Annotated in this window: 103 protein-coding genes, 4 tRNA genes and 1 pseudogene (2 of these 108 only partly in view); 79 read left to right on the top strand and 29 right to left on the bottom strand. The window is 71.1% G+C overall.

The window, feature by feature from the left end; translation table 11 throughout:
* The 6 genes from ACIQCJ_RS11605 to ACIQCJ_RS11580 form a co-directional block, all read left to right on the top strand.
* Positions 1-471, top strand: partial view of a hypothetical protein gene (locus tag ACIQCJ_RS11605; protein WP_391050442.1) — the 3' portion only. The gene continues 183 nt to the left of window position 1, outside the view; only the last 471 of its 654 coding nucleotides appear in the window; the start codon falls outside the window, past its left edge; the stop codon is at positions 469-471.
* Positions 472-555: 84 nt separating this feature from the next.
* On the top strand, positions 556-852 hold the full coding sequence (locus tag ACIQCJ_RS11600; protein WP_188281644.1) for a WXG100 family type VII secretion target: 297 nt from the start codon (positions 556-558) through the stop codon (positions 850-852).
* Positions 853-1176: 324 nt separating this feature from the next.
* Positions 1177-2370, top strand: a complete 1194-nt coding sequence (gene mqnC / locus ACIQCJ_RS11595; protein ID WP_391123794.1) for a cyclic dehypoxanthinyl futalosine synthase — start codon at positions 1177-1179, stop codon at positions 2368-2370.
* Between the two features lie 53 nt (positions 2371-2423).
* Complete coding sequence (locus ACIQCJ_RS11590; protein ID WP_355340474.1) at positions 2424-2924, top strand: imidazolonepropionase-like domain-containing protein; 501 nt, start codon at positions 2424-2426, stop codon at positions 2922-2924.
* A gap of 54 nt (positions 2925-2978) precedes the next feature.
* Complete coding sequence (locus ACIQCJ_RS11585) at positions 2979-3689, top strand: demethylmenaquinone methyltransferase (RefSeq protein WP_355340471.1); 711 nt, start codon at positions 2979-2981, stop codon at positions 3687-3689.
* Positions 3690-3868: 179 nt separating this feature from the next.
* A complete protein-coding gene (locus ACIQCJ_RS11580; RefSeq protein WP_355340468.1) occupies positions 3869-5155 on the top strand; it encodes a geranylgeranyl reductase family protein in 1287 nt (428 codons plus the stop codon).
* A 189-nt stretch (positions 5156-5344) separates the two neighbouring features.
* Here ACIQCJ_RS11580 and ACIQCJ_RS11575 read toward each other — a convergent pair whose 3' ends face one another.
* Positions 5345-6349: an NlpC/P60 family protein gene (locus ACIQCJ_RS11575; RefSeq protein WP_391163501.1), complete on the bottom strand. Its 1005-nt coding sequence runs from the start codon at positions 6347-6349 to the stop codon at positions 5345-5347.
* 607 nt (positions 6350-6956) lie between these two features.
* Here ACIQCJ_RS11575 and ACIQCJ_RS11570 point away from each other — a divergent pair.
* Genes ACIQCJ_RS11570 through nuoN form a run of 14 tightly spaced genes read left to right on the top strand, consistent with a single transcriptional unit; the run spans position 6957 to position 23264 of the window.
* Positions 6957-7316, top strand: a complete 360-nt coding sequence (locus tag ACIQCJ_RS11570) for an NADH-quinone oxidoreductase subunit A (protein WP_355340462.1) — start codon at positions 6957-6959, stop codon at positions 7314-7316.
* Positions 7317-7371: 55 nt separating this feature from the next.
* A complete protein-coding gene (locus ACIQCJ_RS11565; protein ID WP_355340459.1) occupies positions 7372-7926 on the top strand; it encodes an NADH-quinone oxidoreductase subunit B family protein in 555 nt (184 codons plus the stop codon).
* On the top strand, positions 7923-8648 hold the full coding sequence (locus tag ACIQCJ_RS11560; protein ID WP_401309063.1) for an NADH-quinone oxidoreductase subunit C: 726 nt from the start codon (positions 7923-7925) through the stop codon (positions 8646-8648). Before ACIQCJ_RS11565 ends, ACIQCJ_RS11560 begins: the two co-directional genes overlap by 4 nt.
* Entirely contained in the window at positions 8648-9982 is a 1335-nt protein-coding gene (locus tag ACIQCJ_RS11555; protein ID WP_355340453.1) for an NADH-quinone oxidoreductase subunit D, read from the top strand. The genes ACIQCJ_RS11560 and ACIQCJ_RS11555 overlap by 1 nt, the downstream gene beginning before the upstream one ends.
* Complete coding sequence (nuoE, locus tag ACIQCJ_RS11550) at positions 9979-10866, top strand: NADH-quinone oxidoreductase subunit NuoE (protein WP_355340450.1); 888 nt, start codon at positions 9979-9981, stop codon at positions 10864-10866. The genes ACIQCJ_RS11555 and nuoE overlap by 4 nt, the downstream gene beginning before the upstream one ends.
* Positions 10866-12200, top strand: coding sequence for an NADH-quinone oxidoreductase subunit NuoF (gene nuoF, locus ACIQCJ_RS11545; protein ID WP_355340447.1), 1335 nt, complete (start codon positions 10866-10868; stop codon positions 12198-12200). Before nuoE ends, nuoF begins: the two co-directional genes overlap by 1 nt.
* The gene (locus tag ACIQCJ_RS11540) at positions 12197-14695 is read left to right on the top strand and encodes an NADH-quinone oxidoreductase subunit G (RefSeq protein WP_355340444.1); all 2499 of its coding nucleotides are present in this window, start codon (positions 12197-12199) and stop codon (positions 14693-14695) included. Before nuoF ends, ACIQCJ_RS11540 begins: the two co-directional genes overlap by 4 nt.
* Complete coding sequence (nuoH, locus tag ACIQCJ_RS11535) at positions 14692-16116, top strand: NADH-quinone oxidoreductase subunit NuoH (RefSeq protein ID WP_355340441.1); 1425 nt, start codon at positions 14692-14694, stop codon at positions 16114-16116. The genes ACIQCJ_RS11540 and nuoH overlap by 4 nt, the downstream gene beginning before the upstream one ends.
* Positions 16109-16810, top strand: coding sequence for an NADH-quinone oxidoreductase subunit NuoI (gene nuoI / locus ACIQCJ_RS11530; RefSeq protein WP_355340438.1), 702 nt, complete (start codon positions 16109-16111; stop codon positions 16808-16810). The genes nuoH and nuoI overlap by 8 nt, the downstream gene beginning before the upstream one ends.
* Positions 16807-17757 (top strand): NADH-quinone oxidoreductase subunit J, encoded by a 951-nt coding sequence (locus tag ACIQCJ_RS11525; protein ID WP_391050388.1) that lies wholly within the window; start codon positions 16807-16809, stop codon positions 17755-17757. The genes nuoI and ACIQCJ_RS11525 overlap by 4 nt, the downstream gene beginning before the upstream one ends.
* Entirely contained in the window at positions 17754-18053 is a 300-nt protein-coding gene (nuoK, locus tag ACIQCJ_RS11520) for an NADH-quinone oxidoreductase subunit NuoK (protein WP_355340432.1), read from the top strand. Before ACIQCJ_RS11525 ends, nuoK (ACIQCJ_RS11520) begins: the two co-directional genes overlap by 4 nt.
* Positions 18054-18066: 13 nt before the next feature.
* Positions 18067-19971, top strand: a complete 1905-nt coding sequence (nuoL, locus tag ACIQCJ_RS11515; protein ID WP_355340429.1) for an NADH-quinone oxidoreductase subunit L — start codon at positions 18067-18069, stop codon at positions 19969-19971.
* A 6-nt stretch (positions 19972-19977) separates the two neighbouring features.
* Entirely contained in the window at positions 19978-21597 is a 1620-nt protein-coding gene (locus ACIQCJ_RS11510) for an NADH-quinone oxidoreductase subunit M (RefSeq protein WP_355340426.1), read from the top strand.
* A complete protein-coding gene (gene nuoN / locus ACIQCJ_RS11505; RefSeq protein WP_402711237.1) occupies positions 21594-23264 on the top strand; it encodes an NADH-quinone oxidoreductase subunit NuoN in 1671 nt (556 codons plus the stop codon). The genes ACIQCJ_RS11510 and nuoN overlap by 4 nt, the downstream gene beginning before the upstream one ends.
* A gap of 34 nt (positions 23265-23298) precedes the next feature.
* Here nuoN and ACIQCJ_RS11500 read toward each other — a convergent pair whose 3' ends face one another.
* Both ACIQCJ_RS11500 and ACIQCJ_RS11495 read right to left on the bottom strand, forming a co-directional pair.
* Positions 23299-24267, bottom strand: coding sequence for a class I SAM-dependent methyltransferase (locus ACIQCJ_RS11500; RefSeq protein WP_402711236.1), 969 nt, complete (start codon positions 24265-24267; stop codon positions 23299-23301).
* A complete protein-coding gene (locus ACIQCJ_RS11495) occupies positions 24264-24911 on the bottom strand; it encodes a TetR family transcriptional regulator (protein ID WP_391163496.1) in 648 nt (215 codons plus the stop codon). Before ACIQCJ_RS11495 ends, ACIQCJ_RS11500 begins: the two co-directional genes overlap by 4 nt.
* A 146-nt stretch (positions 24912-25057) precedes the next feature.
* Here ACIQCJ_RS11495 and ACIQCJ_RS11490 point away from each other — a divergent pair, with 146 nt between their 5' ends.
* Positions 25058-26035, top strand: coding sequence for a zinc-binding alcohol dehydrogenase family protein (locus ACIQCJ_RS11490; RefSeq protein WP_402711235.1), 978 nt, complete (start codon positions 25058-25060; stop codon positions 26033-26035).
* Between the two features lie 91 nt (positions 26036-26126).
* Here the strand turns inward: ACIQCJ_RS11490 and egtD are convergent, their stop codons facing one another.
* From egtD to egtA, 4 genes and pseudogenes are all read right to left on the bottom strand, one after another.
* On the bottom strand, positions 26127-27119 hold the full coding sequence (gene egtD, locus ACIQCJ_RS11485) for an L-histidine N(alpha)-methyltransferase (RefSeq protein ID WP_402711291.1): 993 nt from the start codon (positions 27117-27119) through the stop codon (positions 26127-26129).
* Positions 27120-27227: 108 nt separating this feature from the next.
* Positions 27228-28001: pseudogene (gene egtC, locus ACIQCJ_RS11480) on the bottom strand (ergothioneine biosynthesis protein EgtC); the annotation flags it as partial.
* A complete protein-coding gene (gene egtB, locus ACIQCJ_RS11475; RefSeq protein ID WP_402711234.1) occupies positions 28001-29383 on the bottom strand; it encodes an ergothioneine biosynthesis protein EgtB in 1383 nt (460 codons plus the stop codon). The pseudogene egtC and the gene egtB, both read right to left, overlap by 1 nt.
* Positions 29384-29662: 279 nt before the next feature.
* The gene (gene egtA, locus ACIQCJ_RS11470; protein ID WP_402711233.1) at positions 29663-30937 is read right to left on the bottom strand and encodes an ergothioneine biosynthesis glutamate--cysteine ligase EgtA; all 1275 of its coding nucleotides are present in this window, start codon (positions 30935-30937) and stop codon (positions 29663-29665) included.
* A gap of 570 nt (positions 30938-31507) precedes the next feature.
* Between egtA and ACIQCJ_RS11465 the strand changes: the two genes are divergently transcribed.
* From ACIQCJ_RS11465 to ACIQCJ_RS11435, 7 genes are all read left to right on the top strand, one after another.
* Positions 31508-32527, top strand: a complete 1020-nt coding sequence (locus tag ACIQCJ_RS11465; RefSeq protein WP_355340417.1) for a polyprenyl synthetase family protein — start codon at positions 31508-31510, stop codon at positions 32525-32527.
* A 309-nt stretch (positions 32528-32836) separates the two neighbouring features.
* Positions 32837-34138: an outer membrane lipoprotein carrier protein LolA gene (locus ACIQCJ_RS11460; protein ID WP_402711232.1), complete on the top strand. Its 1302-nt coding sequence runs from the start codon at positions 32837-32839 to the stop codon at positions 34136-34138.
* 159 nt (positions 34139-34297) lie between these two features.
* Positions 34298-35308 carry an ABC transporter ATP-binding protein gene (locus tag ACIQCJ_RS11455; RefSeq protein WP_401723276.1) on the top strand — a complete coding sequence of 337 codons (1011 nt, stop codon included), beginning with the start codon at positions 34298-34300 and terminating at the stop codon, positions 35306-35308.
* A 202-nt stretch (positions 35309-35510) separates the two neighbouring features.
* The gene (locus ACIQCJ_RS11450) at positions 35511-36401 is read left to right on the top strand and encodes an ABC transporter permease subunit (protein ID WP_355340408.1); all 891 of its coding nucleotides are present in this window, start codon (positions 35511-35513) and stop codon (positions 36399-36401) included.
* Positions 36402-36443: 42 nt separating this feature from the next.
* Positions 36444-37307: an NAD-dependent protein deacetylase gene (locus ACIQCJ_RS11445; RefSeq protein WP_402711231.1), complete on the top strand. Its 864-nt coding sequence runs from the start codon at positions 36444-36446 to the stop codon at positions 37305-37307.
* 16 nt (positions 37308-37323) lie between these two features.
* Entirely contained in the window at positions 37324-37731 is a 408-nt protein-coding gene (locus ACIQCJ_RS11440; RefSeq protein ID WP_402711230.1) for a DUF4259 domain-containing protein, read from the top strand.
* A 117-nt stretch (positions 37732-37848) separates the two neighbouring features.
* The gene (locus ACIQCJ_RS11435; RefSeq protein WP_402711229.1) at positions 37849-38088 is read left to right on the top strand and encodes a hypothetical protein; all 240 of its coding nucleotides are present in this window, start codon (positions 37849-37851) and stop codon (positions 38086-38088) included.
* Here ACIQCJ_RS11435 and ACIQCJ_RS11430 read toward each other — a convergent pair.
* Together ACIQCJ_RS11430 and ACIQCJ_RS11425 are read right to left on the bottom strand one after the other, a co-directional pair.
* Entirely contained in the window at positions 38085-38282 is a 198-nt protein-coding gene (locus ACIQCJ_RS11430) for a DUF397 domain-containing protein (protein WP_402711228.1), read from the bottom strand. The two genes, ACIQCJ_RS11435 and ACIQCJ_RS11430, sit on opposite strands and share 4 nt — an antisense overlap.
* Positions 38279-39148, bottom strand: coding sequence for a helix-turn-helix domain-containing protein (locus ACIQCJ_RS11425; RefSeq protein ID WP_402711227.1), 870 nt, complete (start codon positions 39146-39148; stop codon positions 38279-38281). The genes ACIQCJ_RS11430 and ACIQCJ_RS11425 overlap by 4 nt, the downstream gene beginning before the upstream one ends.
* Positions 39149-39504: 356 nt before the next feature.
* Here ACIQCJ_RS11425 and ACIQCJ_RS11420 point away from each other — a divergent pair, with 356 nt between their 5' ends.
* Positions 39505-39957: an ATP-binding protein gene (locus ACIQCJ_RS11420; protein WP_355340396.1), complete on the top strand. Its 453-nt coding sequence runs from the start codon at positions 39505-39507 to the stop codon at positions 39955-39957.
* Between the two features lie 72 nt (positions 39958-40029).
* Here ACIQCJ_RS11420 and ACIQCJ_RS11415 read toward each other — a convergent pair whose 3' ends face one another.
* From ACIQCJ_RS11415 to ACIQCJ_RS11400, 4 genes are all read right to left on the bottom strand, one after another.
* A complete protein-coding gene (locus tag ACIQCJ_RS11415) occupies positions 40030-41451 on the bottom strand; it encodes an Ig-like domain-containing protein (RefSeq protein ID WP_402711226.1) in 1422 nt (473 codons plus the stop codon).
* Positions 41452-41596: 145 nt separating this feature from the next.
* Positions 41597-42553: an EamA family transporter RarD gene (gene rarD / locus ACIQCJ_RS11410; protein ID WP_402711225.1), complete on the bottom strand. Its 957-nt coding sequence runs from the start codon at positions 42551-42553 to the stop codon at positions 41597-41599.
* Positions 42554-42698: 145 nt separating this feature from the next.
* The gene (locus ACIQCJ_RS11405) at positions 42699-44810 is read right to left on the bottom strand and encodes an acyltransferase family protein (RefSeq protein ID WP_402711224.1); all 2112 of its coding nucleotides are present in this window, start codon (positions 44808-44810) and stop codon (positions 42699-42701) included.
* Between the two features lie 210 nt (positions 44811-45020).
* Positions 45021-45890: an NmrA family NAD(P)-binding protein gene (locus tag ACIQCJ_RS11400; protein WP_402711223.1), complete on the bottom strand. Its 870-nt coding sequence runs from the start codon at positions 45888-45890 to the stop codon at positions 45021-45023.
* A 100-nt stretch (positions 45891-45990) separates the two neighbouring features.
* Here ACIQCJ_RS11400 and ACIQCJ_RS11395 point away from each other — a divergent pair, with 100 nt between their 5' ends.
* From ACIQCJ_RS11395 to ACIQCJ_RS11375, 5 genes are all read left to right on the top strand, one after another.
* Complete coding sequence (locus tag ACIQCJ_RS11395) at positions 45991-46359, top strand: winged helix-turn-helix transcriptional regulator (protein WP_402711222.1); 369 nt, start codon at positions 45991-45993, stop codon at positions 46357-46359.
* A 667-nt stretch (positions 46360-47026) separates the two neighbouring features.
* On the top strand, positions 47027-47545 hold the full coding sequence (locus tag ACIQCJ_RS11390; protein ID WP_402711221.1) for a toxin-antitoxin system HicB family antitoxin: 519 nt from the start codon (positions 47027-47029) through the stop codon (positions 47543-47545).
* A gap of 90 nt (positions 47546-47635) precedes the next feature.
* Entirely contained in the window at positions 47636-48490 is an 855-nt protein-coding gene (locus tag ACIQCJ_RS11385) for a DUF4097 family beta strand repeat-containing protein (RefSeq protein WP_402711220.1), read from the top strand.
* Positions 48491-48615: 125 nt separating this feature from the next.
* The gene (locus ACIQCJ_RS11380) at positions 48616-49602 is read left to right on the top strand and encodes an ATP-binding cassette domain-containing protein (RefSeq protein WP_401723491.1); all 987 of its coding nucleotides are present in this window, start codon (positions 48616-48618) and stop codon (positions 49600-49602) included.
* Positions 49599-50390 carry an ABC transporter permease gene (locus ACIQCJ_RS11375; RefSeq protein WP_355340372.1) on the top strand — a complete coding sequence of 264 codons (792 nt, stop codon included), beginning with the start codon at positions 49599-49601 and terminating at the stop codon, positions 50388-50390. The genes ACIQCJ_RS11380 and ACIQCJ_RS11375 overlap by 4 nt, the downstream gene beginning before the upstream one ends.
* A 74-nt stretch (positions 50391-50464) precedes the next feature.
* Here the strand turns inward: ACIQCJ_RS11375 and ACIQCJ_RS11370 are convergent, their stop codons facing one another.
* The 3 genes from ACIQCJ_RS11370 to ACIQCJ_RS11360 form a co-directional block, all read right to left on the bottom strand.
* Positions 50465-51529 (bottom strand): 2-oxoacid:ferredoxin oxidoreductase subunit beta, encoded by a 1065-nt coding sequence (locus ACIQCJ_RS11370; RefSeq protein ID WP_355340369.1) that lies wholly within the window; start codon positions 51527-51529, stop codon positions 50465-50467.
* The gene (locus ACIQCJ_RS11365; protein WP_402711219.1) at positions 51522-53477 is read right to left on the bottom strand and encodes a 2-oxoacid:acceptor oxidoreductase subunit alpha; all 1956 of its coding nucleotides are present in this window, start codon (positions 53475-53477) and stop codon (positions 51522-51524) included. Before ACIQCJ_RS11365 ends, ACIQCJ_RS11370 begins: the two co-directional genes overlap by 8 nt.
* A 206-nt stretch (positions 53478-53683) precedes the next feature.
* Positions 53684-54343 (bottom strand): response regulator transcription factor, encoded by a 660-nt coding sequence (locus ACIQCJ_RS11360; RefSeq protein WP_355340363.1) that lies wholly within the window; start codon positions 54341-54343, stop codon positions 53684-53686.
* A gap of 159 nt (positions 54344-54502) precedes the next feature.
* Between ACIQCJ_RS11360 and ACIQCJ_RS11355 the strand changes: the two genes are divergently transcribed.
* Positions 54503-55471: a zinc-binding dehydrogenase gene (locus ACIQCJ_RS11355; RefSeq protein ID WP_391050403.1), complete on the top strand. Its 969-nt coding sequence runs from the start codon at positions 54503-54505 to the stop codon at positions 55469-55471.
* A gap of 424 nt (positions 55472-55895) precedes the next feature.
* On the opposite strand, the gene ACIQCJ_RS11350 is transcribed toward ACIQCJ_RS11355, so the two are convergent.
* Together ACIQCJ_RS11350 and ACIQCJ_RS11345 are read right to left on the bottom strand one after the other, a co-directional pair.
* The gene (locus ACIQCJ_RS11350; RefSeq protein WP_391163473.1) at positions 55896-57227 is read right to left on the bottom strand and encodes a sensor domain-containing protein; all 1332 of its coding nucleotides are present in this window, start codon (positions 57225-57227) and stop codon (positions 55896-55898) included.
* Between the two features lie 213 nt (positions 57228-57440).
* Positions 57441-58637 carry a sensor histidine kinase gene (locus ACIQCJ_RS11345; protein ID WP_402711218.1) on the bottom strand — a complete coding sequence of 399 codons (1197 nt, stop codon included), beginning with the start codon at positions 58635-58637 and terminating at the stop codon, positions 57441-57443.
* A 227-nt stretch (positions 58638-58864) separates the two neighbouring features.
* On the opposite strand from ACIQCJ_RS11345, the gene ACIQCJ_RS11340 reads away from it, so the two are divergent.
* The 16 genes from ACIQCJ_RS11340 to ACIQCJ_RS11265 all read left to right on the top strand — a co-directional run bounded on the left by ACIQCJ_RS11340 (position 58865) and on the right by ACIQCJ_RS11265 (position 74672).
* Positions 58865-59254, top strand: coding sequence for an NADH-quinone oxidoreductase subunit A (locus tag ACIQCJ_RS11340; RefSeq protein ID WP_188283994.1), 390 nt, complete (start codon positions 58865-58867; stop codon positions 59252-59254).
* Positions 59245-59853, top strand: a complete 609-nt coding sequence (locus ACIQCJ_RS11335) for an NADH-quinone oxidoreductase subunit B family protein (RefSeq protein WP_355340351.1) — start codon at positions 59245-59247, stop codon at positions 59851-59853. The genes ACIQCJ_RS11340 and ACIQCJ_RS11335 overlap by 10 nt, the downstream gene beginning before the upstream one ends.
* Positions 59850-62030 (top strand): NADH-quinone oxidoreductase subunit C, encoded by a 2181-nt coding sequence (locus ACIQCJ_RS11330; protein WP_402711217.1) that lies wholly within the window; start codon positions 59850-59852, stop codon positions 62028-62030. The genes ACIQCJ_RS11335 and ACIQCJ_RS11330 overlap by 4 nt, the downstream gene beginning before the upstream one ends.
* Complete coding sequence (locus ACIQCJ_RS11325) at positions 62023-62985, top strand: NADH-quinone oxidoreductase subunit H (RefSeq protein ID WP_402711216.1); 963 nt, start codon at positions 62023-62025, stop codon at positions 62983-62985. Before ACIQCJ_RS11330 ends, ACIQCJ_RS11325 begins: the two co-directional genes overlap by 8 nt.
* A 1-nt stretch (position 62986) precedes the next feature.
* The gene (locus ACIQCJ_RS11320) at positions 62987-63643 is read left to right on the top strand and encodes a NuoI/complex I 23 kDa subunit family protein (protein ID WP_402711215.1); all 657 of its coding nucleotides are present in this window, start codon (positions 62987-62989) and stop codon (positions 63641-63643) included.
* The gene (locus ACIQCJ_RS11315) at positions 63643-64314 is read left to right on the top strand and encodes an NADH-quinone oxidoreductase subunit J (RefSeq protein WP_402711290.1); all 672 of its coding nucleotides are present in this window, start codon (positions 63643-63645) and stop codon (positions 64312-64314) included. The genes ACIQCJ_RS11320 and ACIQCJ_RS11315 overlap by 1 nt, the downstream gene beginning before the upstream one ends.
* Positions 64314-64730 carry an NADH-quinone oxidoreductase subunit NuoK gene (nuoK, locus tag ACIQCJ_RS11310; protein WP_391050406.1) on the top strand — a complete coding sequence of 139 codons (417 nt, stop codon included), beginning with the start codon at positions 64314-64316 and terminating at the stop codon, positions 64728-64730. The genes ACIQCJ_RS11315 and nuoK (ACIQCJ_RS11310) overlap by 1 nt, the downstream gene beginning before the upstream one ends.
* Entirely contained in the window at positions 64727-66721 is a 1995-nt protein-coding gene (locus tag ACIQCJ_RS11305) for an NADH-quinone oxidoreductase subunit L (RefSeq protein ID WP_401309127.1), read from the top strand. Before nuoK (ACIQCJ_RS11310) ends, ACIQCJ_RS11305 begins: the two co-directional genes overlap by 4 nt.
* Before the next feature lie 7 nt (positions 66722-66728).
* Positions 66729-68294, top strand: coding sequence for an NADH-quinone oxidoreductase subunit M (locus ACIQCJ_RS11300; protein ID WP_355340330.1), 1566 nt, complete (start codon positions 66729-66731; stop codon positions 68292-68294).
* A complete protein-coding gene (locus ACIQCJ_RS11295) occupies positions 68294-69898 on the top strand; it encodes an NADH-quinone oxidoreductase subunit N (RefSeq protein WP_402711213.1) in 1605 nt (534 codons plus the stop codon). Before ACIQCJ_RS11300 ends, ACIQCJ_RS11295 begins: the two co-directional genes overlap by 1 nt.
* A gap of 196 nt (positions 69899-70094) precedes the next feature.
* Positions 70095-70952 (top strand): zinc metalloprotease HtpX, encoded by an 858-nt coding sequence (gene htpX / locus ACIQCJ_RS11290; RefSeq protein ID WP_188284004.1) that lies wholly within the window; start codon positions 70095-70097, stop codon positions 70950-70952.
* Positions 70949-71341 carry a YccF domain-containing protein gene (locus ACIQCJ_RS11285; RefSeq protein WP_355340322.1) on the top strand — a complete coding sequence of 131 codons (393 nt, stop codon included), beginning with the start codon at positions 70949-70951 and terminating at the stop codon, positions 71339-71341. The genes htpX and ACIQCJ_RS11285 overlap by 4 nt, the downstream gene beginning before the upstream one ends.
* A gap of 134 nt (positions 71342-71475) precedes the next feature.
* A complete protein-coding gene (locus ACIQCJ_RS11280) occupies positions 71476-72381 on the top strand; it encodes a MarR family transcriptional regulator (RefSeq protein WP_355340319.1) in 906 nt (301 codons plus the stop codon).
* A gap of 133 nt (positions 72382-72514) precedes the next feature.
* A complete protein-coding gene (locus ACIQCJ_RS11275) occupies positions 72515-72970 on the top strand; it encodes a peroxiredoxin (RefSeq protein ID WP_355340316.1) in 456 nt (151 codons plus the stop codon).
* A gap of 134 nt (positions 72971-73104) precedes the next feature.
* Positions 73105-73770: a hemerythrin domain-containing protein gene (locus tag ACIQCJ_RS11270; RefSeq protein ID WP_402711212.1), complete on the top strand. Its 666-nt coding sequence runs from the start codon at positions 73105-73107 to the stop codon at positions 73768-73770.
* A gap of 182 nt (positions 73771-73952) precedes the next feature.
* Positions 73953-74672: a hypothetical protein gene (locus tag ACIQCJ_RS11265; RefSeq protein ID WP_402711211.1), complete on the top strand. Its 720-nt coding sequence runs from the start codon at positions 73953-73955 to the stop codon at positions 74670-74672.
* 103 nt (positions 74673-74775) lie between these two features.
* Here the strand turns inward: ACIQCJ_RS11265 and ACIQCJ_RS11260 are convergent, their stop codons facing one another.
* The 4 genes from ACIQCJ_RS11260 to ACIQCJ_RS11245 all read right to left on the bottom strand — a co-directional run bounded on the left by ACIQCJ_RS11260 (position 74776) and on the right by ACIQCJ_RS11245 (position 78003).
* Entirely contained in the window at positions 74776-76257 is a 1482-nt protein-coding gene (locus ACIQCJ_RS11260) for a putative T7SS-secreted protein (RefSeq protein WP_402711210.1), read from the bottom strand.
* 3 nt (positions 76258-76260) lie between these two features.
* Positions 76261-76995 (bottom strand): hypothetical protein, encoded by a 735-nt coding sequence (locus ACIQCJ_RS11255; protein WP_402711209.1) that lies wholly within the window; start codon positions 76993-76995, stop codon positions 76261-76263.
* Entirely contained in the window at positions 76992-77306 is a 315-nt protein-coding gene (locus ACIQCJ_RS11250; protein ID WP_355340301.1) for a hypothetical protein, read from the bottom strand. Before ACIQCJ_RS11250 ends, ACIQCJ_RS11255 begins: the two co-directional genes overlap by 4 nt.
* A 208-nt stretch (positions 77307-77514) precedes the next feature.
* Positions 77515-78003 (bottom strand): YajQ family cyclic di-GMP-binding protein, encoded by a 489-nt coding sequence (locus tag ACIQCJ_RS11245; RefSeq protein ID WP_188284013.1) that lies wholly within the window; start codon positions 78001-78003, stop codon positions 77515-77517.
* Positions 78004-78251: 248 nt separating this feature from the next.
* On the opposite strand from ACIQCJ_RS11245, the gene ACIQCJ_RS11240 reads away from it, so the two are divergent.
* Positions 78252-78333, top strand: a tRNA-Tyr gene (locus ACIQCJ_RS11240).
* 80 nt (positions 78334-78413) lie between these two features.
* Here ACIQCJ_RS11240 and ACIQCJ_RS11235 read toward each other — a convergent pair.
* Positions 78414-79073, bottom strand: a complete 660-nt coding sequence (locus ACIQCJ_RS11235) for an NAD(P)H-binding protein (protein WP_402711208.1) — start codon at positions 79071-79073, stop codon at positions 78414-78416.
* A gap of 10 nt (positions 79074-79083) precedes the next feature.
* Positions 79084-80361: an amidohydrolase family protein gene (locus ACIQCJ_RS11230; RefSeq protein WP_355340286.1), complete on the bottom strand. Its 1278-nt coding sequence runs from the start codon at positions 80359-80361 to the stop codon at positions 79084-79086.
* Between the two features lie 439 nt (positions 80362-80800).
* Here ACIQCJ_RS11230 and ACIQCJ_RS11225 point away from each other — a divergent pair.
* From ACIQCJ_RS11225 to ACIQCJ_RS11190, 8 genes are all read left to right on the top strand, one after another.
* Positions 80801-80873, top strand: a tRNA-Thr gene (locus ACIQCJ_RS11225).
* 45 nt (positions 80874-80918) lie between these two features.
* Positions 80919-80991 (top strand) — tRNA-Met (locus tag ACIQCJ_RS11220).
* A gap of 86 nt (positions 80992-81077) precedes the next feature.
* Entirely contained in the window at positions 81078-81242 is a 165-nt protein-coding gene (rpmG, locus tag ACIQCJ_RS11215) for a 50S ribosomal protein L33 (protein ID WP_004571794.1), read from the top strand.
* Positions 81243-81443: 201 nt separating this feature from the next.
* Entirely contained in the window at positions 81444-81956 is a 513-nt protein-coding gene (locus ACIQCJ_RS11210) for a MaoC family dehydratase N-terminal domain-containing protein (RefSeq protein WP_402711207.1), read from the top strand.
* The gene (locus ACIQCJ_RS11205; RefSeq protein WP_355340280.1) at positions 81953-82381 is read left to right on the top strand and encodes a MaoC family dehydratase; all 429 of its coding nucleotides are present in this window, start codon (positions 81953-81955) and stop codon (positions 82379-82381) included. The genes ACIQCJ_RS11210 and ACIQCJ_RS11205 overlap by 4 nt, the downstream gene beginning before the upstream one ends.
* Before the next feature lie 110 nt (positions 82382-82491).
* Complete coding sequence (locus ACIQCJ_RS11200; protein WP_355340277.1) at positions 82492-83049, top strand: helix-turn-helix domain-containing protein; 558 nt, start codon at positions 82492-82494, stop codon at positions 83047-83049.
* A 116-nt stretch (positions 83050-83165) separates the two neighbouring features.
* The gene (locus tag ACIQCJ_RS11195) at positions 83166-84611 is read left to right on the top strand and encodes an MFS transporter (RefSeq protein WP_355340274.1); all 1446 of its coding nucleotides are present in this window, start codon (positions 83166-83168) and stop codon (positions 84609-84611) included.
* 1069 nt (positions 84612-85680) lie between these two features.
* The gene (locus ACIQCJ_RS11190; protein WP_391050447.1) at positions 85681-86736 is read left to right on the top strand and encodes a UDP-N-acetylmuramate dehydrogenase; all 1056 of its coding nucleotides are present in this window, start codon (positions 85681-85683) and stop codon (positions 86734-86736) included.
* A gap of 30 nt (positions 86737-86766) precedes the next feature.
* Here the strand turns inward: ACIQCJ_RS11190 and ACIQCJ_RS11185 are convergent, their stop codons facing one another.
* Entirely contained in the window at positions 86767-87888 is a 1122-nt protein-coding gene (locus ACIQCJ_RS11185) for an adenosine deaminase (RefSeq protein ID WP_402711206.1), read from the bottom strand.
* Between the two features lie 100 nt (positions 87889-87988).
* A complete protein-coding gene (locus ACIQCJ_RS11180; protein WP_402711205.1) occupies positions 87989-89227 on the bottom strand; it encodes a pyridoxal phosphate-dependent aminotransferase in 1239 nt (412 codons plus the stop codon).
* A gap of 322 nt (positions 89228-89549) precedes the next feature.
* Between ACIQCJ_RS11180 and ACIQCJ_RS11175 the strand changes: the two genes are divergently transcribed.
* From ACIQCJ_RS11175 to tuf, 14 genes are all read left to right on the top strand, one after another.
* Positions 89550-89622 (top strand) — tRNA-Trp (locus ACIQCJ_RS11175).
* Between the two features lie 106 nt (positions 89623-89728).
* On the top strand, positions 89729-90007 hold the full coding sequence (gene secE / locus ACIQCJ_RS11170; protein WP_355340710.1) for a preprotein translocase subunit SecE: 279 nt from the start codon (positions 89729-89731) through the stop codon (positions 90005-90007).
* A gap of 74 nt (positions 90008-90081) precedes the next feature.
* On the top strand, positions 90082-91005 hold the full coding sequence (gene nusG, locus ACIQCJ_RS11165) for a transcription termination/antitermination protein NusG (RefSeq protein ID WP_391050418.1): 924 nt from the start codon (positions 90082-90084) through the stop codon (positions 91003-91005).
* A 160-nt stretch (positions 91006-91165) separates the two neighbouring features.
* Entirely contained in the window at positions 91166-91600 is a 435-nt protein-coding gene (gene rplK, locus ACIQCJ_RS11160) for a 50S ribosomal protein L11 (protein WP_355340262.1), read from the top strand.
* 101 nt (positions 91601-91701) lie between these two features.
* Positions 91702-92427, top strand: a complete 726-nt coding sequence (rplA, locus tag ACIQCJ_RS11155; protein ID WP_355340259.1) for a 50S ribosomal protein L1 — start codon at positions 91702-91704, stop codon at positions 92425-92427.
* 353 nt (positions 92428-92780) lie between these two features.
* Positions 92781-93347 (top strand): 50S ribosomal protein L10, encoded by a 567-nt coding sequence (gene rplJ / locus ACIQCJ_RS11150; protein ID WP_355340256.1) that lies wholly within the window; start codon positions 92781-92783, stop codon positions 93345-93347.
* An 84-nt stretch (positions 93348-93431) separates the two neighbouring features.
* Complete coding sequence (gene rplL / locus ACIQCJ_RS11145) at positions 93432-93815, top strand: 50S ribosomal protein L7/L12 (RefSeq protein ID WP_355340253.1); 384 nt, start codon at positions 93432-93434, stop codon at positions 93813-93815.
* 584 nt (positions 93816-94399) lie between these two features.
* A complete protein-coding gene (gene rpoB, locus ACIQCJ_RS11140) occupies positions 94400-97885 on the top strand; it encodes a DNA-directed RNA polymerase subunit beta (protein ID WP_355340250.1) in 3486 nt (1161 codons plus the stop codon).
* Between the two features lie 125 nt (positions 97886-98010).
* On the top strand, positions 98011-101910 hold the full coding sequence (locus tag ACIQCJ_RS11135) for a DNA-directed RNA polymerase subunit beta' (RefSeq protein WP_355340247.1): 3900 nt from the start codon (positions 98011-98013) through the stop codon (positions 101908-101910).
* A gap of 45 nt (positions 101911-101955) precedes the next feature.
* Positions 101956-102447: a DUF1707 and DUF4190 domain-containing protein gene (locus ACIQCJ_RS11130; protein WP_355340244.1), complete on the top strand. Its 492-nt coding sequence runs from the start codon at positions 101956-101958 to the stop codon at positions 102445-102447.
* A 250-nt stretch (positions 102448-102697) separates the two neighbouring features.
* Complete coding sequence (gene rpsL / locus ACIQCJ_RS11125; protein WP_014144289.1) at positions 102698-103069, top strand: 30S ribosomal protein S12; 372 nt, start codon at positions 102698-102700, stop codon at positions 103067-103069.
* A 2-nt stretch (positions 103070-103071) separates the two neighbouring features.
* Positions 103072-103542, top strand: coding sequence for a 30S ribosomal protein S7 (gene rpsG / locus ACIQCJ_RS11120; protein WP_093713199.1), 471 nt, complete (start codon positions 103072-103074; stop codon positions 103540-103542).
* A 38-nt stretch (positions 103543-103580) separates the two neighbouring features.
* The gene (fusA, locus tag ACIQCJ_RS11115; RefSeq protein ID WP_355340239.1) at positions 103581-105710 is read left to right on the top strand and encodes an elongation factor G; all 2130 of its coding nucleotides are present in this window, start codon (positions 103581-103583) and stop codon (positions 105708-105710) included.
* Positions 105711-105894: 184 nt separating this feature from the next.
* Complete coding sequence (tuf, locus tag ACIQCJ_RS11110) at positions 105895-107088, top strand: elongation factor Tu (protein ID WP_355340236.1); 1194 nt, start codon at positions 105895-105897, stop codon at positions 107086-107088.
* Between the two features lie 92 nt (positions 107089-107180).
* Here the strand turns inward: tuf and ACIQCJ_RS11105 are convergent, their stop codons facing one another.
* The 3 genes from ACIQCJ_RS11105 to ACIQCJ_RS11095 all read right to left on the bottom strand — a co-directional run bounded on the left by ACIQCJ_RS11105 (position 107181) and on the right by ACIQCJ_RS11095 (position 112226).
* Positions 107181-109043, bottom strand: coding sequence for a PIG-L family deacetylase (locus ACIQCJ_RS11105; RefSeq protein WP_402711204.1), 1863 nt, complete (start codon positions 109041-109043; stop codon positions 107181-107183).
* 715 nt (positions 109044-109758) lie between these two features.
* Positions 109759-111525: a hypothetical protein gene (locus ACIQCJ_RS11100; protein WP_402711203.1), complete on the bottom strand. Its 1767-nt coding sequence runs from the start codon at positions 111523-111525 to the stop codon at positions 109759-109761.
* On the bottom strand, positions 111522-112226 hold the full coding sequence (locus tag ACIQCJ_RS11095) for an ATP-binding cassette domain-containing protein (protein ID WP_391163439.1): 705 nt from the start codon (positions 112224-112226) through the stop codon (positions 111522-111524). Before ACIQCJ_RS11095 ends, ACIQCJ_RS11100 begins: the two co-directional genes overlap by 4 nt.
* 203 nt (positions 112227-112429) lie before the next feature.
* Here ACIQCJ_RS11095 and ACIQCJ_RS11090 point away from each other — a divergent pair, with 203 nt between their 5' ends.
* From ACIQCJ_RS11090 to rplD, 5 genes are all read left to right on the top strand, one after another.
* Entirely contained in the window at positions 112430-112648 is a 219-nt protein-coding gene (locus tag ACIQCJ_RS11090) for a hypothetical protein (RefSeq protein WP_355340225.1), read from the top strand.
* Positions 112649-112794: 146 nt separating this feature from the next.
* Positions 112795-113919, top strand: coding sequence for a hypothetical protein (locus ACIQCJ_RS11085; protein ID WP_402711202.1), 1125 nt, complete (start codon positions 112795-112797; stop codon positions 113917-113919).
* Positions 113920-114326: 407 nt separating this feature from the next.
* Complete coding sequence (gene rpsJ / locus ACIQCJ_RS11080) at positions 114327-114635, top strand: 30S ribosomal protein S10 (RefSeq protein ID WP_014144312.1); 309 nt, start codon at positions 114327-114329, stop codon at positions 114633-114635.
* A gap of 14 nt (positions 114636-114649) precedes the next feature.
* Positions 114650-115294 carry a 50S ribosomal protein L3 gene (gene rplC, locus ACIQCJ_RS11075; protein WP_188284641.1) on the top strand — a complete coding sequence of 215 codons (645 nt, stop codon included), beginning with the start codon at positions 114650-114652 and terminating at the stop codon, positions 115292-115294.
* Positions 115295-115299: 5 nt separating this feature from the next.
* A protein-coding gene (gene rplD, locus ACIQCJ_RS11070) for a 50S ribosomal protein L4 (protein ID WP_355340218.1) crosses the window boundary here: on the top strand, positions 115300-115343 show its 5' portion. It continues 643 nt past the right edge of the window; only the first 44 of its 687 coding nucleotides appear in the window; the start codon lies at positions 115300-115302; the stop codon falls past the right edge of the window.

The raw sequence follows: 115343 nt of genomic DNA, 5'->3' as shown, positions 1-115343 counted from the left end.
GCGTACGAGAGCGGCGCGGTGTACGTCGGCTGCATGGCGCAGAACTTCGGCGCGCTGCCGCTCACCGCGTCGGTGACGGTCTCGCTGATCGGCGCGCGGACGCCGGAGGGTGAACTGCTGGCGGCGGACCCGGCGTCGATCGTGGCCGGGCTGCGTGCGCGGGAGGCGGCCAAGGACGGCGACCCGTGGCGCAAGGTGACCACCGTCGACATCCCGGAGACGGGCCTGGCGGCGCGGACGTACGGCATCGAGGACGTCACCGTGCCGGGCGACTCGCGGACGGTGCGGACCGTGCTGATGCAGACGTTCATCCCGCTGCCGGGGCACTCCGACAAGGTCGCGCTCGTGGCGGGCAGCAGTGCCGTACTCGACCTGGCGGACTCGTTCTTCGACATCTTCGACGCCGTCACGTCGACGTTTCGGTACCGGGAACCAGGGGCTGCACCCCTCACGTCCTCCCCTGTAAGTTGAGGCATCAGCAGACCATCAGACAAATCTGCGATCAGGAGCCACGGGGGTCGGCCCTGCGGCACGTTCGACGAGAGGTAAGCCGCTATGGCTAATGTCAACGTTACGTACCAGGACATGCGGGATGCGGCCACCAAGCTGCGCACCGGTCAGCACGAGATCACCGAGAAGCTGAACACGCTGCACAAGTTCGTTCAGGATCTCGTCAACGGCGGCTACGTCACGGACCGTTCCTCGAAGCAGTTCGACCAGTCCTACAGCGAGTTCAACACCGGTGCCACCAAGACCATCGAGGGTCTGGACGGCATGGGCAAGTTCCTGGAGAGCGCGGCCGACGCGTTCCAGCAGGCGGACGAGCAGCTCGCCAAGGGTCTGAACGGCTGACGGTCCCCCCGACCGTCCGGCACGACCCGCGAGACCCGGCGTGTGCGCCGCGGCGACATGATCCGCCGCGGCGCACACGCGCGTCCGGCCCACACGCGCGTCCGGCCCACACGCGCGTCCGGCCCACCCGCGCGTTCGGCCCACACGCGCGTCCGGCACCCCCGTACGTTCGGCAGCCCCGCGCGTCCGGCAGCCCCGCGCGTCCGGCACCCCCGTACGTCCGGCACACCCGTCCGTGGGGGCCGTGGGTCGTCCGGGACGCTGGCGTACGCTGGGCTGGTCCGTCCGCACTCCACGTCCGCACTCCTCCGAAAGGACCTCCCGGTGAGCGATACCGCAGCCGTCCTCGACCGTGCCGCCGCCGGTGGCCGGATCACGCCGGAGGAGGCGCTGGACCTCTACCGCTCGGCGCCCCTGCACGCGCTGGGCTCGGCCGCCGACGCCGTACGCCGCCGCCGGTACGCGGGCACCGAGCACATCGCGACGTACATCATCGAGCGGAACATCAACTACACGAACGTCTGCGTGACGGCGTGCAAGTTCTGCGCCTTCTACGCGGCCCCCAAGGACACCGACAAGGGCTGGTCGCGCGGGCTCGACGACATCCTGCGGCGCTGCGCGGAGACCGTGGAGCTGGGCGGTACCCAGATCATGTTCCAGGGCGGCCACCACCCGGACTACGGGGTCGAGTACTACGAGGAGCACTTCTCCGCGATCAAGGCCGCGTACCCGCAGCTCGTCATCCACTCCCTCGGCGCGTCCGAGGTCGAGCACATGGCGAGGATCTCCGGGGTCAGCGCCGAGGAGGCGATCCGCCGGATCCACGCGGCGGGCCTGGACTCCTTCGCGGGCGCCGGGGCCGAGCTGCTGCCCGCCCGGCCGCGCAAGGCCATCGCGCCGCTGAAGGAGTCCGGCGAGCGCTGGCTGGAGATCATGGAGACCGCCCACAACCTGGGCGTCGAGTCCACCTCCACCATGCTGATGGGCACCGGTGAGACCAACGCCGAGCGGATCGAGCACCTGCGGATGATCCGCGACGTGCAGGACCGTACCGGCGGCTTCCGGGCCTTCATCCCGTACACCTACCAGCCGGAGAACAACCACCTGAAGGGGCAGACGCAGGCGACCCTCTTCGAGTACCTGCGGATGATCGCCATCGCGCGGCTCTTCCTCGACAACGTGGCGCACATCCAGGGTTCCTGGCTCACCACCGGCAAGGAGGTCGGCCAGCTCTCGCTGCACTACGGGGCCGACGACCTCGGCTCGGTGATGCTGGAGGAGAACGTGGTGTCGTCGGCCGGCGCCAAGCACCGCTCCAACCGGATGGAGCTGATCCACCTCATCCGGTCCGCGGGCCGCGTCCCGGCGCAGCGCGCCACCACGTACGAGCACCTGGTCATCCACGACGACCCGGCGAACGACCCGGTCAACGACCACGTCGTCTCGCACCTGTCGTCCACGGCGATCGAGGGCGGTACGGCGCACCCGGAGCTGAAGCTGCTGGACGTCTCGCGCTGAGGCGACCGGGGGCGGACTGCCCCCGGAGGCCCGGCGTGCTGGATCATGGACCCATGCTGACCCTTCACGTCGCCCCGCTGCTCCGGCTCACCGCGGGCGGCGAGGCCGTCCCGGACGGCGCCGTCCTCGTCGACGGCGGCCGGGTCGTCGCCGTCGGGCCGATGGACGAGGTCGCCGCCGCGCACCCGGACGCCCGGGTACGGCGCTGGCGCGGCACCATCGGCCCCGGACTCGTCGCCGACGGCGTGCGCGTCTTCCTCGAAGAGACCTACCACGAGGACCCGCAGGACCCCGACCGGCCGCACGACCGTGCCGAGTCGGTGCGGCGCGGCATCCACGAGCTCCTCTCCCGGGGGGTGACCGGGGTGGTGGACGACCTCACCGACGCCGCCGTCCGCTCCGCCGTCGACCGCACCGGCCTGCTCCGGCTCTGGCCCGGCACCACCTCGCCCGGCCTCGCCCCCGGCGGCCGGGCCGACCTCGCCGTCCTCGCCACCGACGGCTCCTGCGTCGCCACCGTCCTGGCCGGCCGCCTCGTCCACCGCCGCGCGTAGGTCCCCCGACGGGGCAGCGGCCTTGGCGGCGCGCGATGCGAATAGGGTGGGGGCGTGACGCGAGCATCGCTGGACAAGCAACCGCACGAAGTCGCCGCCATGTTCGATGACGTGGCGGCCAAGTACGACGTGACGAACGACGTGCTGTCGCTCGGCCAGACGCGGCTGTGGCGGAAGGCCGTCGCGCAGGCCCTGGAGGTGGGGCCGGGCGAGCGGGTGCTGGACCTGGGGGCGGGGACGGGCACGTCCTCGCTGCGCTTCGCCGCCGCGGGAGCCGACGTCGTGCCGTGCGACTTCTCGATCGGGATGCTGCGCGAGGGCAAGAAGCGGCACCCGGAGCTGGCGCTGACGGCGGGGGACGCGACCCGGCTGCCGTTCGCGGACGGCGTCTTCGACGCGGTCACCATCTCCTTCGCGCTGCGCAACGTCCACGACACCGCCGCCGCGCTGCGCGAGATGCGGCGGGTGGCCAAGCCCGGGGGACGGCTGGTCATCTGTGAGTTCAGCCACCCCACGTACCGGCCGTTCAGGACCGTCTACACCGAGTACCTGATGCGGGCGCTGCCGCCGGTCGCGACGGCCGTCAGCAGCAATCCCGACGCGTACGTCTACCTCGCCGAGTCCATCCGCGCCTGGCCCGACCAGAAGGGGCTCGCCACCCGGCTCCAGGAGGCCGGTTGGAACGCGGTGGCCTGGCGCAATCTCACCGGGGGCATCGTCGCCCTGCACCGCGCGACGGCTCCGTCGACGGCTCCCTCCGCGTAGGACCGCGCGCTCGCGTCAACGCGCCGCGCTGCCGCGAACCGCGGTTCAGGCGGGCCCCGCTGTGTCCCGTCGCCGGGCCTCATAGACTCGGTACCGGCCGGGCAGCTCTCGGCCGAGCAGCGCCCGGCCGATAACGACCGTCGCCGACACCGACACTCGCCGAAACGGGAGAGCCCACCGTGACCGACACCGCCCTGTCCGAGCGCAGCGCCGATGTGATCGTCGTCGGCGCCGGGCCCGCCGGTTCGACGACCGCGTACTACCTGGCCAAGTCGGGACTGAACGTCCTGCTGCTGGAGAAGACCGCGTTCCCGCGCGAGAAGGTGTGCGGCGACGGCCTGACCCCGCGCGCCACCAAGCAGCTCGTGTCGATGGGAATCGACATCTCGCAGGAGGCGGGCTGGCTGCGCAACAAGGGCCTGCGCATCATCAGCGGCGGCGTGCGCCTCCAGATGGACTGGCCCGAGCTGGCCGCGTACCCGAACTACGGACTGGTCCGCAAGCGCGACGACTTCGACGACATCCTCGCCCAGCAGGCGGTGAAGGCGGGCGCGACGCTGTACGAGCGGTGCAACGTCGGCGCTCCGATCACCGACGCGCGCACCGGGCGGATCACCGGCGTCGAGGCCAAACTCGGCGAGGAGAAGCGGCCGGTGACCTTCCACGCGCCGCTGGTGGTCGCCGCGGACGGCAACTCCACCCGGCTGTCCCTGGCGATGGGCCTGCACCGCCGCGAGGACCGGCCGATGGGCGTCGCGGTCCGCACGTACTTCACCTCGCCGCGGCACGAGGACGACTACCTGGAGTCGTGGCTCGAACTGTGGGACCGGCGCGGGCCGCAGGACCGGCAACTGCCCGGTTACGGCTGGGTGTTCGGCCTCGGTGACGGCACGTCGAACGTCGGTCTCGGCATCCTCAACTCCTCCTCCGCGTACCGCGAGCTGGACTGGCGCGAGGTGCTCAAGGCGTGGTGCGCCTCGATGCCGGAGGAGTGGGGCTACACCCCGGACAACATGACGCAGCCGATCCGCGGCGCCGCGCTCCCGATGGCCTTCAACCGCAAGCCGCACTACACCAAGGGCCTGGTCCTGGTGGGCGACGCGGGCGGCCTGGTCAACCCGTTCAACGGCGAGGGCATCGCCTACGCGATGGAGTCCGGCCAGATCGCCGCCGACGTCATCACCCAGGCGCACGCCCGCGCCACCTCCGCCCAGCGCGAGCTGGCGCTCCAGAACTACCCGCGCATCCTCCAGGACACCTACGGCGGTTACTACACGCTGGGCCGCGCCTTCGTGAAGCTCATCGGCAACCCGAAGGTGCTCCAGATCGCCACGCAGCGCGGTCTCACCCACCCGATGCTGATGCGCTTCTGCCTCAAGCTGCTCGCCAACCTCACCGACCCGACCGGCGGTGACGCGATGGACCGCGTGATCAACGGCCTGACCAAGATCACGCCGAGCGCGTGACGCTCTCCGCGTCCTGACCCGCCCGCCGGTACGTCCGACCGTCCGGCGTGCGGGTGTCTGCGTCGGTCATACCCCCGACCCTTCCCCGCCCGCGCATCGGCGCACAACGGGCAGCGGACCGCCGTGACGTCCCGGTGAGGGGGTCACGGCGGTCTTATGGTGCCAAGCGTACGAAAAGGGGGAAACGGGTCAGAGGACCCGAACCGCCCAGTCCGGCATGTAGTCGGCCATCTGGTGAATGGCCACGGGGGTCGAGGGGTTGGCCGCGTCCAGGTACTGGCCGTCGCCGATGTAGACGCCGACGTGGTAGGCGCTGCCCTGGCCGCCCCAGAAGATGATGTCGCCGGCCTGCACATTGCTGACCGAGACGGGGGTGCCGACGTTGGACTGCTCCTGGGAGGTGCGCGGCAGGTCGACGCCGACGGTGGCGTAGGCGACCTGGGTGAGGCCGGAGCAGTCGTACGAGTCGGGACCGGCGGCGCCGTACACGTACGGCTTGCCGATCTGCGACTTCAGGAAGCTGATCAGCTTCGCGACGCTGCCGGTCGCCGTGGTGGCGGACGGGCTGGCCGTCGAGGTGGTCGTACCGGAGTCGGACGAACCAGAAGAACCAGAAGAACCAGAAGAACCGGACGAGTTGGCCGACGCGGTCGGTGTGGCCAGCGCGGTGCGCTCGGCCGAGCGGGAGGCGGCCTGGGTGGCGGCGCGCTCCTTGGCGGCCTCGGCGGCCTTCGCCTCGGCCTCGGCCTTCGCCTTCGCGGCGGCCTTGGCGTCGGCGCTCTTCTTCGTGGCGGCGGCCTCCTTGGCGGCCTCGGCCACGGAGGCGTCCTTGGCGGCCTGGAGCTGCATCGCGATGGCGGCCTGGTCGATCGCCTGCGCGGCCTGCGCCGCGGTCACCTCGGTGGTCAGCGTGGACGCCTGGGCGGCCGCCTCGGCGGCGTTCGCGAGATCGGACGGCGTGAGGGCCGGAGTGCCGTGCGCGGGGGTGGAGTCGGTGTTGTCGGCCAGAGCCGGGGCGGCGGAGCCGCCGAGAGCGATCGCGCTGACGACGCCGCCGACGAGTCCTGCCCTGCGTACCCAGTTGGGACGGCCGGGGGCGGCGTGCCGTCGGCGGCCGGTATGCGATTCGGTCGGATGCGAGCCGGACGCGGAGGTCCGGTCGGACGCGGAGGTCCGTATCTGGTTCGGGGACATGCGGTCCTGGCTATCAGGAATGCTTGGTTCCGTTCAACAAAGGTGGGATGCGACACAGTTGACGTGCTCACGGCTCAAATGCCCCGTTTGTGATCTTGGCGCGCGAGCACTTTCGCCCGGTTTCGGATAAGCGGTCACCTATGCGCTCGTGCGCGCTTTCACGCGGGTGAATCACGTGTGAATGCCGGGCTCCGGGGCCGTCGCCGCTCGACCGCCGCGCGCTATCACGTGGAGTCGTCCAGCGCCAATTTGCCTCTGCCGAGCGCGCCTTGATAATGCGCGCACCGCTCTGACCAGCGACAACGCTTCCGCTTGTGACGTGAAGTGATCCTTTGCGGCCGTTCCGCACCATGATCACCGCTCATCCGACTTCATGATCGTTCGTCAGGTGGTGGAGATCACAAAGGTCTTGGCGTACCCCGTGTCGCAGATCACAGACCGGCAGGCATAGGATGCAGGCGGCTCAGGCTTGTGAACTGCCTCACATAGAAGCGATCTTCGTCGTTTCGGTGACGCGGACCATGGGCAAGGGCCGGCTCCTCCGCCCACCTCGGCGGGGGGACACCCACGCAGTCACTGGCGACTGAAAAGGAAGGAGCGGGGGACGGTGAATGCCTACGCGCCCATCCTCGTGCTGGGAGGCCTTGCGGCCGGCTTCGCGATCTTCTCCGTTTTCATGGCCTCGATCATCGGGCCAAAACGGTACAACAGGGCCAAACTGGAAGCGTATGAGTGCGGCATCGAGCCCACCCCGCAGCCGGTCGGCGGGGGACGCTTCCCGATCAAGTACTACCTGACGGCGATGCTCTTCATCGTCTTCGACATCGAGATCGTCTTCCTCTATCCCTGGGCCGTCACCTTCGACCGGCTGGGGATGTTCGGCCTGGTGGAGATGCTCCTCTTCGTGCTCACCGTCTTCGTCGCCTACGCGTACGTGTGGCGGCGCGGCGGCCTGGAGTGGGACTAGGGAACGCCGAGAGGACCAGGGGACCAGGGGACAGAAGGGGACCAGGAGCCAACGCATGGGTATCGAAGAGAAACTGCCGAGCGGATTCCTGCTCACGACCGTGGAGACCGCCGCGGGCTGGGTACGTAAGGCGTCGGTCTTCCCGGCCACCTTCGGCCTGGCCTGCTGCGCCATCGAGATGATGACCGCGGGCGCCGGGCGCTACGACATGGCCAGGTTCGGCATGGAGGTCTTCCGCGGCTCGCCGCGCCAGGCCGACCTGATGATCGTGGCCGGCCGGGTGAGCCAGAAGATGGCCCCGGTGCTGCGCCAGGTCTACGACCAGATGCCGAACCCCAAGTGGGTCATCTCGATGGGTGTCTGCGCCTCCAGCGGCGGGATGTTCAACAACTACGCGATCGTGCAGGGCGTCGACCACGTCGTGCCGGTCGACATCTACCTGCCCGGCTGCCCGCCGCGCCCCGAGATGCTGCTGGACGCGATCCTCAAGCTGCACGAGAAGATCCAGCACTCCAAGCTCGGCGTGAACCGCGAAGAGGCGGCCCGCGAGGCGGAGGAAGCGGCCCGCAAGGCGCTCCCGACGATCGAGATGAAGGGCCTGCTGCGGTGACCAGCAACACTCCCGAGACCCCGGAGAACCTGCCGGGACAGCGCGCCGACGCCGGTGAGGTCATCGGCGTCCGCAAGGGCATGTTCGGTGCCAACAACGGCGGCGACACCAGCGGTTACGGCGGCCTGGTCCGTACCGTCCGGCTGCCCGGCGCGAGCAACAGGCCCTACGGCGGAGCCGACGGCGTCTTCGACGAGATCGCCGACGAGCTGGAAGGCGCGTTGGAGGAGCAGGGCCTGCCCCCGGCCGAGGCGATCGAGAAGACCGTCGTGGACCGCGGCGAGCTGACCTTCCACATCGCCCGCGAACACCTGGTCACCGTCGCCAGGACGCTCCGCGACGACCCGGCGCTCCGCTTCGAGCTGTGCCTCGGCGTCAGCGGCGTGCACTACCTCGGCGACGAGGGCCGCGAGCTGCACGCCGTCTACCACCTGCGCTCGATCACCCACGCGCGGCTGATCCGCCTGGAGGTCAGCGCCCCCGACGCCGACCCGCACATCCCGTCGCTGGTCTCGGTCTACCCGACCAACGACTGGCACGAGCGCGAGACGTGGGACTTCTTCGGCATCGTCTTCGACGGCCACCCGGCGCTCACCCGGATCATGATGCCGGACGACTGGCCCGGTCACCCGCAGCGCAAGGACTACCCGCTCGGCGGCATCCCCGTCGAGTACAAGGGTGCCCAGATCCCGGCTCCCGACCAGCGGAGGTCGTACAGCTAATGAGTACTCACCACGCCCCGCAGCAGGCCGACGAGCGGGAGACCACCGAAGGCCGGGTCTTCACCGTCACCGGCGGTGACTGGGACGAGCTGGCCGAGACCGTCAGCAAGGCCGACGACGAGCGCATCATCGTCAACATGGGCCCGCAGCACCCGTCCACCCACGGTGTGCTCCGGCTGATGCTGGAGATCGACGGCGAGACGGTCACCGAGGCCAGGTCGGGCATCGGCTACCTGCACACCGGCATCGAGAAGAACATGGAGTTCCGGACGTGGACCCAGGGGTCCACCTTCGTGACGCGCATGGACTACCTGACGCCGCTGTTCAACGAGACGGCGTACTGCCTGGCCGTCGAGAAGCTGCTCGGCATCACCGAGCAGGTGCCGCAGCGCGCCACCGACATCCGCGTGCTCATGATGGAGCTCAACCGGATCGCGTCCCACCTGGTCTGCATCGCCACCGGCGGCATGGAGCTGGGCGCGACCACGATCATGATCTACGGGTTCCGCGACCGCGAGTACATCCTCGACATCTTCGAGCTGATCACCGGCCTGCGGATGAACCACGCGTACGTCCGCGTCGGCGGCCTCGCGCAGGACCTGCCGCCCGGCGCGATCGACCTCGTCCGCGAGTTCGTGAAGACGTTCCGCAAGAATCTGCCCGAGTACGACAAGCTCGCCACCGGCAACCCGATCTTCAAGGGCCGCATGGTGGACGTCGGTTACCTGGACCTCGCCGGGTGCATGGCGCTCGGCGCCACGGGACCGATCCTGCGCGCCGCCGGACTCCCGCACGACCTGCGCAAGTCCGACCCGTACTGCGGTTACGAGAACTACGACTTCGAGGTGCCGACCGCCGACACCTGCGACTCCTACGGCCGCTTCCGGGTCCGCCTGGAGGAGATGCACCAGAGCCTGCGGATCGTCGAGCAGGTGCTCGACCGGCTCGCGCCGGGCCCGGTGATGGTCGAGGACAAGAAGATCGCCTGGCCCGCGCAGCTCGCGCTCGGCCCCGACGGCCTCGGCAACTCGCTCGACCACATCAAGAAGATCATGGGCACCTCGATGGAGGCCCTGATCCACCACTTCAAGCTGGTGACCGAGGGCTTCCGGGTCCCGGCAGGACAGTCCTACGCGGCGATCGAGTCGGCCAAGGGCGAGCTGGGGGTGCACGCGGTCAGCGACGGCGGCACCCGCCCGTTCCGGGTGCACTTCCGCGACCCGTCCTTCACCAATCTCCAGTCCATGGCGGCGATGTGCGAGGGCGGCCAGGTCGCCGACGTCATCGTCGCGGTGGCGTCCATCGACCCCGTGATGGGAGGCGTCGACCGATGACAGACGTGGCCATGGGTGCCACCGGGGGAGTGTCCCTGGGCATCCCGCAGATGCCCGCCCCGGACTTCCCGGCCGATGTGCGCGCCCGGCTGGAGGCCGACGCCAAGGAAGTGATCGCCCGCTACCCCGGATCGCGCAGCGCCCTGCTGCCGCTGCTGCACCTCGTGCAGTCCGAGGAGGGGTACGTCACCAGGACCGGCATCCGGTTCTGCGCCGAGGTGCTCGACCTGACCACCGCCGAGGTCACCGCGGTGGCGACCTTCTACACGATGTACCGGCGCAAGCCGTCCGGCGACTACCAGGTCGGCGTGTGCACCAACACGCTGTGCGCGGTCATGGGCGGCGACGCGATCTTCGACGAGCTGAAGCAGCACCTCGGCGTCGGCAACGACGAGACGACCGAGGACGGCAAGGTCACGCTGGAGCACATCGAGTGCAACGCGGCCTGCGACTTCGCGCCCGTCGTGATGATCAACTGGGAGTTCTTCGACAACCAGACGCCCGAGTCGGCCAAGCAGCTCGTGGACGACCTGATCGCCGGCCGCGAGGTCCGGCCGACCCGCGGCGCGCCCCTGTGCACGTACAAGGAGACCGCCCGCATCCTGGCCGGTTTCCCCGACGAGCGCCCCGGCGCGGTCGAGGCCAGCGGCGGCGCGGGCCCCGCGTCCCTCACCGGTCTGCGGCTGCACAAGGGCGAGACCCCCTCGCGGGTCGTCACCCAGCGCGCCGACTCGCCGCGTGACACACCGGCCGGGCCGCGGGACACCCCGTCGCCCGCCCAGCACGCCAGCTCGCACGACGCGCCCAACAAGACCGCCGAGTCCGACCCGGCCAACGCCGCGGACCCGGTGGCCGACAACGCCAGGCAGGAGGAGGGCGAGTGATGACCGTGGACTCGGCGGAGAAGCTGCTCGCCCCCGTGCTGTCGGCCTTCTGGGACGAGCCGGAGTCCTGGACCCTGGCCACCTACCGCAGGCACGACGGCTACCAGGGCCTGGACAAGGCGCTCGCCATGGCGCCGGACGACGTGATCGCGTACGTGAAGGACTCGGGGCTGCGCGGCCGTGGCGGCGCGGGCTTCCCGACCGGCATGAAGTGGCAGTTCATCCCGCAGGGCGACGGCAAGCCGCACTACCTCGTGGTCAACGCGGACGAGTCGGAGCCGGGCACCTGCAAGGACATCCCGCTGCTCTTCGCGAACCCGCACTCCCTCATCGAGGGCATGATCATCGCGTGTTACGCGATCCGCTCCAGCCACGCCTTCATCTACCTGCGCGGCGAGACGGTCCCCGTCCTGCGCAGGCTGCACGAGGCGGTGCGCGAGGCGTACGCGGCCGGTTACCTCGGCCGTGACATCCAAGGCAGCGGATTCGACCTGGAGTTGACCGTCCACGCCGGCGCGGGCGCGTACATCTGCGGTGAGGAGACGGCGCTGCTGGACTCCCTGGAGGGCCGTCGCGGCCAGCCCAGGCTCCGCCCGCCCTTCCCCGCCGTGGAGGGCCTGTACGCCTGTCCCACCGTGGTGAACAACGTGGAGTCGATCGCCTCGGTTCCCGCGATCATGCAGCGCGGCAAGGACTGGTTCAAGGCGATGGGCAGCGAGAAGTCCCCCGGCTTCACGCTGTACTCGCTCTCCGGGCACGTCGCCAAACCCGGGCAGTACGAGGCGCCGCTCGGCATCACGCTGCGGCAGCTCCTCGACCTCGGCGGCGGCATGCGGCCGGGACACCGGCTCAAGTTCTGGACGCCCGGCGGCTCCTCGACCCCGATGTTCACCGACGAGCACCTGGACGTCGCGCTGGACTACGAGGGCGTCGGCGCCGCCGGATCGATGCTCGGCACCAAGGCGCTCCAGTGCTTCGACGAGACGACCTGCGTGGTGCGGGCCGTCACCCGCTGGACCGAGTTCTACGCCCACGAGTCCTGCGGAAAGTGCACGCCGTGCCGCGAAGGCACGTACTGGCTCGTCCAGTTGCTGCGTGACATCGAGGCGGGCAAGGGCCGGCCCGAGGACCTGGACAAGCTCAACGACATCGCCGACAACATCAACGGCAAGTCCTTCTGCGCGCTCGGCGACGGCGCCGCCGCCCCGATCTTCTCCTCTCTGAAGCACTTCCGCGCGGAGTACGAGGAGCACATCGAGCGCAAGGGCTGCCCCTTCGACCCGGCCCGCTCCACCGCCTGGGCCGACAAGTCCCGTACGGAGGCCCACGCGTGACCGTCACTACCAACGCACCCTCCGGAGGGGGTCAGGCGGCGGTGCCGCCGGAAGATCTCATCTCCGTGCAGATCGACGGCATCGCGGTGTCCGTCCCCAAGGGGACCCTGGTCATCCGAGCCGCGGAACTGCTCGGCATCGAGATCCCCCGGTTCTGCGACCACCCGCTGCTCGACCCGGCCGGGGCCTGCCGCCAGTGCATCGTCGAGGTCGAGGGCCAGCGCAAGCCGGTCGCGTCCTGCACGATCACCTGTACCGACGGGATGGTCGTCAAGACGCAGCTCTCGTCGCCGGTCGCCGAGAAGGCGCAGCGCGGCGTGATGGAGCTGCTGCTGATCAACCACCCGCTGGACTGCCCGGTCTGCGACAAGGGCGGCGAATGCCCCTTGCAGAACCAGGCGATGCAGGTCGGCGACACCGACTCGCGCTTCGAGGGCAAGAAGCGGACGTACGAGAAGCCGGTGCCGATCTCCACCCAGGTGCTGCTGGACCGCGAGCGGTGCGTGCTGTGCGCGCGCTGCACCCGGTTCAGCAACCAGGTGGCGGGCGACCCGATGATCGAGATGCTGGAACGCGGCGCGCTCCAGCAGATCGGCACCGGGGTCGGCGACCCCTTCGAGTCGTACTTCTCCGGCAACACCATCCAGATCTGCCCGGTCGGCGCGCTCACCTCGGCCGCGTACCGCTTCCGCTCCCGGCCGTTCGACCTCGTGTCGTCGCCGTCGGTGTGCGAGCACTGCGCGGGCGGCTGCGCGACCCGTACCGACCACCGCCGCGGCAAGGTCATGCGGCGGCTGGCGGCCGACGACCCGCAGGTCAACGAGGAGTGGATCTGCGACAAGGGCCGCTTCGGCTTCCGCTACGCGCAGCGCCCCGACCGGCTGAGCCACCCCCTGGTCCGCAACGCCGAGGGCGAACTCGTCCCCGCGTCCTGGCCCGAGGCGCTGGCCGCCGCCGCGGCCGGGCTCAGCGCGGCGCACGGCCGCGCCGCGGTGCTGCCCGGCGGACGCGTCACCGTCGAGGACGCGTACGCGTACGCCAAGTTCGCCCGCGTCGTGCTCGGCACCAACGACGTGGACTTCAGGGCCCGCGCGCACTCCGCCGAGGAGGCCGACTTCCTGGCCGCCACGGTCGCCGGGCGCGGCCTCGACCTGTCGGGCACCGGCATCACGTACACGGCGCTGGAGAAGGCACCGGCCGTACTGCTGGCGGGACTCGAGGCCGAGGAGGAGGCCCCCGGGGTCTTCCTGCGGCTCCGCAAGGCGCACCGCAAGCGCAAGCAGCAGACGTACGCCCTGGCCACGCACGCCACCCGCGGCCTGGAGAAGGCGGGCGGCGTCCTGCTGCCCGCCGCCCCCGGCACGGAACCCGAGTGGCTGGACGCGCTCGCGGGCGGTGTCGGCCTGGACGAGACCGGGCAGGCCGCGGCCGAGGCGCTGCGCGCCGCGGGCGCCGTCATCCTGGTCGGCGAGCGGCTGGCCGCCGTGCCCGGCGGGCTGACCGCCGTGGTCCGGCTGGCCACGGCCACCGGCGCCGCGCTGGCGTGGATTCCGCGCAGGGCCGGTGAACGCGGCGCCGTCGAGGCGGGCGCGCTGCCCGGACTGCTGCCCGGCGGCCGTCCGGTCACCGACCCGCGGGCCCGCGCCGAGGTCGCCTCGGTGTGGGGTCTGCCGGAGCTGCCGCACCGCTTCGGCCGCGACACCGGCCAGATCGTCGAGGCCGCCGCCGCGGGCGAGCTGGCGGCCCTGGTCGTCGGCGGCGTCGAGGTCGCGGACCTGCCGGACCCGGCCCGCGCCCGCGAGGCGCTGGACGCGGTCGGCTTCCTGGTCAGCCTGGAGCAGCGGCCCAGCGAGGTCACCGACCGCGCCGACGTCGTCCTCCCGGTCGCCGCGGTCGCCGAGAAGACCGGCACCTTCCTCAACTGGGAGGGCAGGGCCCGGATGTTCGACGCGGCCATCAAGCCCGACCAGGCCACCAACCGGCACCAGCTCCCGGACGCCCGCGTCCTGACGATGCTGGCCGACGCGCTCGACGTCCGGCTCGGCCTGGCCGACGTGCGGGGCGCGCGCTCCGAACTCGACCGGCTCGCCGGGTGGGACGGCCCCTGGGGCAGCTCGCCGCTGGAGTCCGCCGGATCGCTGCCCCGCCCCGAGGCGGGCCAGGCGCTGCTGGCCGGACACCGGCTGCTGCTCGACCAGGGCCGCCTCCAGGACGGGGACGACGCGCTGGCCGGCACCCGGCACGCGGCCGTCGCCCGGCTGTCGGCCGCCACCGCCGCCGAGGCCGGTGTCACCGACGGCGACCCGCTGACGGTGACCGGGCCCGCGGGCGCGGTCACGCTGCCGCTGGTCGTCACCGCGATGCCCGACCGGGTGGTGTGGCTGCCGCTGAACTCCGCGGGGAACGGCGTCGCCTCCGACACCGGTGCCCGTACGGGCCAGGTCGTCTCCGTCGGCAGCGCCGCCGCGGTCACGCAAGAGGAGGGCACCCGATGAGCGCGCCACTGACCCAGCTCGCCGCCACCACGGAGAATCTCTCCTGGTTCGGCAACGACATCTGGTGGCTGATCATCCTCAAGGCGGTCTTCTGCTTCGCCTTCGCGATGCTGACCGTGCTCGTCGCCATCGTGTGGGAGCGCAAGGTCGTCGCGTGGATGCAGTTGCGCATCGGCCCGAACCGGCACGGCCCCTGGGGCATGCTCCAGTCCCTCGCCGACGGCATCAAGCTGATGCTGAAGGAGGACATCGTCGTCAAGCGGGCCGACAAGGTGGTGTTCATCCTCGCGCCCGTCGTGGCGGCCATCCCGGCCTTCATGGCGTTCGCGGTGATCCCCTTCGGCCCGGCCGACAACGAGGTGTCGATCTTCGGCCAGCGCACCGCGCTCCAGCTCACCGACCTCCCGATCGGCCTGCTGTTCATCCTGGCCACCGCGTCGGTCGGCATCTACGGCATCGTCCTGGCGGGCTGGTCGTCCGGCTCGACGTACCCGCTGCTCGGCGGCCTGCGCGCGTCCGCGCAGATGATCTCGTACGAGATCGCGATGGGCCTGTCCTTCGCGGCGGTCTTCCTCTACTCCGGCTCCATGTCGACGTCGACGATCGTCGAGGCGCAGCACGACCGCTGGTACGCGATCCTGCTGCCCGTCTCGCTGATCATCTACATCATCGCGATGGTCGGCGAGACCAACCGCGCGCCGTTCGACATGCCGGAGTCCGAGGGCGACCTGGTCGGCGGCTTCAACACCGAGTACAGCTCGATCAAGTTCGCGCTGTTCATGCTCGCCGAGTACGTGAACATGGTGACGGTCTCCGCGGTCGCGACGACGCTCTTCCTCGGCGGCTGGCGCGCCCCCTGGCCGATCAGCACGGTCTGGATCGGCGCGAACCACGGCTGGTGGCCGATGCTCTGGTTCATCGTCAAGGTCCAGTTGCTGCTGTTCTTCTTCATCTGGCTGCGCGGCACCCTGCCCCGGGTCCGCTACGACCAGTTCATGAAGCTGGGCTGGAAGGTCCTCATCCCGGTCTCCATGGTCTGGCTGATGCTGGTCGCCGCGGTCCGCGCGATGCGCAACGAGGACTACGACTTCACGAAGATCGTCCTGTACATCGGCGGTGTGGTGATCGCGCTGCTGCTGATCTCGCTCATCGCGGACGTCTTCAGGGACCGCGAGGAGAAGAAGGCCGCCGTCCGCGGCGGCGGCGCGCTCGCGCCACCGGACCGCTTCGACCCGATGGCGGGCGGCTATCCCGTACCGCCGCTGCCGGGTCAGGAGGCGGAGCGGGTGCCGCGGCGCCCCAGCCGGGCGGCACAGCCCCAACTCGTGGGTGCCGCCAGCGCGTCCGGCGTGTCCGGCGCGGCGGAACCGGACGTCCAGGATGCCCCCGAGCAGGAGAAGAAGGAGGACGGCGATGCCTGAGTTCCTCGGCCCGGTCGCAGGCTTCGGCGTGACCTTCAAGGCCATGTTCAAGAAGCGGCTGACCGAGCAGTACCCCGAGTACAAGAAGCCCACCGCCCCGCGTTTCCACGGCCGCCACCAGCTCAACCGGCACCCGGACGGCCTGGAGAAGTGCGTCGGCTGTGAGCTGTGCGCGTGGGCCTGCCCGGCGGACGCCATCTACGTGGAGGGCGCGGACAACACCGAGGAGGAGCGCTACTCACCCGGTGAGCGCTACGGCCGCGTCTACCAGATCAACTACGCCCGCTGCATCCTGTGCGGCCTGTGCATCGAGGCGTGCCCGACGCGCGCGCTGACGATGACCAACGAGTACGAACTGGCCGACCGGACCCGCGAGTCGCTGATCTTCACCAAGGAACAGCTCCTGTCCGGGCTCGAGGAGGGCATGGTCGACTCGCCGCACTCGATCTTCCCCGGCATGGACGAGGGCGACTACTACCGCGGCGCGGTCACCGAGGCCGCGCCCGGCACCGTACGGCAGGTCGCGGTCTCCAAGGGCGAGAAGCCGGACGAGACGGTGCGGACCGACGGCGCCACCGCGGCGGACGCGCCCGACGCCCCCGAGACGGGCTTCACCAGGACCGACGCCGAGGGCGCCGCGGTCGCGCCCGCCCCCGGCGGCGGCACGCCCGCGGGAACGGGGGACGAGGCATGATCGCCGCGACCTCCCAGCTCGCCACCTCCCAGCTCGCCGCCGCCGCGTCGCAGACCTCCACCGGCGAGGCCGTCCAGTTCTGGATTCTGGGCACGGTCGCCGTGCTCGGCGCGCTCGGCACCGTCCTGATGAAGAAGTCCGTGCACAGCGCGCTGTCGCTGGCCGGGACGATGATCGTGCTCGCGATCTTCTACCTGGCCCAGGGCGCGTACTTCCTGGGCGTCGTGCAGATCGTCGTCTACACCGGCGCGATCATGATGCTCTTCCTCTTCGTCGTCATGCTGGTCGGCATCACCGCCGCCGACTCGCTGAAAGAGACGCTCAAGGGCCAGCGCTGGATGGCCGCGGCCTGCGGTCTCGGCTTCGGCATCCTGCTGATCGCCGGGATCGGCAACGCCTCGCTCGACACCTTCGCCGGTGTCGGCCAGGCCAACTCCGCGGGCAACGTGCCCGGTCTGGCCCGGCTGATCTTCACCAAGTACGTGTGGTCCTTCGAGATCACCGGCGCGCTGCTGATCACCGCGGCCATCGGCGCGATGGTGCTCACGCACCGCGAGCGCACCGAGGAGCGGCGCACCCAGCGCGAGCTGTCCGAGGCGCGCGTGCGCGGCGGCGTACAGGTCACCCCGCTGCCCGCGCCCGGCACCTACGCCCGGCACAACGCGGTGGACATCCCCGCGCTGCTGCCCGACGGTTCCATCTCGGAGCTTTCGGTCAGCGCCACGCTGCGGGCCCGCGGCCAGATCCGTGACGTGTCCGCCGACGCCCTGCACCGGCTCGCCGAGCTGGACCAGCGCACCGAGGAGTACCTGGAGCGCGAGCCGGAGCGTACGGCGGTGGAGCGCAAGGCCGAACGGGCCGAGCGCGAGACCGTACGCGAGGCCGACCGGGAAGCCGCACGAGAGGCCGACCGGGCTTCCGACCGGGCCGAGGAGGGTGCCAAGTGAATCCGGCCAACTACCTGTACCTGTCGGCGCTGCTGTTCACCATCGGCGCGGCGGGCGTACTGATCCGGCGCAACGCGATCGTGGTCTTCATGTGCATCGAGCTGATGCTGAACGCCTGCAACCTGGCGTTCGTCACCTTCTCGCGGCTGCACGGCAACCTCGACGGCCAGGTGATCGCGTTCTTCACGATGGTGGTCGCCGCCGCGGAAGTCGTGGTCGGCCTGGCGATCATCGTGTCGATCTTCCGCTCCCGCCACTCGGCTTCGGTCGACGACGCCAATCTCATGAAGCTGTAGAGGGGCTGCGACAGTGGAGAACCTGATCGGACTGCTCGTCGCGGCGCCGCTGCTGGGCGCGGGCATCCTGCTGACCGGAGGCCGGCGGCTCGACCGCTTCGGCCACCTGCTCGGCACGCTGCTCGCCCTGGCGTCGTTCGCGCTCGGCGTGGTGCTGTTCGCCAACATGCTGGGCAAGGACGCCGACGCGCGTGGCCTGCACTCGCACCTGTTCACCTGGGTGCCGGTCGGCGGTTTCCGCGCCGATGTCGGCTTCCAGCTCGACCAGTTGTCGATGACGTTCGTGCTGCTGATCACCGGTGTGGGCACGCTGATCCACATCTACTCGATCGGCTACATGGAGCACGACGAGCGCCGCCGCCGCTTCTTCGGCTACCTCAACCTGTTCCTCGCGGCGATGCTGCTGCTGGTGCTGGCCGACAACTACTTCCTGCTGTACGCCGGTTGGGAGGGCGTCGGCCTCGCCTCGTACCTGCTGATCGGCTTCTGGCAGCACAAGCCGAGCGCGGCGACCGCGGCGAAGAAGGCGTTCCTGGTCAACCGGGTCGGCGACATCGGCCTGTCGGTGGCCATCATGCTGATGTTCACCACCTTCGGCTCGTTCGCCTTCGCGGACATCCTGCCGCGGGCCGCCGACGCCTCGACCACGCAGCACGCCACGATCACCGGCATCGGCTTCATGCTGCTGCTGGCCGCGTGCGGCAAGTCGGCCCAGGTGCCGCTCCAGTCGTGGCTCGGCGACGCGATGGAGGGCCCGACCCCGGTCTCGGCCCTGATCCACGCCGCGACCATGGTGACCGCGGGCGTCTACCTGATCACCCGCTCCGGCGCGATCTTCAACGCGGCGCCCGACGCGCAGACCGCCGTCGTCACCGTCGGCGCGGTCACGCTGCTGTTCGGTGCGATCGTCGGTTGCGCGAAGGACGACATCAAGAAGGCGCTCGCCGGATCGACGATGTCGCAGATCGGCTACATGATCATGGCGGCCGGGCTCGGCCCGATCGGCTATGTCTTCGCGATCATGCACCTGGTCACGCACGGCTTCTTCAAGGCCGGGCTGTTCCTGGGCGCCGGTTCGGTCATGCACGGCATGAACGACGAGGTCGACATGCGCCGTTACGGCGGCCTGCGCACGTACATGCCGGTCACCTTCGTCACCTTCGGTCTCGGCTACCTGGCGATCATCGGCTTCCCCGGCCTGTCCGGCTTCTTCTCCAAGGACAAGATCATCGAGGCGGCCTTCGCCAAGGGCGGCGCCGAGGGCTGGATTCTCGGCTGCTGCGCCCTGCTGGGCGCCGCGATCACCGCCTTCTACATGACGCGCGTGATGCTGATGACCTTCTTCGGCGAGAAGCGCTGGGTGCCGGACGCCGAGGGCCACGAGCCGCACCCGCACGAGTCGCCCAAGTCGATGACCATCCCGATGATCATCCTGGCCTTCGGCTCGGTCCTGGCCGGTGGCCTGTTCAGCATCAACTCCTCCTTCGTGAAGTGGCTGGAGCCGGTCACCGGGCACGCCGAGGGCGACTCGCCGATCAGCGCGGGCACCGTCACCGGCGGCACGATGGTGGCGCTGGTCATCGGCGTCGGCATCGCCTGGATGCTGTACGGCCGCAGGTCCGTCCCCGCCGTCGCGCCGCGCGGCTCGCTGCTGACCCGGGCGGCCCGCCGCGACCTGCTCCAGGACGACTTCAACCACGTCGTCCTCGTCCGCGGCGGCGAGCACCTCACCCGCTCGCTGGTCTACCTCGACCACTCCCTGGTCGACGGCGTCGTCAACGGCACGGCCGCCTCGGTCGGCGGCCTCTCCGGCCGCCTCCGCAAGCTCCAGAACGGCTACGTACGGTCGTACGCCGTCTCGATGCTCGGCGGCTCCGCGGTGCTGGTCGCCGCGACTCTTCTCATGAGGGCGGTCTGATAGCTCATGTCCTTTCCCCTCCTCACGGTCACCGCCGCGCTGCCCGCGGTAGGCGCTGTCGTCACCGCGGCCGTGCCCGCGGCGAAGAGGACCGCCGCCAAGTACACGGCGCTGGTCTTCTCGCTGGGCACGCTCGGTCTGGCCATCGCCGCGCTGGTCCGCTTCGATCCGGGCGGCGACCGCTATCAGCTCACCGAGTCGCACGCCTGGATCAAGAACTTCGGGCTCCGCTACGACCTCGGCGTGGACGGCATCGCCGTCGCCCTGATCGCCCTGACCGCGCTGCTGATCCCCTTCGTGATGCTGGCCGGCTGGCACGACGCCGAGCCTCTGGAGACCGCGGCTCCCAGCGGCTCCGCCGCGGGCAACCCCCACCTCAAGTGGCGTCCCACGCAGGGCTTCTTCGCGCTGATCCTGCTGGTCGAGGCCATGGTGGTGCTCTCCTTCGAGGCCACCGACGTCTTCCTCTTCTACATCTTCTTCGAAGCCATGCTCATCCCGATGTACTTCCTCATCGGCGGCTTCGGCGACCGGGCGCACGCGGCCGGTGAGGAAGAGGCGGCACGGCAACGGTCGTACGCGGCGGTCAAGTTCCTGCTGTACAACCTGGCGGGCGGCCTGATCATGCTCGCCGCGGTGATCGGCCTGTACGCGGTCACCGCCAAGCAGCTCGGCACCGGCACCTTCTCGCTCCAGGAGATCCTGGCCGCGCGCGGTTCCGGGAAGCTGCACATCGAGACGTCCACCGAGCGCTGGCTGTTCCTCGGCTTCTTCTTCGCCTTCGCGGTGAAGGCGCCGCTGTGGCCGCTGCACACCTGGCTGCCGAACGCGATGGGCGAGTCCACCGCGCCGGTCGCCGTACTGATCACCGCGGTCGTCGACAAGGTCGGCACCTTCGCGATGCTGCGCTACTGCCTCCAGCTCTTCCCCGAGGCGTCCAAGTGGGCGACCCCGGTGATCCTGGTCCTGGCCGTGATCGGCATCATCTACGGCGCGCTGCTCGCCGTCGGCCAGCGGGACATCAAGCGGCTGATCGCGTACGCCTCGATCTCGCACTTCGGCTTCATCATCCTGGGCATCTTCGCGATGACCACCCAGGGGCAGAGCGGCGCCGCGCTGTACATGGTCAACCACGGCATCTCGACGGCCGCGCTGATGCTGGTCGCGGGCTTCCTGATCACCCGGCGCGGCTCGCGGCTCATCGCCGACTTCGGCGGTGTGCAGAAGGTGGCGCCGGTACTGGCGGGCACCTTCCTGATCGGCGGCCTCGCCACCTTGTCGCTGCCGGGCCTGGCGCCCTTCGTCAGCGAATTCCTCGTACTGGTCGGCACGTTCAGCCGCTACCCGGTGCTCGGCATCATCGCCACGCTGGGCATCGTGCTCGCCGCGCTGTACGTGCTGGTGCTCTACCAGCGCACGATGACCGGCCCGGTCAAGGCCGGGATCGAGGGCATGTCCGACCTGAAGGTACGTGAACTGGTCGTCGTGGCACCGCTGATCGCGCTGCTGCTCTTCCTGGGCGTGTACCCGAAGCCGGTGACCGACATCCTCAACCCGTCGGTCAAGCACACGCTCTCCGACGTGCACAAGACCGATCCCAAGCCCGCGCTGGAGGCGAAGAAGTGAGCGCAGCAGACAAGGGAGCCGTAGGTGTGGGCGCCGTCCACAGCTTGTGGACGACGGCCGCTCCGGTCGCCGACAAGTTCCCGAAGCCGGACATCGAGTACGCCCAGCTCTCGCCGGTGCTGATCGTCTTCGGCGTGGCGATGGTGGGCATCCTCCTTGAGGCGTTCCTGCCGCGCCGCTCCCGTTACACCGCGCAGCTCGTCCTCGCCGTGGTCGGTCTCGCGGCGGCCTTCGCCGCCGTGGTCGCGCTCGCCGAGAAGGGGTACGGCACCACGAAGGCGCATGTCGCCGCGATGGGCGCGGTCGCCGTGGACGGTCCCGCGCTCTTCCTCCAGGGCACGATCCTGCTGGTGGCGATCGTGGCCGTCTTCACCTTCGCCGAACGGCGCCTGGACCCGAAGGCGCACGGCAACAACGTCGACTCCTTCGCGGCCCAGGGCTCCGCCGTCCCCGGCGGCGAGCAGGAGAAGGCCGCGGTCAAGGCCGGTTTCACCACCACCGAGGTCTTCCCGCTGCTGCTCTTCGCGGTCGGCGGCATGCTGGTCTTCCCGGCGGCGAACGACCTGCTGACGCTCTTCGTCGCCCTTGAGGTCTTCTCGCTGCCGCTGTACATCCTGTGCGCGCTGGCCCGCCGCAACCGCCTGCTGTCGCAGGAAGCCGCCGTCAAGTACTTCCTGCTCGGCGCCTTCTCCTCGGCCTTCCTGCTCTTCGGGATCGCCCTGCTCTACGGCTACTCGGGCACGGTCACCTACGGCGGCATCGCCTCGGTCATCGACGGCACCGCCCCGATGACCCCGGCGCTCGCCAACAGCACCGGCAACGACGCGCTGCTCCTGATCGGCTTCGCGATGGTCGCGGTCGGCCTGCTCTTCAAGGTCGGCGCCGTCCCGTTCCACATGTGGACCCCGGACGTCTACCAGGGCGCGCCGACCCCGGTCACCGGCTTCATGGCCGCCGCCACCAAGGTCGCCGCCTTCGGCGCGCTGCTGCGGCTGCTGTACGTCGTCCTGCCCGGACTGCGCTGGGACTGGCGGCCCGTCATGTGGGGCGTCGCCATCCTCACGATGCTGGCGGGCGCGATCATCGCCGTCACCCAGACCGATGTGAAGCGGCTGCTGGCCTACTCCTCGGTCGCCCACGCCGGGTTCATCCTGGCGGGTGTGATCGCCACCGACAAGGAGGGCGTCTCCTCCGTCCTGTTCTACCTCGCCGCGTACTCCTTCGTGACCCTCGGCGCCTTCGCCGTCGTCACTTTGGTGCGCGACGCGGGCGGCGAGGCCACGCACCTGTCGCGGTGGGCCGGTCTCGGGCGGCGCTCGCCGCTGGTCGCGGCCGTCTTCGCCGTGTTCCTGCTGGCCTTCGCGGGCATCCCGCTGACGTCCGGTTTCGCGGGGAAGTTCGCGGTGTTCAAGGCCGCGGCGCAGGGCGGTGCGATGCCGCTGGTCATCGTCGGTGTCATCTCGTCGGCCATCGCGGCCTTCTTCTACATCCGCGTGATCGTGCTGATGTTCTTCAGCGAGCCGAAGGCGGACGGTCCGTCCGTCGCGGTGCCGAGCCCGTTGACGTCCACCGCCATCGCCATAGGAGTGGCCGTCACGATCGTGCTGGGCCTGGCCCCCCAGTACTTCCTGGATCTGGCCGACAAGGCGGGCGTGTTCGTCCGCTGACCGTCTCCTCGCCGCCGCGCCCCCGGATGCCCCCTCAAGGGGCCCCGGGGGCGCGGCGCGTGGGGGGCGTGCGGGCGCGGCGCGTGCGCGGCGGGCGGCCGTGACGGGGCACGTCGGCGACGGCCAGCACGGCGGTGTGGGGGAGGGCCAGGAGCCCCTCGGGGGTCGTGAACTCCGCGGCCAGGCGGTCGAATTCGGCGCGGACGGCCGCGACGACGGACGGCGGCTGGGCGGTGAGGAGCTGGCCGACCGAGGCGATGCCCGCGGCGGGCCCCGACCACCAGGTGTCGGGGTCGACGCGGTGGTCCCAGGCGAGCGTGCGGGCCGTCGCGCCCGGGAGGCGGGCGTCGGCGAAGAGCCCGGCCAGGCCCGCTGCGGTGCGGGGGAAGTCCTCGTCGGGCGCGAGCGTGGGGAAGTCGGGCGGCCGGGGGACCCCGGCGGCGGCCACGGCGCGGCCGAGCAGGGACTGGCCGGGCGCGGGCGGGTAGCCCCAGACGGTGACCGCGATACGGCCGCCGGGGCGGGTGACGCGGCGCAGTTCGGCCAGGGCGGCGCGTGGCCGCCCCACGTGGTTGAGGACGAAGTTGCCGATGACCGCGTCGAATTCCCCGTCGGGGAAGGGGAGTTCCGGCAGCGTGGCGAGCCGTACGTCCGCTCCCGGCAGCGCCCGCGCGGCGGCGGCCACCATGGACGGCTCGGCGTCCACCGCCGTGACCTCGGCCCCGCGAGCCAGGACCGCCGCCGCGACCGTCCCCGTACCGGCGCCCACGTCGAGCACCCGGCCCCCGGCCGTTGCCCCGGTGGCGTCCAGGGCGATGTCCAGGGCGGCGTCCAGCAACTCCGGCACCGGGTGGGCGCACAGCAGGCCGAAGCTGCGCGCGTAGGCGTCGGCCTTCCCGCCCCAGGCCCGGCGCTCGAAGGCGTCGAAGGAGCCGGAGGGGGCGGGGGTGCCGGAGGGGGCGGGGGTGCCGGACGGGCCGGGCGCGCCCTGAGCGTGCGTCACGTCCACTCCTCCCGGTCCACCAGCGCGGTGGCCAACTGCCGTACGCCCGCCGCGACCCGCTCCCCTTCGCCCGACTCCAGCAGCCGCAGGACGGGGACGCCGCTGAAGCAGGAGAGCAGGAGGTGGGCCAGGAGACCGGGATCGAAGGCGGGGGGAGCGTCGGGGCGGGCCTCGCGCAGGAGCGCGCTGAGGTGGGCGTGCCAGAAGCCGTAGACGGGGTGCGCGTCGCCCACTTCCGCCTCCGACTCGCACTGCCCGCCGCGCGGGGCGACGGCCGCCGCGTGGCCGAGGGCGGCCATGAGGCCCTTGTTGCGGGCGATGACGGCGGAGACGGCGTCCAGGAAGGCCAGCAGGCGCTCGCGGGGCGGCGCGCCGGGGCCGAGCGGCGGCGGCCCCGAGGTCACGTCCTCGTGCAGCGCGAGCGCGCGGTCCTCCATCAGGGCCCGCATGAGCCCGGCGCGGTTGCCGAAGCGGTGGAAGACGGTGCCCTTGCCGACGCCGGCCGCCTCCGCGACCCGCTCCATGGAGATCTCCTCCGGCCGGTGCGCGGCCAGCAGTTCCTCGGTGGCCCGCAGGATCGCGCGCCGGTTGCGGGCCGCGTCGGCCCGTTCGGGACGCGGCGCGGGCGGCTGGCCCTCTGTCATGGCACGGCTCCGTCCGGCATAGGCAAGGCGTAGGGCAGGGGCAAGACAGGCATGGACAACTGGACCGACGGTCCAGTACGGTCGAATCAACTTGACCGGCGGTCCACTTTAGTCGGGTGCCGAGTCGATCCCTGAGGAGATCCATCATGCGACGTGTCCGGTATCACGAGTACGGCGGCCCCGACGTTCTCACGCTGGAGGAGGCCGAGACCCCGGTGCCCGGCCCCGGCGAGGTGCTGATCAGGGCCGAGGCGATCGGCGCGAATTTCATCGACACCCGATTCCGGCGCGGCGCCCCCGAGGGCTCGATCTTCCACCGCCCGCTGCCCGGCGTCCTCACCGGCGACGTCGTCGGCACGGTCGAGGCCGTGGGCCCCGGCGCCGACCCCGGCCTGCTCGGCCGCCGCGTCGCCGCCCTGGCCGAGGACGCCTTCGCCGAGTACGTGACCGCCGACGCCGCCTGGCTCGTGCCCGTCCCCGACGGCCTCGCCCCCGGCCCCGCCAGCATGCTCCCGCTGGCCGTCCCGGTCGCCCTCGGCGCGCTGCGTGCGGGCCGCCTCGCGGCGGGCGAGACCGTCCTCGTCCACGCCGCCGCGGGCGGCATCGGGCACATCGCCGTACAACTCGCCAGGCTCCTCGGCGCGGGCACCGTCATCGGCACGGCGGGCGGCCCCGCCAAACTGGACTTCGTCCGCGACCACGGCGCCGACGCCGCCGTCGACTACACCGCCCCCGACTGGCCGGACCAGGTGAGGAAAGCGGCCCCCAACGGCGCCGTCGACGTCGTCCTGGACTCCGTCGGCGGCGACACCCTGCGCCGCGGCATCGACCTCCTGGCCCCCTACGGCCGGGCCGTCGTCTACGGCGCGGCCGGCGGCGAGCTGAACGCCGTCCCGGTCACCGACCTGTTCGCCCTCAAGTCCGTCACCGGCTTCTCACTCCTCGCCTGGCGCGCCGCCGACCCCGCCGCCGCCGAGGCCGACCTCCACGAGGCCGCCGCCCTCGCCGCCTCCGGCCGCCTCCGCACCGCCGTCCACGCCACCTTCCCCCTCTCCGAGGCCCCCGCCGCCCACCACACCCTCGACACCCGCACCAACCTCGGCCGCGTCCTCCTCCTGCCGTAGCGGAAGGCGCGCGTCCCGTGCAGACCGGCCGCCTTGAGCAGTCGGCCCCCGGGGCCCGCGGTGGTCCGGGGGCCCGGGGGACGGGGCGGGGTCAGTTGGGGACGGCGAGGAGGAGGGCGAAGCGGGACTGGGGGTCGGTCCACCAGTGGCGGACGGTGAAGCCGCCTTCGTGGAGTTCGGCCGTCAGGGAGTCGCGGTGGAATTTGCAGGAGATCTCGGTGCGCAGGTGCTCGCCGGGGGTGAAGCCGGTGGTGAGGTCGAGGTCGGGGATCTTGACGGTCTGGGCGGTACGGGAGCGCAGGTGCATCTCGATCCGCTCGTGGTCGGTGTTCCACAGGGCGACGTGGTCGAAGGCGTCGGGGTCGAAGTCGGCGCCGAGCTCGCGGTTGAGCACGTGCAGGACGTTCTTGTTGAACTCGGCGGTGATGCCCTGCGAGTCGTCGTAGGCGCGGATCAGGACGTCCGGGTCCTTGACCAGGTCGGCGCCGAGCAGCAGGACGTCATCGCTGGTGAGGGAGAGGGACAGCGTCCGGTAGAAGGCGCGGCGCTGGGCCGCGTCGAAGTTGCCGATGGTGCTGCCGAGGAAGGCCAGCAGGCGCGGGCCCGGCTCGTCGGACAGCGCGAGACCGCTCTCGAAGTCGGCGACGGTCGCGGCGACGCGCAGCCCCGGGTAGTCGCGGACGATCGCCTCACCGGCCTCTTCGAGGGCGGACGCGCTGACGTCCAGCGGCGCGTAGCGCGACAGCGTGCCGCCCGAGGTCAGCGCGTCGAGCAGCAGCCGCGTCTTGCGGGAGGAGCCCGAGCCCAGCTCGATCAGGGTCGCGGCCCGGGTGAGCTGCGCGATCTCGGGGGCCCTGCGGGTCAGGATCTCCTGCTCGGCGCGCGTCGGGTAGTACTCCGGCAGCCGCGTGATCTGCTCGAAGAGATCGCTGCCGCGCTTGTCGTAGAACCACTTGGGCGGCAGGGTGCGCGGCGCGGTGGTGAGCCCGCCGAGCACGTCGGCGCGCAGTGAGGTCGTGAAGTAGTCGGCGGGCAGCCGGTCGTCGAGGGTGAAGCGGCTGCCACCCGTGCGGCTCTCGTCCATGCTGCTCTCCTCCATAAGGTGCGGGTGCGGGTCCTCGCGTGTGCGGTCCTTGCCCCGGGCGTCCTCGCGGTCGGTACGGACAGGGGTCGGCGGGCGCAGCGGGATGATCCGTACGCCCTCGGTGGTCGCCAACAGCAGCGACCGGTCCGGGACTTCGTGCCAGTCGCCCGGAGCGTCGTCCGGCTCCGAGGCGACGAGCACGGACCCCCCGGAGGCCACGGCCTCCGCGGACCCCGGCACATCGCGGCCGGTACGGAACCACAGCGTGTCCCCGTACGCCGTGGCCGCGATCGTCCGGCCGTCCGTGAGCAGCAGATTGAGCCGCGCGGTCGGCCGGGCGGCGGCGACCTCACGTACGACGGAGGCGAGCGCCCCGCCCGGCGGCTGGCCCTGCCGCAGCCGCCGGGTGAGCAGCGCCCACAACAGCGCCGAGTCGCTGTGGGACGCGAGGCCCAGCAGCTCGGCGGAGGTCAGATCGGTCGGCAGCCGCTCCCAGTCGGCGACGGCGCCGTTGTGGCTGAACAGCCAGCGGCCGTCACGGAAGGGCGCGGCGGCCGACTCGTCCTGCGTGGTGCCCGCGGTCGCGGACCGTACCGCCGCCAGGACGGCGCCGGCCCGGATCGTCCGGGCCAGCTCGGTGAAGTTGGCGTCCGACCAGACGGGTACGGCCCGCCGGTAACGGGCGGGGAGCGGAAAGCCCTCGTCACCCTCCTCGGGCGAGGGCTCCAGCGGGTACCAACCCACGCCGAAACCATCCGCGTTCACCGTGCCGTGCCGTTGGAGCCGCGGCTGCCACGACTGCTCGTACAGTCCGCGCGACGGCTCGGTGAGCAGCCGGGCCAGCGTCAACGGCGGCCCGACGTACGCGAGATGACGGCACATCAGCCGCGCCCGGCTTCCGGGGACGGGGACGCGGACGCCGACCCGGACGGAGACGTGGACGCCGACCCGGACGCCGACCCGGACCCTGCCCCGGCCCCCGGCCCCGACGCGTCCCGCGCCGTCCTGAACCCGGAGAAGATCTGCCGCCGGATCGGATAGTCCCAGTTGCGGAACGTCCCGCGCGCCGCCACCTGGTCCGCGCCGAACGACCCGCCGCGCAGCACCTTGTAGTCGGGACCGAAGAAGACGTCGGAATACTCCTTGTACGGGAACGCCTCGAAGCCCGGGTACGGGGCGAAGTCCGAGGACGTCCACTCCCATACGTCGCCCAGGAGTTGACGCGCGCCGCAGGGCGCCGCACCGGCCGGGTAACTGCCCGCGGGCGCGGGCCGCAGGTGCGTCTGGCCGAGATTGGCGTGCTCGGGACCGGGATCGGCGTCACCCCACGGGTAGCGCAGCGAGCGCCCGGTCGCCGGGTCGTGCCGCGCCGCCTTCTCCCACTCCTCCTCGGTCGGCAGCCGCCGCCCGGCCCAGCGGGCGTACGCGTCGGCCTCGTACCAACACACGTGCACGACCGGCTCGTTGACCCGTACGGGCTCGGTCCGGCCGAAGACGCGCCGGGTCCAGACGGAGGCGCCGTCGTCGTACGACCAGAAGAGCGGCGCTTCGAGGCCCGCGTCCTGGACGTGCCGCCAGCCCTCCTCGGTCCACCAGCGGGCGTCCTGGTAGCCGCCCGCCGCGATGAAGGCGAGGTAGTCGCCGTTGGTGACCGGCACGGTGTCCAGCCAGAAGGCGGCGACGTCCACGGTGTGCTGGGGGCGCTCGTTGTCCAGCGCCCACGGCTCGGTGCTGGTGCCCATCGTGAACGGGCCGCCGGGGACGAGGACTTCGGCGGGCAGCACGGCCGCGTCCGCGGGCGCCTGCGGAGGCTCGGGGGCCTCCAGGACGGCCGGGCCGCTGCGGAGCTGATGGGTGGCGAGCATCGTCTCGTCGTGCTGCTGCTCGTGCTGGGCGAGCATCCCGAAGACGAAGCCGTCCGCGAGCAGCCGTTCCGCCCGCTCCCGCTTCAGGGACGGCGAGTCGTTGGGCGAGGTGTCGACGGCGTCCAGTACGTCGACGGTCTCGGCGCGTACCTCCGCCACGTACGCCCTGGCCTCGTCGGGGCCGAGCAGCGGCAGCGCGGGACGGTCGGCGCGCGGGTGCTGGAAGGCGTCGTAGAGCTGGTCGAGGTCGGGCCGCAGGCCCGGCCTGCCGCCGGCCTCACGGACCAGCCACAGCTCTTCCTGGTTGCCGATGTGCGCCAGGTCCCAGACCAGCGGGGACATCAGCGGCGAGTGCTGCGCGGCCAGATCCGCGTCGTCCACGCAGTCGGTGAGGGCCATGGTCCTGCGCCGGGCGGTCTCCAGCGCGGCGAGCGCCCGCGCCTTGACATCAAAGCCGCCGGAGCCGCCGGAGCCGCCGGAAGCCCCGGACCCACCGGACCCGTCAGCACCGCCCGAAGCACGCGAAGCGCCCGAAGCGCCCGATGCCGAGCCAGGCGTGGCGGAAGCGGCCGAAGTGCTGGATGCGCCAGAAGTGAGGGAAGTGCCGGGTGAGGCACTGTTTTCGGCCGTGTTCCGGCCGTCGGTACGAGGGTTTGTCACGACATGCCTTCCGGAGGGTCAGACGCGGCGCAGCGCGTCCAACTGGTCATGGGCGGGACATCGTCCGCGTTCTGGATAGCGCTCGGCGAAGTCGGCGACGGCCAGCCGCAGGGCCGCCGGCGCGTCGGTACGCGCCAGCGCACCGGCAGCGGCGTCGAAACAGGCCCGTACGGCCTCACCGATGACGGGGTCGGCGGGGCCGACCCGGGCGGCGCGCCGCCACATCTCCTCGGACGGCATCGGATCGCCGTCCTCGCAGAGCGGCTCGGTGGCCGCGTGGGCGGCCTCGGCGGCGACGGGGTCGTCCAGCAGTGTCGCCGTCAGCACGGTCGGGACGATCCAGTCGTCGCCGTCCTGCGCGTCGGTCATCCGCAGCTCCAGCCAGCCGCGCGGGCGGACCGGCGGGAAGAGCGTGCTGAGGTGGTAGTCGAGGTCGTCCACGGTCGGCGCCCGCACGCCCGGCGCGCCCCGCAGCCATGCGCGGAAGGTCAGGTCGCCCGGCACCGACCAGTCGGGCTGGGCGGCGTCCCAGACGCCGCTGCTGTCGGTGGGCCCCTCGCGTACGCACAGCAGGCGCGCGTCGAGGGCGTACCGCGTCCACGCGGTACGGGGGTCCTCGTCGTGCCCCGGCTGCCGGGTGCGGCTGGGGTCCATCCGGCTCCAGACCGCCTGCCGGGTGGAGACCCAGCCGGTCGGCGTGCCGCCCTGGACCGGCGAATTCGCGAAGGCCGCGACCAGGACCGGGCCGATCCGGTGCGCCAGCTCCCAGCGGAAGCGGTAGCCGGAGGTGCCCGCGGAGTCGTCGCCCGCGTCGAGGTTCACCTGAAGGGCGGCGGTGCGCCGCATCATCGTGCGGCCCCACGGGCCGTCGCGGTCGAAGAAGCTCTCCATGGCCCGGTAGCGGGGATGGTCGAGCACGCGGGGAGGGTCGCGGAACGGGTCGAGCCCGCGTCCCACGAGGACGAGTCCCGCCTCGTCGGTCGCCTGTCGCAGTACCGCGAGATCGGCGGCCATGGAGTCGACGCAGGCGGCGAGGGTGTCGGCGGGCCGGGAGCTGAGCTCCACCTGGCCGCCCGGCTCACGGGTGAGCCTGCTGCCGCTGGGCAGCCCGCCCGGCTGTTCGACGGGCGCGAGGGCCGCGTCCAGCCGGTCGACGGATATCAGGGACAGCGGATCGGAGCGGTCGTGGACCAGCCACTCCAATTCCACACCGGTGCGTGCGGGCGGACCCGTTTTGAAGCAGACCCCGCGCACGTGGGCCTCCGCCTCGTCTTCCCGCAGGTCGGCTGCCATCGATCCACCTCCTCTCTTTCCTTGGGGGGTTTCCCCGGGGATTACCCGTGGGGTCTACCCCGAAGCGAGGACATGTCACCTGTTGCTGCCGCGAGTGTAGTTGACCATGTTGCGGGACCGTCTTACGTAATGGTGAACGTTCTTCGGTCAACCGCCCGAATCGGCCATCATCCCTTCCGGGCGGTCTTTACGTCGCTAAAACCGGCATTACGGATCATAACCGGCCCGGTCGGAGACGGCCTGGTGTAGTGCCGGAGCGGGGGTAGCCGAGGGGCAGGGACGGGGATAGCTGAGAAGCAGGGGCGGGGGAAGCCGAGGGTAAGAGCGGGGGAAGCCGCGCCGCCGGAGTGAGGAATCGGTGCGGCCGGAGCGGGGAACCCGTGAGGAAGCCGCGGCGAATACGGGGCGAATCCGGGGGGAATTCCGGAACCTCGCTTCCGGTACGCCGCGACCCCGCTTCCAGGGCGATGCCCCGGCGGTGATCCACAGCCGACCGGCTACGCTGCCCGTGTAGACAGTGCCGCCCCTCAGACCCCGCCAGAAGCCAGATCAGCGACAGGAGTACCCCTCGTGACCGTCGTCGGGCCCTTCGGGCTGAGCGTGTGGGACGAGGCCCTCGAGGCCGACGTCCAGGCCGGTCTCTCGGCCGTCGAAGAGGGCCTGCTGGAGGCCACCAAGAGTGATGTCCCGTTCATCACCGACGCCGCGCGCCACCTCCTCAAGGCGGGAGGCAAGCGCTTCCGGCCACTCCTGGTGATGCTCGGGGCCCAGTTCGGCGACCCGCACGCGCCCCGGGTGGTCCCCGCGGCCGTCGTGGTCGAGCTGACCCACCTGGCCACGCTCTACCACGACGACATCATGGACGAGGCCGAGGTGCGCCGCGGCGTGCCCAGCGCCAACGCCCGCTGGGGCAACTCCGTCGCCATCCTGACCGGCGACTTCCTCTTCTCCCGCGCCTCGCACATCCTGGCCGACCTCGGCCCCGAGGCCGTACGCGTCCAGGCGGAGTCCTTCGAACGGCTGGTCACCGGCCAGATCCTGGAGACGGTCGGACCGCGCGACGGCCGCGACCCGATCGACCACTACCTGGACGTCCTCGCGGGCAAGACCAGTTCGCTGATGGCCGTGTCCGGGCGGTTCGGCGCGATGATGTCCGGCGCGGACGAGACGGTCGTGCACACCCTCACCCAGTACGGCGAGCGGATCGGCCTGGCCTTCCAGCTCGCCGACGACCTCCTCGACATCACCAGCGACAGCCACGAGTCCGGCAAGACCCCGGGCACCGACCTGCGCGAGGGCATCGCCACGCTGCCGATCCTGCACGTACGCCGTCTGTACCAGCAGGCCGCGGGCGGCGTCTCGGCCACCGACCGCCGCCTCAACCAGCTCCTCGACGGCGACCTCACCGACGACGCCCTGCACGGCGAGGCCCTGAGCCTCCTGCGCGGCCACCCCGCGCTCGAACAGGCCCGCCGCGACACCCTCCGGTACGCCGACGAGGCGCGCGCCGCCCTCGCGCCGCTGCCGGAGTGCACGGCGAAGCTGGCGCTGGCGGCGCTGTGCGACATCGTGGTGCACCGGGCGGGCTAGCCCCCGCGTAGGGCCCCGGCGTCGGGCCCCGGCGTCGGGCCCCCGCGTCGGGCTGCATCGGCGACGTGCACCGGCCGGTGAGGTCGGATCGCCGACGCCCCCTAGGTGGCGCCCTGCGCCGACCCGAGTACGGCGTCGGGGTCTGTCATCCCGGGGACGTACACAGGGTTGCATCCGTCGGCTGATGTGGCGGGTTGGCCGTTTTGGTGTGATGGAGACGTCCACTTCACGGCGGACCGGGCGACAATGGCCCGGGGAGCGGACGAGTGCGAGGCAGTGAACCGCCGCGACGACGGAGGTAGAGACGCGATGGCACGGATCCAACCGGCACAGTTTCCGGAGCACCCGGAATCGGACGAGCCCGGCAGGGGGCGGGGACGCAAGGCCATGCGGTACGCGGTGCCCGTCGCGGTGGCGGGGGTGGCGGCGGCGACCATCAGCCTCGTACCCGCGCTCGCGGACACCGGCAGCCCGTCGCTGCCCACGCTGACGGCGGAGCAGTTGCTCACGAAGATCGCGGCGTCCGACACCCAGACGGTGTCGGGCTCGGTGAAGGTCAGTACGGACCTCGGGCTGCCCGACGTCCTGTCCGGCGGCGCGGCGAGCAGCCTGTTCGGCGGCGCCGCGAGCGCCGCGGGCCCGTCCGGCAAGGACGGCAAGGGCTCGGCCGCGGCCCCGCAGGCCCAGCTCACCCAGCTCCTGGCCGGTTCGCACACCCTGCACGTGGCGGCGGACGGCCCCGACCGGCAGAAGGTCTCGATCATCGAGCCCACCGCCGAGTACAGCCTGATCCACAACGGCACCGAGGTCTGGGGCTACGACAGCGGGTCCAACGAGGCGTATCACGCGACCGCCCCGGCCGACGCCAAGGGCGGCGCCGACAGCAGGGCCCGGTCCCAGGACTTCCCGGCCACCCCGCAGGCCGCCGCCCAGCAGGTGCTCAAGGCCGCCGACGGTACGGCCTCGGTCACCGTGGACGGCACCGCGCGTGTCGCGGGCCACAGCGCGTACCAACTTCTGGTCACCCCGCAGCACGCGGACAAGACCACGGTCGGCGCGATCCGTATCGCCGTCGACTCCAAGACCGGCGTCCCGCTGAAGTTCACGCTCTCGCCCAAGGGCGGCGGCAAGGCCATCGTGGACATCGGCTTCACGAAGGTGAGCTTCGGCAAGCCGTCCGCGTCGACCTTCACCTTCACCCCGCCCAAGGGCACGAAGGTCACCGAGGCCGGCAAGGAGTCCGACGCCGTCGCCAAGGGCCAGAAGGGGTTTGACGGTGTCACCGGCCTGCCCGGCTTCGACGGTGTCAACGGCACCGGTCACACCTCCGGCGCCGAGCCCACCGTCATCGGCAAGGGCTGGGACTCCATCGCCGTCATCACGTCGCCCGGCGGCCTGCCCTCCGGCGCCGACAAGAACGCGCACGGCAAGGGCGGCGGCGACGCACAGTCCCTGCTCAACAGCTTCGGGCGGCACGTCACCGGCGACTTCGGCTCCGGCACCGTCTTCCACACCCGCCTGGTCAACGCCCTCCTGACCGACAAGGGCACCCTGTACGTGGGCGCGGTGACGCAGTCCGCGCTGACGGACGCGGCGAACGCGGCGAAGTAGCGTCGCTCGCACGCCAGTCGGTGGGTGCCCGTCCCCGTCCGGGGGGGGCACCCACCGGGCGCGGGCGGAAGCGGGTCCGGGCTCAGGCCCGGAGCCGGGAGTTCCGGCCGGGCGCGGCGTGCGCCGTACACTTCCCAGTCCCCGTCGCAGAGGAGCGCGATGCAGCAGCCGCAGGCCGCCGGGCCGAACGGGCCGAGCGCGTACGACGCGGTGACCGTGCCCGCGGCGGACGCCGCCGACGTGGTGATCGAGACGCGCGGCCTCGCGAAGCGGTACCGCGGCACGCTCGCCGTGGACGGCCTGGACCTGCGGGTGCCGCGCGGCAGCGTCTTCGGTTTCCTGGGCCCCAACGGCTCGGGGAAGACGACGACGATCCGGATGCTGATGGGCCTGATCGCGCCGACGGCGGGCACGGCGCGGGTGCTGGGCCGCCCGATGCCGGGCGCACAGCGCACGGTGCTGCCCAAGGTGGGCGCGCTGATCGAGGGCCCGGCCCTCTACGGCTTCCTGTCCGGCCGGGACAATCTGCTGCGGTACGACGCGGCCGACCCGACGGCCGACCCGCGTACGCGCCGGGCCAGGGTGGGCTCCGCGCTGGACCGGGTCGGGCTCACGGCGGCGGGCCCGAAGAAGGCGAAGGCGTACTCGCTGGGCATGAAGCAGCGGCTCGGACTGGCCGCCGCCCTGCTCCAGCCGCGCGAGCTGCTGGTCCTCGACGAGCCCACGAACGGGCTCGATCCGCAGGGCATGCGCGAAATCCGCTCCCTGGTAAGGGAGTTGGCCGCCGACGGCACCACCGTCTTCCTCTCCTCGCACCTGCTGGACGAGATCGAGCAGGTCTGTACGCACGCGGCCGTCATGGCGCGCGGGCGGCTCCTCACACAGGGGCCGGTGGCCGACCTCGCGGCCGGTACGCGCGGGCGGCTCGTCGTCACCACACCGGACCCGGCGGAGGCGGCCCGCGTGCTCACCGAACACGGCGTCGGCGCCCTCCTCACCGACGGCCAACGCGTCAGCGGCGAACTGCCCCCCGACCCGCCGGACCTCGCCGACCTCAACGCCGCGCTGGTCGCCGCGGGCGTCCGCGTGCGCGGCTTCGGCCTCGAACGCGCCTCTCTGGAGGACGCGTTCGTCGCCCTGACGGGAGAGGGTTTCGATGTCGCGGGCTGAAACGGAGCCGGCCGCTTCGAGCGCCGACCAGAACCGGCCTGCGGCCGACCAGAACCGGCCTGCGACCGGCCCGCGACCTGAGCCGACCCCCGCCCCGGGCCCGGCCGGCCCGGAGGCCGCATCGCCCCCGGAGCCCGCCGCCCGGCCCTCCGGGCCCGCCACCGATCCCCCCGGGACCGAAGCCGGAGCCGCCGCGGGCACCGTGGCCACCGAGCCGCCGTCCGGGCCGCGTACGCCCCGGCTGCTCTGGAGCTTCGGGCTGTTCCGGTCGGAGCTGGTCACCGTGTTCCGGCGGTGGCGGACGCTGGCGCTGTTCGCGGTGCTGGCGGGGGTGCCGCTGCTGGTCGGCGTGGCGGTGCGGATCGAGACGCGTAACGGGGGGTCGCTCGGCGGGGGCGGCGGGCCGGACGGGAACGGCAACGGCCCGGCGTTCATCGAGCAGGTGAGCAACAACGGCCTGTTCCTGACGTTCGCCGCCCTGGCGGCCACGCTCCCGTTCTTCCTCCCGATGGCGATCGGGGTGATCGCGGGCGACTCGATCGCGGGCGAGGCCAGCGGCGGCACGCTGCGCTATCTGCTGGTGGCCCCGGCGGGCCGCACCCGCCTGCTGCTCGCCAAGTACGCGTCCGTGCTGGCCTTCTGCCTGGCGGCCACCCTGGTGGTCGCCGTCTCGGCGCTGATCGTCGGCTTCGCGCTCTTCCCGGTCGGAGACGTCACGCTGCTGTCGGGCACGACGATCTCCCTCTCGGACGGCATGCTGCGCTGCCTGCTGATCGCGGTCCTGGTCGCGGCCTCCCTGGTCGGCATCGGCGCGCTGGGCCTGTTCATCTCGACCCTCACCGACAGCGGCATCGGCGCCATGGCCGCCACCGTCGGCCTGCTCATCACCGTCCAGATCATCGACAACATCCCCCAGCTCCACGCCTTCCAGCCCTACCTCTTCCCCCACTACTGGCTCAGCTTCGCCGACATCCTCCGCGACCCCGTCACCTGGACCGGCATCGCCAAGAACCTCGGCCTCCAGGCCCTCTACGCCGCCGTCTTCGGCTCGGCCGCCTGGGCCCGCTTCACCACCCGCGACGTGACGGCCTAGGACAGGCCCCTAGCGCCCGTCAGGCGGGCGTACGCTGCCGGTATGGAGACCGGGGTCGGCAGGGGGCTGGGGGAAGGCGTGGACGTGCTGGCCGGGTTCCTGGCCGGGCGGCCGGCCGTGGTGCTCAGCGGGGCGGGGCTGTCGACGGAGTCGGGGATTCCGGACTACCGCGGGGTGACGGGGCGGCGGCGGACGTCGGCGCCGATGACGTATCAGGAGTTCGTCGGGGAAGAGGCGGCCAGGCGCCGGTACTGGGCGCGCAGCCACCTCGGGTGGCGGACGATCGCGCGGGCGCTGCCGAACGACGGGCACCGGGCGGTGGCGCGGCTCGTGCGGGCGGGCGCGGTGACCGGGGTGATCACGCAGAATGTGGACGGGCTGCACGCGGCGGCCGGTACGGCGGAGGCGATCGACCTGCACGGCAGGCTGGACCGGGTGGTGTGCCTGGACTGCGGCGACCTCAGCGACCGTACGCGGCTGGACGAGCGCCTGGAGGAGGCGAACCCCGGCTTCCGCGCCACCGCCGTCGCCCACACCAACGCGGACGGCGACGCCGAACTCCCGGCGGGGAGCACCGAGCGGTTCCGGCTCGTGCCCTGCGAGGTCTGCGGCACCGGCACGCTCAAGCCGGACGTGGTCTTCTTCGGCGAGAATGTGCCGCCCGAGCGGGTCCACCGCGCCTTCGCCCTGGTCGACGCCGCCCCCGCCCTGCTCGTCCTGGGCTCGTCCCTCACCGTGATGTCGGGGCTGCGCTTCGTCCGCCGCGCCGCCCGCCAGGGCACCCCGGTGGCGATCGTCAACCAGGGCCCCACCAGGGGCGACGACCTGGCCGCGCTCACCCTCGACCTGCCCCTCGGCCCCACCCTCAGCGCCCTGACGGAGGCGCTGGGCGCGGCGGCCGTCTGAGCGGCGGGAGAAGGACATGGGCACCTGGCACGTCGGCCCCTTCGACAACGACACCGCGTGGGACCTCAGCGACACCCTCGACGAGGCGAGCCCCGACGCGCGCCCCGGCATCGTCCGCGACGCCCTCGTCCGCGTGATCGACACGACGGGCGACCTCGACGCGGACATCTCCGAAGAGGCCGTGGCCGCCGCCGCTCTGGTCGCCGCCCAGTGCCCCGGCGGTGAGCCCATCGACCCCGACTACGGGCCGAAGCAGCCGCTCGCGGACCTCACACCGCTGCGCGCCACGGCCCTCAGGGCCCTGGACCGGGTCGTCACCGACCCCTCCGAACTGCTGGAGCTCTGGGACGAGCCCCCTGACGGCCCCTGGCGGGCGACCGTCACCCGCCTCCAGCACACGCTCACCCCTCAAGCGCCCACCTGATGCCGTAACCCGGCCCGCTCAGCGGCCCCCAGTGCTCGTCATCGACACCGGCGGCTCGGGCACCGACCCGGCCGACCGGGGCCACCGCCTCCTGGGAGCCCTGCCAGGGGAACAGCGGTGACCACCCATCTGCGGGCGCCCGCAGCCCCGTTGGTGACGGCGCACGCCAAACGCGTCGTCGCCGATACCGGGGTCCTGAACAATCCGTACTTCCGCACGCTGGTCGACGGCAGCATGCCGTTGGAGAAATTCCGCACGACCCCGCGCTTGGTCCTTCACCGCGAAGGTAGCCCGCCGACATGGCGAAGGCCCCCGGTGGCGACTCCGGGGGCCTTCGCGTGGCGCGTGGTGCCTTAGTGAGCGAACTCGCCGTTTCGCGTACCCGCGAGGAAGGCGGTCCACTCGGTGGGCGTGAAGTAGAGGCTCGGACCGGCCGGGTCCTTGCTGTCCCGCACGGCCCGCCCTCCGCCGGCCGTGGCGGCGACCTCCACGCAGTTGCCCTCTTGCGCGGAGTAGGAAGATTTCCGGTAAGGGCTCACGATTTCGGTCACGATGCGTCTTCCTTGCTACTGCGCAGCGCGTTTCGGATCAGTCGCGCGCTCGCGTCCGGTGTTAGTGCTGCCGATCGTAGTTGGTCAAAGGCGTTGGTGTAAGCGGTGAGATCGTCCGGGTCCTCAAGGACGGACGTACCACGGAGGTTTTCCATGGTCACCGCCTCGACGACCGGTTCGGTGTCGAAGCTGAAGCTGGAGAAGGCGGACGTCGCACCCACGGGAACTCCCGCCGAAAACGGCAGGACTTGAACGGTCACGTTTTGCTTTTTTCGCGCGTCGAGAATGCGCTCCAACTGTTCGCGGTGGGACTCGATTGCCAACAGCGGGTGGATGACGACCGGCTCCCAGATGATGGCCGTGTAATTCGTGCCGCCAGCCTCGATCTTGGCTTGTCGCGCCTCCCGGACCCTGACCAACTGCTCGACCCGTTCGTCCGCTACGTAGCCGGGCCCGGCTGTGATGGCGGCTCTGGCGTAGGTGGGGGTCTGCAACAACCCTGGGACCAGGACGGGTTGCCACTCCCGGATGTACGTGGCGTCGTCTTCCAGGGAGATGTAGTCCACGTACTCCCCGCGTAGGTGCGCAGCATGCTCCAGCCACCAGCCGCGCCGGTGCGCGCTCTTGGCCAGATTTTCCAGCCGCTCGCAGACTTCGGGGTCCTCGACCCCGTACGCGCCGAGCATCGCGCGGATCTCGATCGGACGTGCCGTCACATGGCCGGTCTCGATGCGGCTGACGCGAGTCTGAGAGGCGACGATCACCTCGGCGACCTGAGGTTGATCCAGGCCAGCGGCTTGTCGGTGCCTTCTGAGCGCGGCTCCCAGTCGCCTGCTGCGCACAGTCGGCCGTCCTCCTGCGGGCATGGTCCCCTCCCTCTGCTGCGGCAGCTTGGTCCCTAACAAGGTCCACTCTAGGGCCAGTTCGGCCCGGTTACGCACCTGAGCGCATGCATTCACTTGTTCTGGTTGCGGCGCAGCCAATTCCGCGCCTACTCTCGTACTACGCGCTACTTCGCACCGCGATGCGGCGCGGTGCTTGGCGCTGCCAAGTACGTACCGATTCCCGTCGCGTGGGTGCCGCGCCCCGCGACGGGTGGCGAGGACCCCCGTGCGGCGCCACTCCCCGTGGGCGCCCGGGTGAGTCCTCCGTCGGGGCCCCCGACGTGGCGACAAGGGGGCCCCGACGTCAATGGGATTCGGCGACGAGGGAAGGCACGGCCATGCACCGAGAACCACCTGGACAGTCCGACGAATCGGCGGGCGAGCCGCCCGGTGCCGAATCCCGAACGGTCGCCCGGTTGTGGCCGCGTACGCCGCGTTCGGTGGGGCGGGCGCGGCACGAACTGGAAACGGCCCTCAAGGGCTGGGGACTGGAAGACCTCACGGATTCCGCCGTGTTGATCCTGTCGGAGTTATTCACGAACGCCGTCGTGCACGCGCGGGTCGCCGGGCGCGATGTGCAGACGCGGTACGTGCGGACGCCTGGCGGTGTGCGGATCGAGGTGCACGACGCGGGGGACGGGCGGCCCGAGCCACGGGTCGCGGCGGAGAGCGACGAGGACGGGCGCGGGCTCGCGCTGGTCAACGCGGTCGCGGGGCCCGGGCATTGGGGCGTCGGGGAGCGGGACGGCGTCGGGAAGATGGTCTGGGCGGAGTGCGGCCTCGGGCGGTGACGCGCGGGTGAACGTGACCGCGCCCGCCGGGAACCGTACCGGCGGGCGCGGAGCCGTACACGAAGGCAGGGGTCAGCGGCGGCGCTTCCGCGCGCGGGTGGCGGCCACCGCGAGGGCCCCGGCGGCGACGAGGCCGCCCGCGACCATGGCGAGGGGACCGTCGGCGCCCGAGGCGGCCAGTTCGGGGCCGGTCTGCTGCGGCTGCGGGTGGTTGGCCGGGGGAGCGGGGTGCGGCTTGGGCGGCGTGGGCGTCGGCTTCGGCTTCGGCCTGGTGACGTCCACGCTCACCTTCACGAACTTCGGCTGCCCGTCCTTCGCCGTCACCTTGTAGATGAAGGAGTCCTTGCCCGTGTAGCCCTTGTCGGGCGTGTAGACGAGGTGGTCTCCCTCGACCGCGACCTTTCCGTGGTCCGGCGGCTCGGGGACGGTGACCGGGGTGTGGGGCGCGCGGTCGGGGGTGACCGGGACCCGGACCGGGCCGCCGTTCCCGGGGACGGTCACCGGCGGCGCGGGCTCGGGCGTACAGCCGATCCGGAAGTCGGCGCCGCGCACGTCACCGCCCGAGGTGTCGGCGGTCCGGCTGGTCGCGCCGGTCGCCGTGTACCCGGCGGGCGCCGGCAGCACGACCCGGAAGCGGCCGGTGGCCACGCCGGAGAAGGAGTACGCGCCGTCGGCGTCGACGGCCGCCGCCACCGGCTGGCCCGCGCTGTCGAGCACGGCGGCGCCGGTCGCGGTGCGCAGCCGTACCGACGTGCCGGGCGGGATGCCGCAGTCCGAGGCGACCGTGCCGCTGATGTCGGCGTCGGGGGCGGCCATCCAGATCTGGTAGACCGGCGATCCGCTGAGCACGCTGTAGGTGAAGGAGACCGAGGTCACCGGGGCCGTCGGGCGGAACCAGCCGGAGGCGCCGTTGGTGTCGAGCACGTTGCCGCGCAGCGTCGAGGTCGCGGGGTCCCAGGTGGGTACGTCGGTGTTCGGGCCGGAGCCGCACGAGGACGGCTTCGGCGTGCCCACGCAGTAGTTGAAGGTCGACTGGAAGCCGAGCTGCGCCGCCGTCAGCCGTACACCGCCCGCGCCGGTCGCGCTGATCCGCACCTGGTCGGCGTCGATGTCGCCGAGGGTGAAGCCCCAGCCGGCCGGGGTGGCGGCGGCGAAGGTGACGGTGGTGAGGGACGGCCGGCCGTTGGTGCCGCCGGTCGAGGGGCGCAGGGCGAGGTAGTTCTGCCCGCGCGAGCTGCCGTACTCGGCGCCGAAGGGGGTGGAGCCGTTGAGGAAGGTCGAGGTGCCGCCGGGGATGGACGGCGAGCTGCTGTCGGTGCTGAAGGTGGCGTCGGGGAAGCCGGTCACGGGCACGTGCAGCACCTCGGGACTCCAGCTCCCGTAGGCGGAGCCCGCCGCCACGGCCGGGCTCGCGGCCAGCGGGATCATGACGGCGGCCGTGGCCGCCGCGGCCAGCCCCCGGGCCGTTCTCGTGGTGAGTCTGTTGGCCGGCATGCGCACGACGCGTTCTCCTGCACTTCGGGCGGCCCGGCGCCTGACCGCCGGACGAGTACGTCCTTCGCATGACCGATCGTCAGATCACCCAATCGGCGGCGGTGTCCGTGTCACCCGAGTGGATGTCGGCGCTCGCCCGTTCGGCTCAGCCGGGCAGCGGGGAGTCGGTCGCCTCCGGGGACTCCACGACCGCCGGGGCCTGGCGCGCCGCGCGCGCTTCCGTACGCCCGCGGTGTGCGCCCCTGATCGCGTCCCAGGTGAGCAGGACGAGCGCCGCCCACACCATCAGGAAACCGGCCCAGCGCTCGGGGGGCATCTCCTCGTGGAAGTGGAGCACGCCGATCAGAAACTGGAAGACCGGCGTCAGATACTGCATGAGGCCGATGGTGGACAGCGGGAGCCGGGTCGCCGCCATGCCGAAACAGACCAGCGGCCCCGCCGTGACCAGACCGCAGGCGGCCAGCAGGGCGGCGTGGCCGGGGCCGTGGTGGGTGAAGGTCGAGTCGCCGCGCGCGCCGAGCACGACGAGGAAGACCAGCGCGGGCAGGAACTGCACCGAGGTCTCGGCGGCCAGCGACTCCAGGCCGCCCATGTTGATCTTCTTCTTCGCCAGGCCGTAGACGCCGAAGGAGAAGGCGAGCGAGAGGGCGATCCACGGCAGCCGCCCGTATCCGACGGTGAGGACGACGACGGCCAGCGCGCCGACGCCGACCGCCGCCCACTGCACCGGGCGCAGCCGCTCGTGCAGGACGAGGACGCCGAGCGCGATGGTGACCAGCGGGTTGATGAAGTAGCCGAGCGAAGCCTCCACCACATGGCCCGCGTTGACGGCCCAGATGTACAGGCCCCAGTTGACGGAGACGAAGACGGCGGCGACGGCGATCAGGCCGAGCCGCCCGGGCTGCCTGACCAGTTCGGATATCCACGCCCAGCGGCGCATCGCCAGCAGGATCACGGTGACCACCACCAGCGCCCACACCATCCGGTGGGCCAGGATCTCCAGCGCTCCCGCCGGTTCGAGCAGCGGCCAGAACAGCGGGAACAGGCCCCACATGCCGTAGGCCGCGAAGCCGTAGACCAGTCCCGCGCGCCGCTCGTTCATCCCGACCCCTTCCCGTACCGCCCCGGCCGTACGACCCGCCGTCGGCGCGCGACGTGACGACGGTAGCGGCAGCCGCCCCGGCCTGTCATGTCCGTTCCGCTCCACGGTCATGACAGGACGGTGGCCGGGGCCGGGCGGGACCGCCTTACGGCAGGAGGGCGGTCAGGCGGCGGCCGAGGACCGGGGCCAGCGCCTCGGCGTACGTCTCGGACATGTGGCTGTCGTCGCGGTAGACCAGGGTGTCGCCCGCGAGCACCGGGCAGGCGCCGTCCGTGGCGCACAGCCAGGGCGCGGGGTCGATCACGGCGGCGCCTGCCACCGTCGCCGCCGCCCGTACCGCGCCCTGCCGTGCCGGGTCCCGGAGCGCGTCGGGCAGCCGGCTCGCGCAGTGGCCGAGCCGCAGCGGGCGGGCCGCCGCGCACTCGACGGCGTCGGAGGCGGGCCAGGGGGTGTCGAGCAGGGCGGCGACCCGCGCGCCCGAGGCCGCGAGCGCGGTGAAGGTGGCGCGGAAGCCGTCCGTCCACTGCCGTACGGGATCGGCGGCCGGGTGCAGCGGGCGGCCCGCGTCCGAGGACGAGACGAGGACGAGACCGGGGCGGAGCGCGGCGATCCGGGCGACCGCCGCCCGGCGCCAGGTGTCGCAGACGGCGGGGCCGCCCTGGTAAACGGTCGTCACCGTCGCGGCGTTGCACGACGCCTTCGTCAACGACACCAGTTTCCAGTGCCGTTCGCGCGCCAGCCGGTCGAGCGCGGGGAACCACTGGGCGGCGTGCGAGTCGCCGAAGAGGACGACGGTGGTGGCCGCGGACGGGTCGCCGTAGACGCACGGGGGTGTGCTCGTACGCGCGTAGCCCGCGTGGCAGCCGTCCCGGTAGACCGCCGAGCGCACCGGCTTGACCTCGGCCAGGGGCGGGGTGAGATTGCTCGGCAGGCTCGGACCCGAGGTCCGCAGGAGCTGCCCGAGCCGCAGCGCGGGGTCGCGCGCCGCCGTCAGCTCCCGCCGCAGGTCGGGCGCGGGTCTGCCGGAGTCGACCGCGGGCGGGAAGTGGGCGGCGGTCAGCACGGCCACCGCGGCACCCGCCGACAGCCCGCCGCCGAGCCGCAGCGCCAGGGCCGGACGGCGGCGGAAGGCGGCGTGGAACCGTATCGGGTTCTCCACCAGCCGCAGCGTCGCCCAGGCCAGCGCCAGCGCGACCGCGCACAGGGCCAGGGCGAGACCGGTGGAGGGCGCGGTGTTCAGCGCCGCGGGTCCGATGACCAGCAGGGGCCAGTGCCACAGATACCAGCCGTAGGAGAGGCCGCCGAGCCGGGCGACCGGCCGCCGGGCGAGCAGGAGTCGGGCGCCGTAGCGGGCGGGGGAGGGGGTGTGGGTGCGGGTCCGGGAGCGGTCGGGGGCGTGGGCCGGGGAGGGGCCGGGGGATCGGCCGCCCGCGAGGACGAGGAGGGTGCCGACGACCGGCAGGAGCGCGTAACGGCCGGGGAAGGGCGTGGCGTCGTCGTACGTCAGCGCGGCCACGACGATGCCGGTCAGGCCCGCCCAGCTCAGGGCCGCCGCGAGGGGGGCTCGGATGTCCAGCCGGTGCGCGCCCAGGGCGAGCAGCGCGCCCGCGCCCAGCTCCCAGAAGCGGGCGGGGGAGCCGAAGTAGGCCCAGGAGGGGGAGGAGCGGGTGAGGGCGAGACTCAGCGCGAAGGAGGCCGCGCAGAGGGCGGTGAGGGCCAGGGCCGCCGGGAGCGCGGGGCGGCGGCGCCACCGCAGGCACAGGACGAGCAGCAGCGGCCAGAGCAGATAGAACTGCTCCTCCACCGCCAGCGACCAGAAGTGCTGGAAGGGGGAGGGCGGTTCGCTCGCGCCGAGGTAGTCCGTACCGGCTGCGGCCAGCCGGAAGTTGACGGCGTAGAGCGAGCTGCCGAGCGCGTCCCCCGCGTACTGCGCGAAGCGGATCTTCGACAGGAAGAGCCGGCAGCCCGCGAGCGTGCCGAGCACGACGAGGGTCGCGGCGGGCAGCAGGCGCACCGCGCGGCGGGCGTAGAAGTCCCTGACCGATATGCGGCCGGTGGCGCGGGACTCGCGGGTCAGCAGCGAGGTGATCAGGAAGCCCGAGACGACGAAGAAGACGTCGACGCCGACGTATCCGCCCGCGACCGCGCCGACGCCCGCGTGTGCGAGGACGACGAGGGTGACCGCGACGGCGCGCAGCCCCTGGATGTCCAGGCGCGGCGGGTCCCGCGGGTGCGGCGGTGCGGTGGCCGTGGTCACGGTGGGGTCCTCGGGGCGCTGCGTCGAGGCCGCCCCGCCGTCTGTTCACGAGGACGCGCCGTCCCGCGAAGACAAGCAACGCTCCGGGGCGGGGGCGTGAACGGGGGAGGTCCCCGGCCGGAACAGCCGGGGACCTCTGTCGTGTGCGGGGGTGGTGCAGGCCAGTGTCAGGCCGTGGTCAGGTCGTGGTCAGGCCCGGTCAGGCCGTGGTCACGCCTTGGGCGTGTCCTTGAGGGTGGCGGCCAGGGTCTCGCGGATCGGGGTCGTGGGGCGGCCGATCAGCCGGGACAGCTCGCCGTTGGTGCGCGCGAGCAGGCCGCGCTCGATGGCGTGGTCCACGTCGACCAGGATGGCCGCGAAGTCCGCCGGGACGCCCGCGCCTTCGAGGATCGACTGGCGCGTCTCGGCCGGGACGTTCTTGTACGTGATCTCCCTGCCGGTCAGCTCGGCGACCAGCGCCGCGTACTCGGCGAAGCTCCACGCCGTGTCGCCGCTCAGCTCGTACGCCGTGTTCTCGTGGCCCTCACCGGTCAGGACGGCGGCGGCCGCGGCGGCGTAGTCGGCGCGGGCCGCGCTCGCGACGCGGCCGTCGCCCGCGTTGCCGATGACGGCGCCGTGCTCCAGGACCGGGGCCAGATTCTCGGTCTGGACCTCGCTGTACCAGCCGTTGCGCAGGAACACGTAGGGCAGGCCCGAGGCCAGGATGTACGTCTCGGTCGCCTTGTGCTCGTCCGCCAGCTTCAGGTCGGCGTCCGGGCCGCCGAGGATGCCGGTGTACGCCAGCAGCGCCACGCCCGAGGCCGCCGCCGCGTCCACGACGGCGCTGTGCTGCGCGATGCGGCGGCCGACCTCGCTGCCCGAGATCAGCAGGACCTTGTCGCCCGCGTGGAAGGCGTCCTTCAGCGTCTCGGGGTGGTTGTAGTCCGCGATCCGCAGCTCCACGCCGCGCTCCGCCAGGTCGGCGGCCTTGGTCTCGTCCCGCACGACGGCGGCCACGTCCGTGGCCGGGACCTGCTTGAGCAGCTCGTCGATGACGAGGTGGCCGAGGTGCCCGGTGGCTCCTGTGACGACGATGCTCATGTCTTTTTGCTCCCTGTTTGCGGTGGTCCGGTGTCTTCGGCTCCACCGTACGCCGGGCACTAACTCTTGGAAAGTACCCACCTTGAAGTAAGGTACCGACATGGACGTAAGTTGCCCCGAGCGGCTCATTCTCGAACACGTCACCTCCCGGTGGGGGGTTCTTGTCCTGTGCGAGCTGCTCGACGGGGCGGTGCTGCGCTTCAGTGAGCTGCGGCGGGCCGTCGGCGGGGTCAGCGAGAAGATGCTCACCCAGACGCTGCGCACGCTGGAGCGGGACGGCTTCGTCCTTCGCCGGGCTCTGCCCGTCATCCCGCCGCACGTCACCTACTCCCTGACCCCTCTCGGCCGTGAGGCCGCCGGTCAGGTCCGCGCCCTCTCCGTCTGGACGGCTGCCGCCGTCCCCGCCGTCCTCTCCGCGCGCGCCGCCTACGACGCCGCCCACTCCCCGGTCGGCTCGCCGACCCTCTAAGACTCGCCGGGGCCCTGCCCGGCCCGCCCCCCACCGGGCTTTCAGCCCGAACGCGACTGCCTCTGCCCCGCTGGGGCCGGTTTTTTGGCGGTGCCATGGTCGTGGCTGGTCGCGCAGTTCCCGACGCCCCTAAAGACGGGCCCTTACGTGGCGTGAACCCACCGGGGCGGTGGGCCGGTTTTTTGGCGGTGCCACCGTCGTGGCTGAGCGCGCAGTTCCCCGCGCCCCTGAAGACGGGCCCTTACGTGGCGTGAACGCACCGGGGCGGTGGGCCGGTCTTTTGAGGGGCGCGGGGAACTGCGCGGCCCGCCCCCGGCGGGCTTTCAGCCCGAACACAACCGCGTCTGCCCTGCTGGGGCCGGTTTTTTGGCGGTGTCACCGTCGTGGCTGGTCGCGCAGTTCCCCGCGCCCCTAAAAGCAAGCCCCTGCGTGGGGTGAACGCGCCGGGGCGGTGGGCCGGTCTTTTGAGGGGCGCGGGGAACTGCGCGGCCCGCCCCCCGCCGGGCTTTCAGCCCGAACACAACCGCGTCTGCCCCTTTGGGGCCGGTGAGCGCGCAGTTCTCCGCGCCCCTGAAGACGGGCCCTTGGGGGGGTGGTGCCACGTGGTGCCAGGGTGGTGTCAGGGAGGGGGTTGCGGGTGGTGCCAGGGTGGTGCCACTATGGCGTCATGGACCTGACGCCGTATGTCGAGAATCTGCGCCGCGAGCTGGCGGTGGCCGCCGAAGCCGGAGGCGAAGAAGCGAGGGAGCTGGCGGAGCGCCTGACCGCACCGCTGGAGTCGGCGACGCGGTTGACGATGCTGAATGTGCTGTCGGCGGCGATGGACGAGATCACGCGGGACCTGGCACCGGGCTCGGTGGACGTGCGGCTCCGGGGCCTGGACCCGGACTTCGTGGTGACGCGGCCGTACGCGCAGGAGGAGGCCCCGGCACAGGCGCAGGCCCCGGCGCCGCCCGCACCGGTCGAGGGCGACGACGGCAGCACCGCCAGGGTGAATCTGCGACTGCCGGGCCACCTCAAGGCGCGGGCCGAGGAGGCCGCGACCAGGGAGGGCCTGTCGGTCAACTCCTGGCTGGTGCGAGCCGTCTCGGCGGCGGTCGGCGACGGCGGCGGCCAGCCGCGTACGACGGAGAAGACCCGTACCACCAGAACCGTCGGACAGAGCTTCAAGGGCTGGGTCCGCTAGCCGAAAAGCGCGAAAAGCGCGAAAAGCGCGAGAAGCCCACCGCCTCCCACCTGCGGAGACGTCACAACGACCCAAGAGGACGGGACAACCATGCCTTCTTTCACCCCCTTCGACACCCCGGAACCCATCTCGGTGACGAGCACCGTGGAAGCCGGATCGATCCAGTTCACGGCCGAGGACCGCCTCGACACCCTCGTGGAGGTACGGCCCCGCGACCCGAAGCGGGACCAGGACGTCAAGGCGGCCGAGCAGACCGAAGTGCGCTACTCCGGCGGCCTGTTGACCATCAGGACCCCCAAGGGCCGCCGCCTCATCGGGCCTTCGGGCGCCGTGGACGTGGCGGTCGAACTGCCCACGGGCTCGGCGGTCGAGGTGACCGGCGCGTGGGCGCAGGTGCACGGCGAGGGCAGGCTCGGCGAGGTGCGGGTGAAGGTCTCGGTGGGCGACGTGCGGTTCGACACGACCGGGCCGCTCAATCTGGCCGTGTCGCACGGCAGCGTCACCGTGGACCGGGTCGAGGGCCCGGCCGAGATCGCCACCAGCTCCGGGAGCCTGCGGATCGGCACGGTCGACGGGACCGCCGTGCTGAAGAACTCCAACGGCACCACGACCCTCGCCGCCGTCACCGGCGAACTGCGGGTCAGCGGCACCAACGGCGGCATCGACATCGCGCGCGCCGAGGCGTCGGTCACCGGCACCACGTCCAACGGCCACCTGCGCGTCGCCGAAGTCGTACGCGGCGAGGTCCAGTTGGAGACCTCCAACGGCCCCATCGAGGTCGGCGTCCGCGAGGGCACCGCCGCCTGGCTCGACGTCAGCTCCAGCCACGGGCAGGTGCGCAACAGGCTCCCCGCCTCCGAGGCCCCCGGCCAGAGCGAGAACACCGTCTCGGTCCGAGCCAGGACCAACTGGGGCAACATCGAGATCCTCCGCGCGCGCGGCTGACCCGCCCGCCTCCCCTCGCCACGTACGGCCCGACGCACCGGGCCACTTCACCGCGCACCGCGCACCCCCCACCCCGCTCCTCTCACCACGCCCCGAAACGGGAGAGCTCCATGCCTTCTTCTGTCATGCCCATGCCCAGAAATGCCCGGGGCGCCGACCCGCGCCCGCCCGCCGTCTCCACCGCCGACCTGCGCAAGTCCTACGGCGACAAGACCGTCCTCGACGGCATCGACCTGCGCATCCCGGCGGGCACCGTCTTCGCGCTGCTCGGCCCCAACGGCGCGGGCAAGACCACCACCGTGCAGATCCTGTCCACCCTCATCTCCGCCGACGGCGGCCACGCCCAGGTCGCGGGCCACGACGTGGCCGGCTCACCGGACGGCGTCCGCGCCGCGATCGGCGTCACCGGACAGTTCGCCGCGCTCGACAACCTGCTCACCGCCGAGGAGAACCTGCTCCTCATGGCCGACCTGCTGCACCTCGGCAAGGCCGAAGGGCGGGCGCGGGCCCAGGAGTTGCTGGCCCGCTTCGACATCGCCGACGTCGCCAAGCAGCGCGCCGCGCTCTTCTCCGGCGGCATGCGGCGCCGCCTGGACCTGGCCATGACGCTGGTCGGCGACCCGAAGGTGATCTTCCTGGACGAGCCGACGACCGGCCTCGACCCGCGCAGCCGCCGCACGATGTGGGACACCGTGCGGTCACTGGTCGCGAGCGGCGTCACCGTCTTCCTCACCACGCAGTACCTGGAGGAGGCCGACCAGTTGGCCGACCGTGTCGCCGTGCTCGACGGCGGCCGGATCGTCGCCGAGGGCACCGCCGACGAGCTGAAGGCGCGTATCCCCGGCAGCCACGTACGCCTGCGGTTCACCGACCCCGAGCAGTACGAACGGGCCGCCGCCGCCGTCCCCGGCGCGGTCCGCGACGACGGGGAACTGGCCCTGCGCGTGGCGGGCGACGCCGGACTCGACGCGCTGCGCTCGCTGCTCGACCGGCTCGACGCCGCCGGCGTGCGTACCGCCGACTTCTCCGTGCACACCCCCGACCTGGACGACGTCTTCCTCGCCCTGACCGGCGACGGTTCCGCCCCTCACCCCAAGGAGACCTCGCGATGAGCAGCACCCTCACCTACGCCGTGCGCGACTCGACGACGATGCTGCGGCGCAATCTGAAGCACGCGATCCGCTACCCGGCGGTCGGCTTCGGCACGGCCGCGATGCCCATCCTCATGCTGCTGCTGTTCGTGTACGCCTTCGGCGGGTCGATCGGCGCCGGACTCGGGGCTGGCGGCGGCCGGAGCGTGTACCTGGAGTACCTGACGCCCGGCATCCTGATCATGGCGGTGGCCGCCGGGGCCATGTCCACGTCGATCGCGGTCTGCACCGACATGACCGAGGGCATCATCAACCGCTTCCGCACGATGAACATCTCACGGGCCTCGTTCATGACCGGCCATGTCGTCGGCAGCGTCATCCAGACCATGACCAGCCTCGTGCTGGTCATGGGCGTGGCGCTCGCGGTCGGCTTCCGGCCCGACGCGAGCCCGCTGGAGTGGCTGGCGGCGGCCGGGCTGCTCGCCGCCGTCGCCTTCGCGGTGACCTGGCTGTCGGCGGCGCTCGGCCTGATCTCCAAGACGGTCGAGTCGGCGAGCAACAAGCCGCTGCTCGTCCAGTTCCTGCCGTTCCTGGGCTCGGCCTTCGTACCGGCCGACTCGATGTCCCCCGGTCTGCGCTGGTTCGCCGAGTACCAGCCGTTCACGCCGATGACCGAGACCCTGCGGGGGCTGCTGACCGGCTCGGCGATCGGCCACGACGCCTGGATCTCGCTCGCCTGGTGCGCCGGTATCGGCCTGGCCGGGTACCTCTGGTCGCGCTCGCTGTTCAACAGCGGGACCACGCGGTGAGCACGGGAGAGACGGACGAGGGCGGGGCGCGCACCGATGAGGGTGCGCGCCCCGCCCTTGTGCGGTCCCGTGCCTCAGCCGACGACGGTCCAGGTGTCCCGCCCGGTCAGCAGCCCGGCGAGGTCGCCCTTGCCCTGCTGCACCACGGCCTTTTCGAGCTGGTCCGACATCTCCGTGTCGTACACCGGGCGCGTCACGTCCCGCAGCACACCGATCGGCGTGTGGTGGAGCGTGTCGGCGTCCGCCAGCCGCGACAGCGCGAAAGCGGTCGTCGGGGACTGGGTGTGCGCGTCGTGGACGAGCACTCCCGCGCTGCCCTCCACGGTCACGTCGATCACCTTCAGGTCACCGGTCGCCGGGTCGCGTACGACGCCCTTCGAACCGAGACCGTCCTCGGCGGGGGCGCCGAAGCGGATCGGCTGCCCCTGCTCCAGCCGGATCACGGCGTCCTGCGCGGTCTCGCGCTCCTTCAGGACGTCGAAGGCGCCGTCGTTGAAGATGTTGCAGTTCTGGTAGATCTCCACCAGCGCCGTGCCCTCGTGCTCGGCCGCCGCCCGCAGCACCGACTGGAGGTGCTTGCGGTCGGAGTCGATCGTGCGGGCCACGAAGGACGCCTCGGCGCCGATCGCCAGCGACACCGGGTTGAAGGGCGCGTCCAGCGAACCCATCGGCGTCGACTTGGTGATCTTGCCGACCTCGGAGGTGGGGCTGTACTGACCCTTGGTGAGCCCGTAGATCCGGTTGTTGAACAGCAGGATCTTCAGGTTCACATTGCGCCGCAGCGCGTGGATCAGGTGATTGCCGCCGATGGAGAGCGCGTCGCCGTCACCGGTGACGACCCACACGCTCAGGTCGCGGCGCGAGGCGGCGAGCCCCGTCGCGATGGCCGGGGCGCGGCCGTGGATGGAGTGCATGCCGTAGGTGTTCATGTAGTACGGGAAGCGGGACGAGCATCCGATCCCGGACACGAACACCACGTTCTCGCGGGCCAGGCCCAGCTCCGGCATGAAGGACTGGACGGCGGCCAGGATCGCGTAGTCCCCGCAGCCCGGGCACCAGCGCACCTCCTGGTCCGACTTGAAGTCCTTCATGGACTGCTTCGCCTCGGCCTTGGGCACCAGCGACAGCGCCTCAATCATTCGCACTCTCCTCCACGAGGGCCTTCGCGAGCTGTTCCGACTTGAACGGCAACCCGGTGACCTGCGTGTACGAACGGGCGTCGACCAGATACTTGGCGCGCAGCAGGTGGGCGAGCTGGCCGAGGTTCATCTCGGGCACCACGACCTTGTCGTACGCCCGCAGGACCTCACCGAGGTTGGCCGGGAAGGGGTTGAGATGGCGCAGATGGGCCTGCGCGATCGTGCCGCCCTCGCGCCGGATGCGGCGCACGGCCGCGGTGATCGGCCCGTACGTCGAACCCCAGCCGATGACCAGGGTCCGCGCGGCGCCCTCCGGGTCGTCCACGATCAGGTCGGGCACCTTGATGCCGTCGACCTTGGCCTGCCGGGTGCGGGTCATGAAGTCGTGGTTGGCCGGGTCGTACGAGATGTTGCCGGTGCCGTCCTGCTTCTCGATGCCGCCGATGCGGTGTTCGAGGCCGGGCGTGCCGGGCACCGCCCACGGGCGGGCCAGCGTCTCCGGGTCGCGCAGATACGGCCAGAAGTCCTCGGTGCCGTCCTCGGCCGTGTGGTTGGGCCCGGTCGCGAATTGCACCCGCAGGTCGGGCAGGTCCTGGACGTCGGGGACCCGCCACGGCTCCGAGCCGTTGGCGAGATAGCCGTCGGAGAGCAGGAAGACCGGGGTGCGGTACGTGACCGCGATCCTGGCCGCCTCCAGCGCCGCGTCGAAGCAGTCCGCCGGGGTGCTGGGCGCCACGATCGGCACCGGCGCCTCGCCGTTGCGCCCGTACATCGCCTGGAGCAGGTCGGACTGCTCGGTCTTGGTGGGCAGTCCGGTCGAGGGGCCGCCGCGCTGGATGTCGATGATCAGCAGCGGCAGCTCCAGGCTGACGGCGAGCCCGATCGTCTCCGACTTCAGCGCCACACCGGGACCCGAGGTGGTGGTGAGGGCCAGCGACCCGCCGAAGGACGCGCCGAGCGCCGCGCCGATCGCGGCGATCTCGTCCTCGGCCTGGAAGGTGCGCACGCCGAAATTCTTGTGCTTGGACAGCTCGTGCAGGATGTCGGAGGCCGGGGTGATCGGGTACGAGCCGAGGAAGAGCGGCAGTTCGCTCTGCCTGCTCGCGGCGATCAGGCCGTACGACAGCGCCAGATTCCCGGAGATGTTGCGGTAGGTGCCCGCCGGGAAGGCGCTGGAGGCGGGCTGCACCTCGTAGTTGACCGCGAAGTCCTCGGTGGTCTCGCCGAAGTTCCAGCCCGCGCGGAAGGCCGTGACATTGGCCTCCGCGATGTCCGGCTTCTTGGCGAACTTCCTGCGGAGGAAGGACTCGGTGCTCTCGGTCGGCCGGTGGTACATCCACGACAGCAGGCCGAGCGCGAACATGTTCTTCGCCCGTTCGGCGTCCTTGCGCGCCAGGCCGCTGTCCTTGAGCGCCTCGACGGTGAGCGTCGTCAGCGGCACCGGGTGGATCGCGTACGCCTCCAGGGACCCGTCGTCCAACGGGTTGGCGGCGTATCCGACCTTCGCCATCGCGCGCTTGGTGAACTCGTCGGTGTTGACGATGATCTCGGCGCCGCGCGGCAGGTCGGCGACGTTCGCCTTCAGCGCGGCCGGGTTCATCGCGACCAGCACGTCGGGCGCGTCGCCTGGCGTGAGGATGTCGTGGTCCGCGAAGTGGAGCTGGAACGACGACACGCCCGGCAGGGTGCCTGCGGGGGCCCGGATCTCGGCCGGGAAGTTCGGCAGCGTCGAGAGATCGTTCCCGAAGGACGCGGTCTCCGAGGTGAAACGGTCCCCGGTGAGCTGCATTCCGTCCCCGGAGTCACCGGCGAACCGGATGATCACCCGGTCGAGGCGTTTCGTCTCTTTCGCCGGTTTGCGCTGTTCGCCCAGGACATCGCCGATCACCGGCGGATGCGCGGGCTGCTCCGTGGGCACGGGGCTGCTGCTGCTGACCTGGCTGGTCACTGAAACGGACCTCCCTAGAGGCGGCGGCTCACCGGTCATCGTACGTCGGTAAGGGTCGCCTTCCCCGTACGTCCCGGAATGTGGATGCGGGAGCGCGGCCCCGACCTGCGGACTGCCGGACATGTGTGTGGCATGTGCAGGTAACGGCGCGGTGCCCGTGGGGCCCGCGCCGTCAGGCGTCTGCTGTGAGACAGAGTGTCAACAGATCAGGAGTTCAGATAGGTGAGCACCGCCAGGACACGACGGTGATCCCCGTCACTCGGCGCCAGGCCCAGCTTCAGGAAGATGTTGCTGACGTGCTTCTCCACCGCGCCGTCGCTCACCACGAGCTGCTTGGCCACCGCCGAATTCGTCCGGCCCTCCGCCATCAGCCCCAGCACCTCGCGCTCGCGCGGCGTCAGCCCCGCCAGCACGTCCTGCTTGCGGCTGCGGCCCAGGAGCTGCGCGACCACCTCGGGGTCCAGCGCCGTGCCGCCCTCGGCGACCCGCACCACCGCGTCCACGAACTCGCGGACCTCGGCGACCCGGTCCTTGAGCAGATACCCCACCCCGCGGCTGCTGCCCGCCAGCAGCTCGGTCGCGTACTGCTCCTCCACGTACTGCGACAGCACCAGCACGCCCACGCCGGGGTGGTCCCGGCGCAGCTGCACCGCCGCCCGCACCCCCTCGTCGGTGTGCGTCGGCGGCATCCGTACGTCCGCCACCACCACGTCGGGGGCCGCGCCCTCGTCCGCCAGCTCCCGTACGACCTTGATCAGCGCCTCGGCGTCACCGACACCGGCCACCACATCGTGACCGCGATCGGTCAGCAATCGGGTCAGTCCCTCCCGAAGCAGCACCGAATCCTCGGCGATGACCACCCGCACCCTGTCCTCCACCCGTTCCAGCCCCCCACATCCGACCCTGTCTTCCCCAGCATCCCAGCAACGACGCGCTGATGGGGAATACGGTTCCGGTGGGCAAGGTTGCGCCCGGAAGGTCGGCGGGGGTCGCGCGTCAGCGGCTCACAGGCAAGAGGAGAGCGTGTGCGCGCGGTCGGATTCGACGTCAACGGTGGCCCGGAAGTGCTCCGGCCGGTGGAAATCCCCGTCCCGGAACCGGGCCCCGGGCAGGTGCTGATCCAGGTCGCGTACGCGGGCGTCAACCACGGCGAGGTGCTGCACCGGCTCGGCGACTACGGTCCGCCGGACGGGATCGCCGTGCCCGGCCTCGAGGTCTCCGGCGAGATCGCCGCGCTCGGCGCGGGCGTCACCGGGCTCGCCGTCGGCGACCCCGTCGCCGCCTATCTGCCCGACGGCGGCGGATACGCCGAGTACGCGGTCGCGCCCGCCGACTTCGCCTTCCCGCTCGACGGGATCTCCCTCCGGGACGGGGGCGGGGCGGCGCTCGTCCTCACCACCGCGTACGGGGTGCTCGCCGGGGCCGCGCGGCTCACCGCGGGGGACACCGTCCTCATCCACGCCGCCGCGGGCGGGGTCGGCTCGGTCGCGGCGCAGATCGCCCGCGCGCTGGGGGCCGCCGCCGTGTACGGGACGGTCCGCACGGCCGAGAAGGCCGAGTACGCGAAACGTTTCGGCTACGACGCGGTGCTGCTGCGCGAGACCTTCGCCGAGGAGCTGGCCGCCGCTCGCACCGAGATCGACGTGCTGCTCGACCCCATCGGCGGGGGGACGCGGCTGGCCGGGCTCTCCCTTCTGGCGCCCTTCGGCCGTCTGGTCGCCTACGGCGAGGCCGCCCGGCAGCCCGACCTCACGCTGCCCGTGCTCCCCTTCTCCGAGCGCAACCGCGCTCTCACCGGCTACTCCATCCGGGACCTCGCGCTCCGCGCCCCGGCCGTTCTGCGCGGCCACGCCCTCGCCGCCCTGTCCCTCCTGGCCTCCGGAGCCATTCGGCTCGACATCACCGCCGAGTTGTCGCTTGCCGCGGCCTTCCAAGCCCATCAAGCCCTCCAGGCCGGCACCAACCGCGGCAAAGTCCTCCTCACCCTGACCTAGCCGCCCCTGCTGGGCGGACGCCGATCTCTGCGGTTCCTTTGCCGGGGGCGCGGGGGACTGCGTGCTCAGCCCGCGCGGACCGCCTTGGACGGAGGCAGGGCCGGGGTCTTGGAGGGGCGAGCCGTTTTGGGCGGGCCGGCCACGTGTTTTTTGGGGGCGCGGGGAACTGCGCGCTCAGCCCGCGCGGTGGTGCGCCTTTGAGAACCGGCCCCGGTGGGGCAGATGCGGTTTTGTTCGGGCTGAAAGCCCGGTGGGGGCTGGTCGCGCAGTTCCCCGCGCCCCTGAAAAGATCGGCGCACCGCCTTGCGTGGGGGCTGGCCGCGCAGTTCCCCGCGCCCCTAAAAAGATCGGCGCACCGCCTCTTGGAGGGGCGAGCCGTTTTGGGCGGGCTGCGGGGAGGGGTAAGGGGACCGCGCCGGAGGGGTTAGACGCGCCAGGGGAGTTCGGTGGTGATGTGGGTGGGGCCACCGGGCGGCGAGGCCACGGCGAGGACACCGTCGACGGAGTCGAGCCGCTCGGCGAGCCCGGCGAGCCCGGACCCACCGGACACGGCGGCGCCCCCGCGCCCGTTGTCGGACACCTGCATCATGAGCCGGTCACCGACCCGCCACACCTCCACGGTCGCGCGCGAAGCGCCACTGTGCTTGCTGACGTTCTGCAGCAGCTCGGACACCGTGAAGTAGGCGATGCCCTCAATGGCCGGCACCGGCCGCGCCGGCAAATCGACGGTCACGGCGACCGGCACGGTGCAGCGCGACGCGACCGACGACAGGGCCGCGTCCAGGCCGCGGTCGGTGAGGATCGCCGGGTGGATGCCGCGCGCCAGATCCCGCAGCTCCTGAAGCGCGATCTTCACCTCGCCGTGCGCCTCCTCGACCATCACGGCCCCGGCCGACGGATCTTCGAGCAGCTTCTCCTTGGCCAGGCCGAGGTCCATCGCCAGCGCCACCAGCCGCGCCTGCGCCCCGTCGTGCAGGTCGCGCTCGATGCGCCGCAGGTCCGCCGCCGCCGTGTCGACCACGACCCCGCGGTCCGACTCCAGCTCGGTGACCCGCTCCGCCAGCCGCGAAGGCCCGAGCAGACCGCTCACCAGAATCCGGTCCACGTGCGCCATGCCCCGGTAGACCCACGGGCTGCTCAGCACGAGCGCGCCGCCGACCACGACGCACAGCAGCATGTCGGCCGGGGTGTGCAGCCACCAGCCGTGCCCGTGCCCGTCGCCGTACATCTGGAGGCCGTCCTGCCCGAAGTAGACCGGGAAGACCCAGCGCCACAGCGGATACGTCAACAGGCCCCAGCCGTACGTGAAGAAGCTGATGGCGACGGAGAAGGTGAAGATCCCCCACGGGAAGTGGATCAGGGTGTAGGCGGCGTGCCGCCAGTTGACGCCGCTGCCGAGCTGCGCACCGAGCCGGGACAGGAAGCCGCCGTTCCTGCCGCGCACCGGCCGCGGGTCCTCCACGTCCAGCCAGAGCAGCGACCGCGCGCGGGCCCGCTCCACGGCGCCGATCGCGCGGCAGCCGCCGAGCGCGAGCACGAGCACCGGCAGTCCGATGAAGGTGACCAGCAGCCCGGCGCCGAGCGAGAACATCGTCACGGTCCAGACGAAGCCGACGATGCACATCGGCAGATTGATCAGCAGGTAGGCGAACTCGCGCCAGGCGCGTGCCTCGACCGGCGCGCGCAGCGCCGTCGGCAGGCGGTGCTCGCGCTCGCGCTCGTGCGCGCGCTCGGCGGGCGGGAAGCCGTAAGCCATGGTCGGTCCGTCCTCTCTGCTTTTCTCTGTGACTCCATGCTGGCTGGTGCGTGCACCCATCCCCATGGTGCGGATCGGCGTCTTGGGGGTGGGGCTAGCCCTACCGCCCCGGCTTCCGCGCTCAGCGCCCCGCTCGGTGCTTGACTCCGCTCAGCGCCTGGCCGCGCTCAGCGCCCCGCTCGGTGCTTGACTCCGCTCAGCGCCTGGCCGCGCTCAGCGCCTGACCCCGGCCTTGCGGAACTCCCGGTCGCGCCACGGCAGTTCGGCCGTGACCACGGTCGGCCCCGCCTCCGGCGAGCTGACCACGAAGAGCCCGTCCACCGACCGCAGCCGTTCGCCGAGCCCGGCCAGACCCGTACCGCCCGACACGTCCGCGCCGCCGCGCCCGTCGTCCCGTACCTGCACCATCAGCCGGTCGTCGGCGCGCCACACGTCCACCGAGGCGTGCCGTGCCCTGCTGTGCTTGCTGACGTTCTGCAACAGCTCGGAGACCGTGAAGTACGCGATCCCCTCGATCGCCTCCGCGGGCCGCGCGGGCAGGTCCACGGTCACCGCGACCGGCACCGTGCAGCGCGACGCGACCGACGACAGGGCCGCGTCCAGCCCGCGGTCGGTGAGGATCGCCGGATGGATGCCGCGCGCCAGATCCCGCAGCTCCTGAAGGGCCACCTTCACCTCGCCGTGCGCCTCGCCCACCATCTTGGCCGCCGCCTCCGGGTCCTCCAGCAGCTTCTCCTTGGCCAGGCCGAGGTCCATCGCCAGCGCCACCAGCCGCGCCTGCGCCCCGTCGTGCAGGTCGCGCTCGATCCGCCGCAGGTCCGCCGCCGCCGTGTCGACCACGACCCCGCGGTCCGACTCCAGCTCCTCGATCCGCCGCTCCAGCTCGTCCGACGGCTGGAGCAGCCCGCGGACCATCGCCCGGTCGACCATCGTCAGCCCGCGCGCCAGGAACGGCAGCACCGGCCACAGCACGAACAGCGAGACCAGCGTCAAGGTGAAGGTGAGGATGCCCCACGGCAGCCGGATGCCGTAATAGAGGGCGTGCCGCCACGCCACCGGGTCCTTCAGCGACGCCCACAGCCACGGCAGGAAACCGAAGGTGCCCCGCTTCAGCGGGCGCGGCTCGTCGATGCGCACGCCCAGCAGGTCGCGCGCCCGGCTCCGCTCCACCCGCCCCAGCAAACGGCACCCGGCGAGTCCGTACGCCAGCAGGGGCAACCCGATCACCGTCACCGACAGGCCGAGGCCCACCGTCACGACCGTCACGACGTAGACGAAGCCGATGATCGACACCGGCAGATTCAGCAGCAGATACCCGATCTCCCGCCACGTCACGCGGTCGTACGCGAAGCGCACGGGTGGCAGCGGGGCGGGGGCGGCGGGCTGACGGGACGCGGGCGAGGTGTTCATGAGTCCAGCCTGCCGGGGAAGCGGCGGGGCGCGCCATGGGGTGCGTAGGTCAGGCGGCGGTGGGGTTATCCCCCGGTACGGGCGAGGGCGTGCGACGGGGCCGCCGCCGATGCGCGCACCGGTGCCCGCACGGGGGGCGTGCGCCTGTGAGGCCAGGGCCTAGACTCCCTCCCGTATAGATCGTCTAAAGAGATCCACAAGGATCGCTGGACACCACCGGTCAACGAGTGAACGAGGGGCGGACGGACGTGGACTACTTCCACGGCTACTCGGTCGTCGGCCTGGTCGCGGTCGTCGGTGTGCTCTTCGTGACCGTCGCCTTCGCGTCCGGCCGCCTGCTGCGGCCGGTCGTGCCGACGCGCGAGAAGATGCTCACGTACGAGTGCGGGGTCGACCCGGTCGGCGAGGGCTGGGCGCACACCCAGGTCAAGTACTACGTGTACTCCTTCCTCTACGTCATCTTCGCGGTCGACGCGATCTTCCTGTTCCCGTGGGCCACGGTCTTCGCCGCGCCCGGCTTCGGCGCGACGACGCTGGTGGAGATGTTCGTCTTCATCGGCTTCCTCGCGATCGGGCTGCTCTACGCATGGAAGAAGGGCGTCCTCGAATGGACGTGAACCCGCAGGCGATTCCCGAGGCCCCTGCGCAGGACCTTCCCGAGCCGCGCCGTCTCGGCGTGCTGTCCCGGCTGGCGCCGGAGCCGATGAAGGTGGTGCTCAACTGGGGCCGCCGCTACAGCCTGTGGGTCTTCAACTTCGGCCTCGCCTGCTGCGCCATCGAGTTCATCGCCGCGTCGATGTCCCGGCACGACTTCATCCGGCTGGGCGTCATCCCCTTCGCGCCGGGACCGCGCCAGGCCGACCTCATGGTCGTCTCCGGCACCGTCACCGACAAGATGGCGCCCGCCGTCAAGCGCCTGTACGAGCAGATGCCCGAGCCGAAGTACGTCATCTCCTTCGGCGCGTGCTCCAACTGCGGCGGCCCCTACTGGGACTCGTACTCCGTCACCAAGGGCGTCGACCAGATCATCCCCGTCGACGTCTACGTGCCCGGCTGCCCGCCGCGCCCCGAAGCGCTCCTCCAGGGCATCCTCAAGCTCCAGGAGAAGATCGCGCGCGAGTCGCTGGCGGAGCGGTACGGCTCCGCCGCGGGCCCGCGTCCGTCCGTCGCCGCCTTGACGAGCGGCCTCGTCACTCCGCCGGAGGGGCCGAGGTGACCGGTTGGCTGCCGCGGGAGGCCGCGGAGATCTTCGGCGAGGGCGCCGTCGCGCAGGAGGCGTACGACCTCCTGACCGTCGATGTGCCGACCGGTGAGTGGGTCGCCTCGCTCACGGCCGCGCGGGACGCCCTCGGCTGCACGTACTTCGACTGGCTGAGCGCCGTCGACGAGCCCGGCACCGGCTTCCGGGTCTGCGCGCACGTCGTCGCGCTGGACGGCGGCGTCCGGCGGCTGCTGCTGCGGACGACCGTGCCGCACGACGCGCCCGTCCTCGCCACCGCCACCGGCGTCTACGCGGGCGCGGCGTGGCACGAACGCGAGACCCACGAGATGTTCGGCGTCGACTTCACCGGGCACCCGGGCCTCGCGCCGCTCCTGCTCCCCGACGAGTTCGAGGGGCACCCTCTCCGCAAGGACTTCGTCCTCGCCGCCCGCGTCGCCAAGGCGTGGCCCGGTGCCAAGGAGCCCGGCGAGTCCCACGACGGCGGCCCCAAGCGCCGCCAGATGCAGCCCCCCGGCGTCCCCGACCCCAACGACTGGGGCCCCCAAAAAGGCCAACTCCCCCCGCCCCCCGCCCGCCCCGCCCGCGGCCCCCGCCCAACGGCCTCCCCGACCGACCGCCCGGCGCGTACAACCCCGTCGGCCGACCGCCCGGCGCGCCGCACCCGCAGCGTGACCGAAGGCTCCACCAGCCAAACCCCTGCCGGTAGCCCCGCCAACCAACCCCCTGCCGGGGCCCCCTCCGGCGACACCCCCGCGCCCCCACGCAAGCGCGTCCCCGACGCCCCATGGGAACAACCCCCAGCCGCCACCCCCGCGGGGCGCGGCGACGCTGTACCGACCAAGAAGCCCACCGCAAGCGAACCGCCCGCCCCAGGCGGCACCCCTGCTGCGGTCAGCGAGCCCGCCGCTGGCGGCAGTTCCGCTGCGGGTAGCGAGCCCGCGTCGTCCGACGAGGCCGCCGCAGGCGAGACGCCCGCTGCAAGCGAACCGCCCGCCGTAGGCGAGGGGCCCGCCGCAGGTGGCACCCCCGGCCGGGGTAGTGAGCCTGCGTCGTCCGACGAGGCCGCCGCAGGCGAACCGCCCGCTGTGAGCGAACCGCCCGCCGCAGGCGAGGGGCCCACCGCAGGTGGCACCCCCGCCGGGGGTGGCGGCCCCGCGCCGTCGGCGAGGCCTGCCGCTGGCGGCAGCTCCGCTGCGGGTAGTGAGCCCGCGTCGTCCGACGAGCCCGCCGCAGGCGAGACGTCCACCGCAGGTGGCACCCCCGCTCGGGGTAGTGGGCCCGCGTCGTCCGACGAGCGCGCCGCAGGCGAGAGGCCCACCGCAGGTGGCACCCCCGCTCGGGGTAGCGAGCCCGCGTCATCCGACGAGCCGGCCGCAGGCGAACCCTCCACCGCTGGCGAGAAGCCCACCGCAGGTGGCACCCCTGCCGGGGGTGGCGAGCCCGCGCCGTCAAAGAAGCCCGCAGCAGGAGGCAGTTCGGCCGGGGGTGGCGAGCCTGCTGCGAGCGAACCGCCTGCCGCAGGCGAGGAGTCCACCGCAGGTGGCACCCCCGCCGGGGGTGGCGGACCCGCGCCGTCGGAGAAGCCTGCCGCTGGCGGCAGTTCCGTTGCGGGTAGCGAGCCCGCGTCGTCCGACGAGGCCGCCGCAGGCGAGACGCCCGCTGTGAGCGAACCGCCCGCCGGAAGCGAGGGGCCCACCGCAGGTGGCACCCCCGCTCGGGGTGGTGAGCCCGCGTCGTCCGACGAGGCCGCCGCAGGCGAGACGCCCGCTGTGAGCGAACCGCCCGCCGGAAGCGAGGGGCCCACCGCAGGTGGCACCCGCGGCCGGGGTGGTGAGCCCGCGTCGTCCGACGAGCCCGCCGCAGGCGAGAGGCCCACCGCAGGTGGCACCCCCGCTCGGGGTGGTGAGCCCGCGTCGTCCGACGAGGCCGCCGCAGGCGAGACGCCCGCTGCAAGCGAGACGCCCGCCGCAGGCGAGAAGCCCACCGCAGGTGGCACCCCCGCTCGGGGTGGTGAGCCCGTGTCGTCCGACGAGGCCGCCGCAGGCGAGACGCCCGCTGCGAGCGAGAAGCCCACCGCAGGTGGCACACCCGGTCGGGGTGGTGGGTCCGCGTCGTCTGATGAGCGCGCCGCAGGCGAAGACGGTGGGCGGGGAGGTGAGGGGCGTGGGTGACGTGGTGGACGTCGGGCTGCGGCTTGTGGGCGTGCTCGTTGTGTTCCTGGTGTTTCCGCTGGTGGTGGGGCAGGCGGAGCACAAGGTGATGGCGCATATGCAGGGCCGATTGGGGCCGATGTATGCGGGCGGGTTCCACGGGTGGGCCCAACTGGTGGCGGACGGAGTCAAGTTCGCGCAGAAGGAAGACGTGGTTCCGGCCGACGCGGACCGGCGGATCTTCCAACTCGCCCCCGCCGTCGCGCTCCTGCCCTACCTCGTCGTGCTGATCGCGATCCCGGTGGGACCGCACGGCTTCGTCGGCCAGGCGCTGGACGCGGGCCTGATCTTCGTCCTGGCCATGATGGGCGTCGGCGTGCTCGGCTCGCTGATGGCGGGCTGGGCGTCGGCGAACAAGTTCTCCCTGCTCGGCGGCCTGCGCACGGCGGCGCAACTGATGGCGTACGAGCTGCCGATGCTGCTCACCGCCGCGTCGGTCGCGATGGCGGCGGGCACGCTGTCACTGCCGGGCATCGTGGGGGAGTACCACTGGTGGTGGACCCCCTGGCAGCTCATCGGCGGCCTCGTCTTCTTCACGGCGGGCCTCGCCGAGCTGCAACGGCCCCCGTTCGACATGCCGGTGGCCGACTCCGAGATCATCTTCGGCGCGTACACCGAATACACCGGCCTGCGCTTCGCCCTGTTCCTGCTCGCCGAGTACGCGGGCATCGTCGTGCTGTGCGCCCTGACCACGGTGCTGTTCCTCGGCGGCTGGCACGGCCCCTGGTCCGGCAGCGTCGGCTGGCTGTGGACGCTGGTCAAGACCGGCCTGCTGGCCTTCGTCGTGATCTGGCTACGGGTCAGCTACCCGCGCCTTCGCGAGGACCAGCTCCAGAAACTCGCCTGGACCGTACTCATCCCGCTCGCCCTCGCCCAGATCGCCCTGACCGGCGTCGTCAAGGTGGTGATCTCCTAGCATGGCCATCCCCGGAACCGGCCTCGCCAAGGGCCTGGCCGTCACCCTGCGGACGATGACGAAGCGTTCCGTCACCGACCAGTACCCGGACGCGCTGCCCGCACTCCCGCCGCGCTCGCGCGGGGTGATCGCGCTGTTCGAGGAGAACTGCACGGTCTGCATGCTGTGCGCCCGCGAGTGCCCCGACTGGTGCATCTACATCGACTCCCACAAGGAGACGACACCGGCCGCCGCCCCCGGCGGGCGCGAGCGCAGCCGCAATGTGCTGGACCGCTTCGCCATCGACTTCTCGCTGTGCATGTACTGCGGCATCTGCATCGAGGTGTGCCCCTTCGACGCGCTGTTCTGGTCGCCGGAGTTCGAGTACGCCGAGACCGACATCCTCGAACTCACCCACGAGCGCGACAAGCTGCGCGACTGGATGTGGACGGTGCCCGCGCCTCCCGCGCTCGACCCGGCCGCCGAGGAACCCAAGGAGATCGCCGCCGCCCGCAAGGCCGCCGACAAGCTCATCGCGGCCCAGGCCCAGGCGGAAGCCCAGGCCCGGGCGGAGGCGCGGGCCCAAACAGAGGCCCGGCCGCAGGCCCCGACGGCGACCGACCCGGCGACCGACCCGGCGACCGAAGGACCCTCCGCGCCGGGGGAGGGCGACTCGTGATCGTCCACGAAACCATCCACAGCCAGGGCGGCTTCCTCTCGCCCACCGGCGTCGAGATCGCCTTCCTCCTCATCGGCCTCGTCACTCTCGGCGCGGCCGTCCTGACCGTCACCACCCGGCAGCTCGTGCACGCGGCCCTGTGGCTGGTCGTCGCCCTCGGCGGCCTCGCCGTCGAATACCTGCTGCTCACGGCCGAGTTCATCGCCTGGGTGCAGGTGCTGATCTACGTCGGCTCCGTCGTCGTCCTCCTGCTGTTCGGACTGATGCTGACCAGAGCGCCCATCGGCCGCTCGCCGGACGCCGACTCCGAGAACCGCTGGGTCGCCCTCGGGGTCGCCGTCGCCGCCGCGGTCACCCTGGTGTGGGTGGTCGTGGACGCCTTCCGCTCCACCTGGATCGACCTGCACGGCGTGGTCCAGGGCTCCTCGCACGCCACCGGGCAGACCCTGTTCCGCTTCTGGGTGCTGCCCTTCGAGGCGCTGTCGGTGCTGCTGCTCGCCGCCCTCGTCGGCGCGATCGTCCTCTCCCGCCGCGAGACCGCCGAGGACCGCGCGGGCACCGGGACCGCTAAGGACACCGGTGCCGCTAAGGGCACCGGGACCGGCACGGGCGGCCGCACCCCCACCGGCAGCCCCAGCGGCACCCCCACCGGCCAGGGCAAGGAGAACTGATGCACCTCGTCTACCCGGCCGTCCTCGCCGCCCTCCTCTTCTGCGTCGGTGTCTACGGCGTCCTCGCCCGCCGCAACGCGATCCTCGTCCTGATGTCCGTCGAGCTGATGCTCAACGCCGTCAATCTCAACCTGGTCGCCTTCGACGTGTGGCTGCGCGACACCCTCCACTCCGGCCAGGCCCTCACCCTGTTCACCATCACGATCGCCGCCGCCGAGATCGGTCTCGGCCTGGCGATCGTGCTGCTCGTGTACCGCAACCGCGGCAGCTCCGACATCGACCGGCTCACCGACCTCGCCGAGCCGCCCGAGCACGCGTCAGCCGAGCACGCGTCAGCCGAGCACGCGTCGTCCGAGCACACCGCGTCCGACCCGGACGGCACGGCCGCCGACAAGAAGGCCGAGGCCGCCGCGTGACCCTGACCGCCCTTGCCGCGCTCGTCCCCCTCCTGCCCTTCCTCGGCGCGGTCACCGGACTCCTGCTCGGCCGGCGCGCACCCGGCTTCGTACGCCCGCTGGCCGTACTGCCCACCGCCACCGCCTTCGTCCTGGCCGCGGTCGTCGCCGCCCGCCAGGGCACCGGCGCGCCGACCGACGCCGTCCACAAGCTCACCGACACCGGCTCCGCGCCCGTCTACCTCGCCCTGCACCTGGACGGCTTCGCGGTCCTGATCGCCGTCCTCGTCGGCCTCGTCGCCACCTGCGTCCAGCTCTACTCCACCGCCTATCTGCGCGACGACCCGCGCTATCCCTCGTACGCCGCCCTCGTCTCGCTGTTCACCGCCGCCATGTTCCTGGTCGTCTACTCGGGCGACCTGATGGTGCTGCTGGTCGGCTGGGAGATCATGGGCATCTGCTCGTACTTCCTGGTCGGGCACTACTGGGAGACCGAGGCCGCCAGGACGGCGTCGATCAAGGCGTTCCTGGTCACCAAGCTCGGCGACGTCCCCTTCCTCATCGGAGTGTTCGCGCTCGCCGCCGACGCCGGGACCTTCCGGATCAGCGGCATCCTCTCCGCCGCGGCGGACGGCCGGCTCCACCACCCCACGGTGATCGCGCTGCTGCTGCTCGCCGGGGTCGCGGGCAAGTCCGCGCAGTTCCCGCTGCACACCTGGCTGCCCGACGCGATGGCCGGTCCCACCCCGGTCTCCGCGCTGATCCACGCCGCCACCATGGTCGCCGCCGGCATCTATCTCGTGGCCAGGCTGCTGCCGGTGTTCACCGCGTCCGCCGCCGCGCTGGCCGTCCTCGCCGTGATGGCCGCCGTCACCATGATCGGCTCGGGCCTGGCCGCCCTCGCCCAGGACGACATCAAACGCGTGCTGGCGTACTCCACCATCGGCCAGCTCGGCTACATGGCGGGCGCCCTGGCCGTCGCCGACCGCGACGCCGCCGTCTTCCACCTCCTGTCGCACGGCGCCTTCAAGGCGCTGCTCTTCCTCGGCGCGGGCGTCGTCATCCACGCGGCGGGCACCAACTCGCTCACCGCGATGTCCCGCATGGGCTCGCTCGCCAAGCGCGTCCCCGACGCCATGTGGACGATGGGCATCGCGCTCGCCGCCCTCGCGGCCCTCCCTCCGCTGTCCGGCTTCTTCTCCAAGGAGTCCGTGCTGCGCGCCGCCGAGCACGCCTCGGCCGGGCACACCGCGCACGTCCCCTCGGCCGTCGGCTGGACCGTCTTCGTCGCGGGCCTGACCGCCGCCGTCCTGACCGCCGGATACGCCACCCGGCTGTTCCTGCTGGCTTTCCGCGGCAGCGGCCCCGAGGCCCCCGACCACGGCAGGCAGCCGGTCGTGATGACCTCCGTGCTGTGGGTGCTGGCCGTCCCCACCATCGCCTTCGGCGGCCTCGCCTACCGCGAGCTGCCCGACTGGTTCGGCGGCGCCCCGCTCGGCCCCACCCTGATCACCTCCGTCCTCGGCACCGGCCTGGCCCTGGTCGGCGTCCTGATCACCTACGGCGCCTGGAAGGCGGCCACCGCCACCCGGCTCGCCGTCCCCGTCGGAGCCGTCGTCACCGCCGACGGCGACCCCGGCGCGGAACCCGCCCTCGTCGAGGCCGAGGCCACCGCCACCCACGAGGCGATCTACGGCGACATCGCGTCCGCCGACGACCCGGGCGACCCCGGCCGTCTGCTGCTGGGCAGGCTGCACCGCCACGCGGCCCACGGCTTCCACCTCGACGCCCTCTACACCGCGCTGTTCGTCCGCCCGGTGCTGGCCGCCGCGCAACTCGTCCGCTTCCTGGACCGCGAGGTCATCGAGACCTACGTCCGCGGCGCGGGCGGCACCCCCCGGCTGCTCGGCGCGGCCGTCCGCAAGGCCCAGACCGGAAACGTCCAGACCTACCTCAGCGCGCTGCTGGCCGGTGCGGTCGTCCTCGCCGTCCTCGTCGCCGTCGGAGGCTGAGCCCGAAGTGAACGACACCGCCCTCCAGTACGTCCTCGCGGCACTCCTCGTGCTGCCGCTGCTCGGCGCGGTCGGCGCCCTGCTCCCGCCGCCGCCCGGCCTGAAGGGCCGTGACCCCGGCCAGGCCGTCCTGCGGCACGGCGTCACCGTCACCGGCGCCGTACTCGTCCTGGCGATCGTCCTCGCGGCCGGCTTCGACCACGACCACCCCGCCAGGACCCAGGCCACCACCGACCTCAACTGGATCCCCGCGCTCAAGATCCATCTCCACCTCGGCGTCGACGGCATCTCGCTCCCCCTCCTCGTCCTGACCGCGCTGCTGACCTTCCTCTGCGCGCTCTACAGCTACTTCAAAATGCCCGCGGGCCCCGGCCCCAAGGCGTTCGTCGCCCTGCTGCTGCTCCTGGAAGCGGGCACGCTGGCGACCTTCGCCGTGCTCGACCTGATGCTGTTCTTCCTCGCCTTCGAGACGGTCCTCATCCCGATGTACTTCCTCATCGCCCGCTGGGGCGGCGGGGACCGCGAGCGGTCCGCACTGCGCTTCATCGTCTACACCCTCCTCGGCTCCGTGATCATGCTGCTCGGCCTGCTCCTCATCGGCGTGAAGGCGGGCACATTCGACATGGTGGCACTCGCCACTGACAACGGGTCATCGCTCAGTCACTCCACGCAACTGATCGCGGTCCTCGCGATCGGCCTCGGCCTGGCCGTGAAGGCCCCGATGTGGCCGCTGCACAGCTGGCTGCCCGACGCCCACACCGCCGCCCCCACCGTCGGATCGGTGCTGCTCGCGGGCGTGCTGCTGAAGATGGGCACCTACGGCCTGGTCCGGATCGTCCTGCCGATGGCCCCCGACGGCATCCACACCTTCGCCCCCTACCTGGCCGCCTTCGCCGTCGTCGGCATCGTCTACGGCTCGCTCGCCTGCCTCGCGCTGGCCCGCCGGGGCAACGGCGGCGACCTCAAGCGGCTGATCGCGTACTCCTCCGTCGGCCACATGGGTTTCGTCCTGCTCGGCATCGCCTCCCTGACCCCCACCGGCGTCAACGGCGCGCTCTTCGCCAACATCGCCCACGGTCTCATCACCGGCCTGCTGTTCTTCCTGGTCGGCGCCTTGAAGGACCGATACGGCTCCAGCGACCTCGACACCCTCGCCGGCGCCACGGGAGCCGCGCTCTACGGCAAGGCGCCGCGCCTGGGCGGCCTGGTCGCCTTCGCCGCCGTCGCCTCCCTCGGGCTGCCGGGCCTGGCCGGATTCTGGGGCGAGATGCTGTCGATGTTCGGCGCCTTCAAACCCGCCGCGGGCCTCAGCCGCCCCGCGTATCTGACCTTCACCGCCGTCGCCGCCTTCGGCACCCTGCTCACCGCCGCGTACCTGCTGGTCGTGGTCCGCCGGGTCTGCATGGGCGACCGCGAGACCGTCGACGCGCAGCCCGCGCTCGCCGACGTCCAGGCGTACGAATTCGCCGCCTGGACGCCGCTCGCCGCGCTCACCGTCCTGGCCGGACTGTGGCCCGCCGTCCTGCTCGGCCTCACCGATCCGGCCGTGCACACCCTCCTCGGAGGCAACTGATGCCGTCCCTCGTGCAGTCCGTCGACTGGACGGCGCTCGCCCCCGCCGCCATCCCGGCGGTCCTCGCCCTCGTCGTCCTGGTCGCCGACCTCTTCCTGCCCAAGGCCCGCAAGGAACTGCTGGCCTGGATCACCGTCGCGGGACTCGTCCTGGCCGCGCTGGCCCTGATCCCGCTGCGGGCGGGCCGCCACGCCACCTTCTGCGTGACGGTCGTGCACCCCGGCACCGCCGCCGACCTCCCCGCGGGCGGCGGCGGGTGCTCGTACGCGGCCGACCACTTCACCCTGGTCATCCAGGCCCTGGTGCTCGGCGGCGCGCTGCTCACGGCCCTGCTGTCGGTCAACACCCAGGACGACCTCCCGGCGGGCGAGTACTGGTTCCTGCTGCTCGCCTCCGCCTCCGGCGCCGCGCTGCTGCCCGCCTCCCGCGACCTGGCGACCCTGATCGTCGCCCTCGAGGTCGCCACCCTGCCCGCCTTCGCGCTGGTCGGCCTGCGGCGCGGCGACAAGCTGTCCAGCGAGGCCGCGCTCAAGTTCTTCCTGTCCTCGGTGACCGCGACCGCCGTCTCACTGCTCGGCATCAGCTTCGTCTACGCGGCCACCGGCACCATGCACCTGGCCGCCGTCGCCGACGGCCTCACGCACGCGCCCGCGCAACTCGTCACCGTGGCGAAGGTCGGCGCGGCCCTCACTCTGGTGGGGTTCGCCTTCAAACTCGCCGCGGCCCCCTTTCACTTCTGGGTGCCCGAGACCTACGCGGGCGCGCCGCTGCCGGTCGCCGCGTATCTGTCGGTGGTCGGCAAGGCCGCCGGTTTCTCCGGCCTGATCCTGGTGTCGGTCATCGCCTTCAAGCCCTACCACGACGTGTGGGGCCCGGCCTTCGGCGTACTGGCCGCGCTCACCATGACCGTCGGCAACGTCGGCGCGCTCCGGCAGCGGCCCGGCGTGCCGCGCGGCGCCGTACGCCTGCTGGCTTGGTCGTCCATCGGCCAGGCGGGTTATCTGCTGGTGCCGCTGGCCGCCGCGTCCTCCGCCGCCGACCCGGCGCACGAGATCGGCACCACCGTCGCGTACGCCCTGATGTACGCGGTGGTGAACCTCGGGGCCTTCGCCGTGGCCGCCCTCGTCTCGCGCACCGCCCCGCAGGGCCGGCTCAGCGACTACCGGGGCCTGTACGCGACCCGCCCGCTGGCCGCCCTCGCGCTCGGCTTCTTCCTGCTGTGCCTGGCCGGACTGCCGCCCGGCGTCATCGGCCTGTTCGCCAAGGTCGCCGTCTTCTCCTCCGCCGTCGGCACCCAGCACGGCTGGCTCGCGGTGATCATGGCCGTCAACGTCGTCATCGCGCTCGTGTACTACCTGCGCTGGACGGCGCTGCTCTTCACCCGCCCCGAGGGCGCCCCCGAGCAATCCCCGAGCGCGGTCACGACCGGCGGAGCGACCGGCGGCGCGAGCGGCGTCACGACCGGCGGCGCGCTCGCGGCCGTACCCGGCACCCGTACGCCCGTCGGCCTCGTCGCCGCCATCACGCTGACCGCGCTGGCCGGGGTCGCACTGTCCGGCGCGCCGCAGCTCGTCCTGCGGTACGCGCAGGGCTCGCTGTTCTGACCGGGTCCTCCCTCCGGCCCTCTGACCAGCACGTCCGTCCCCGGCCCCGACCGGCCGGGGGCCGTATCCGTACGCCCCGCGCCGGTAGCGCTGCGTGCGCATAAGGGAACTAGCGGCGCTCGGGTGGCGTTGTTGTGGGCAGGAGGTTCTCCTAGGGGGAGAGGTTCCCCCCGACGCACACTTTGGAGGGCGCACCGTGCACCGCCGGCACAACGGGTTGAAGACCGCCGTACTCCTCGGCGGTCTGTCGGCCCTCATCCTGGTCATCGGCAGCTTCTTCGGCCGGACCGGACTCATCGTGGCCCTGGTCATCGCGGTGGGGACGAACGCGTACGCGTACTGGAACAGCGACAAGCTGGCTCTACGCGCGATGCGCGCCCGCCCCGTCAGCGAATTCGAGGCGCCCGAGCTGTACCGGATCGTGCGCGAGCTCTCGACCACCGCCCGCGAGCCCATGCCCCGGCTGTACATCTCGCCCACCGAGGCGCCGAACGCCTTCGCGACCGGCCGCAATCCGCGCAACGCGGCGGTCTGCTGCACCCAGGGCATCCTGGCCATCCTCGACGAGCGCGAGCTGCGCGGCGTCCTCGGCCACGAGCTGAGCCACGTCTACAACCGCGACATCCTCATCTCCTCGATCGCGGGCGCGCTCGCCTCCGTGGTGATGTTCCTGGTCAACTTCGCGTGGCTGATCCCGATCGGCCGCTCCGACGACGACGAGGGCCCCGGCATCCTCGGCATGCTGCTGCTGATGATCCTCGGCCCGCTGGCCGCCTCGGTCATCCAGCTGGCCGTCTCCCGCTCGCGGGAGTACGAGGCCGACGCCTCGGGCGCGCGCCTGACCGGCGACCCGCTGGCCCTGGCCTCCGCGCTGCGCAAGCTCGAAACGGGCACACAGCAGCGGCCCCTCGCGCCCGAACCGCGCCTGGAGACCGCCAGCCATATGATGATCGCCAGTCCATTCCGCGCGGGCGACGTCTCCAAGCTCTTCTCGACCCATCCCCCGATGGCAGAACGCATCTCCCGCCTCGAAGACATGGCAGGCCACCGGTGAAGACCATCCTGAACGTCATCTGGCTCATTCTCTGCGGTGTGTGGATGTTCCTCGGCTACGTCCTGGCAGGGGCACTCCTCTGCGTCACGATCATCGGCATCCCGTTCGGCATCGCCGCCTTCCGCATCGGCGTCTACGCGCTCTGGCCGTTCGGCTACACCGCGGTCGAGCGCCGGGACGCGGGCACGGGCTCCTTCGTCGGCAATGTGCTGTGGGTGATCCTCGCGGGCTGGTGGCTGGCCCTCGGCCACATCGTCACCGGCGTGCTGCTCTGCGTCACGATCATCGGCATCCCGTTCGGCATCGCCAACTTCAAGCTGATCCCGCTGTCGCTCATGCCCCTGGGCAAGGAGATCGTGCCGACCGACCGGCCGTTCGCCTCGCGCTGAGCGCCTTCCGGCCGTCCGCCGCGCCGAGCGCCTTCGGGCCGAGCGCCTTCGGGCCGAGCGCCTTCCGGCCGTCCGCCGTACCTGACGGTCGGTCAGGTGGCCGTCCCTGCTACCCTCACCTGCGGAGGTGCCGGGTGGACGACTACGCGCTCAGTGTCGAGACGGCGGACGCCGAACTGCCGCCCGCCCTCGCCGTCTACGCGGCGCATCTTCTGCGCCGCGCACACATCCGCGCCAACCGGGTCGCCGATCACCTCGCCCCGGAGTTCGGCGTCGCTGCCGGCCAAGGCGCCTCAGGCGCGCGCGACTTCCAGATACTCGACGCGCTCGACGCCCCCGTCACGTACTCCCAGCAGGATCTCGGCGAGCGGCTCGGCATCAACCGCACCACCATGGTCAAGCTGATCGACCGGCTGGAGCAGGCGGGCCAGGTCACCCGCGCCCGCAACCCCGGAGACCGCCGCTCGTACGTCCTCGCCCTCACCGACGACGGCCGCAGCGCCGTCAAGGCCATGGAACCCGCGATGGCCGCGGGCGACGACCACCTCACCGCGGCCCTGACCGCCGCGGAACGCGTCCGCCTCGACGCGCTGCTGAGCACCCTGCTGGCCCGTACCCCGCCCGAGCGCGGTGTACGGCGTACGAGCCCGCTGATCGCCCAGGCGCACCATTTCGTACGGCGCCGGATCGAGGACGCGCTGACCGACGTCGGCCTCCAGGCGCGGCATTTCGGCGCGCTCACCGTCCTGGCCGACGAGGCGAGTTCGCAGCAGCGGCTCGCCCGGCGGCTCGGCATCAGCGAGCAGGCGATCCTCCAGATCGTCGACGACCTGGAGAGCGCGGGCCGGGTGGTGCGCGAGCGCGACCCGCGCGACCGGCGGCGGTACGCGCTGCGGCTGACCGACGCGGGGCGCGACGCGCTGGCCACCGCCCGGCGGGCCGTCGAGGCCGCCGAGACCGACATGGGCACGAGGCTCGGCACCGACGGCCGGGCGGAGTTGAAGGCGCTGCTCACGAAGATGCTGCGCGCGGACGTCTGACCACCGGCTGTCGCGCGCGGGGCGCCCGTACCGTTTCCGTCCCCGACGCCCCTCGCGGACCGTGTCCCCCGACCCGCATACCCGGCCCGCATCCCCGACCGCATTCCCGACCGCATCCCACCGAGGAGACGTCATGGCCATTCTTCACGTCGGCGCCAAGGCACCGGACTTCACCCTTCCCGACCAGACGGGCAAGCCCGTCACGCTCAGCGATGTGCTGGGCGAAAAGGTCGTGGTGCTGTACTTCTACCCGAAGGACAACACCAGCGGCTGCACCACCGAGGCGTGCAGCTTCCGTGACAGCTACGAGAGCTTCACCGACGCGGGCGCCGAGGTGATCGGCGTCAGCTCCGACTCGGTCGAGACGCACGAGAAGTTCGCCGGCCGCCACGAACTGCCCTTCATCCTGCTCGCCGACACCGACAAGGCCGTGCGCAAGCAGTACGGCGCCACGAGCCTGGGCGTCGTGCCCGGCCGCGTCACCTTCGTCATCGACCGCGAGGGCGTCGTCCGGCACGCGTTCTCCTCGATGATGAACATCGGCGGGCACATCGGGGACGCGCTGAAGGTGGTCAAGGAGCTTCAGTAGCCCCTCGGTTCGACCCGGAAATGGTTCAACTCCCGGATAGATATGCGGATTGACGATTCGGCAGGCTGACTATAGCCTCGGTGTGGCGATTCCTCCTGATCCACTGGTTCACCTAGTTCCAGGGAGACACGTTGATGACCACTCCGCACCAGCCGGGCGAGACCGTCGATCTGACGATGATGTACGCCTTCCACGACGGACTGCGGCGCGACGTGGCGATCATCGCCAAGTCCGCCGCCGTCACGGGCGACGACCCGTCCCGGCTCACCGCCACCCACTTCGGGTGGGATCTGTTCAAGCGGTTCCTGACCATCCATCACACAGCCGAGGACGACGTCCTGTGGCCGAAGCTGCGCGGCCAGTTCGCCGACCGCCCCGACGACCTCGAACTCCTTGAGGCGATGGAGGCGGAACACGACCGGATCGACCCGCTGATCGCCGCGATCGACGCGGCGCTCGCCGACGAACAGGGCGGCCACACCGCCCTCGGCGACGCCGCCGACGCCTTCGCCACCGAACTGAACGCCCACCTCAGCCACGAGGAGAGCGACGCGCTGCCGCTCATCGAGCGCGAACTGTCCCCGGCCGACTGGGCCTTGTTCGCCGACAGCCAGCGCAATCAGATCGGCCTCGGCCTCGCGCCGCGCTACATCCCGTGGCTGCTCGACGGCGCCACCCCCGAGCGCGTCGCCGAAGTCCTGGCGATCTTCCCCCCGCCGCTGGCCGCCCAGTACCGCACGGCCTGGAAGCAGCAGTACGCCGAACTCAACCCGTGGGCGGCCGACTACGGCAGGCCGTGACGTACCGCGCCGTCGGTTCAGCCCCTCGGCCCGGCCCGTCGCTTGAGCCTCTCGGTCCAGCCCTCGGTCCAGCCCGCGGTTCGGCCCTCGCTTGAGCCCGCGCCGCCGGAGACCCGCACTGCTAGGGTCGAACGCCGACGGCCGGACCCGATGGCCGCACCCACACCCGAGGGGGAATTCCCGTGCCTGCTGGGGCCTACGAGGGTGCGCCGCGCGACGGCGTGACGTACGAGAGCGTGACGCACGACGGGGTGACGTACGAGGGCGCGGTCGCGGAACCGGCGACGCGCGAGTGGTGCGCGCGGTCCCGCGGGCGGCTGCGGGCGCTGCTGGTCGTCAGCGCCGCGGGCATCCCCGGCTGGGCCCTGGTCTTCGCCTTCCTCGACGTCTTCCTCGACATCGACGTCACCTGGCTCGCGTACGTCCTCATGACGGCCTCGATGCTCGGCCTCGGCTGGTGGGCCTTGATACAGCCGCGCTACAAGCGGTACTGGCGGGTCCTTCAGGTCTACCCCTGGCAGCGCCTGGACGGCGTCGCCCAAGTGGCCGATAACGGCGTGCCGTTCTTCCGGCTGCCCGTGCCCGACAACCCGGACAAGGACGTGAGCATCCGGGTCCGCTTCCCCGACGTCCGCCGCTGGCGGCGGGTGCTCGGCGAGAACGCCAAGCGCGAGGTCTGGTTCGCGGGCGACCCCAGGATCGGGGGAGTGCTCGCGCTGCCGGGGCCGCGCGGGGTGAGCCTGGTCAGGCAGGGCGGGGCCGCCGGAGCCGCCGAGCGGACCGATGAGGCCCGCGGCGGCGGCCCGGCGATCCGGGACATCGGCGATGAGGCGCTGCGCCGGGCGCGGGCCGCCGGTTTCGGCGACCCGCGGTACGACGTGGCCGTACGACGCGGCTCGTAGCGGTCGCGGGCCCCGGTCTGTCCGGCCTCTGGTCTGTCCGGCCCCCGGTCTGTCCGGCTCCTGGCGGTGAACCGGACCCGGCCCGCTCGGGTGAACGTCCCGCTCAGTGCCGGCCGGTGCGGTAGCCGCCGCCCGAGTTGCCGAAGCCGGTGAGCGTGCCGAAGCCGATGTTCTCGATGGTGAAGTCCTTGCCGAAGACCGTGCTCTTGACGGTCTCCTTCGTCACCGACGTCACCAGCCCCTTCGTGGCGCCGATGAGCGTCTTTCCGCGCTGCGTCAGGCCGTTCATGTCCATCGACAGGTGGCCCAGCGCCCGGCGTTCGGCGCCCGACATCGCGGAGATCGGGCCGCTGTAGTAGAGCCGGGGGATCTTGGCGAAGCCCTTGTCGACCAGCGGGGAGAGCCCGGCGCCGATGGTGTTGCCCGCGACGTTGGCCAGGAAGTTCTTCTTGACGTTCGTCCAGCCGCCGTTCATGGCGTCCTTGAGGGTGTCCTTGCCCAGGCCCTTGGCGAAGCCGAAGGCGACCTTGCGGAATCCGCTGAGGTCTTCGCCGTACTTCCACACCTTGATGACGTTCTGGTACTTCCGTTCGGCCTGGAGGATCTTCACCGCCCACTTCAGCTTGCCGATCTCACCCGCCTTGACCAGCATGCTGACCTTGCCCATCACCGGGATGCAGTCCAGCGCGGCGAACAGCAGATCGCCCCAACCCGCCTTGCCCTGAATGAATTTCACCAAGGTGTCGGCGAAGACCAGCAAGGCCGCGGCCAGCACGATCCAGGCCAGCGGGCCGCCGATGAACAGCAGCAGGATGCCGCCGATGGCGACGATCACCTTGAGGATCGGGAGGATGACGCTCCACGCCTTGACCAGGAAGTCCCCGAGCTTCTGGTACCACTTCTTGTTGTGGATGCCGACGTCGGAGGCGTGGTCGAGGTCCTTCTTGAGGACGTCCACCGCCGTGCCGTGGTTGGTCCCGGCGTCCTGCGCCTTCTTGCGCAGCTCGGCCAACTGCTGCTGAATCCCGGAGACCTGGCCCGCGACCTGGTCCTTGTGGGCGTCGGCCTGCTGGGCGTTGCGGACCGCCTGGCGGACCTTGTCCGGGTCGGGCGGCGGTACGTTCCCGCCGGCGCTTCCGGCTGACCCCTTGGAGCCGTCGAGCTTCGCCTTGGCCTCGCCCGCCGTGGTCGCGTCGACCTGCGCGCGGGCCAACTCGGTCTGCTTCGCGGCCAGATCGTTGCGCAGCAGACGCGCCTGGGACAACGCGCCGTCAGCGGTGGACTGTTCGGTCTCCACCGAGTCGGCGAAGGTCACCAGGGCGTCGCCGGCCGCGCCGTAGGAGTCGTGGAGCTTGCCCAACTGCCCGGGCAGCTTGCCTATTTGGCCGCGGAACGCCTCGGCGGCCTTGCCGTTCCACTCGGCGAGCGCCTGGTCCTTGGCCGCTCTGCTGAGCAGCGAGTGCACGGTCGCCACGTCCTCGGCGAAGGTCTGGAAGCGCCTGCCCTCGGCCCTGATCTCGTAGACGTCACCGGGAGTCGGGTCGCTGTCGAGGTCGAGATTGTGCCAGTCGGTGGGTCGGGTCACGGCTCAGCTCACCCTCTCGGCGGACCCGGCGGAGGGGTCGTCGTCGGCGTACACGAAGCGGAAGGTCTCGGTGATGCCGTCGAACAGCTCCAGCATCGGCTCGGCGAGGGCGAGTTGGGAGGTCGCCCCGCTGATCACCGCGACCCGAGGGTCGCCGCCGGGGAACGGTACGAAGGTCTGCATCAGCACCATCCGGACCGTACGGTCGTCGTCCGGCAGCTCGATGTCGTCGATCCCCTCGCTGCGCGCGGCGGAACCCGCGTCCGGCAGCTCCACCAGCTTGATCCGGCGCCACGGGTCGGTCGGCCTGCGGCCCGCGGGGACCGGCTTGAGCGCCGCCACCAGCGCCGCCAGATTGCCGCCCGCCCCGCCTGGCCCTCCTGCCCCGCCGCCGGGCCGATCGCCGTCCGCCGTGCCGTCCGCCCGGTCGTCGGCTTCCAGGACCGCGATCGTGACGCTCGCCGTCAGCGGTGCCTCGTCGCTCAGGTCGGCCAGCGCGCCGAAGTACAGCACCCCGGTCTGCCACGCCTCGTCGGCCGTACGGGTCAGCGTGCGGATGAGCGCCGTCCTGGAGTCGGCCAACTCCGGCCGTTCCTGGACCCGTTCGCGTACGACCTCACGTATCGACGCGTCGCGCGTGGCCGGATGGATGTCGAACTCGTACCAGGAGCTGGGCACCAGGATGTTCACCCCGCGCACCGGCGACGTGCCGGAGGGGGCGGAAGAGGACACGGTCACGGCTGACCGCCGCCCTCGTGCTTGGCCAGCGCGTCCTTCAGCTCCTGGTCGGTCTTGGTGAGCTCGTCCACGACGGCCTGCGCCATCTTCGCGACGCTCTCCAGACCGCTGTCGATCTCCTTACGGCCGTCCTTCCAGCCGTGCATGAAACCGTCGAGCGCGTCATGCGCCCTGGACGAGCCCAACTCCCCGTTGCCGAGGGCGCGATCGACCTGCCCGGTGTCGTCCATCCGCGTCTTGACCGATCTCAGCCCCGTCGCCAGGTCGCTGAGCCCGATCAGACTTATCGTCAGATCTCCTTTGGCGGACATGCCTGGTACTTCCCCGTTCCCCGTTGCCTGTCTTGGCCAGGCAGCCTATCGCCGGGGGCGCGGGCGCCACAGGGATTCGGCGGCCACGGGGATGGGGGCGGCCACGGGGATGCGGCGTCCACAGGGGTGCGGCGTCCACGGGGATGCGGCGTCCGCAGGGGAACCGGCGGGAGGGCCGCGACGCGGGCCGCGGCCTCCCGGCGTGGAATCAGCGGTAGTTGACGAACTGGAGGGCGAAGTCGAGGTCCTTGCCCTTGAGCAGGGCCTGGACGGACTGGAGGTCGTCGCGGCTCTTGGAGCTGACGCGCAGCTCCTCGCCCTGGACCTGGGCCTTGACGCCCTTGGGACCCTCGTCCCTGATGATCTTCGCGACCTTCTTGGCGTTCTCCTGGGAGATGCCTTCCTCGATCGAGGCGAAGATCTTGTACTCCTTGCCGGAGAGCTGCGGCTCGCCCGCGTCCAGCGCCTTCAGCGAGATTCCCCGCTTGACCAGCTTGGTCTCGAAGACGTCCAGGATCGCCTTGACGCGCTCCTCGGAGTTCGCCTCCATCAGGATCTTCTCGCCCGACCAGGCGATCGAGGCCCCGACGTTCTTGAAGTCGTACCGCTGCGAGATCTCCTTGGCGGCCTGGTTGAGGGCGTTGTCGACCTCCTGCCGCTCGACCTTCGAGACGATGTCGAAACTGGAGTCGGCCATCTTCAGTGGGCTCCTTGGGTATCGCTTGTCTGTCTTCCATCACATCCGCGGCCCGATCCCCGGACCACCATCCCCAAAGACTAGGGCCTGTCGTGTGGATCTCCGTGGGGAAGGAGCGGTGTCCGGTGCGCGCGGACACAAGGCGGAGGCGGTGATCAATCCGGTGGCGAACCACCCCTCCGGATCGGGTATCGTTTACGTCGTCGCCACGGCACCCCGCACCCAGCGGATCCGCGGCTTCATCCCATGGCGGTATGCCCGAGTGGCCAATGGGAACGGACTGTAAATCCGTCGGCTATGCCTACCGTGGTTCGAATCCACGTGCCGCCACATGATGAGAACGGCCCCCCGGCCTGCTGGAGAGCAGGGCGGGGGGCCGTTTTGGTGTGTGTGCGGGGGAAGGGGAGGGGTTAGGGGAGGGCGGCGGTGCGGAGGGCTTCGGGGATGGTGTCGGTGCCGGAGACGAGTTCGAGGGTGAGGCCGGCGGTCGAGGGGGTCAGCAGGAGGCCGGCCAGGACGGCGGCGACGTCGTCGCGGGGGATGGAGCCGCGGCCGGTGGAGGGGGCGAGACGGACGCGGCCGGTGCCCGGGTCGTTGGTCAGGGCGCCGGGGCGCACGATCGTCCAGTCCAGGTCCGTACGCGCGCGGATGTCGTCGTCGGCCGCGCCCTTGGCGCGCAGGTACTCGGTGAAGACGGGGTCGTCCCCGCTCGCCCGGGCGTCGGCGCCCATCGAGGAGACCACCAGATAGCGCCGTACGCCCGCCTGTTCGGCCGCGTCGGCGAAGAGCACGGCCGCCGCGTGGTCGACGGTGTGCTTGCGGGCGGCCCCGCTGCCCGCACCCGCGCCCGCCGCGAAGACGGCCGCCTCGGCGCCCTCCAGGACGGCGGCCACCTCCGCGACCGTCGCCGATTCGAGGTCCAGGACGACCGGCTCGGCGCCCGCCGCCCGCAAGTCGTCGGCCTGGGCCGGGTTACGGATCAGCCCGACCACACTGTCACCGCGCTCGGCGAGCAACCGCTCAAGCCGCAACGCGATCTGTCCATGTCCACCAGCGATCACCATGCGCATGGACGTGACGCTACGCCTCGCGGTGCGACTGACGCGGGAGATCGAGCGCGGCCTCGCTCGCCGAGTCGCAGTATTCGCGCACCGCGCTCGTCCGCGAGACCACCCGGCCCCGGTGGATGACGATCCGGCTGTACGCCAGGGAGAGCACCGCCTCGACACCCTCCCCGCGCACCGCCAGCAGCTCGGCCGGGAAACCGGCCTCGACCCGTACCTCCGGCAGCCCGAGCACGGCCCGCGCCCGGCCGCTGACCGCCGCGTACGCCTGCGCCGCGCCGCACTCGCCGTAGGAGGCGAGCAGGAAGGCGGCCTCCAGCGGATCGCCGCGGCCGACCGGATTGGCCAGGTCGCCCAGCGCCCCGCTGCCCGCCGTGACCCGGACGCCCGCCGCGCGCAGCCGGCGGACCGGGGTGTGCGGACCGCCGCCGCGGCGTACGGAGTCCAGCGCGCCGCAGCCGCCCTGGGGGAGCGCGGTGACCGAGATTCCGGCGGCGGCCAGCCGCTGCGCGGCGGAGTCGATCGCCTCGGGCGGCAGCGCGCCGAGACCGTGGCACGGGCCGAGGGTGACGCCCGGCCGCAGACCGCCCGCCATCGCGGCGAGCCGGGCCAGCCGGGCCGGGTCGTCGGCGGCGGTGTGCAGGTCGACCGGGAGCCCGAACTCGGCGGCGAGCGAGAAGACGGCCTCGGCGTACCCGCTCGGGTCCGGGTCCAGATCGGGGCAGCCGCCGACCACCGCGGCGCCCATCTTCAGCGCGTCGCGCAGCATCGCGAGCCCGTCCGCGCCCGCCGCGCCGGTCAGCAGCCGCGGTACGGCGACGGTGTGCAGGTCGACGAGCCCGCGCAGCGCCCGCCGCGCCTGGAGCACGGCTTCGAGCGCCTGCAACCCCTGGACGTCGCCGATCCGCACATGGCTGCGCAAAGCGGTGGCGCCGTGGCCGAGTTGGAGCAGCGCGGCCTCGGTGGCGCGCCGCTGCACATCGGCGGGGTCGTCGGACGGCGGCCCCGCGGCGCCCGCGGTCAGCGCCAGGTCGAGGTGGGCGTGCGGCTCGGCGGGCGCGGGCAGCAGCAGATATCCGCGCAGGTCGATACGGGTGCCGTCGGCCGGACGGCGCGACCCGTCGGCGGTACGGCCCGCGGCGGGCGCGAGGCTGCCGGCGGTGCCCACGGCCTCGATCCGGGGGCCGCTGAGCCGTACGTCCACGGTCCGGCCGTCGGTCAGCCGGGCGCCGCACAGCAGCAGGGTGGCGGTTTCTGCGGCGGTGCGGGCACTGTCGCGAGGGCTGTCGGTCATCGCGCTCCTCCGGTGCGTGCAGGGCGGGCGGCGGGAGGCAAGATCACGCAAAGCCGAGCTTAGGGGTCAGCACGGCACACACCTGACAGGAGGGCATTAGTCGTACCGGTGGGGGTCGTGAGACGGGGCACACGGTACGGCCGGCGCCGCGCGGGGGAGCGGACGCGCTCGCGTTCCGGTGCGCCCGGAACTCGTACGCGCCGGCGCGCGGTTCGCGGGTGCGGGCGGACGCGGTGCCGCGCGGAGAGCGAGGGCGGCCCATCGTCGCGGCGGCGCGAACAGGCCCTCGTACGGGGCCCGTCGGCCACCCGGCGCGCGGCGGCCGGGAGGTGATCACGTCCTGATCAGGGGGTGGGCGTGACGCCCCGCGACGCCCGATGTGCCCTGCCCGATACGGATTTCACGTATCGCGGCGGACCGTGTAATGTCTTCCTCGCTCGCCCCAATAGCTCAGTCGGTAGAGCGTCTCCATGGTAAGGAGAAGGTCTACGGTTCGATTCCGTATTGGGGCTCAGATGGATCGGTTCCCCGCCGCCAGGCGGGGACCAGTTCGTCAAAGCGGCGTAGCTCAGTCGGTAGAGCAAGCGGCTCATAATCGCTGTGTCACCGGTTCAAGTCCGGTCGCCGCTACTCACCGTAGCCGATTGTGGGATCGGTCCCTCAGTCGGCTACTATTCTCATGTTCAAATCACCCCCGTTCGTCAAGGAGCACTCACGTGGCCGCCACAGACGTCCGCCCGAAGATCACGCTGGCCTGCGTGGAGTGCAAGGAGCGGAACTACATCACCAAGAAGAACCGGCGCAACGACCCGGACCGTCTTGAGATGAAGAAGCACTGCCCGCGTTGCAACGCGCACACCGCGCACCGCGAAACGCGCTGACTCCAGGCCGTAGCAGTACCGCGAGGCCGTCCCCGTCACCGGGGGCGGCCTCGACGTATTGCCCGGTGGGAGCCGTACGGATCAGCTGAACCGTTACGCCACCGCTAGCGACCCCCCGCGCCCGTACGACTTCCGTACGTATGTCGTACGCTGCCCCCGATCCCGCCCGCTTCCCGCCCGCTTCCCGCACCGGAGGTGCCGATGGCTCTGGACCAGTCCTTCGTGGGGCGGAGCTATCCGCCCACCGCCGCCTATGAGGTGGGCCGGGAGAAGATCCGCGAATTCGCCGAGGCGGTCGGGGACACCAACCCGGCGTATATGGACGCGGACGCGGCCAAGGCGCTCGGGCACCGCGATGTGATCGCCCCGCCGACCTTCGCCTTCTCGATCACCTTCAAGGCCGCGGGCCAGGTCGTCCAGGACCCGGAGTTGGGCCTCGACTACAGCCGGGTCGTGCACGGCGACCAGAAGTTCGCGTACACGCGCCCGGTCATGGCCGGTGACCGGCTCTCGGTCACCTCCACCATCGAGGCGATCAAGTCCCTGGCGGGCAACGACATCATCGACATCCGCGGCGAGGTCCACGACGAGTCCGGCGAGCACGTGGTGACCGCCTGGACGAAGCTGGTCGCCCGCGCGGCGGAGGACGACCCGCGCGGCGGCAGCGGGAACGGCTCGGGGAACGCTTCGGCGAACGCGGAGGGCGCGGCATGACGGCGACGATCGGTTACGCGGATGTCGAGGTCGGCACCGAACTGCCCGCGCGGACCTTCCCTGTGAGCCGCGCCACACTCGTGCAGTACGCGGGCGCCTCCGGTGACTTCAACCCGATCCACTGGAACGAGAAGTTCGCCCGCGAGGTCGGCCTGCCCGACGTCATCGCGCACGGCATGTTCACCATGGCCTCGGCGATCCGGGTCGTCACGGACTGGGCCGGCGACCCGGGGGCGGTCGTCGAGTACGGCGTACGGTTCACCAAGCCCGTCGTCGTGCCCAACGACGAGCAGGGCGCGCTCATCGAGGTGACCGCGAAGGTCGCCGCCAAACTGGACGACCAGCGGGTGCGGGTCGACCTCACCGCGACGTCCGCGGGCCAGAAGGTGCTGGGCATGTCCCGCGCCGTGGTCCGGCTCGCCTGAGACGTAGAAGCGCAGGTAAGGGGTGCCCATCCAAGTGGGTGCCCCTTACGTTTGCCCGTGTCTCCCGTATCGCGGTTGACAGGTTAGTTATGGACCACTAACTTACTCGTATGGTCAGGATGAGCGCAGAGGAGAGGCGCGAGAGCGTCATCCGCGCGGCGATGAGCGAATTCGCCCGCGGCGGCTACAACGGCACGTCCACCGAGACGATCGCCCGCCGGGTGGGCGTCTCGCAGCCGTATCTCTTCCGCCTCTTCCCGAACAAGGAGGCCATGTTCCTGGCGGCGGCCACCTACTGCCTGGAATCGACGCGCCAGGTCTTCGCCGATGTGGCCGAGGACGAGACGGACCACGAGGGCAAGCTCAAGGCGATGGGGAACGCGTATCAGACGCTGATCTCCGACGACCCCGAGCGGCTGCTGATGCAGATGCAGATGTATGTCGCGGTCGCCGCCGCCGAGGCGTCCGGGGACCACGAATTCGGCCGTTCCATCCGTGAGGGGTGGGAGGCGCTGTGGGAGACCCTGCATCTGGAGCTGGGCGCGGACGTCGAGCAGACCACGCAGTTCCTCGCCTACGGAATGTTGATCAACACCCTGGTGTCGCTGGGCTTCCCGGCCGACCACCGCATCTGGGAAGGGCTGTACGAGACGGCCCGTCCCGAGTGAGGCGCCGCGCCTTTCGGGGCGCGGAGTCATCGGTTTTTTCTGTCCGCTGAAGTTAGTCATCCATAACTAACCGTACGGCTCGAAGCCGTCGCAGTACGCACTCCACAGGGGGAGTCATGACCCAGCAAGCAGCAGAAGGCCGCAGGCCAGGCACCGCCGCCTGGGCTCTGATCATCACCAGCGTCGCCGGATTCATGGCGGCCCTCGACAATCTCGTGGTCACCACCGCGCTGCCGTCCATCCGCAAGGACCTCGGCGGGGCGCTGTCCGACCTCGAATGGACGGTCAACGCCTACACGCTCACCTTCGCCGTCCTGCTGATGTTCGGCGCGGCGCTGGGCGACCGCTTCGGCCGCCGCAAGCTCTTCCTCACCGGCCTCACGATCTTCACCGGCGCGTCCGCCGCGGCGGCCCTCGCGCCCACCATCTCCATGCTCATCGCCTTCCGCGCGCTCCAGGGCGTCGGCGCCGCGATCATGATGCCGCTCACGCTGACGCTGCTCACCGCGGCGGTCCCTGCCGAGCGGCGAGGCGCCGCGTTCGGGATCTGGGGCGCCGTCAACGGCCTCGCCGTCGCCAGCGGGCCGCTCATCGGCGGCAGCCTGACCGAACACATCTCCTGGCAGTGGATCTTCTGGCTCAACGTTCCGCTCGGCATCGCCCTCATCCCGCTGGCCCGGCTGCGCCTCAACGAGTCCACCGCGCCCGGCGCCCGGCTCGACCCGCGCGGCACCGCGCTCATCAGCCTCGGGCTGTTCGGCGTCGTCTACGCGCTGGTCAACGCCACGACCAAGGGGTGGACCAGCGGGCCGGTGCTCGGAGGGCTCATCGGCGGCGCGGCGCTCGTCGCGGCCTTCATCCGGCACGGGGCGACCTCGCCGAACGCCATGCTGCCGATGCGGCTGTTCCGCAGCCGCGGGTTCTCGGCCATCAACGCGGCCAGCATGCTGATGTTCACCGGGATGTTCGGGTCGATCTTCCTGCTCAGCCAGTTCCTGCAGAACGTCGTCGGCTACTCGCCGACCGAGGCCGGGCTGCGCATGCTGCCGTGGACCGGTATGCCGATGATCGTCGCGCCGATCGCCGGGATTGTCTCCGACCGGATCGGGGGGCGGCCGGTGGTCGCGGCCGGGCTCGCCCTTCAGGCGATCGGGCTCGGGTGGTTCGCGACGATCATCTCGCCGGACGTCTCCTATCTGGCGCAGCTTCCCGCGCTGATCATCAGCGGGGCCGGGATGGCGCTGTTCGTGGCGCCGGCCACGGCGTTGGTGATGGGGAGTGTGCGGGGGGCGGAGCAGGGGATCGCCTCGGGGGCCAACAACGCGCTGCGTGAGGTGGGGGGAGCGCTGGGGATCGCGGTGCTGGGCTCGATCTTTTCCGCGCAGGGCGGGTACGGGTCGGCTGACGCCTTTGTCGACGGGTTGACGCCTGCGCTGTGGGTTGGTGCCGCTGTGCTCGGTGTCGCCACGGTCGCGGCCCTCCTCCTTCCCCGCCGTCCCTCTCCCACCTCCCTCGACTCCACCCCGTCCTCCTCCCCCCGCGACCTCCAGCCCACCGCCTAGCCCTTTCCTGGCCGTCCTGGCCGTTCCTGGCCCTCTTGACCCCCGTGCCCGGCCTGGGTGCGGGGGTCAGCCCTTTCTTCCACCGCCCTGTCCCTGGTGTCGGTCCCGGGCCGGGGCACCTCCTCGAGCTGCGTGCTGCCTGCTCCTTTCCCATTCGTCCACGCCCTGTCGGCACGCAAATCTGCGGGGGCACCCCGCCCCGTCCCCTCCGTCCCGTCTGCGAGTGACGGTTCGTGGTGGGTGGGGGGAGGGGGTGGGGGCGGTTCGCCGTGGGTGGGGGGCTAGCGGTGCGGTTCGCCGTGGGGTGGGCGGAGGGGGGTGGGTGGGTTCCGGGCCCTCCGGTACGGCTGCGAGTGACGGTCGGCCGTGGGTGGGGGGCTAGCGGGGCGGTTCGCCGTGGGGTGGGCGGAGGGGGGTGGGTGGGTTCCGGGCCCTCCGGTACGGCTGCGAGTGACGGTTCGCCGTGGGCGAGGGGTGCGGGGTGGGGGGTGGTTCGCCGTGGGGCGGGCGTCGGGGGCGGTGGCACTGGCTCGTTCGGTACGGGTGAGGGTGGCGGTTCGTGGTGGGTGGGGGCGGCCTCTTTGGTACAGGTACGGGTGGTGTTCGTGGTGGGTGGGAGGGGGCGGCCTCTTTGGTACGGGTGGGGGTGGTGGGGCGGGGTGAGTGGGGGGCCTTTGGTTGGTTGGCGGGCGGGGGGCTCGGGGCCTTCACTTCTGGGGGGGCGGTCTTTTCGGATTGGCCGGGGGGGGGGAGTTGCGCGGGGCGGTACGCCGCGAAGGCTCCCTCCCTCCTCAGCTACAGCGGACAGGCGGGCGCCGACGGACCGGAGGGGTCGGTGCGGGGTGCCCCCGCAGGGGGACGAACGGGCAGGGGCAGAAGCAGGCGCAGGTGGCCGCAGGTTCGTCGCCCGAGGAGGTGCCCCGGGCCGGGACCGACCAGGCACGGGCGGCACCCGCAGACGAAGAAAGCACCCGCACGGGTGGGCGGGTGGGCAAAGACGCCCCCCCACGCAAGCGGGCCGGGAAAAGAAGGGAGGCGGCGGGCCCCCTAGGGTGAGGGGGTGGACGTAATGGAGAAGGCGCCGCTGGCCCCGTTGACAACCTTCCGCGTAGGCGGCCCCGCGCACCGCCTGATCACGGCGGCCTCGGACGCCGACGTCATCGCCGCCGTCGCCGCGGCGGACACCACCGGCGACCCCCTCCTGATCGTCGGCGGCGGCAGCAACCTCGTCGTCGGCGACCGCGGCTTCGAGGGAACGGCGCTACGGATCGCCACCCGCGGCGTGACCCTCGACGGCACCTCGCTTGAGGTCGCCGCGGGCGAGACCTGGAGCGACGTCGTGGCGCGGACCGTCGCCGCCGGCCTGGCCGGAATCGAGTGCCTGGCGGGCATCCCCGGCTCGGCGGGGGCGACGCCGATCCAGAACGTCGGCGCCTACGGCCAAGAGGTGTCGACGACGATCACCGAGGTCGTCGCGTACGACCGCCGGACCCGCGAGACGGTGACGCTGGCGAACGACGCGTGCGCCTTCTCGTACCGCCACAGCCGCTTCAAGGCGGAGCCGCACCGCTACGTCGTGCTGCGCGTCCGCTTCGGACTGGAGGACGCGGGCGGGCTCTCCGCCCCGGTGAAGTACGCGGAGACGGCCCGCGCCCTGGGCGTGGAACCCGGCGACCGGGTGCCCCTGGAAAAGGCGCGGGAGACGGTGCTGGCGCTGCGCGCGGGCAAGGGCATGGTGCTGGACGAGGCCGACCACGACACCTGGTCTGCGGGCTCCTTCTTCACCAATCCGATCCTGACCGCCCCGGAGCACGCCGCGTTCCTGGAGCGGGCGAAGGAGCGGCTCGGCCAGGACACGGCGCCGCCGTCGTACCCGGCGGGCGAGGCCGGTCAGGGCCTCACGAAGCTGTCGGCGGCCTGGCTGATCGACAAGGCGGGGTTCACCAAGGGGTACGGCAGCGGCCCGGCGCGGATCTCCACCAAGCACACGCTGGCGCTGACCAACCGCGGCGGCGCGACCGCCGAGGATCTGCTGGCGCTGGCCCGCGAGGTACGCGACGGCGTCCACGCGGCGTTCGGCGTGACGCTGGTCAACGAGCCGGTCCTGGTGGGCGTCAGCCTGTAGACCCGACAACCCTCCCGGCAGAGCCCGGCGTCAGCCTGTAGACCCGACGACCCTCTCGGCGGAGCCCACCGCACCCTCGGCGGAGCCCACCGCCCCCTCGGGAGAGCCCACCCCCTCACGAGAGCCCTCGGCCCCCTCCGGTGTCGCCTCCCACTCGGCGATCCCCGCCAGCAGCCGCCGGCGTACGTCCTCCGGCGCGCGGGAGCCCCGTACGGACTGCCGGGCCAGCTCGGCCAGTTCGGCGTCGGTGAAGTCGTGCGAGGCGCGGGCGATCTCGTACTGGGCGGCGAGCCGGGAGCCGAAGAGCAGCGGGTCGTCGGCGCCGAGCGCCATCGGCACGCCCGCCTCGTACAGGGTGCGCAGCGGTACGTCCTCGGCCTTCTCGTACACGCCGAGCGCGACGTTGGAGGCCGGGCAGACCTCGCAGGTGATGCCCTTCTCGGCGAGGCGGCGCAGCAGCCGCGGGTCCTCGGCGGCGCGGACCCCGTGCCCGATACGGCCCGCGTACAGGTCGTCGACGCAGTCGCGGACGCTGGAGGGCCCCGCCAGCTCCCCGCCGTGCGGGGCCGCGAGCAGGCCGCCGTCGCGGGCGATGGCGAAGGCGCGGTCGAAGTCCCGTGCCAGACCGCGCCGTTCGTCGTTGGAGAGCCCGAAGCCGACCACGCCGCGGTCGGCGTACCGGACGGCGAGCCGGGCCAGCGTACGGGCGTCCAGCGGGTGCTTCATGCGGTTGGCGGCGACGACCACGGCCATGCCGACCCCGGTGTCCCGCGAGGCGGTGTGCACGGCGTCCAGCACGATCTCCATCGTGGGGATCAGCCCGCCGAGCCGCGGCGCGTACGAGGTCGGGTCGACCTGGATCTCCAGCCAGCCGGAGCCGTCCGCCGCGTCCTCCTCGGCGGCCTCGCGGACCAGCCGCTGGATGTCCTCCGGGGTGCGCAGGCAGGAGCGGGCGATGTCGTACAGCCGCTGGAAGCGGAACCAGCCGCGCTCGTCGGTGGCCCGGAGTTTGGGGGGTTCGCCCGAGGTCAGCGCCTCGGGGAGGTGCACGCCGTGCCGGTCGGCCAGTTCCAGGAGCGTGCCGGGGCGCATGGAGCCGGTGAAGTGCAGATGCAGATGTGCCTTGGGGAGCTGACGGACCTCGCGTGCCATTCCAAGATCCTGCTATACGACAGCCCCCGTCCGGTACCACTTTCTCCGAACGGGGGCTTGCCCGAATGCAAAAACGGATCGCCACAGCGTCCGAAGGGGCTCAGTCCTTCGCCTCGCCCAGCAGCTTCTGGAGCCGCGAGACGCCCTGTTCCAGGTCCTCGTCGCCGAGCGCGTACGAAAGCCGCAGGTAGCCCGGGGTGCCGAAGGCCTCACCAGGCACGACCGCGACCTCGGCCTCGTCCAGGATCAGCGCGGCCAGCTCGACGGAGTCGGCCGGGCGCTTGCCGCGGATCTCCTTGCCGAGCAGCGCCTTCACCGACGGGTAGACGTAGAACGCGCCCTCGGGCGTCGGGCAGACGACGCCGTCGATCTCGTTGAGCATCCGCACGATCGTGCGGCGGCGGCGGTCGAAGGCGGTCCGCATCTCGGCGACCGCGTCCAGGTTCCCCGAGACGGCGGCCAGCGCGGCGACCTGCGCGACGTTGGAGACGTTCGAGGTGGCGTGCGACTGGAGGTTCGTCGCGGCCTTGACCACGTCCTTCGGGCCGATGATCCACCCGACCCGCCAGCCGGTCATGGCGTACGTCTTCGCCACGCCGTTGACCACGATGCACTTGTCGCGCAGCTCGGGCACGGCCGTCGGCAGCGAGGTGAACGTCGCGTCGCCGTACACCAGGTGCTCGTAGATCTCGTCGGTCAGCACCCACAGGCCGTGCTCGACGGCCCAGCGGCCGATCGCCTCGGTGTCGGCGGCGCTGTACACGGCGCCGGTGGGGTTGGACGGCGAGACGAACAGCACGACCTTGGTGCGCTCGGTGCGGGCCGCTTCGAGCTGCTCGACCGAGACCCGGTAACCGGTGGTCTCGTCCGCGACGACCTCGACCGGCACGCCGCCCGCGAGCCGGATCGACTCGGGGTAGGTGGTCCAGTACGGGGCGGGCACGATGACCTCGTCACCCGGGTCGAGGATCGCGGCGAACGCCTCGTAGATGGCCTGCTTGCCGCCGTTGGTGACCAGCACCTGCGACGGCTCGACCTCGTAGCCGGAGTCGCGGAGCGTCTTGGCGGCGATCGCCGTCTTCAGCTCGGGCAGACCGCCGGCCGGGGTGTAGCGGTGGTACTTCGGGTTGCGGCACGCCTCCACCGCGGCTTCGACGATGTAGCCGGGCGTCGGGAAATCGGGCTCTCCCGCGCCGAATCCGATGACCGGGCGCCCGGCGGCCTTGAGGGCCTTGGCCTTGGCGTCGACGGCCAGCGTCGCGGACTCGGAGATCGACCCGACGCGGGCCGACACCCGACGGTCGGTGGGAGACTGTACGGGGGGAGTAGCTGCGCTCATGACTGCATGGTCCCAGACGCGGGGGAGGCCCGGCACCCAGGTTTGCGGACCTGTCCGGACTGTGAACACACCCGGTGCGCGCCGGGGGTCCGCGGCCCCGTCGGCACCCGACCGGCACCTGACCAGCGCCTCGCCGGAACTTCACCGGAACCTCCTCGGCACCCCGTCGACACCGCGTCAAAACGTCAACGGAACGCGGCCGGAACCTGATCGGACGCAAGGCGTTCGACGGAGGGCCGCGAAACACGTACACTCATCCGTCGATGGCCTTCCCACCGGCACCGCGGTTCCGCAATGCTGCGGTACGTTGGGGGAGTCGCAAAGGGTCGTAGCTCAATTGGTAGAGCACTGGTCTCCAAAACCAGCGGTTGTGGGTTCGAGTCCCTCCGACCCTGCTCCACACGTCACCCGACGGACGTGGGCAGGTAAAGCACTCGCCGTACCGCGCGACGGGCGCGACACGGCCACGACCCGGAGTCAGGTGAGGACGTAGTGACTGAGATCACGGACTCCATCGAGGCCCCTGAGCCTGACACGTCCGAGGACGACGAGACTCGCAAGCCCCGCCGCGGCGGCAAGCGCGGCAAGAAGGGCCCCCTCGGTCGGCTGGCGCTCTTCTACCGCCAGATCGTCGCGGAACTCCGCAAGGTCGTCTGGCCGAGCCGCAACGACCTGATCACCTACACCACAGTGGTGATTGTCTTCGTTGTCGTCGTCATCGGTCTCGTCAGCGTGGTTGACTGGGGATTCTCGAAGCTCGTCTCGTACGTCTTCGGCTGATCCCGCGGTGGGCGCCGGTCCACGGGCGCCTGTCCGCATGTTCCACCCCTTGAAGTCAGGAAGAAGCAGTCACCGTGTCTGACCCGAACGTGTACGACGCCGACGAAACCGTTGAGGGCGACGACACCGCGCTCGACATCGTCGAGGCCGCCGACGGCGAGATCGACCAGGCCGAGGCTGCCGACCTGAACGCCGGCGAAGCCGCCGAGCAGGCCGCCGTCCACGAGGACGAGGACGAGGAAGCCGCCGAGGCCGCCACGGACGAGGCGGACGACGACGAGGCGGACGACGAGTCCGACGAGGACGTGGCGGTCGCCGCTGAGGACGAAGCGGCTGAGGACGAAGCGGACGAGGACGACGGCGAGGCCGCCGTGTCCGAGCCGGTCGTGGACGCGGTCGCCGCCTTCCGCGAGGAGCTTCGCACCCTGCCCGGCGAGTGGTACGTGATCCACACCTACGCCGGTTACGAGAACCGCGTGAAGTCCAACCTGGAGCAGCGCGCCGTCTCGCTCAACGTCGAGGACTACATCTACCAGGCCGAAGTGCCCCAGGAAGAAGTCGTCCAGATCAAGAACGGCGACCGCAAGACCATTCGGCAGAACAAGCTCCCCGGCTACGTGCTGGTGCGCATGGACCTGACGAACGAGTCGTGGGGCGTCGTCCGCAACACCCCCGGTGTCACCGGCTTCGTCGGCAACGCGTACGACCCGTACCCGCTGACCCTCGACGAGATCGTGAAGATGCTCGCCCCGGAGGTGGAGGCCGCGGCCGAGGCCGCCGCCATCGCCGAGGGCACCGCCCAGCCGCGCAAGGTCGAGGTCCAGGTGCTGGACTTCGAGGTCGGCGACTCGGTCACCGTCACCGACGGCCCCTTCGCGACGCTCCAGGCGACGATCAACGAGATCAACGCCGACTCGAAGAAGGTCAAGGGCCTGGTCGAGATCTTCGGCCGCGAGACCCCGGTCGAGCTGAGCTTCGACCAGATCCAGAAGAACTGAGACTTTTCCAGCGGCCCCCGTTCGACGGATTTCCGTCGGCCGGGGGCCGCTGTGTCCCCCGGCCACCGGCCGGTTTCAGGATGCGGGCCAATACCCGCTAAAGTGGTGCGGTATGCCTGTACGCAGGCACGAACACTCTCAACAGGACCCGGAGAGAGCAATGCCTCCCAAGAAGAAGAAGATCACGGGGCTGATCAAGCTCCAGATCAACGCCGGCGCGGCCAACCCGGCGCCGCCGGTCGGCCCCGCGCTGGGCCAGCACGGCGTGAACATCATGGAGTTCTGCAAGGCCTACAACGCGGCGACCGAGTCGCAGCGCGGCATGGTGATCCCGGTGGAGATCACGGTCTACGACGACCGTTCCTTCACCTTCATCACCAAGACGCCGCCGGCGGCCAAGCTGATCCTCAAGGCCGCGGGTGTCGAGAAGGGCTCCGGCGAGCCGCACGTCAAGAAGGTCGCCAAGCTCACCCGCGACCAGGTTCGGGACATCGCCACGACGAAGCTCCCCGACCTGAACGCGAACGACCTGGACGCCGCCGAGAAGATCATCGCCGGCACCGCCCGCTCCATGGGCATCACGGTCGAGGGCTGACGCCCGAGCGACAGAGGCGAGGGCTGACGCCCCGCCGGTTCATCTGTGGCAGGGCCTGCTCGGCCCGTACCACGACTCCCCTTCACCAACAGGAGCAGTAAGTGAGCAAGCGCAGCAAGTCCCTTCGCGCTGCCGACGGCAAGATCGACGCGGAGCGCCTGTACGCCCCGCTCGAGGCCGTCCGGATCGCCAAGGACACCGCGACCACCAAGTTCGACTCGACCGTCGAGGTCGCCTTCCGCCTGGGTGTCGACCCGCGCAAGGCCGACCAGATGGTCCGTGGCACCGTGAACCTTCCGCACGGCACCGGCAAGACCGCCCGGGTCCTGGTCTTCGCGACCGGTGACCGTGCTGCGGCCGCGGAAGCCGCGGGAGCCGACATCGTCGGCTCCGACGAACTGATCGACGAGGTGTCGAAGGGCCGTCTGGACTTCGACGCCGTCGTCGCCACCCCGGACCTCATGGGCAAGGTCGGCCGTCTGGGCCGCGTGCTCGGTCCCCGTGGCCTGATGCCGAACCCGAAGACCGGTACGGTCACCCCGGACGTGGCGAAGGCTGTCACGGACATCAAGGGCGGCAAGATCGAGTTCCGCGTCGACAAGCACTCGAACCTGCACTTCATCATCGGCAAGGTCTCCTTCGACGAGACCAAGCTGGTGGAGAACTACGCGGCGGCCCTGGACGAGATCCTGCGTCTCAAGCCGTCCGCCGCCAAGGGTCGTTACATCAAGAAGGCCGCCGTGAGCACCACCATGGGCCCCGGCATCCAGGTCGACCCCAACCGCACCCGCAACCTCCTCGTCGAGGAGGACCCGGCGTCCGTCTGATGACGACGCGGGGCCACGCGTAAGGCGTGCGGCACCATCCGAAGTCCGGCCTCCGTGCACACCGCACGGGGGCCGGATTTGGTGTTGTCAGGACCCGTCCCGTACGCTTCCCGAGAAGCCAAAGACCGCTGGTCGTTGCCGTGCCCCGAAAAGGGCGTGGCGGCCGAAGGATCCGCTAGCTGCGGATGGCCCGCGCAGGTGATCGTGGATGAACTCCGGAAGAGATTTCCGCCGAGCGGAAGTCGATTCCGTCGAGTCACGCCCCGTGCGCCTGCGCCGGGGCGTTCGTTTTTGCCAAGTCCCCTCCTTCAATTCCGTGCGGTCCGCAATCACCCGGAAGGAGGCCGAGACTCATGGCGAGGCCCGATAAGGCTGCCGCGGTTGCCGAGTTGACGGATCAGTTCCGCTCCTCGAACGCCGCTGTGCTGACCGAGTACCGCGGTCTCACCGTGGCGCAGCTCAAGACGCTGCGCCGTTCGCTCGGTGAGAACGTCACGTACGCCGTGGTGAAGAACACGCTGACCAAGATCGCGGCCAACGAGGCCGGGATCAGCACGCTCGACGACCTGTTCGCGGGTCCGTCGGCCGTCGCCTTCGTCGCCGGTGACCCGGTCGAGGCGGCGAAGGGTCTGCGCGACTTCGCCAAGGACAACCCCGCTCTCGTCATCAAGGGCGGTGTCCTTGACGGCAAGGCGCTGTCCGCCGACGAGATCAAGAAGCTCGCGGACCTCGAGTCCCGCGAGGTTCTGCTCGCCAAGCTGGCGGGCGCCATGAAGGCCAAGCAGTCGCAGACTGCCGCGCTCTTCCAGGCGCTGCCCTCGAAGTTCGTCCGCACCGCGGAGGCGCTTCGTGCCAAGCAGGCCGAGCAGGCAGAGCAGGGCGGTGCCGGTACGCCGGCTCCCGCCGAGGCTGCGGAGTAACCACTCCCGCAGTCCAGCGGGCTCCGAGTACGCCCGCCGACATCGACAACCGGCACCAGCCGAATTAGTGGAAGGACCGCCATCATGGCGAAGCTCAGCCAGGCCGAGCTGCTCGAGCAGTTCGAGACCCTCACCCTCATCGAGCTCTCCGAGTTCGTGAAGGCCTTCGAGGAGAAGTTCGACGTCACCGCCGCCGCCCCCGTCGCCGCCGCCGGTGTCGCCGGTCCGGCCGCCGTCGCGGACGCCGCCCCGGAGCAGGACGAGTTCGACGTCGTCCTCACCGCCGCCGGTGACAAGAAGATCCAGGTCATCAAGGTCGTGCGTGAGCTGACCTCGCTCGGCCTGAAGGAGGCCAAGGACCTCGTGGACGGCGCCCCGAAGCCCGTCCTGGAGAAGGTCGACAAGGCTGCCGCCGACAAGGCCGCCGAGTCCCTCAAGGCCGCCGGCGCCTCGGTCGAGGTCAAGTAACACCGAGCGGCACCCAGCAGTCCCCGTACGGCCCGCACAGGGCCGGACAGCCGTAGGGCGGTCACCCATCCGGGTGGCCGCCCTACGGCGTTCCCGCGTCCTTGTGGCGGGGCGGTGCCACCGTCCGGATAAGGTGATCGTTCCCGCACGGGACCTGCTCCGGGAGCCATCCGGCAGGGGGGCCGGGCGCGGGGCTGTGAGCATCTCTGCCAGGCCAGGGCCTTGACGAACCGCACGCGGCGCGCAATTCTCAGGACGCGTCGACACTTCGATCCGGGTTGGATGCATGGATCGGGGGAGATGCGGGAATGCATGGCGCAGGCGCGGATCCGGTTCCGAGGCGGGATCCGCAGGACGGACGAGGGGGCGATGATTCGGTACTCCGAATCTCTGCTCTGGACATCAGTGTGCCGAGTGGCTACACTGACCCTTTGCGCTGCCTGTTAGCTGCTGCCTGGCCCGTCACCAGGAGCATGCCCACGTCTGAGCACTGCTGAAGAAGTCCGCCATCAGGGCTTTCTTCTTACGCTCAGGGGCGGACCGGTATGCGCGTAGTGAGTCCGAGCCCTCGGAAGGACCCCCTCTTGGCCGCCTCGCGCAACGCCTCGACCACCAATTCGAACAACGGCGCAAGCACCGCCCCGCTGCGCATCTCTTTCGCGAAGATCCGTGAACCGCTCGAAGTTCCGAACCTCCTCGCGCTCCAGACCGAGAGCTTTGACTGGCTGCTCGGCAACGCCGCGTGGAAGGCCCGTGTCGAGGCGGCCCTGGACAGTGGGCAGGACGTCCCCAGGAAGTCGGGTCTGGAGGAGATCTTCGAGGAGATCTCGCCGATCGAGGACTTCTCCGGGTCGATGTCGCTCACTTTCCGTGACCACCGATTCGAGCCTCCGAAGAACTCGCTGGACGAGTGCAAGGAGCGCGACTTCACGTACGGCGCCCCGCTCTTCGTCACCGCCGAGTTCACCAACAACGAGACCGGCGAGATCAAGTCCCAGACGGTCTTCATGGGTGACTTCCCGCTGATGACCAACAAGGGCACCTTCTGCATCAACGGCACCGAGCGTGTCGTCGTCTCGCAGCTCGTGCGCTCGCCGGGTGTCTACTTCGACAGCCAGATCGACAAGACGTCCGACAAGGACATCTTCTCCGCCAAGATCATCCCGTCCCGGGGTGCCTGGCTGGAGATGGAGATCGACAAGCGCGACATGGTCGGTGTCCGCATCGACCGCAAGCGCAAGCAGTCGGTCACCGTCCTGCTCAAGGCGCTCGGCTGGAGCACCGAGCAGATCCTGGACGAGTTCGGCGACTACGAGTCGATGCGCGCCACCCTGGAGAAGGACCACACCCAGGGCCAGGACGACGCGCTGCTCGACATCTACCGCAAGCTGCGTCCGGGCGAGCCGCCGACCAAGGAGGCCGCGCAGACCCTGCTGGAGAACCTCTACTTCAACCCCAAGCGCTACGACCTCGCGAAGGTCGGCCGCTACAAGGTGAACAAGAAGCTCGGCAGCGACGCGCCCCTGGACGCCGGTGTGCTCACCACCGACGACATCATCGCCACCATCAAGTACCTGGTGAAGCTGCACGCCGGTGAGACCGAGACCACCGGGGAGAACGGCTCCTCGATGGTCGTCGAGGTCGACGACATCGACCACTTCGGCAACCGCCGCCTGCGCAACGTGGGCGAGCTGATCCAGAACCAGGTCCGTACCGGCCTGGCCCGTATGGAGCGCGTGGTCCGCGAGCGGATGACGACCCAGGACGTCGAGGCGATCACGCCGCAGACCCTGATCAACATCCGGCCGGTCGTCGCCTCCATCAAGGAGTTCTTCGGCACCAGCCAGCTCTCCCAGTTCATGGACCAGACGAACCCGCTGTCCGGCCTGACCCACAAGCGCCGCCTGTCGGCGCTGGGCCCCGGCGGTCTGTCCCGTGAGCGGGCCGGCTTCGAGGTCCGCGACGTGCACCCGTCGCACTACGGCCGCATGTGCCCGATCGAGACCCCCGAAGGCCCGAACATCGGCCTGATCGGCTCGCTCGCCTCCTACGGCCGGGTCAACGCGTTCGGCTTCGTCGAGACCCCGTACCGCAAGGTCGTCGAGGGCGTCGTCACCGACGACGTCGACTACCTGACCGCGGACGAGGAAGACCGCTTCGTCATCGCGCAGGCCAACGCGCCGCTCACCGAGGACCTGCGGTTCGCCGAGTCCCGCGTGCTGGTCCGCCGCCGCGGCGGCGAGATCGACTACATCCCCGGCGACGACGTCGACTACATGGACGTCTCGCCGCGCCAGATGGTGTCGGTCGCGACCGCGATGATCCCGTTCCTGGAGCACGACGACGCCAACCGCGCGCTCATGGGATCGAACATGATGCGCCAGGCCGTGCCGCTGATCAAGGCGGAGGCGCCGCTGGTCGGCACCGGCATGGAGTACCGCTGCGCGGTCGACGCCGGTGACGTCATCAAGGCGGACAAGGACGGTGTGGTCCAGGAGGTCTCCGCCGACTACGTCACCATCACCAACGACGACGGCACGTACACCACGTACCGCGTCGCGAAGTTCTCCCGCTCCAACCAGGGCACGTCCTTCAACCAGAAGGTCGTCGTCAACGAGGGCGACCGGGTCGTCGTCGGCCAGGTGCTCGCCGACGGTCCCTCGACCGACGAGGGCGAGATGGCCCTCGGCAAGAACCTCCTGGTGGCGTTCATGCCCTGGGAGGGCCACAACTACGAAGACGCGATCATCCTCAGCCAGCGGCTGGTCCAGGACGACGTCCTCTCCTCGATCCACATCGAGGAGCACGAGGTCGACGCCCGTGACACCAAGCTCGGCCCGGAGGAGATCACCCGGGACATCCCCAACGTCTCCGAGGAGGTCCTCGCGGACCTCGACGAGCGCGGGATCATCCGGATCGGCGCCGACGTCGTCGCCGGCGACATCCTGGTCGGCAAGGTCACGCCCAAGGGCGAGACCGAGCTGACCCCGGAGGAGCGCCTGCTGCGCGCGATCTTCGGCGAGAAGGCCCGTGAGGTCCGTGACACCTCGCTGAAGGTGCCGCACGGCGAGACCGGCAAGGTCATCGGCGTCCGGGTCTTCGACCGCGAGGAGGGCGACGAACTGCCGCCCGGTGTCAACCAGCTCGTGCGCGTGTACGTGGCGCAGAAGCGGAAGATCACCGACGGCGACAAGCTCGCCGGCCGTCACGGCAACAAGGGCGTCATCTCGAAGATCCTGCCGGTCGAGGACATGCCGTTCACCGAGGACGGCACCCCGGTCGACATCATCCTCAACCCGCTCGGCGTCCCGTCCCGCATGAACCCGGGACAGGTGCTGGAGATCCACCTCGGCTGGCTCGCCAAGCAGGGCTGGGACGTCTCCGGTATCGGCGAGGAGTGGGCGCGTCGCCTCCAGGCGATCGACGCGGACGTCGTCGCCGCCGGCACCAACGTCGCGACCCCGGTCTTCGACGGCGCCCGCGAGGACGAGATCCGCGGTCTGTTCGAGTCCACCATCCCGAACCGCGACGGCGACCGCATGGTCCTGCCGTCCGGCAAGGCGCGGATGTTCGACGGCCGCTCCGGCGAGCCGTTCCCTGAGCCGATCTCGATCGGCTACATGTACATCCTCAAGCTGCACCACCTGGTGGACGACAAGCTGCACGCCCGCTCCACTGGTCCGTACTCGATGATCACCCAGCAGCCGCTGGGTGGTAAGGCACAGTTCGGTGGCCAGCGATTCGGTGAGATGGAGGTGTGGGCGCTGGAGGCGTACGGCGCCGCTTACGCCCTCCAGGAGCTGCTGACCATCAAGTCCGACGACGTGCTCGGCCGCGTGAAGGTCTACGAGGCCATCGTCAAGGGCGAGAACATCCCCGAGCCGGGCATCCCCGAGTCCTTCAAGGTGCTCATCAAGGAAATGCAGTCGCTCTGCCTCAACGTGGAGGTGCTGTCCTCGGACGGCATGTCCATCGAGATGCGTGACACCGACGAGGACGTCTTCCGCGCCGCGGAAGAACTCGGTATCGACCTGTCCCGGCGGGAGCCGAGCAGCGTCGAAGAGGTCTGACGGGCCGGTCGCCCGGTCCCTCCAGGATCGGGCGGCCTCTCCCAGGACCGTTCAGACCATGTTTGACAATCGACCCCGACCGCGTTTTTTGGTCGGGTGGAACCCGAAGGCGGGATTGACGACAAGTGCTCGACGTCAACTTCTTCGACGAGCTGCGGATCGGCCTTGCCACCGCGGACGACATTCGTACCTGGTCGCACGGCGAAGTGAAGAAGCCGGAGACCATCAACTACCGCACGCTCAAGCCGGAAAAGGACGGGCTCTTCTGCGAGAAGATCTTCGGCCCGACCCGGGACTGGGAGTGCTACTGCGGGAAGTACAAGCGGGTCCGCTTCAAGGGCATCATCTGTGAGCGCTGCGGCGTCGAGGTCACTCGCGCCAAGGTGCGTCGTGAGCGGATGGGCCACATCGAGCTGGCCGCGCCCGTCACGCACATCTGGTACTTCAAGGGCGTTCCGTCGCGCCTCGGCTACCTGCTCGACCTCGCCCCGAAGGACCTGGAGAAGGTCATCTACTTCGCGGCGTACATGATCACGTGGGTGGACGACGAGCGCCGCACGCGCGACCTGCCGTCGCTGGAGGCCCAGGTCTCCGTCGAGCGCCAGCAGGTCGAGCAGCGCCGTGACTCCGACGTCGAGGGCCGGCAGAAGAAGCTGGAAGCCGACCTGGCCGAGCTGGAGAACGAAGGCGCCAAGGCCGACGTCCGCCGCAAGGTCCGCGAAGGCGCCGAGCGCGAGATGAAGCAGCTCCGCGACCGTGCGCAGCGCGAGATCGACCGGCTCGACGAGGTGTGGGCCCGCTTCAAGAACCTCAAGGTCCAGGACCTGGAGGGCGACGAGCTGCTCTACCGCGAGCTGCGCGACCGCTTCGGTACGTACTTCCAGGGTTCGATGGGTGCCGCGGCGCTGCAAAAGCGCCTGGAGTCCTTCGACCTGGAGGAGGAGGCCGAGCGCCTCCGCGAGATCATCCGTACCGGCAAGGGCCAGAAGAAGACCCGGGCGCTCAAGCGCCTCAAGGTCGTCTCCGCCTTCCTCCAGACCACCAACAAGCCCAACGGCATGGTGCTGGACTGCGTCCCGGTGATCCCGCCGGACCTGCGTCCGATGGTGCAGCTCGACGGTGGCCGCTTCGCGACCTCCGACCTCAACGACCTGTACCGCCGCGTCATCAACCGCAACAACCGCTTGAAGCGGCTTCTCGACCTCGGCGCCCCCGAGATCATCGTGAACAACGAGAAGCGCATGCTCCAGGAGGCCGTCGACGCGCTCTTCGACAACGGCCGTCGCGGCCGCCCGGTCACGGGCCCCGGCAACCGTCCGCTGAAGTCGCTGTCCGACATGCTCAAGGGCAAGCAGGGCCGCTTCCGGCAGAACCTGCTCGGCAAGCGCGTCGACTACTCCGCCCGTTCGGTGATCGTCGTCGGCCCGCAGCTCAAGCTGCACCAGTGCGGCCTGCCCAAGGCCATGGCGCTGGAGCTCTTCAAGCCGTTCGTGATGAAGCGCCTGGTGGACCTGAACCACGCGCAGAACATCAAGTCGGCCAAGCGCATGGTCGAGCGCGGCCGTACGGTCGTGTACGACGTGCTCGAAGAGGTCATCGCCGAGCACCCGGTGCTGCTCAACCGCGCACCGACCCTGCACCGTCTGGGCATCCAGGCCTTCGAGCCGCAGCTCGTCGAGGGCAAGGCCATCCAGATCCACCCGCTGGTCTGCACCGCGTTCAACGCGGACTTCGACGGCGACCAGATGGCCGTGCACCTCCCGCTGTCCGCGGAGGCGCAGGCCGAGGCCCGCATCCTGATGCTGTCCTCGAACAACATCCTCAAGCCGGCCGACGGCCGTCCGGTCACCATGCCGACCCAGGACATGGTGCTCGGTCTGTTCTTCCTGACCACGGACTCCGAGGAGCGCGAGGTCATCGGGGAGAACCGGGCGTTCGGTTCGACCGCCGAGGCGATCATGGCGTTCGACGGCCGTGAGCTGTCGATGCAGGCGCCGGTCGACATCCGCTTCCCGGTGGGCACCGTCCCGCCGCGCGGCTGGGTGCCGCCGGAGCCCACCGAGGGCGAGGAGCCGTACCAGCTCGGCGACACGTTCCGGCTGCGGACGACCCTGGGCCGCGCGCTCTTCAACGAGCTGCTGCCCGAGGACTACCCGTTCGTGGACTACGCGGTCGGCAAGAAGCAGCTCTCCGAGATCGTCAACGACCTCGCCGAGCGCTACCCGAAGGTCATCGTGGCGGCGACGCTCGACAACCTGAAGGCGGCGGGCTTCCACTGGGCGACCCGTTCCGGTGTCACCGTGTCCGTCACGGACATCGTGGTGCCCGAGGCCAAGAAGGCGATCATCGCCTCCTACGAGGCCCAGGACGAGAAGGTCCAGAAGCAGTACGAGCGCGGTCTGATCACCAAGGACGAGCGCACTCAGGAGCTCATCGCGATCTGGACCAAGGCGACCAACGAGGTCGCCGTGGCGATGAACGCGAACTTCCCGAAGACCAACCCCATCTTCATGATGGTGGACTCCGGGGCCCGCGGAAACATGATGCAGATGCGTCAGATCGCGGGTATGCGTGGCCTGGTGTCGAACGCCAAGAACGAGACGATCGCCCGTCCGATCAAGGCGTCCTTCCGTGAGGGCCTGTCCGTGCTGGAGTACTTCATCTCCACCCACGGTGCCCGTAAGGGTCTGGCCGACACCGCGCTGCGTACCGCCGACTCGGGTTACCTGACCCGTCGTCTGGTGGACGTCTCGCAGGACGTGATCATCCGCGAGGAGGACTGCGGCACCGAGCGCGGTCTGAAGCTGCGGATCGCCGAGCGCGGCGCGGACGGTTCGCTGCGCAAGACGGACGACGTCGAGACCAGCGTGTACGCCCGCATGCTCGCCGAGGACGTCGTGGTGGACGGCAAGGTCATCGCGCCCGCCAACGTCGACCTCGGTGACGTGCTGATCGACCAGCTCGTGCGGCACGGTGTCGAGGAGGTCAAGACCCGCTCGATCCTCACCTGCGAGTCGACCGTCGGCACCTGCGCGTACTGCTACGGCCGTTCGCTGGCCACCGGCAAGCTCGTCGACATCGGCGAGGCCGTCGGTATCATCGCGGCCCAGTCGATCGGTGAGCCCGGCACCCAGCTCACGATGCGTACCTTCCACACCGGTGGTGTGGCCGGTGACGACATCACGCAGGGTCTGCCGCGTGTCGTCGAGCTGTTCGAGGCCCGTGTCCCGAAGGGTGTCGCCCCGATCTCCGAGGCGTCCGGCCGGGTGCGGATCGAGGAGACCGAGAAGACGAAGAAGCTCGTCGTCACCCCGGACGACGGTGCCGAGGAGATCGCCTACCCGATCTCCAAGCGCGCCAAGCTCCTGGTGGGCGAGGGCGACCACGTCGAGGTCGGCCAGAAGCTGACCTTCGGTGCCACCAACCCGCACGACGTGCTGCGCATTCTGGGCCAGCGCCAGGTGCAGATCCACCTGGTGCAGGAAGTCCAGAAGGTCTACAACTCGCAGGGCGTGTCGATCCACGACAAGCACATCGAGATCATCATCCGGCAGATGCTGCGCCGGGTGACGATCATCGAGTCCGGCGACGCGGAGCTGCTGCCCGGCGAGCTGGTCGAGCGCGGCCGGTTCGAGACCGAGAACCGGCGCGTGGTCTCCGAGGGCGGTCACCCGGCCTCGGGTCGTCCGCAGCTCATGGGTATCACCAAGGCCTCGCTGGCCACGGAGTCCTGGCTGTCGGCCGCCTCCTTCCAGGAGACGACCCGGGTGCTGACCGACGCGGCGATCCACGCCAAGTCGGACTCGCTGCTGGGCCTGAAGGAGAACGTCATCATCGGCAAGCTGATCCCGGCCGGTACGGGCCTCGCCCGCTACCGCAACATCCGGGTGGAGCCGACCGAGGAGGCCAAGGCCGCGATGTACTCGGCCGTCGGCTACGACGACATCGACTACAGCCCGTTCGGCACCGGCTCCGGCCAGGCCGTTCCGCTGGAGGACTACGACTACGGCCCGTACAACGGCTGAGTTTCGTCCCGTTGCTGTCACACAGGGCGGCCATCCCTCTCGGGGATGGCCGCTCTGCGGCATTATGGATACATGCTTGCCGGGGATGCGGACAGAGAGCGCGCGGTGAACGTGCTGAACGAGGCGTTCACCGAGGGGCGGTTGAAGCAGGAAGAGTACGAGGACCGGTTGGGGCGTGCCTACGCGGCGCGTACGTACGGGGACTTGGACCGGTTGACAGCGGACATTCCGCGGCCGTCCTCGCCGTATCCGGTGCCTCCGACGTTCGGGGCGCCGCAGCCGTTCCGGTACGCGCCGCCGGTGGCGCCCGTGCCGAAGACGAACGGGGCGGCGATCGGGGCACTGGTGTGCTCATTGGTCGGGTCGCCGATCTTCGGGATGGCGTCGATCGGCGCGGTCGTGCTCGGGCACACCGCGAAGCGGCAGATCCGCGAGCGCGGTGAGCAGGGTGACGGGATGGCGACGGCCGGGTTGGTGATCGGTTATCTCGGGCTGGCTTTCTGGGCGCTGATCTGGGTGGTGGCAATCTTCGAGTAGTCACCGGCCTGCGCGTTTGCATTTGTTTTGACCGCAGCCGATGCGGTAGGTACGCTCTGACCTTGTGCCTGGGGTGTGCCCGGGTCCTCGCGCGTGCCATGCGACCGCGAGAGGGCACCGAGGCCGCGTCACCCGACATACGCACTTCTCCGTTGGTTCGGATTCGTGTGGGGTCCGCGACACACCCGACCGCGTGGGTCGGTCCCCAGGTTAGATTTATCGAGATCGGCACACAGAAACCGGAGAAACGGTGCCTACGATCCAGCAGTTGGTCCGAAAGGGCCGGCAGGACAAGGTCGAGAAGAACAAGACGCCCGCGCTGAAGGGTTCCCCGCAGCGTCGTGGCGTTTGCACGCGTGTGTACACGACCACCCCGAAGAAGCCGAACTCGGCGCTGCGCAAGGTCGCGCGCGTACGGCTGACCAGCGGTATCGAGGTCACGGCTTACATCCCGGGTGAGGGCCACAACCTCCAGGAGCACTCGATCGTGCTCGTGCGCGGCGGTCGTGTGAAGGACCTTCCGGGTGTTCGTTACAAGATCATCCGCGGTTCCCTCGACACGCAGGGCGTCAAGAACCGTAAGCAGGCTCGTAGCCGCTACGGCGCCAAGAAGGAGAAGTAAGCATGCCTCGTAAGGGCCCCGCCCCGAAGCGCCCGGTCATCATCGACCCGGTTTACGGCTCCCCGCTGGTGACGTCGCTCGTCAACAAGATCCTCCTGCACGGCAAGCGCTCCACCGCTGAGCGCATCGTGTACGGCGCCCTTGAGGGCCTTCGTGAGAAGTCGGGCAACGACCCGGTCATCACGCTGAAGCGCGCGCTGGAGAACATCAAGCCGACCCTTGAGGTCAAGTCCCGCCGCGTCGGCGGTGCGACCTACCAGGTGCCGGTCGAGGTCCGTCCGGGCCGTCAGAACACGCTGGCGCTCCGCTGGCTCGTCGGTTACTCCCGCGCCCGTCGCGAGAAGACGATGACCGAGCGTCTGATGAACGAGATCCTCGACGCCAGCAATGGCCTGGGTGCTTCCGTGAAGCGCCGCGAGGACACGCACAAGATGGCCGAGTCCAACAAGGCCTTCGCGCACTACCGCTGGTAGTCACCACCCACATCGAAACCGAGAGAAGACTGAGCCACATGGCCACCACTTCGCTTGACCTGGCCAGGGTCCGCAACATCGGGATCATGGCCCACATCGACGCGGGCAAGACGACGACCACCGAGCGGATCCTGTTCTACACCGGTGTTTCCTACAAGATCGGTGAAGTCCACGACGGCGCAGCCACCATGGACTGGATGGAGCAGGAGCAGGAGCGCGGCATCACGATCACGTCGGCCGCGACGACCTGTCACTGGCCGCTCGATGATGTCGACCACACCATCAACATCATCGACACCCCCGGTCACGTCGACTTCACCGTCGAGGTGGAGCGTTCGCTCCGCGTCCTCGACGGCGCCGTCACGGTGTTCGACGGTGTCGCCGGTGTGGAGCCGCAGTCCGAGACGGTGTGGCGTCAGGCCGACCGTTACGGCGTGCCCCGCATCTGCTTCGTCAACAAGCTCGACCGCACCGGCGCGGAGTTCCACCGCTGCGTCGACATGATCGTGGACCGCCTCGGCGCGGTGCCGCTGGTCATGCAGCTCCCGATCGGCGCGGAAGCCGACTTCAAGGGCGTGGTCGACCTCGTCCAGATGAAGGCGCTGGTCTGGTCCGCGGAAGCGACCAAGGGCGAGATGTACGACACCGTCGACATCCCGGACACCCACGTCGAAGCGGCCGACGAGTGGCGCGGCAAGTTGCTCGAGGCCGTCGCCGAGCACGACGACGCCATGATGGAGCTGTACCTGGAGGGCCAGGAGCCCGACCAGGACCAGTTGATCGCGGCCATCCGCCGGATCACCCTGGCCTCCAAGGGGACCAAGGACTCCGTCACCGTCACCCCCGTGTTCTGCGGCACCGCGTTCAAGAACAAGGGCGTTCAGCCCCTGCTCGACGCGGTCGTGCGCTACCTCCCGTCGCCGCTGGACGTCGAGGCCATCGAGGGCCACGCCGTCGGCAACGCCGACGAGATCATCAAGCGCCGGCCGTCGGACGAGGAGCCGTTCTCCGGCCTCGCGTTCAAGATCATGAGCGACCCGCACCTGGGCAAGCTCACCTTCGTCCGGGTCTACTCGGGCCGCCTGAACGCGGGTTCGGCTGTGCTGAACTCCGTCAAGGGCAAGAAGGAGCGCATCGGCAAGATCTACCGCATGCACGCGAACAAGCGTGAGGAGATCGAGTCGGTGGGCGCGGGCGACATCATCGCCGTCATGGGCCTGAAGCAGACCACCACCGGTGAGACGCTGTGCGACGACAAGAGCCCGGTGATCCTGGAGTCCATGGACTTCCCGGCGCCGGTGATCCAGGTCGCGATCGAGCCCAAGTCCAAGGGTGACCAGGAGAAGCTGGGTGTCGCCATCCAGCGGCTCTCGGAGGAGGACCCCTCCTTCCAGGTCCACTCGGACGAGGAGACCGGCCAGACCATCATCGGCGGTATGGGCGAACTGCACCTCGAGGTGCTGGTCGACCGTATGCGGCGCGAGTTCAAGGTCGAGGCCAACGTCGGCAAGCCGCAGGTCGCGTACCGCGAGACCATCCGCAAGACGGTCGAGCGCATTGACTACACCCACAAGAAGCAGACCGGTGGTACCGGTCAGTTCGCGAAGGTGCAGATCATGCTGGAGCCGCTGGAAGGCGGCGACGCGACCTACGAGTTCGTCAACAAGGTCACCGGTGGCCGCATCCCCCGCGAGTACATCCCGTCGGTGGACGCCGGTGCGCAGGAGGCCATGAAGTTCGGCATCCTGGCCGGCTACGAGATGGTGGGCGTCCGCGTCACCCTGATCGACGGCGGCTACCACGAGGTCGACTCCTCCGAACTGGCATTCAAGATCGCCGGTTCGCAGGCGTTCAAGGAGGGTGCCCGCAAGGCGAGCCCCGTGCTCCTCGAACCGATGATGGCCGTCGAGGTCACCACGCCCGAGGACTACATGGGCGATGTCATCGGCGACCTCAACTCCCGCCGTGGCCAGATCCAGGCCATGGAGGAGCGCAGCGGCGCCCGTGTCGTCAAGGGCCTGGTTCCGCTGTCGGAGATGTTCGGCTACGTCGGTGACCTGCGGTCCAAGACCTCGGGCCGGGCCAGCTACTCCATGCAGTTCGACTCCTACGCCGAGGTTCCGCGGAACGTCGCCGAGGAGATCATCGCGAAGGCCAAGGGCGAGTAACGCCTGAAATCCTCAGCGCGTTTCACCCTTTAGGCTTGACAGCAGGCTTCGGGGCAATCCGCCGCAAACCGGAAGGTGTGTACCGGACGGTGCGCGGCGGGTGCCCCGGCAGTCCGCATTCCAGCAAAGATCACCTGGCGCCGATGAAGCAAGGCGTACAGATCCACTCCCCAGGAGGACCCCAGTGGCGAAGGCGAAGTTCGAGCGGACTAAGCCGCACGTCAACATCGGCACCATCGGTCACATCGACCACGGTAAGACGACCCTTACCGCGGCGATCACCAAGGTGCTGCACGACGCGTACCCGAACCTGAACGAGGCCTCGGCCTTCGACCAGATCGACAAGGCTCCTGAGGAGCGCCAGCGCGGTATCACCATCTCGATCGCGCACGTCGAGTACCAGACCGAGTCGCGTCACTACGCGCACGTCGACTGCCCCGGTCACGCGGACTACATCAAGAACATGATCACCGGTGCGGCGCAGATGGACGGCGCCATCCTGGTGGTCGCCGCGACCGACGGCCCGATGCCGCAGACCAAGGAGCACGTGCTCCTGGCCCGCCAGGTCGGCGTGCCGTACATCGTCGTCGCCCTGAACAAGGCCGACATGGTGGACGACGAGGAGATCCTGGAGCTCGTCGAGCTCGAGGTCCGTGAGCTGCTCTCCGAGTACGAGTTCCCGGGCGACGACCTGCCGGTCGTGCGCGTCTCCGCGCTCAAGGCGCTTGAGGGCGACAAGGAGTGGGGCGAGAAGCTCCTCGGCCTCATGGAGGCCGTGGACACCGCGATCCCGACCCCCGAGCGTGACGTCGACAAGCCGTTCCTGATGCCGATCGAGGACGTCTTCACGATCACCGGTCGTGGCACCGTCGTCACCGGCCGCATCGAGCGTGGTGTGCTGAAGGTCAACGAGACCGTTGACATCATCGGCATCAAGCAGGACAAGACCACCACCACGGTCACCGGCATCGAGATGTTCCGCAAGCTGCTCGACGAGGGCCAGGCCGGTGAGAACGTCGGTCTGCTCCTCCGTGGCATCAAGCGCGAGGATGTCGAGCGCGGCCAGGTCATCATCAAGCCCGGTTCGGTCACCCCGCACACCGAGTTCGAGGCCCAGGCCTACATCCTGTCGAAGGACGAGGGTGGCCGTCACACCCCCTTCTTCAACAACTACCGTCCGCAGTTCTACTTCCGCACCACGGACGTGACCGGCGTCGTGACCCTCCCCGAGGGCACCGAGATGGTCATGCCGGGCGACAACACGGCCATGAGCGTCCAGCTCATCCAGCCGATCGCCATGGAAGAGGGCCTGAAGTTCGCCATCCGTGAGGGTGGGCGCACGGTGGGTGCCGGTCAGGTCACGAAGATCAACAAGTAGTGGCTTGCGGCTCGCTCTGAGCCAACGAGGGTGCCCCGGATCGCTTCCCGCGATCCGGGGCACCTTTGCGTTGCGCCCCGTCAGACGCGGCCCTAGAGGCCGAGGGACTGGTGGAAGACGCGGGGGGTGGCGGGGAGGGTGTAGCGGAGTGACAGGGGGCCGGAGGGGGTGAGGGCGGCGGAGGGGAGGCCGCCGGGGGCGGGGAGGGCCGGGAGGGGGGCGTAGGCGACGGCGCCGCCCGGCTTGGGCTGGGCCCAGTGGTGGACGGTGGTGTGGCCGGAGGCGAAGACGTGGATACGGCCACGGCGGTCGGTGACGACGGCCAGCCCGTCCTGGACCTCGGCGCCGCCGAGATCGCGCCAGGGGCTCCAGACGCCGGCGGTCAGCACCCGGGTGCTGACCCCCTTGGCCGCGTTGCGCGCGAAGAGGTGCACGGTGCCGTCAGGGGCCGCGACGGCGACCGGCGCACCGGTCCTGCGCGTACGGTCCGGGTGCGTCTCGGGACTGCCGAGCGAGGACCAGCCCCCGTCGCGCCACATCACGATGTCGCGGGTGTTCGGCCCGCCGTGCCCCTCCAGGACGGCGAAGCGCAGCGCGAACAGCAGGGTGCCGCCGTCGCGGGTCCGTACGCAGGACAGCGCCGGGGCCAGCGTCCCGCCGCCGAGATCCTGGGGCGGCCCCCAGACCCCGCTGCCCGGCCGGGTCTCCTCGCGCCGCACCGCCCGCGTACCGAGCACTTCGTACGCGGCCCCGCCGACCACGATCCGGCGCGCCCCCGGATAGCGGCGGTGCGTCGAGCGGATCCACCCCTTGGGGTTGGCCAGCGGCTCGTTCTCGCCCTGGCCGTAGTCACCGCAGCCGCCCGGATTCCCGCAGCGCCACGCCTGGTTGCCGCCGTACTGGAAGAGGAAGCGCGCCTTGAGCGCCACGGTCGCGGGCGGCAGGTTGTACGGCCAGTGGTGGTTGTAGTAGCCGCGGTACGCGGTGGTGCTGAAGGCGGGCACCGCCCGGCCGGGGCCGTTCGCCGACTCCGACACCCACTGCGCCATCGCCTTCCAGGTGAACAGCGCCGTCGCGGTGTGGTCCCGGTGGTCGGAGAAGCCGGGCTGCTCACTGGCGGCCGGATGCCGCTTGTCGTGCACCTGGATGTCGGGGTCCGGGTCGAGCGTCCTGATCTCCGTCGGGCGGAAACGTTCCATCAGCCCGGCCAGGACGTCCACCAGCTTCTGGTGGGTGTACGTGCCGCGGCCGTTGGCGGGCGCGGGCGCGTTCTGCGCCACCACGTACGACAGTACGGTGCCCGGCACCTCCCACATCATCGGCAGGCTCGCGCTGGAACTCAGCTCGTGCATCGACACCTGGAGGAACACCAGGCGCGCGTGCATCGCGCCGTGCCGCAGCTCGTCCACCTCCGCGTGCAGACCGCCGCCGACGTCGATCACGTCGGTGGTCCACCGGGTGAAGTGCGGCAGCCCCAGCATCGTCGCGTACGCCTGCCGCAGGCCCTGGTGGCGGGAGGAGGAGTACGCGGCCTGGTCCCTGCGGTGGCGCCTGCGCGGGCCGAACGGCTCGTGGTTGACGCCTGTCGACTCGCCCGCCGTCACGTACACCGACACCACGGGCGTGCCCGCCTGGAGCGAGTGCAGCGTGTCCGGGTTCATGAAGAACAGGTCGTCGTCCGGGTGCGCCATGACCTGGAGCACCAGCGGGTCGCCCTGCGGGCGGTACGGCTGCGTCGCCAGCGGGTCCGCCGGGGCCGGGAGCCGGCGCGGGGCGGTGTCCTGGGCCTGAGAGGTGCAGCCGCTCAGGGCCGCTGCCGCGGCCGTCGCTCCCGCCGTCGCCACCGCTGCCGTCAGCAGGGAGCGGCGGGAGGGGTGGTCTGGGCTGTGGTGGTCCTTCACGCCCGCTAAGAGCCGCTTCGCGGCGATCAGGTTGCCTCCCTCCTCCGCCGACACCTTGCGCAGGACGGTGCCTCGTCAGGGGCGCGAGGACCTTGCGCGGCCCGCCCCCCCACCGGCCGGTGGTCCGGCCACCACCGGATTGCCCCGCTGGGGCGGGTGGTGAGGTGCGGGAGCGTGGTGGCTTGTCGCGCAGTTCCTCGCGCCCCTTAAAGGATCGGCTTGCCGTCCGGGCGAAAGGGGGTGGGCCCCGTTAGGGGCGCGGACAACTGCGCGGCCCGCCCCCACCGGCCGGTGGTCCGGGGACAACCGGATTGCCCCGCTGGGGCGGGTGGTGACGTGCGGGAGCGTCGCGGCTTGTCGCGCAGTTCCCCGCGCCCCTTAAAAGATCGGCTCGCCGTCCGGGCGAAAGACGGTGCGCCCCGTCAGGGGCGCGGGTAACCCATCACCGGCGGGTGGTCCGGGGACAACCGGTCTGCCCCGCTGGGGCGGGTGGTGACGTGCGGAAGCGCTTCGGCTGAGCGCGCAGTTCCTCGCGCCCCTTGAAGGATCGGCTCGCCGTCCGGGCGAAAGGGGGTGGGCCCCGTTAGGGGCGCGGGGAACTGCGCGGGCAACCCCCACTGGCCCGGTGGTCCGGGGACAACCGGTCTGCCCCGTTGGGGCGGGTGGTGACGTGCGGGAGCGTGGTGGCTGAGCGCGCAGTTCCTCGCGCCCCTGAAGACCTGGCCCTGCGCGAGGGCGCCGGCTTTTTTTGGGGGACCCCCCGGAGGGGTCAGTGGCGGATGAGGCGGTCGGCGGCGCGGGTGGTGAGGAGGAGAAGGAGGGCGGTGAGGAGGGCGGTGGGGAGGAGGAGCTGGGCGGCGGAGCCGGGGTGGAGGCCGTGGACGAGGGGCGGGTCGAGGAGGAGGGAGAGGGCGGTGACGGAGACGAGGGGCCCGGCGGCGTACCAGGCGAGGAAGATCAGCGGGCCGGGCCCGCCGACGGGGGAGCCGCCGCCGAGGAAGAGGAGCTGGGTGCGGGCGGGGCCGCGGCACGCGGAGAAGAGTGCGGCGGCGGTGAAGGGCGGGGCGCACAGGGGCATGAGCAGCAGCGCCGAGGGGGTGCCGGTCACGGCGAAGGGGACCGCGGCGAGCAGGCCGAGGAGCGCGCCGAGGACGGCGGGCACGACGGCGTGGTGCAGCATCAGCGTACGGAAGCGGAACGGCGCCCAGGCGGCCCGCCGCACATCGTCGGTCTCCAGCCGCGCCGCCTCGGCGAGCGCGCCGACCGCCATGTAGCCGAAGAGCAGGCCGAGGACGAGGCCGACGACCCGCCGCTCCCCGCCGAGGTCCACGCCGAGCCCCGCGGTGGCGGCGCCGCACGCGGTCCAGACGGCGGCCTTGCCGAGCCGCCCGGGGGCCCGCAGCAGCGCTAGCAGGTCGCGCCACTCGACGACGAAGTGCCGGCCGAGTCGCCCGCGCGGCGGACGCAGCCGCAGCCCGCGGGCGGTGGACGCGCCGCCCGCCTCCATGATCGCCAGCTTGGCGGCGCGCAGCTCCATCGACCACATCACGGAGGACACGGTGGTGGCCGTCGCCGCCCGCTCCCTGAGCTGCGTGGTCGGCACGCGGGCCGCGTCCCCGTACGCGCGGACGGTGGCGACGGCGGTGAGCGCCACCAGCAGCACGACCGCCGCGGGCCAGCCGGGCACCGAGCCGCCGGTGGCCCGTACGACCGGCTGCGCGGCCCAGCCCCACGGCCCCGACCACAGCTCGATCCACTCCAGGACCGACGAGCGGTGGCCGGTCGCGGCCAGGACGGTCTGGGCGGTCAGCGCGCCCAGCAGCAGGACGGCGGGCGCGGTCCACCGCTGGACGGCCCGGATCAGCCGGGGCCGCCGCTCGACGGCCATGCCGAGCGCGACCGCGAGCAGCGGCAGGCACAGCGCGGCCGGGAGCACCCCGAGCAGGGCGGGGCCGATCGCCGCGCGCCCGGTGACGCGCAGTACGACGCCGCCCGCGACCCCCACCAGCAGGCCGGGGATCAGCGCGATCCCGGCGGAGAGCCGGAACCACGGGCGCAGCACCGCCGCCCGCCGTACCGGCTGGGCCAGCAGCCAGCCCACGGTGGGGCCCGGCACGACGACCGGGCCGCGCCACAGCGCGTCGCGCGCCGCGAAGAGCGCGAGGGCGACGGTCAGGGTCGTGAACAGCGCGGGCAGCCCGCGCTGGAGGTCCCGGCCGACCCCGCTGTAGTCCGCGCCGTTCTCCAGCTCCCGCAGGAAGTGCACGGCCACCCCGCTGCCGTACCCGATGCCGCCGAGCAGCACGGAGTACAGCAGGACGGCCAGGTCCCGGCCCTGTTCCCTGCGGTGTGCCCGGCGCTTGCGCTTCAGCCAGGCCAGCGTCTCGGCCGTCCGGTCGTCGTCCTCCTCGCTCCAGACCTCGTCGGGGTCCGGGTCCCCGATGTCGGACGCGATGTCGGACGCGACGCCGGAGTCGTCGCCGTCGTCCACCGGGTCCCGGCCGTCCGCCTGCGGCGGGATCGACGCGGCCGTCACGGGCGCAGCCCCAGCTCGCGCAGGACCGTGGCGGGCGCGCCGGAGGCGATCACACGGCCGTCCTCCAGGGCGATCATGCGGTCGGCGACGGCCTCGGCGAGGTCGGGCTGGTGGGTGGCGAGCAGTACGGCGACGCCGTCGGCCTTCTCCGCGACGAGCAGTTCGGCCAGGCGGCGCCGGGCGTCGGGGTCGAGGCGCTGTTCGGGCTCGTCGAGCACGAGCAGGTCGCGGGGGCGGACGAGGGCGGCGGCCAGCAGCAGGGACTGCATCTGGCCGGAGGAGAGCGAGCCCGGCAGGGCGTTGGCGTGGTCGGACAGCCGCCGGTCGGCCAGCACCTGGTCGATCCAGGCGGCGGCGTCGTCCACGGCGTGCGCGACGGTGACCAGCTCCAGGTGCTCGCGGACGGTCAGGTCCGGGTAGCAGGCGACGGTGTCGCCGACGACCGCGACCCTGGCGCGTACCTCGGGGTCGTCCTCGCTCATGGTGCGGCCCGCGAACAGCGCCTCTCCCGAGGTGGGCGCGTCCCGGCCGCTGGCGATCCGCAGCAGGGTGGACTTGCCGGAGCCGTTGTGGCCGAACAGGGCCGTGCAGCGGCCCGGCGCCAGGCTCAGGTCGAGCGGCAGCAGCGCCTTGCGTTCCCCGTAGGTCCTGCTCACCTTCCGCAGTCGCAGGAGCGCGCCCGCACCCTTGGTCGCCTTCATGCGGGGCCTCCGTGCCGAGGTGGGTGGATACGTCGTGACCTTAGTACGACGGGTACGGCCGCCCGGCCGCCGGTCGGCACAGCGCCGCCGCATTGGTATAGACCTATAGCGGGTCGCCCGGATAGCATGCGAGCGCAATCGCACCACCTCCGCACGGTCCCTGACTGTCTGTCAGGGAATCACCCTGTTCAAGGAGTTGGAACGTGAGACAACGCATCGGACTGCTCGCCGCCGCCGCGGTGGCGATCCTGGCCCCGCTCGGCGCCGCGACCTCCGCCAGTGCCGCGGGCGAATTCCACGTCTCGGGCGTCTACTACACGCAGGAACAGTGCCAGGCGGCGGGCGCCGCGGGCGTCGCGCTCTGGGGTCCCAACTACTTCTGCTCCCAGGCCAACGGCTTCGTGTACCTCTACACGCACTGACCCCGTGACCCCGCGGACCCGCTGATCCCACCGGGCTCACCGGCGGCACGGGACCGGGGGCGCGGCGCGGGCCCGCCCCCGGTCGTCACCGTGACGACACCCGAACGTCTTCCTGCGGTGGTGCGTTCAGGACAGAATCACCCCTCGTGACGATGACGGATGCCACGGAGACCGCCCACGCCGGCGGGAACGGCCCTGCGGCGCTGCTGCGCGGGCTGCTGGTCGGCGGGGCGTTCGGCGCCGGGGCAGCGGCGATCGTGGTCGGCGGCACCATCGGCAAGGTCGCGGTGTGGGGCAGCGGCATCACGGCCCTGGCGCTGCTGGTCCTGACCACGGCCGCGTTCAGCGCGCGGCGCCGGGTGCGGCGGCCGGTCGTGGAGCGGGTCAAGGCCGTCGCCATGATCGAGAGCAGGCGCGCCACCAGCGGGGAGTACGCGGACGTGCCGGTGGCCTTCGACCTGACCGTGGCGCCGGACGACCGGCCCGCGTTCCGGGCCCACGTCCACCGGTCGGTGAATCTGGTCGACCTCCCCGACTTCCCGGTGCGCGGCATCGTGGTGGTCGAGTACCCGCCCGACAGGCCGTGGGACGTCACGATCGTCAGCGAGCCGGACGCGGAGTGGGCGAGCCGGGCGGCGCGGGCGTCGCTGGACTCGGCGCCGGAGTCCACGCGGGTCCGCGATCCGGAGAAGGCCGGCCCCTGGTGCGCGATCGCCGTCCTCGGCATGCTGGCCGGCGCCGCGGTCGTCGTCCTGGTCTTCCGCGGCGACCTCTTCACGGACGACCCGGCGAAGCCCTCCTCGTCCGCGACGAGCCCCGGCGCCTTCGGCGGTTCCGGCCGTTCCGGCGCCACGAGCACGACCGTCTCGCGGAGCGTGACCACGGCCGACGTCAGCACCTCGATCCTCATCGGAGGGCAGTTGCGCGCCACCTCCGACGCGCTGCTCAAGGCCGGGGTGTCCACCGCCGTCAGCGTCAGCGTCACCGACCGCCGTATGACGGCCCGCGGCACGAAGCCGGACGAGTGGGCCCCGGGTCAACTGCCCGTGGTGCTGACCGACCTGCCGTACGAGCGGATGCCGGAACTCGTCAGGGAGGCCAGGACCAATCTCGGGGTCACGGGCGCGGGCGCCGGCTCCTGGAGGATCGACATCGCCCGCGACGCGAAGACCAGGGCCGTGGTGATCCGGGTGACCGTCACCGGCGGCAACGGCACGGCCGACGTGCAAGCGGACGGAACAGGACGTATCACCGCGACCCACTCGCTGTGAGGGCCGCCGCCGCACGCCTCAACGAGCCCAGGTTTGGCGGCTGAACGCGGAGGGGTAAGCTTTCCGGCCCGATTGGCCACGGCCATGCCCCATATGGCACACTGTCCAAGTTGCTCGGTCGAGCGCCGATGCTGCGCGCCTCCCGTCGGGAGGACCGGAAGCGAGTCCCACAGTACTCGTCGCCTTAACTGCCCCTCGGGGCAGCGCTGGGGCGGACGTACGGGAATCTTCCGGGAAGCGTGAGCGCGGTTCCGACCAGGCATCCGGTGGGTGTTATCTCCCACGCAACCCCCTGAAGAGGGATTTCCGCATGCGGAAATTCGCGGAAGGGGCGCGACACGCCCGACCGCGTGGGTCGGCGAAGCGGATGTCAGAGCGTAAACAGAGACAAGGACTACGGAGTAGCCATGGCGGGACAGAAGATCCGCATCCGGCTCAAGGCCTACGACCACGAGGTCATCGACTCCTCGGCGAAGAAGATCGTCGAGACGGTGACGCGTACTGGTGCGCAGGTCGCGGGCCCGGTGCCGCTGCCCACTGAGAAGAACGTGTACTGCGTCATCAAGTCGCCGCACAAGTACAAGGACTCGCGCGAGCACTTCGAGATGCGCACGCACAAGCGCCTGATCGACATCCTCGACCCGACGCCCAAGACCGTTGACTCGTTGATGCGCCTGGACCTTCCGGCCGGCGTCGACATCGAGATCAAGCTCTGAGAGGCGCGGAGAAGATGACCAAGCAGATCAAGGGCATCCTGGGCGAGAAGCTCGGCATGACCCAGGTCTGGGACGAGAACAACCGTGTCGTCCCAGTGACTGTCGTCAAGGCCGGTCCGAACGTTGTGACCCAGGTCCGTACGAACGACGCCGACGGTTACGAGTCGGTTCAGCTCGCCTTCGGCGAGATCGACCCGCGCAAGGTGAACAAGCCCCTCAAGGGCCACTTCGCGAAGGCCGACGTCACCCCCCGCCGCCACCTGGTGGAGCTGCGCACCGCGGACGCCGCGGAGTACACGCTCGGCCAGGAGATCACCGCCGAGGTGTTCGAGGCAGGCGTCAAGGTCGACGTGACCGGCAAGAGCAAGGGCAAGGGCTTCGCCGGTGTCATGAAGCGTCACAACTTCAAGGGCCTCGGCGCCGGGCACGGCGTGCAGCGCAAGCACCGCTCGCCGGGCTCCATCGGTGGCTGCGCCACCCCCGGCCGTGTCTTCAAGGGCATGCGCATGGCGGGCCGCATGGGCAACGAGCGGGTCACCACCCAGAACCTGACCGTCCACGCCGTTGACGCGGAGAAGGGACTGCTGCTCATCAAGGGCGCTATCCCCGGTCCGAACGGCGGCCTCGTCCTGGTCCGCACCGCGGCCAAGGGGGCCTGAAGGCTATGAGCACCATCAACGTCCTGTCGCCGTCGGGCGACACCGCCGG

Source organism: Streptomyces sp. NPDC093221 (assembly GCF_044753885.1).
Lineage (GTDB): Bacteria > Actinomycetota > Actinomycetes > Streptomycetales > Streptomycetaceae > Actinacidiphila.
This window is presented reverse-complemented; position numbering and strand designations above follow the sequence as displayed.

Coding starts and splice junctions, on each gene's coding strand:
- ACIQCJ_RS11600 (WP_188281644.1), top strand. CDS start 556: ATGGCTAATGTCAACGTTACGTACCAGGACATGCGGGATGCGGCCACC.
- ACIQCJ_RS11590 (WP_355340474.1), top strand. CDS start 2,424: ATGCTGACCCTTCACGTCGCCCCGCTGCTCCGGCTCACCGCGGGCGGC.
- ACIQCJ_RS11575 (WP_391163501.1), bottom strand. CDS start 6,349: ATGTCCCCGAACCAGATACGGACCTCCGCGTCCGACCGGACCTCCGCG.
- ACIQCJ_RS11565 (WP_355340459.1), top strand. CDS start 7,372: ATGGGTATCGAAGAGAAACTGCCGAGCGGATTCCTGCTCACGACCGTG.
- ACIQCJ_RS11555 (WP_355340453.1), top strand. CDS start 8,648: ATGAGTACTCACCACGCCCCGCAGCAGGCCGACGAGCGGGAGACCACC.
- nuoE (WP_355340450.1), top strand. CDS start 9,979: ATGACAGACGTGGCCATGGGTGCCACCGGGGGAGTGTCCCTGGGCATC.
- nuoF (WP_355340447.1), top strand. CDS start 10,866: ATGACCGTGGACTCGGCGGAGAAGCTGCTCGCCCCCGTGCTGTCGGCC.
- nuoH (WP_355340441.1), top strand. CDS start 14,692: ATGAGCGCGCCACTGACCCAGCTCGCCGCCACCACGGAGAATCTCTCC.
- nuoI (WP_355340438.1), top strand. CDS start 16,109: ATGCCTGAGTTCCTCGGCCCGGTCGCAGGCTTCGGCGTGACCTTCAAG.
- ACIQCJ_RS11525 (WP_391050388.1), top strand. CDS start 16,807: ATGATCGCCGCGACCTCCCAGCTCGCCACCTCCCAGCTCGCCGCCGCC.
- ACIQCJ_RS11510 (WP_355340426.1), top strand. CDS start 19,978: ATGTCCTTTCCCCTCCTCACGGTCACCGCCGCGCTGCCCGCGGTAGGC.
- ACIQCJ_RS11495 (WP_391163496.1), bottom strand. CDS start 24,911: ATGACAGAGGGCCAGCCGCCCGCGCCGCGTCCCGAACGGGCCGACGCG.
- ACIQCJ_RS11490 (WP_402711235.1), top strand. CDS start 25,058: ATGCGACGTGTCCGGTATCACGAGTACGGCGGCCCCGACGTTCTCACG.
- egtD (WP_402711291.1), bottom strand. CDS start 27,119: ATGGACGAGAGCCGCACGGGTGGCAGCCGCTTCACCCTCGACGACCGG.
- egtB (WP_402711234.1), bottom strand. CDS start 29,383: ATGGCCCTCACCGACTGCGTGGACGACGCGGATCTGGCCGCGCAGCAC.
- egtA (WP_402711233.1), bottom strand. CDS start 30,937: ATGGCAGCCGACCTGCGGGAAGACGAGGCGGAGGCCCACGTGCGCGGG.
- ACIQCJ_RS11460 (WP_402711232.1), top strand. CDS start 32,837: ATGGCACGGATCCAACCGGCACAGTTTCCGGAGCACCCGGAATCGGAC.
- ACIQCJ_RS11455 (WP_401723276.1), top strand. CDS start 34,298: ATGCAGCAGCCGCAGGCCGCCGGGCCGAACGGGCCGAGCGCGTACGAC.
- ACIQCJ_RS11445 (WP_402711231.1), top strand. CDS start 36,444: ATGGAGACCGGGGTCGGCAGGGGGCTGGGGGAAGGCGTGGACGTGCTG.
- ACIQCJ_RS11440 (WP_402711230.1), top strand. CDS start 37,324: ATGGGCACCTGGCACGTCGGCCCCTTCGACAACGACACCGCGTGGGAC.
- ACIQCJ_RS11425 (WP_402711227.1), bottom strand. CDS start 39,148: ATGCCCGCAGGAGGACGGCCGACTGTGCGCAGCAGGCGACTGGGAGCC.
- ACIQCJ_RS11420 (WP_355340396.1), top strand. CDS start 39,505: ATGCACCGAGAACCACCTGGACAGTCCGACGAATCGGCGGGCGAGCCG.
- ACIQCJ_RS11415 (WP_402711226.1), bottom strand. CDS start 41,451: ATGCCGGCCAACAGACTCACCACGAGAACGGCCCGGGGGCTGGCCGCG.
- rarD (WP_402711225.1), bottom strand. CDS start 42,553: ATGAACGAGCGGCGCGCGGGACTGGTCTACGGCTTCGCGGCCTACGGC.
- ACIQCJ_RS11400 (WP_402711223.1), bottom strand. CDS start 45,890: ATGAGCATCGTCGTCACAGGAGCCACCGGGCACCTCGGCCACCTCGTC.
- ACIQCJ_RS11395 (WP_402711222.1), top strand. CDS start 45,991: ATGGACGTAAGTTGCCCCGAGCGGCTCATTCTCGAACACGTCACCTCC.
- ACIQCJ_RS11390 (WP_402711221.1), top strand. CDS start 47,027: ATGGACCTGACGCCGTATGTCGAGAATCTGCGCCGCGAGCTGGCGGTG.
- ACIQCJ_RS11385 (WP_402711220.1), top strand. CDS start 47,636: ATGCCTTCTTTCACCCCCTTCGACACCCCGGAACCCATCTCGGTGACG.
- ACIQCJ_RS11380 (WP_401723491.1), top strand. CDS start 48,616: ATGCCCATGCCCAGAAATGCCCGGGGCGCCGACCCGCGCCCGCCCGCC.
- ACIQCJ_RS11375 (WP_355340372.1), top strand. CDS start 49,599: ATGAGCAGCACCCTCACCTACGCCGTGCGCGACTCGACGACGATGCTG.
- ACIQCJ_RS11370 (WP_355340369.1), bottom strand. CDS start 51,529: ATGATTGAGGCGCTGTCGCTGGTGCCCAAGGCCGAGGCGAAGCAGTCC.
- ACIQCJ_RS11350 (WP_391163473.1), bottom strand. CDS start 57,227: ATGGCTTACGGCTTCCCGCCCGCCGAGCGCGCGCACGAGCGCGAGCGC.
- ACIQCJ_RS11345 (WP_402711218.1), bottom strand. CDS start 58,637: ATGAACACCTCGCCCGCGTCCCGTCAGCCCGCCGCCCCCGCCCCGCTG.
- ACIQCJ_RS11335 (WP_355340351.1), top strand. CDS start 59,245: ATGGACGTGAACCCGCAGGCGATTCCCGAGGCCCCTGCGCAGGACCTT.
- ACIQCJ_RS11320 (WP_402711215.1), top strand. CDS start 62,987: ATGGCCATCCCCGGAACCGGCCTCGCCAAGGGCCTGGCCGTCACCCTG.
- nuoK (WP_391050406.1), top strand. CDS start 64,314: ATGCACCTCGTCTACCCGGCCGTCCTCGCCGCCCTCCTCTTCTGCGTC.
- ACIQCJ_RS11295 (WP_402711213.1), top strand. CDS start 68,294: ATGCCGTCCCTCGTGCAGTCCGTCGACTGGACGGCGCTCGCCCCCGCC.
- ACIQCJ_RS11275 (WP_355340316.1), top strand. CDS start 72,515: ATGGCCATTCTTCACGTCGGCGCCAAGGCACCGGACTTCACCCTTCCC.
- ACIQCJ_RS11270 (WP_402711212.1), top strand. CDS start 73,105: ATGACCACTCCGCACCAGCCGGGCGAGACCGTCGATCTGACGATGATG.
- ACIQCJ_RS11250 (WP_355340301.1), bottom strand. CDS start 77,306: ATGTCCGCCAAAGGAGATCTGACGATAAGTCTGATCGGGCTCAGCGAC.
- ACIQCJ_RS11245 (WP_188284013.1), bottom strand. CDS start 78,003: ATGGCCGACTCCAGTTTCGACATCGTCTCGAAGGTCGAGCGGCAGGAG.
- ACIQCJ_RS11235 (WP_402711208.1), bottom strand. CDS start 79,073: ATGCGCATGGTGATCGCTGGTGGACATGGACAGATCGCGTTGCGGCTT.
- ACIQCJ_RS11230 (WP_355340286.1), bottom strand. CDS start 80,361: ATGACCGACAGCCCTCGCGACAGTGCCCGCACCGCCGCAGAAACCGCC.
- ACIQCJ_RS11210 (WP_402711207.1), top strand. CDS start 81,444: ATGGCTCTGGACCAGTCCTTCGTGGGGCGGAGCTATCCGCCCACCGCC.
- ACIQCJ_RS11205 (WP_355340280.1), top strand. CDS start 81,953: ATGACGGCGACGATCGGTTACGCGGATGTCGAGGTCGGCACCGAACTG.
- ACIQCJ_RS11200 (WP_355340277.1), top strand. CDS start 82,492: ATGGTCAGGATGAGCGCAGAGGAGAGGCGCGAGAGCGTCATCCGCGCG.
- ACIQCJ_RS11195 (WP_355340274.1), top strand. CDS start 83,166: ATGACCCAGCAAGCAGCAGAAGGCCGCAGGCCAGGCACCGCCGCCTGG.
- ACIQCJ_RS11190 (WP_391050447.1), top strand. CDS start 85,681: ATGGAGAAGGCGCCGCTGGCCCCGTTGACAACCTTCCGCGTAGGCGGC.
- ACIQCJ_RS11185 (WP_402711206.1), bottom strand. CDS start 87,888: ATGGCACGCGAGGTCCGTCAGCTCCCCAAGGCACATCTGCATCTGCAC.
- ACIQCJ_RS11180 (WP_402711205.1), bottom strand. CDS start 89,227: ATGAGCGCAGCTACTCCCCCCGTACAGTCTCCCACCGACCGTCGGGTG.
- rplK (WP_355340262.1), top strand. CDS start 91,166: ATGCCTCCCAAGAAGAAGAAGATCACGGGGCTGATCAAGCTCCAGATC.
- rplJ (WP_355340256.1), top strand. CDS start 92,781: ATGGCGAGGCCCGATAAGGCTGCCGCGGTTGCCGAGTTGACGGATCAG.
- rplL (WP_355340253.1), top strand. CDS start 93,432: ATGGCGAAGCTCAGCCAGGCCGAGCTGCTCGAGCAGTTCGAGACCCTC.
- ACIQCJ_RS11130 (WP_355340244.1), top strand. CDS start 101,956: ATGGCCGCTCTGCGGCATTATGGATACATGCTTGCCGGGGATGCGGAC.
- rpsG (WP_093713199.1), top strand. CDS start 103,072: ATGCCTCGTAAGGGCCCCGCCCCGAAGCGCCCGGTCATCATCGACCCG.
- fusA (WP_355340239.1), top strand. CDS start 103,581: ATGGCCACCACTTCGCTTGACCTGGCCAGGGTCCGCAACATCGGGATC.
- ACIQCJ_RS11095 (WP_391163439.1), bottom strand. CDS start 112,226: ATGAAGGCGACCAAGGGTGCGGGCGCGCTCCTGCGACTGCGGAAGGTG.
- rpsJ (WP_014144312.1), top strand. CDS start 114,327: ATGGCGGGACAGAAGATCCGCATCCGGCTCAAGGCCTACGACCACGAG.
- rplC (WP_188284641.1), top strand. CDS start 114,650: ATGACCAAGCAGATCAAGGGCATCCTGGGCGAGAAGCTCGGCATGACC.